The organism is Rhodococcus sp. W8901 (assembly GCF_013348805.1).
GTDB lineage: Bacteria > Actinomycetota > Actinomycetes > Mycobacteriales > Mycobacteriaceae > Prescottella.
In genome coordinates, this window is sequence record NZ_CP054690.1 from 4,516,128 (window position 1) to 4,627,092 (window position 110,965).

General features: G+C 68.8%; 121 protein-coding genes, 4 tRNA genes and 3 pseudogenes (1 of these 128 running past the window's edge). 36 read left to right on the forward strand and 92 right to left on the reverse strand.

What is annotated here, in order from left to right:
• Window positions 1–217: 217 nt before the first annotated feature.
• The 13 genes from HUN07_RS20995 to rplJ all read right to left on the reverse strand — a co-directional run bounded on the left by HUN07_RS20995 (window position 218) and on the right by rplJ (window position 12,901).
• The gene (locus HUN07_RS20995) at window positions 218–1,030 is read right to left on the reverse strand and encodes a mammalian cell entry protein (RefSeq protein ID WP_174912512.1); all 813 of its coding nucleotides are present in this window, start codon (window positions 1,028–1,030) and stop codon (window positions 218–220) included.
• A 57-nt stretch (window positions 1,031–1,087) separates the two neighbouring features.
• The gene (locus tag HUN07_RS21000; RefSeq protein WP_174912514.1) at window positions 1,088–1,720 is read right to left on the reverse strand and encodes a mammalian cell entry protein; all 633 of its coding nucleotides are present in this window, start codon (window positions 1,718–1,720) and stop codon (window positions 1,088–1,090) included.
• A gap of 40 nt (window positions 1,721–1,760) precedes the next feature.
• On the reverse strand, window positions 1,761–3,011 hold the full coding sequence (locus HUN07_RS21005) for an MlaD family protein (RefSeq protein WP_114718768.1): 1,251 nt from the start codon (window positions 3,009–3,011) through the stop codon (window positions 1,761–1,763).
• Complete coding sequence (locus tag HUN07_RS21010; RefSeq protein WP_174912517.1) at window positions 3,011–4,249, reverse strand: MCE family protein; 1,239 nt, start codon at window positions 4,247–4,249, stop codon at window positions 3,011–3,013. The genes HUN07_RS21005 and HUN07_RS21010 overlap by 1 nt, the downstream gene beginning before the upstream one ends.
• An 11-nt stretch (window positions 4,250–4,260) precedes the next feature.
• The gene (locus HUN07_RS21015) at window positions 4,261–5,508 is read right to left on the reverse strand and encodes an MCE family protein (protein WP_174912520.1); all 1,248 of its coding nucleotides are present in this window, start codon (window positions 5,506–5,508) and stop codon (window positions 4,261–4,263) included.
• 1 nt (window position 5,509) lies between these two features.
• Window positions 5,510–6,517 carry an MCE family protein gene (locus tag HUN07_RS21020; RefSeq protein WP_114718765.1) on the reverse strand — a complete coding sequence of 336 codons (1,008 nt, stop codon included), beginning with the start codon at window positions 6,515–6,517 and terminating at the stop codon, window positions 5,510–5,512.
• Window positions 6,514–7,578, reverse strand: coding sequence for an MCE family protein (locus tag HUN07_RS21025; RefSeq protein WP_174914923.1), 1,065 nt, complete (start codon window positions 7,576–7,578; stop codon window positions 6,514–6,516). Before HUN07_RS21025 ends, HUN07_RS21020 begins: the two co-directional genes overlap by 4 nt.
• 8 nt (window positions 7,579–7,586) lie before the next feature.
• Entirely contained in the window at window positions 7,587–8,924 is a 1,338-nt protein-coding gene (locus HUN07_RS21030) for an MCE family protein (RefSeq protein WP_114718764.1), read from the reverse strand.
• Window positions 8,921–9,781 (reverse strand): MlaE family ABC transporter permease, encoded by an 861-nt coding sequence (locus tag HUN07_RS21035; RefSeq protein WP_114718763.1) that lies wholly within the window; start codon window positions 9,779–9,781, stop codon window positions 8,921–8,923. The genes HUN07_RS21030 and HUN07_RS21035 overlap by 4 nt, the downstream gene beginning before the upstream one ends.
• 4 nt (window positions 9,782–9,785) lie before the next feature.
• Window positions 9,786–10,580 (reverse strand): MlaE family ABC transporter permease, encoded by a 795-nt coding sequence (locus tag HUN07_RS21040; RefSeq protein ID WP_114718762.1) that lies wholly within the window; start codon window positions 10,578–10,580, stop codon window positions 9,786–9,788.
• 11 nt (window positions 10,581–10,591) lie between these two features.
• On the reverse strand, window positions 10,592–11,641 hold the full coding sequence (locus HUN07_RS21045) for an ABC transporter ATP-binding protein (protein WP_114718761.1): 1,050 nt from the start codon (window positions 11,639–11,641) through the stop codon (window positions 10,592–10,594).
• 230 nt (window positions 11,642–11,871) lie between these two features.
• Window positions 11,872–12,258: a 50S ribosomal protein L7/L12 gene (rplL, locus tag HUN07_RS21050; protein ID WP_114718760.1), complete on the reverse strand. Its 387-nt coding sequence runs from the start codon at window positions 12,256–12,258 to the stop codon at window positions 11,872–11,874.
• An 85-nt stretch (window positions 12,259–12,343) separates the two neighbouring features.
• Window positions 12,344–12,901 (reverse strand): 50S ribosomal protein L10, encoded by a 558-nt coding sequence (rplJ, locus tag HUN07_RS21055; protein WP_114718759.1) that lies wholly within the window; start codon window positions 12,899–12,901, stop codon window positions 12,344–12,346.
• A gap of 413 nt (window positions 12,902–13,314) precedes the next feature.
• Between rplJ and HUN07_RS21060 the strand changes: the two are divergent.
• Window positions 13,315–13,614: pseudogene (locus tag HUN07_RS21060) on the forward strand (MFS transporter); the annotation flags it as partial.
• A 174-nt stretch (window positions 13,615–13,788) separates the two neighbouring features.
• Here the strand turns inward: HUN07_RS21060 and rplA are convergent.
• The 12 genes from rplA to HUN07_RS21120 all read right to left on the reverse strand — a co-directional run bounded on the left by rplA (window position 13,789) and on the right by HUN07_RS21120 (window position 20,361).
• The gene (rplA, locus tag HUN07_RS21065) at window positions 13,789–14,502 is read right to left on the reverse strand and encodes a 50S ribosomal protein L1 (protein ID WP_114718758.1); all 714 of its coding nucleotides are present in this window, start codon (window positions 14,500–14,502) and stop codon (window positions 13,789–13,791) included.
• A gap of 129 nt (window positions 14,503–14,631) precedes the next feature.
• Window positions 14,632–15,066: a 50S ribosomal protein L11 gene (gene rplK / locus HUN07_RS21070; RefSeq protein WP_031937663.1), complete on the reverse strand. Its 435-nt coding sequence runs from the start codon at window positions 15,064–15,066 to the stop codon at window positions 14,632–14,634.
• A gap of 98 nt (window positions 15,067–15,164) precedes the next feature.
• The gene (gene nusG, locus HUN07_RS21075) at window positions 15,165–15,968 is read right to left on the reverse strand and encodes a transcription termination/antitermination protein NusG (protein WP_174912527.1); all 804 of its coding nucleotides are present in this window, start codon (window positions 15,966–15,968) and stop codon (window positions 15,165–15,167) included.
• A gap of 59 nt (window positions 15,969–16,027) precedes the next feature.
• Window positions 16,028–16,549: a preprotein translocase subunit SecE gene (gene secE, locus HUN07_RS21080; protein ID WP_174912530.1), complete on the reverse strand. Its 522-nt coding sequence runs from the start codon at window positions 16,547–16,549 to the stop codon at window positions 16,028–16,030.
• Between the two features lie 34 nt (window positions 16,550–16,583).
• Window positions 16,584–16,656, reverse strand: a tRNA-Trp gene (locus HUN07_RS21085).
• 186 nt (window positions 16,657–16,842) lie between these two features.
• Window positions 16,843–17,268 carry a (3R)-hydroxyacyl-ACP dehydratase subunit HadB gene (gene hadB / locus HUN07_RS21090; protein ID WP_114718755.1) on the reverse strand — a complete coding sequence of 142 codons (426 nt, stop codon included), beginning with the start codon at window positions 17,266–17,268 and terminating at the stop codon, window positions 16,843–16,845.
• Window positions 17,255–17,740 carry a (3R)-hydroxyacyl-ACP dehydratase subunit HadA gene (gene hadA / locus HUN07_RS21095; RefSeq protein WP_254623030.1) on the reverse strand — a complete coding sequence of 162 codons (486 nt, stop codon included), beginning with the start codon at window positions 17,738–17,740 and terminating at the stop codon, window positions 17,255–17,257. The genes hadB and hadA overlap by 14 nt, the downstream gene beginning before the upstream one ends.
• A 153-nt stretch (window positions 17,741–17,893) precedes the next feature.
• Complete coding sequence (rpmG, locus tag HUN07_RS21100; protein WP_031937658.1) at window positions 17,894–18,061, reverse strand: 50S ribosomal protein L33; 168 nt, start codon at window positions 18,059–18,061, stop codon at window positions 17,894–17,896.
• A 63-nt stretch (window positions 18,062–18,124) separates the two neighbouring features.
• Window positions 18,125–18,197: transfer RNA gene (locus HUN07_RS21105), tRNA-Met, on the reverse strand.
• 45 nt (window positions 18,198–18,242) lie between these two features.
• Window positions 18,243–18,315, reverse strand: a tRNA-Thr gene (locus HUN07_RS21110).
• A 240-nt stretch (window positions 18,316–18,555) separates the two neighbouring features.
• Complete coding sequence (locus HUN07_RS21115) at window positions 18,556–20,061, reverse strand: aldehyde dehydrogenase (protein WP_174912533.1); 1,506 nt, start codon at window positions 20,059–20,061, stop codon at window positions 18,556–18,558.
• Between the two features lie 217 nt (window positions 20,062–20,278).
• Window positions 20,279–20,361 (reverse strand) — tRNA-Tyr (locus tag HUN07_RS21120).
• Between the two features lie 167 nt (window positions 20,362–20,528).
• Here HUN07_RS21120 and HUN07_RS21125 point away from each other — a divergent pair.
• The gene (locus tag HUN07_RS21125) at window positions 20,529–21,020 is read left to right on the forward strand and encodes a YajQ family cyclic di-GMP-binding protein (protein WP_114718753.1); all 492 of its coding nucleotides are present in this window, start codon (window positions 20,529–20,531) and stop codon (window positions 21,018–21,020) included.
• 131 nt (window positions 21,021–21,151) lie between these two features.
• Here HUN07_RS21125 and htpX read toward each other — a convergent pair whose 3' ends face one another.
• Both htpX and HUN07_RS21135 read right to left on the reverse strand, forming a co-directional pair.
• A complete protein-coding gene (gene htpX, locus HUN07_RS21130) occupies window positions 21,152–22,057 on the reverse strand; it encodes a zinc metalloprotease HtpX (protein WP_114718752.1) in 906 nt (301 codons plus the stop codon).
• A gap of 115 nt (window positions 22,058–22,172) precedes the next feature.
• Complete coding sequence (locus HUN07_RS21135) at window positions 22,173–23,219, reverse strand: polyprenyl synthetase family protein (RefSeq protein ID WP_174912536.1); 1,047 nt, start codon at window positions 23,217–23,219, stop codon at window positions 22,173–22,175.
• A 161-nt stretch (window positions 23,220–23,380) separates the two neighbouring features.
• On the opposite strand from HUN07_RS21135, the gene HUN07_RS21140 reads away from it, so the two are divergent.
• A complete protein-coding gene (locus tag HUN07_RS21140) occupies window positions 23,381–24,631 on the forward strand; it encodes a geranylgeranyl reductase family protein (protein WP_254623031.1) in 1,251 nt (416 codons plus the stop codon).
• A 54-nt stretch (window positions 24,632–24,685) separates the two neighbouring features.
• Here the strand turns inward: HUN07_RS21140 and HUN07_RS21145 are convergent, their stop codons facing one another.
• Genes HUN07_RS21145 through menD form a run of 4 tightly spaced genes read right to left on the reverse strand, consistent with a single transcriptional unit; the run spans window position 24,686 to window position 28,185 of the window.
• Window positions 24,686–25,384, reverse strand: coding sequence for a demethylmenaquinone methyltransferase (locus tag HUN07_RS21145; RefSeq protein ID WP_114718750.1), 699 nt, complete (start codon window positions 25,382–25,384; stop codon window positions 24,686–24,688).
• A gap of 23 nt (window positions 25,385–25,407) precedes the next feature.
• A complete protein-coding gene (locus HUN07_RS21150) occupies window positions 25,408–26,103 on the reverse strand; it encodes a phosphatase PAP2 family protein (protein ID WP_254622622.1) in 696 nt (231 codons plus the stop codon).
• Between the two features lie 35 nt (window positions 26,104–26,138).
• A complete protein-coding gene (locus HUN07_RS21155) occupies window positions 26,139–26,561 on the reverse strand; it encodes a DUF3592 domain-containing protein (protein ID WP_114718748.1) in 423 nt (140 codons plus the stop codon).
• 7 nt (window positions 26,562–26,568) lie between these two features.
• The gene (gene menD / locus HUN07_RS21160) at window positions 26,569–28,185 is read right to left on the reverse strand and encodes a 2-succinyl-5-enolpyruvyl-6-hydroxy-3-cyclohexene-1-carboxylic-acid synthase (protein WP_114718747.1); all 1,617 of its coding nucleotides are present in this window, start codon (window positions 28,183–28,185) and stop codon (window positions 26,569–26,571) included.
• A 77-nt stretch (window positions 28,186–28,262) separates the two neighbouring features.
• On the opposite strand from menD, the gene HUN07_RS21165 reads away from it, so the two are divergent.
• Complete coding sequence (locus tag HUN07_RS21165) at window positions 28,263–28,841, forward strand: flavin reductase family protein (RefSeq protein WP_174914925.1); 579 nt, start codon at window positions 28,263–28,265, stop codon at window positions 28,839–28,841.
• Between the two features lie 84 nt (window positions 28,842–28,925).
• Window positions 28,926–29,768, forward strand: coding sequence for a siderophore-interacting protein (locus tag HUN07_RS21170; RefSeq protein ID WP_174912541.1), 843 nt, complete (start codon window positions 28,926–28,928; stop codon window positions 29,766–29,768).
• 60 nt (window positions 29,769–29,828) lie between these two features.
• On the opposite strand, the gene HUN07_RS21175 is transcribed toward HUN07_RS21170, so the two are convergent.
• Genes HUN07_RS21175 through HUN07_RS21185 form a run of 3 tightly spaced genes read right to left on the reverse strand, consistent with a single transcriptional unit; the run spans window position 29,829 to window position 31,967 of the window.
• On the reverse strand, window positions 29,829–30,275 hold the full coding sequence (locus tag HUN07_RS21175; protein WP_114718745.1) for a DUF6918 family protein: 447 nt from the start codon (window positions 30,273–30,275) through the stop codon (window positions 29,829–29,831).
• 46 nt (window positions 30,276–30,321) lie between these two features.
• The gene (locus HUN07_RS21180; protein ID WP_174912544.1) at window positions 30,322–31,323 is read right to left on the reverse strand and encodes an o-succinylbenzoate synthase; all 1,002 of its coding nucleotides are present in this window, start codon (window positions 31,321–31,323) and stop codon (window positions 30,322–30,324) included.
• Complete coding sequence (locus tag HUN07_RS21185) at window positions 31,320–31,967, reverse strand: PaaI family thioesterase (protein ID WP_174912547.1); 648 nt, start codon at window positions 31,965–31,967, stop codon at window positions 31,320–31,322. The genes HUN07_RS21180 and HUN07_RS21185 overlap by 4 nt, the downstream gene beginning before the upstream one ends.
• 84 nt (window positions 31,968–32,051) lie before the next feature.
• Between HUN07_RS21185 and HUN07_RS21190 the strand changes: the two genes are divergently transcribed.
• From HUN07_RS21190 to HUN07_RS21205, 4 genes are all read left to right on the forward strand, one after another.
• Window positions 32,052–32,945 carry a 1,4-dihydroxy-2-naphthoyl-CoA synthase gene (locus HUN07_RS21190; RefSeq protein ID WP_114718743.1) on the forward strand — a complete coding sequence of 298 codons (894 nt, stop codon included), beginning with the start codon at window positions 32,052–32,054 and terminating at the stop codon, window positions 32,943–32,945.
• A 123-nt stretch (window positions 32,946–33,068) separates the two neighbouring features.
• Window positions 33,069–33,692, forward strand: a complete 624-nt coding sequence (locus HUN07_RS21195; protein ID WP_174912550.1) for a dienelactone hydrolase family protein — start codon at window positions 33,069–33,071, stop codon at window positions 33,690–33,692.
• Between the two features lie 41 nt (window positions 33,693–33,733).
• A complete protein-coding gene (locus HUN07_RS21200) occupies window positions 33,734–34,183 on the forward strand; it encodes a hypothetical protein (RefSeq protein WP_174912553.1) in 450 nt (149 codons plus the stop codon).
• Between the two features lie 43 nt (window positions 34,184–34,226).
• The gene (locus HUN07_RS21205; protein WP_114718975.1) at window positions 34,227–34,607 is read left to right on the forward strand and encodes a VOC family protein; all 381 of its coding nucleotides are present in this window, start codon (window positions 34,227–34,229) and stop codon (window positions 34,605–34,607) included.
• 46 nt (window positions 34,608–34,653) lie between these two features.
• On the opposite strand, the gene HUN07_RS21210 is transcribed toward HUN07_RS21205, so the two are convergent.
• From HUN07_RS21210 to HUN07_RS21230, 5 genes are all read right to left on the reverse strand, one after another.
• A complete protein-coding gene (locus HUN07_RS21210; RefSeq protein ID WP_114718974.1) occupies window positions 34,654–35,007 on the reverse strand; it encodes a hypothetical protein in 354 nt (117 codons plus the stop codon).
• A gap of 2 nt (window positions 35,008–35,009) precedes the next feature.
• Entirely contained in the window at window positions 35,010–35,762 is a 753-nt protein-coding gene (locus HUN07_RS21215; RefSeq protein ID WP_174914927.1) for an ABC transporter ATP-binding protein, read from the reverse strand.
• 8 nt (window positions 35,763–35,770) lie between these two features.
• Window positions 35,771–36,514 (reverse strand): ABC transporter ATP-binding protein, encoded by a 744-nt coding sequence (locus HUN07_RS21220; protein WP_174912555.1) that lies wholly within the window; start codon window positions 36,512–36,514, stop codon window positions 35,771–35,773.
• Window positions 36,507–38,798: an ABC transporter permease gene (locus HUN07_RS21225; RefSeq protein ID WP_174912558.1), complete on the reverse strand. Its 2,292-nt coding sequence runs from the start codon at window positions 38,796–38,798 to the stop codon at window positions 36,507–36,509. Before HUN07_RS21225 ends, HUN07_RS21220 begins: the two co-directional genes overlap by 8 nt.
• Before the next feature lie 145 nt (window positions 38,799–38,943).
• Window positions 38,944–40,356, reverse strand: coding sequence for an ABC transporter substrate-binding protein (locus HUN07_RS21230; protein ID WP_114718739.1), 1,413 nt, complete (start codon window positions 40,354–40,356; stop codon window positions 38,944–38,946).
• Window positions 40,357–40,808: 452 nt separating this feature from the next.
• On the opposite strand from HUN07_RS21230, the gene HUN07_RS21235 reads away from it, so the two are divergent.
• The 10 genes from HUN07_RS21235 to HUN07_RS21280 all read left to right on the forward strand — a co-directional run bounded on the left by HUN07_RS21235 (window position 40,809) and on the right by HUN07_RS21280 (window position 48,656).
• On the forward strand, window positions 40,809–42,044 hold the full coding sequence (locus tag HUN07_RS21235; RefSeq protein ID WP_254622623.1) for an inorganic phosphate transporter: 1,236 nt from the start codon (window positions 40,809–40,811) through the stop codon (window positions 42,042–42,044).
• A gap of 13 nt (window positions 42,045–42,057) precedes the next feature.
• Complete coding sequence (locus tag HUN07_RS21240; RefSeq protein WP_174912561.1) at window positions 42,058–42,324, forward strand: hypothetical protein; 267 nt, start codon at window positions 42,058–42,060, stop codon at window positions 42,322–42,324.
• Window positions 42,325–42,537: 213 nt separating this feature from the next.
• A complete protein-coding gene (locus tag HUN07_RS21245; RefSeq protein WP_254623033.1) occupies window positions 42,538–42,813 on the forward strand; it encodes a DUF3349 domain-containing protein in 276 nt (91 codons plus the stop codon).
• 22 nt (window positions 42,814–42,835) lie between these two features.
• The gene (locus tag HUN07_RS21250; RefSeq protein WP_114718737.1) at window positions 42,836–43,138 is read left to right on the forward strand and encodes a DUF3349 domain-containing protein; all 303 of its coding nucleotides are present in this window, start codon (window positions 42,836–42,838) and stop codon (window positions 43,136–43,138) included.
• Between the two features lie 41 nt (window positions 43,139–43,179).
• Complete coding sequence (gene menE / locus HUN07_RS21255; RefSeq protein WP_174912564.1) at window positions 43,180–44,355, forward strand: o-succinylbenzoate--CoA ligase; 1,176 nt, start codon at window positions 43,180–43,182, stop codon at window positions 44,353–44,355.
• 257 nt (window positions 44,356–44,612) lie between these two features.
• Complete coding sequence (locus tag HUN07_RS21260) at window positions 44,613–45,146, forward strand: hypothetical protein (protein WP_147283449.1); 534 nt, start codon at window positions 44,613–44,615, stop codon at window positions 45,144–45,146.
• Window positions 45,147–45,515: 369 nt separating this feature from the next.
• The gene (locus tag HUN07_RS21265) at window positions 45,516–46,070 is read left to right on the forward strand and encodes a hypothetical protein (RefSeq protein ID WP_174912566.1); all 555 of its coding nucleotides are present in this window, start codon (window positions 45,516–45,518) and stop codon (window positions 46,068–46,070) included.
• A gap of 146 nt (window positions 46,071–46,216) precedes the next feature.
• Window positions 46,217–46,741 carry a hypothetical protein gene (locus HUN07_RS21270; RefSeq protein WP_174912569.1) on the forward strand — a complete coding sequence of 175 codons (525 nt, stop codon included), beginning with the start codon at window positions 46,217–46,219 and terminating at the stop codon, window positions 46,739–46,741.
• Between the two features lie 113 nt (window positions 46,742–46,854).
• A complete protein-coding gene (locus HUN07_RS21275; protein ID WP_114718732.1) occupies window positions 46,855–47,829 on the forward strand; it encodes an ATP-binding cassette domain-containing protein in 975 nt (324 codons plus the stop codon).
• The gene (locus HUN07_RS21280; RefSeq protein WP_174912572.1) at window positions 47,826–48,656 is read left to right on the forward strand and encodes an ABC transporter permease; all 831 of its coding nucleotides are present in this window, start codon (window positions 47,826–47,828) and stop codon (window positions 48,654–48,656) included. The genes HUN07_RS21275 and HUN07_RS21280 overlap by 4 nt, the downstream gene beginning before the upstream one ends.
• A 4-nt stretch (window positions 48,657–48,660) precedes the next feature.
• Here HUN07_RS21280 and HUN07_RS21285 read toward each other — a convergent pair whose 3' ends face one another.
• Window positions 48,661–52,011, reverse strand: coding sequence for a BTAD domain-containing putative transcriptional regulator (locus HUN07_RS21285; RefSeq protein WP_441346782.1), 3,351 nt, complete (start codon window positions 52,009–52,011; stop codon window positions 48,661–48,663).
• A 69-nt stretch (window positions 52,012–52,080) separates the two neighbouring features.
• Between HUN07_RS21285 and HUN07_RS21290 the strand changes: the two genes are divergently transcribed.
• Window positions 52,081–52,950 carry a 1,4-dihydroxy-2-naphthoate polyprenyltransferase gene (locus tag HUN07_RS21290; protein ID WP_174912577.1) on the forward strand — a complete coding sequence of 290 codons (870 nt, stop codon included), beginning with the start codon at window positions 52,081–52,083 and terminating at the stop codon, window positions 52,948–52,950.
• Between the two features lie 11 nt (window positions 52,951–52,961).
• Here the strand turns inward: HUN07_RS21290 and HUN07_RS21295 are convergent, their stop codons facing one another.
• Genes HUN07_RS21295 through HUN07_RS21305 form a run of 3 tightly spaced genes read right to left on the reverse strand, consistent with a single transcriptional unit; the run spans window position 52,962 to window position 54,109 of the window.
• Window positions 52,962–53,321 (reverse strand): VOC family protein, encoded by a 360-nt coding sequence (locus tag HUN07_RS21295; protein ID WP_174912579.1) that lies wholly within the window; start codon window positions 53,319–53,321, stop codon window positions 52,962–52,964.
• A 1-nt stretch (window position 53,322) separates the two neighbouring features.
• Complete coding sequence (locus HUN07_RS21300) at window positions 53,323–53,703, reverse strand: phage holin family protein (RefSeq protein ID WP_174912581.1); 381 nt, start codon at window positions 53,701–53,703, stop codon at window positions 53,323–53,325.
• Between the two features lie 52 nt (window positions 53,704–53,755).
• Window positions 53,756–54,109, reverse strand: coding sequence for an inorganic pyrophosphatase (locus HUN07_RS21305; RefSeq protein WP_114718728.1), 354 nt, complete (start codon window positions 54,107–54,109; stop codon window positions 53,756–53,758).
• Window positions 54,110–54,179: 70 nt separating this feature from the next.
• On the opposite strand from HUN07_RS21305, the gene HUN07_RS21310 reads away from it, so the two are divergent.
• Window positions 54,180–54,509 (forward strand): succinate dehydrogenase, encoded by a 330-nt coding sequence (locus HUN07_RS21310; protein WP_174912583.1) that lies wholly within the window; start codon window positions 54,180–54,182, stop codon window positions 54,507–54,509.
• On the opposite strand, the gene HUN07_RS21315 is transcribed toward HUN07_RS21310, so the two are convergent.
• The 3 genes and pseudogenes from HUN07_RS21315 to HUN07_RS21325 all read right to left on the reverse strand — a co-directional run bounded on the left by HUN07_RS21315 (window position 54,488) and on the right by HUN07_RS21325 (window position 56,553).
• Window positions 54,488–55,237 carry a lysophospholipid acyltransferase family protein gene (locus HUN07_RS21315; protein ID WP_174912584.1) on the reverse strand — a complete coding sequence of 250 codons (750 nt, stop codon included), beginning with the start codon at window positions 55,235–55,237 and terminating at the stop codon, window positions 54,488–54,490. The genes HUN07_RS21310 and HUN07_RS21315 overlap by 22 nt on opposite strands.
• 210 nt (window positions 55,238–55,447) lie before the next feature.
• Window positions 55,448–55,585, reverse strand: a pseudogene (locus HUN07_RS27540) (LLM class flavin-dependent oxidoreductase); the annotation flags it as partial.
• A gap of 128 nt (window positions 55,586–55,713) precedes the next feature.
• The gene (locus HUN07_RS21325; protein WP_114718726.1) at window positions 55,714–56,553 is read right to left on the reverse strand and encodes an SDR family NAD(P)-dependent oxidoreductase; all 840 of its coding nucleotides are present in this window, start codon (window positions 56,551–56,553) and stop codon (window positions 55,714–55,716) included.
• A gap of 226 nt (window positions 56,554–56,779) precedes the next feature.
• On the opposite strand from HUN07_RS21325, the gene HUN07_RS21330 reads away from it, so the two are divergent.
• Together HUN07_RS21330 and HUN07_RS21335 are read left to right on the forward strand one after the other, a co-directional pair.
• A complete protein-coding gene (locus tag HUN07_RS21330; RefSeq protein WP_114718725.1) occupies window positions 56,780–57,079 on the forward strand; it encodes a hypothetical protein in 300 nt (99 codons plus the stop codon).
• A gap of 3 nt (window positions 57,080–57,082) precedes the next feature.
• A complete protein-coding gene (locus tag HUN07_RS21335; RefSeq protein ID WP_174912586.1) occupies window positions 57,083–57,631 on the forward strand; it encodes a GNAT family N-acetyltransferase in 549 nt (182 codons plus the stop codon).
• Here HUN07_RS21335 and HUN07_RS21340 read toward each other — a convergent pair.
• Entirely contained in the window at window positions 57,600–58,691 is a 1,092-nt protein-coding gene (locus tag HUN07_RS21340) for a PLP-dependent cysteine synthase family protein (RefSeq protein WP_174912588.1), read from the reverse strand. The genes HUN07_RS21335 and HUN07_RS21340 overlap by 32 nt on opposite strands.
• Window positions 58,688–59,044, reverse strand: coding sequence for a DUF4229 domain-containing protein (locus HUN07_RS21345; protein WP_114718722.1), 357 nt, complete (start codon window positions 59,042–59,044; stop codon window positions 58,688–58,690). The genes HUN07_RS21340 and HUN07_RS21345 overlap by 4 nt, the downstream gene beginning before the upstream one ends.
• 548 nt (window positions 59,045–59,592) lie before the next feature.
• Between HUN07_RS21345 and HUN07_RS21350 the strand changes: the two genes are divergently transcribed.
• Window positions 59,593–59,805 carry a BldC family transcriptional regulator gene (locus tag HUN07_RS21350; RefSeq protein ID WP_114718721.1) on the forward strand — a complete coding sequence of 71 codons (213 nt, stop codon included), beginning with the start codon at window positions 59,593–59,595 and terminating at the stop codon, window positions 59,803–59,805.
• Window positions 59,806–59,874: 69 nt separating this feature from the next.
• Window positions 59,875–60,111, forward strand: a complete 237-nt coding sequence (locus HUN07_RS21355; RefSeq protein WP_174912591.1) for a hypothetical protein — start codon at window positions 59,875–59,877, stop codon at window positions 60,109–60,111.
• A 238-nt stretch (window positions 60,112–60,349) separates the two neighbouring features.
• Here HUN07_RS21355 and ccsB read toward each other — a convergent pair whose 3' ends face one another.
• Genes ccsB through hemL form a run of 6 tightly spaced genes read right to left on the reverse strand, consistent with a single transcriptional unit; the run spans window position 60,350 to window position 66,551 of the window.
• Complete coding sequence (gene ccsB / locus HUN07_RS21360) at window positions 60,350–61,318, reverse strand: c-type cytochrome biogenesis protein CcsB (RefSeq protein ID WP_114718719.1); 969 nt, start codon at window positions 61,316–61,318, stop codon at window positions 60,350–60,352.
• On the reverse strand, window positions 61,315–63,060 hold the full coding sequence (gene resB / locus HUN07_RS21365; protein ID WP_174912594.1) for a cytochrome c biogenesis protein ResB: 1,746 nt from the start codon (window positions 63,058–63,060) through the stop codon (window positions 61,315–61,317). The genes ccsB and resB overlap by 4 nt, the downstream gene beginning before the upstream one ends.
• Entirely contained in the window at window positions 63,057–63,884 is an 828-nt protein-coding gene (locus HUN07_RS21370; protein WP_114718717.1) for a cytochrome c biogenesis CcdA family protein, read from the reverse strand. Before HUN07_RS21370 ends, resB begins: the two co-directional genes overlap by 4 nt.
• Window positions 63,881–64,495, reverse strand: coding sequence for a TlpA disulfide reductase family protein (locus HUN07_RS21375; protein WP_174912597.1), 615 nt, complete (start codon window positions 64,493–64,495; stop codon window positions 63,881–63,883). Before HUN07_RS21375 ends, HUN07_RS21370 begins: the two co-directional genes overlap by 4 nt.
• Entirely contained in the window at window positions 64,492–65,172 is a 681-nt protein-coding gene (locus HUN07_RS21380; RefSeq protein ID WP_254622624.1) for a histidine phosphatase family protein, read from the reverse strand. Before HUN07_RS21380 ends, HUN07_RS21375 begins: the two co-directional genes overlap by 4 nt.
• Before the next feature lie 56 nt (window positions 65,173–65,228).
• The gene (gene hemL / locus HUN07_RS21385; RefSeq protein WP_174912600.1) at window positions 65,229–66,551 is read right to left on the reverse strand and encodes a glutamate-1-semialdehyde 2,1-aminomutase; all 1,323 of its coding nucleotides are present in this window, start codon (window positions 66,549–66,551) and stop codon (window positions 65,229–65,231) included.
• 159 nt (window positions 66,552–66,710) lie between these two features.
• On the opposite strand from hemL, the gene HUN07_RS21390 reads away from it, so the two are divergent.
• A complete protein-coding gene (locus HUN07_RS21390) occupies window positions 66,711–68,639 on the forward strand; it encodes an acyl-CoA dehydrogenase family protein (RefSeq protein ID WP_174912603.1) in 1,929 nt (642 codons plus the stop codon).
• Here HUN07_RS21390 and HUN07_RS21395 read toward each other — a convergent pair.
• On the reverse strand, window positions 68,633–69,439 hold the full coding sequence (locus HUN07_RS21395; protein ID WP_174912606.1) for a putative protein N(5)-glutamine methyltransferase: 807 nt from the start codon (window positions 69,437–69,439) through the stop codon (window positions 68,633–68,635). The two genes, HUN07_RS21390 and HUN07_RS21395, sit on opposite strands and share 7 nt — an antisense overlap.
• A gap of 190 nt (window positions 69,440–69,629) precedes the next feature.
• Here HUN07_RS21395 and HUN07_RS21400 point away from each other — a divergent pair, with 190 nt between their 5' ends.
• Entirely contained in the window at window positions 69,630–70,142 is a 513-nt protein-coding gene (locus HUN07_RS21400) for an SRPBCC family protein (protein ID WP_174912607.1), read from the forward strand.
• A gap of 34 nt (window positions 70,143–70,176) precedes the next feature.
• On the opposite strand, the gene HUN07_RS21405 is transcribed toward HUN07_RS21400, so the two are convergent.
• Together HUN07_RS21405 and HUN07_RS21410 are read right to left on the reverse strand one after the other, a co-directional pair.
• Entirely contained in the window at window positions 70,177–71,325 is a 1,149-nt protein-coding gene (locus HUN07_RS21405; protein WP_441346783.1) for a PQQ-dependent sugar dehydrogenase, read from the reverse strand.
• Window positions 71,326–71,334: 9 nt separating this feature from the next.
• Window positions 71,335–71,733, reverse strand: a complete 399-nt coding sequence (locus HUN07_RS21410) for a nitroreductase family deazaflavin-dependent oxidoreductase (RefSeq protein ID WP_174912610.1) — start codon at window positions 71,731–71,733, stop codon at window positions 71,335–71,337.
• Window positions 71,734–71,840: 107 nt separating this feature from the next.
• Here HUN07_RS21410 and HUN07_RS21415 point away from each other — a divergent pair, with 107 nt between their 5' ends.
• Window positions 71,841–72,830 carry a LolA family protein gene (locus HUN07_RS21415; protein ID WP_174912613.1) on the forward strand — a complete coding sequence of 330 codons (990 nt, stop codon included), beginning with the start codon at window positions 71,841–71,843 and terminating at the stop codon, window positions 72,828–72,830.
• A gap of 22 nt (window positions 72,831–72,852) precedes the next feature.
• On the opposite strand, the gene HUN07_RS21420 is transcribed toward HUN07_RS21415, so the two are convergent.
• From HUN07_RS21420 to HUN07_RS21480, 13 genes are all read right to left on the reverse strand, one after another.
• Window positions 72,853–75,015 (reverse strand): heavy metal translocating P-type ATPase, encoded by a 2,163-nt coding sequence (locus HUN07_RS21420; RefSeq protein ID WP_302675462.1) that lies wholly within the window; start codon window positions 75,013–75,015, stop codon window positions 72,853–72,855.
• On the reverse strand, window positions 75,012–75,215 hold the full coding sequence (locus HUN07_RS21425; protein ID WP_114718708.1) for a heavy-metal-associated domain-containing protein: 204 nt from the start codon (window positions 75,213–75,215) through the stop codon (window positions 75,012–75,014). The genes HUN07_RS21420 and HUN07_RS21425 overlap by 4 nt, the downstream gene beginning before the upstream one ends.
• 37 nt (window positions 75,216–75,252) lie before the next feature.
• Entirely contained in the window at window positions 75,253–75,534 is a 282-nt protein-coding gene (locus HUN07_RS21430; protein WP_031940195.1) for a metal-sensitive transcriptional regulator, read from the reverse strand.
• A gap of 5 nt (window positions 75,535–75,539) precedes the next feature.
• Window positions 75,540–75,797: a hypothetical protein gene (locus HUN07_RS21435; RefSeq protein ID WP_174912615.1), complete on the reverse strand. Its 258-nt coding sequence runs from the start codon at window positions 75,795–75,797 to the stop codon at window positions 75,540–75,542.
• Window positions 75,794–76,312 carry a hypothetical protein gene (locus HUN07_RS21440; protein ID WP_441346834.1) on the reverse strand — a complete coding sequence of 173 codons (519 nt, stop codon included), beginning with the start codon at window positions 76,310–76,312 and terminating at the stop codon, window positions 75,794–75,796. Before HUN07_RS21440 ends, HUN07_RS21435 begins: the two co-directional genes overlap by 4 nt.
• Before the next feature lie 4 nt (window positions 76,313–76,316).
• Window positions 76,317–76,733, reverse strand: a complete 417-nt coding sequence (locus HUN07_RS21445; RefSeq protein WP_114718967.1) for a hypothetical protein — start codon at window positions 76,731–76,733, stop codon at window positions 76,317–76,319.
• 49 nt (window positions 76,734–76,782) lie between these two features.
• Window positions 76,783–77,367 (reverse strand): hypothetical protein, encoded by a 585-nt coding sequence (locus HUN07_RS21450; protein ID WP_254622625.1) that lies wholly within the window; start codon window positions 77,365–77,367, stop codon window positions 76,783–76,785.
• The gene (hemB, locus tag HUN07_RS21455; RefSeq protein WP_174912618.1) at window positions 77,364–78,365 is read right to left on the reverse strand and encodes a porphobilinogen synthase; all 1,002 of its coding nucleotides are present in this window, start codon (window positions 78,363–78,365) and stop codon (window positions 77,364–77,366) included. Before hemB ends, HUN07_RS21450 begins: the two co-directional genes overlap by 4 nt.
• Before the next feature lie 29 nt (window positions 78,366–78,394).
• Complete coding sequence (locus HUN07_RS21460; RefSeq protein ID WP_114718705.1) at window positions 78,395–79,960, reverse strand: uroporphyrinogen-III synthase; 1,566 nt, start codon at window positions 79,958–79,960, stop codon at window positions 78,395–78,397.
• Between the two features lie 84 nt (window positions 79,961–80,044).
• Complete coding sequence (gene hemC, locus HUN07_RS21465; protein WP_254622626.1) at window positions 80,045–81,061, reverse strand: hydroxymethylbilane synthase; 1,017 nt, start codon at window positions 81,059–81,061, stop codon at window positions 80,045–80,047.
• On the reverse strand, window positions 81,058–82,431 hold the full coding sequence (locus HUN07_RS21470; protein ID WP_114718704.1) for a glutamyl-tRNA reductase: 1,374 nt from the start codon (window positions 82,429–82,431) through the stop codon (window positions 81,058–81,060). Before HUN07_RS21470 ends, hemC begins: the two co-directional genes overlap by 4 nt.
• Window positions 82,428–83,225 carry a redox-sensing transcriptional repressor Rex gene (locus HUN07_RS21475; RefSeq protein WP_174912621.1) on the reverse strand — a complete coding sequence of 266 codons (798 nt, stop codon included), beginning with the start codon at window positions 83,223–83,225 and terminating at the stop codon, window positions 82,428–82,430. Before HUN07_RS21475 ends, HUN07_RS21470 begins: the two co-directional genes overlap by 4 nt.
• A gap of 208 nt (window positions 83,226–83,433) precedes the next feature.
• The gene (locus HUN07_RS21480; protein ID WP_114718702.1) at window positions 83,434–83,697 is read right to left on the reverse strand and encodes a glutaredoxin family protein; all 264 of its coding nucleotides are present in this window, start codon (window positions 83,695–83,697) and stop codon (window positions 83,434–83,436) included.
• A gap of 180 nt (window positions 83,698–83,877) precedes the next feature.
• On the opposite strand from HUN07_RS21480, the gene HUN07_RS21485 reads away from it, so the two are divergent.
• A complete protein-coding gene (locus HUN07_RS21485) occupies window positions 83,878–85,023 on the forward strand; it encodes an HAD family hydrolase (protein ID WP_174912624.1) in 1,146 nt (381 codons plus the stop codon).
• Here HUN07_RS21485 and HUN07_RS21490 read toward each other — a convergent pair.
• From HUN07_RS21490 to HUN07_RS21520, 7 genes are all read right to left on the reverse strand, one after another.
• Window positions 84,981–86,030: a lysophospholipid acyltransferase family protein gene (locus HUN07_RS21490; RefSeq protein WP_174912627.1), complete on the reverse strand. Its 1,050-nt coding sequence runs from the start codon at window positions 86,028–86,030 to the stop codon at window positions 84,981–84,983. The genes HUN07_RS21485 and HUN07_RS21490 overlap by 43 nt on opposite strands.
• A 29-nt stretch (window positions 86,031–86,059) precedes the next feature.
• Window positions 86,060–87,121: an NAD-dependent epimerase/dehydratase family protein gene (locus tag HUN07_RS21495; protein ID WP_397484246.1), complete on the reverse strand. Its 1,062-nt coding sequence runs from the start codon at window positions 87,119–87,121 to the stop codon at window positions 86,060–86,062.
• Window positions 87,122–87,314: 193 nt separating this feature from the next.
• Window positions 87,315–87,416: a 30S ribosomal protein bS22 gene (locus HUN07_RS21500; RefSeq protein WP_003402602.1), complete on the reverse strand. Its 102-nt coding sequence runs from the start codon at window positions 87,414–87,416 to the stop codon at window positions 87,315–87,317.
• Between the two features lie 210 nt (window positions 87,417–87,626).
• Entirely contained in the window at window positions 87,627–87,887 is a 261-nt protein-coding gene (locus HUN07_RS21505) for a helix-turn-helix domain-containing protein (RefSeq protein ID WP_114718699.1), read from the reverse strand.
• A gap of 137 nt (window positions 87,888–88,024) precedes the next feature.
• Entirely contained in the window at window positions 88,025–88,840 is an 816-nt protein-coding gene (gene proC / locus HUN07_RS21510) for a pyrroline-5-carboxylate reductase (RefSeq protein ID WP_114718698.1), read from the reverse strand.
• Between the two features lie 81 nt (window positions 88,841–88,921).
• Window positions 88,922–89,788 carry a thioesterase family protein gene (locus HUN07_RS21515; RefSeq protein WP_174914935.1) on the reverse strand — a complete coding sequence of 289 codons (867 nt, stop codon included), beginning with the start codon at window positions 89,786–89,788 and terminating at the stop codon, window positions 88,922–88,924.
• A 14-nt stretch (window positions 89,789–89,802) separates the two neighbouring features.
• Window positions 89,803–90,462, reverse strand: a complete 660-nt coding sequence (locus tag HUN07_RS21520; RefSeq protein WP_114718697.1) for a MerR family transcriptional regulator — start codon at window positions 90,460–90,462, stop codon at window positions 89,803–89,805.
• A gap of 122 nt (window positions 90,463–90,584) precedes the next feature.
• Between HUN07_RS21520 and HUN07_RS21525 the strand changes: the two genes are divergently transcribed.
• Entirely contained in the window at window positions 90,585–91,001 is a 417-nt protein-coding gene (locus tag HUN07_RS21525; protein WP_174912633.1) for a hypothetical protein, read from the forward strand.
• 13 nt (window positions 91,002–91,014) lie between these two features.
• Here the strand turns inward: HUN07_RS21525 and HUN07_RS21530 are convergent, their stop codons facing one another.
• From HUN07_RS21530 to HUN07_RS21540, 3 genes are read right to left on the reverse strand one after another with little or no spacing between them, the layout of a single operon-like run.
• Window positions 91,015–91,860 (reverse strand): sugar phosphate isomerase/epimerase family protein, encoded by an 846-nt coding sequence (locus HUN07_RS21530; protein ID WP_174912636.1) that lies wholly within the window; start codon window positions 91,858–91,860, stop codon window positions 91,015–91,017.
• A gap of 39 nt (window positions 91,861–91,899) precedes the next feature.
• The gene (locus tag HUN07_RS21535; protein ID WP_174912638.1) at window positions 91,900–93,024 is read right to left on the reverse strand and encodes a hypothetical protein; all 1,125 of its coding nucleotides are present in this window, start codon (window positions 93,022–93,024) and stop codon (window positions 91,900–91,902) included.
• A complete protein-coding gene (locus tag HUN07_RS21540) occupies window positions 93,021–93,974 on the reverse strand; it encodes a Ppx/GppA phosphatase family protein (protein ID WP_114718693.1) in 954 nt (317 codons plus the stop codon). The genes HUN07_RS21535 and HUN07_RS21540 overlap by 4 nt, the downstream gene beginning before the upstream one ends.
• Here HUN07_RS21540 and HUN07_RS21545 point away from each other — a divergent pair.
• Window positions 93,912–94,823 carry a hypothetical protein gene (locus tag HUN07_RS21545; protein ID WP_254622627.1) on the forward strand — a complete coding sequence of 304 codons (912 nt, stop codon included), beginning with the start codon at window positions 93,912–93,914 and terminating at the stop codon, window positions 94,821–94,823. The two genes, HUN07_RS21540 and HUN07_RS21545, sit on opposite strands and share 63 nt — an antisense overlap.
• Before the next feature lie 85 nt (window positions 94,824–94,908).
• Here the strand turns inward: HUN07_RS21545 and HUN07_RS21550 are convergent, their stop codons facing one another.
• From HUN07_RS21550 to HUN07_RS21590, 9 genes and pseudogenes are all read right to left on the reverse strand, one after another.
• Entirely contained in the window at window positions 94,909–95,598 is a 690-nt protein-coding gene (locus tag HUN07_RS21550) for a response regulator transcription factor (RefSeq protein WP_174912641.1), read from the reverse strand.
• 31 nt (window positions 95,599–95,629) lie between these two features.
• The gene (locus HUN07_RS21555; RefSeq protein ID WP_114718691.1) at window positions 95,630–96,835 is read right to left on the reverse strand and encodes a sensor histidine kinase; all 1,206 of its coding nucleotides are present in this window, start codon (window positions 96,833–96,835) and stop codon (window positions 95,630–95,632) included.
• Window positions 96,836–97,008: 173 nt separating this feature from the next.
• Window positions 97,009–97,764: a phosphoglyceromutase gene (locus tag HUN07_RS27120; RefSeq protein WP_174914940.1), complete on the reverse strand. Its 756-nt coding sequence runs from the start codon at window positions 97,762–97,764 to the stop codon at window positions 97,009–97,011.
• A 273-nt stretch (window positions 97,765–98,037) separates the two neighbouring features.
• A pseudogene (locus HUN07_RS27125) lies at window positions 98,038–98,586 on the reverse strand (AMP-binding protein); the annotation flags it as partial.
• 234 nt (window positions 98,587–98,820) lie between these two features.
• Entirely contained in the window at window positions 98,821–99,150 is a 330-nt protein-coding gene (locus HUN07_RS21570; protein ID WP_114718689.1) for a transglycosylase family protein, read from the reverse strand.
• A 424-nt stretch (window positions 99,151–99,574) separates the two neighbouring features.
• Window positions 99,575–100,117 carry a YbjN domain-containing protein gene (locus HUN07_RS21575; RefSeq protein WP_114718688.1) on the reverse strand — a complete coding sequence of 181 codons (543 nt, stop codon included), beginning with the start codon at window positions 100,115–100,117 and terminating at the stop codon, window positions 99,575–99,577.
• A complete protein-coding gene (gene mshA / locus HUN07_RS21580; protein WP_114718687.1) occupies window positions 100,114–101,451 on the reverse strand; it encodes a D-inositol-3-phosphate glycosyltransferase in 1,338 nt (445 codons plus the stop codon). Before mshA ends, HUN07_RS21575 begins: the two co-directional genes overlap by 4 nt.
• A 25-nt stretch (window positions 101,452–101,476) precedes the next feature.
• Window positions 101,477–102,385, reverse strand: a complete 909-nt coding sequence (locus HUN07_RS21585) for an alpha/beta fold hydrolase (protein ID WP_114718686.1) — start codon at window positions 102,383–102,385, stop codon at window positions 101,477–101,479.
• 22 nt (window positions 102,386–102,407) lie between these two features.
• Entirely contained in the window at window positions 102,408–103,586 is a 1,179-nt protein-coding gene (locus HUN07_RS21590; RefSeq protein WP_174912644.1) for an MFS transporter, read from the reverse strand.
• Window positions 103,587–103,680: 94 nt separating this feature from the next.
• Between HUN07_RS21590 and HUN07_RS21595 the strand changes: the two genes are divergently transcribed.
• The 3 genes from HUN07_RS21595 to HUN07_RS21605 all read left to right on the forward strand — a co-directional run bounded on the left by HUN07_RS21595 (window position 103,681) and on the right by HUN07_RS21605 (window position 106,876).
• Window positions 103,681–104,454 carry a PIG-L family deacetylase gene (locus tag HUN07_RS21595; protein ID WP_114718684.1) on the forward strand — a complete coding sequence of 258 codons (774 nt, stop codon included), beginning with the start codon at window positions 103,681–103,683 and terminating at the stop codon, window positions 104,452–104,454.
• Between the two features lie 67 nt (window positions 104,455–104,521).
• Window positions 104,522–105,529, forward strand: coding sequence for a tocopherol cyclase family protein (locus tag HUN07_RS21600; protein ID WP_114718683.1), 1,008 nt, complete (start codon window positions 104,522–104,524; stop codon window positions 105,527–105,529).
• Window positions 105,530–105,562: 33 nt separating this feature from the next.
• Window positions 105,563–106,876 carry a lipase family protein gene (locus tag HUN07_RS21605; protein WP_174912647.1) on the forward strand — a complete coding sequence of 438 codons (1,314 nt, stop codon included), beginning with the start codon at window positions 105,563–105,565 and terminating at the stop codon, window positions 106,874–106,876.
• Window positions 106,877–106,936: 60 nt separating this feature from the next.
• Here the strand turns inward: HUN07_RS21605 and HUN07_RS21610 are convergent, their stop codons facing one another.
• A complete protein-coding gene (locus tag HUN07_RS21610; protein ID WP_174912649.1) occupies window positions 106,937–108,241 on the reverse strand; it encodes an ROK family protein in 1,305 nt (434 codons plus the stop codon).
• A gap of 322 nt (window positions 108,242–108,563) precedes the next feature.
• On the opposite strand from HUN07_RS21610, the gene HUN07_RS21615 reads away from it, so the two are divergent.
• Entirely contained in the window at window positions 108,564–109,313 is a 750-nt protein-coding gene (locus tag HUN07_RS21615) for an SDR family NAD(P)-dependent oxidoreductase (RefSeq protein WP_114718680.1), read from the forward strand.
• Window positions 109,314–109,331: 18 nt separating this feature from the next.
• Window positions 109,332–110,351, forward strand: coding sequence for a DUF2804 domain-containing protein (locus HUN07_RS21620; RefSeq protein ID WP_174912652.1), 1,020 nt, complete (start codon window positions 109,332–109,334; stop codon window positions 110,349–110,351).
• A 10-nt stretch (window positions 110,352–110,361) separates the two neighbouring features.
• Here the strand turns inward: HUN07_RS21620 and HUN07_RS21625 are convergent, their stop codons facing one another.
• Both HUN07_RS21625 and HUN07_RS21630 read right to left on the reverse strand, forming a co-directional pair.
• Window positions 110,362–110,568, reverse strand: a complete 207-nt coding sequence (locus tag HUN07_RS21625) for a hypothetical protein (RefSeq protein WP_114718678.1) — start codon at window positions 110,566–110,568, stop codon at window positions 110,362–110,364.
• A 10-nt stretch (window positions 110,569–110,578) separates the two neighbouring features.
• On the reverse strand, window positions 110,579–110,965 hold the 3' portion of the coding sequence (locus HUN07_RS21630) for a WXG100-like domain-containing protein (protein WP_114718677.1). 441 nt of this gene lie beyond the right edge of the window; 387 of the gene's 828 nt are visible here — the last part of the coding sequence; its start codon lies off the right edge, out of view; it ends in the stop codon at window positions 110,579–110,581.

The following is a 110,965-nucleotide window of genomic DNA, read 5'->3' on the forward strand; positions in this document are numbered from 1 at the left end:
GTGAGGATGAGAGGTGGACAGGAGGCAGCCAGCGCAACGTCCAAAAGTACACCCAAACTCAGTAGATGTCGAGCCGGGCAGCAGAAAGGACACCCGTCGCGGGCGCCGCACGCGTGATACCGCGTGAATGTTCACGCATAGAGTGACGCGTGATCATCGCCGCGTCAAGCCCAGATCTCGGCGTTTCGATCTCCGACCGCGGGGAGCGCCCGCGGAGTCACGAGTTCTCGACACCGGACAGCAGCCACTGACCGTCTACCTTCTCCATCCTCAGAATCACCGGCCCGGATGTGCTGCCCGCCGCCACGCCGTTGTTCTCGACGCTCACGATCAAGTTGGCCAACACCTCGGCCCGATTCTCGTCGAGAAGCATGACTCCCACGTTCGTGACCTGCGCTGCTGTGTCCGACCGAGCCTGCTTGACGATGTCGATCGTCGTGCCGATTGTCCGATCGAACTCTGCCTTCATCCCGTCCGTCATCACTGCGCGCGCCGTGTCGGGGAACTGGTCGATCGAATCAGCACTATAGACGGTCACGGCCGTCAGCGCCTTCTCCGCCGCGGCCGCGACCTCCGACGTCGCGCCGACGTCGAGGAACGCGCGATTGGACGTTCCGCCGTCGCGGGTCTTCATCGCGGCGACGCCCGCGAACGCCGCCAGCACCGCCGCCGCGACACCCATGATCACGACCGAGCGCCAGCGCAGCCGGTCCGTCCACCGACGCCCACCGGCCTCGGATGCACCGCCCGTCTCGGGCTCGCCGCCCGTCTCGGGCTCGGGACCGTCCTCCTCGGGTTCGCTACCGGCAGGCCCGGAAGACGCGGACGACGCGGACGCGGGTGCGGGTGCCTCGACAGCAGATTCCTCGACAGCAGGCTCAGCAGGCTCCTTCACGAGCAGCACGCTCGCATCCGGTTCCTTCACCGCATCCTCGATCGGGGACGCCGACCGGGGCGCCGAACTGCCCGCGACCTTGGGACGACGCGCGGCCGACGGGGACACCTTCGGATTACGACGAATGGGAGGCACTGATGGAACTCCTTCCAGCGACCGAACGAGAAACGTCGGCACGGCTGCTGAGACGGTCTACTGTCCGCCGCTCTGCGGATCGGTCGCCTGATCTTCCTGCGTGGGCGCCGGCGCGGGCGCGGGCGCGGCCGGGCGCGGCGTCCCCGGATCGATCACCACGGGCTCACCGAGGTTGCCGGCGTCGGACGCCTTCCAGGTGTCGCCGTCGCGCACGAGACTCATCCGCATCGTGATCTGCCGCTTCACCGGCGTCTCGAGATTCGGCATCGCGGTCGAGGTCTCGACGACGAGCATCGTGTCCGCCGTGCCGTCGTCCACACTGAGCGACGTCAGGGCGGCCCGCAGGACCCGCCCCTCACTCTTGGCCCCCGACGCGGCGGCGGCCGTGCTCATGTCCTCCCGCGTCTTCGCGAGATCGTCCATGAGCGACCCGGTGATCGACGACTCGAGGTCGGCGAACGACTTCTCCATGTCGGCGGCGTCGTACGAGTTGAGGTTGACCGCCGCCTGCCGGGCATCGGACAGGGCCGTGTCGCGCGCATCGGCGGTCGACCTGCCGGACGCGGCCTTCGCCCACCCGATTCCGAAGAAGATCGCTGCTGCCAGCGCGCCGACGAGGAGCACGCACACCACCACAGTGGCAGCGACGAGCGTGTTGTTCTTCGTGGGCGCGGTCGTGGTCTCCGTCACACGGCAACCTTACTCTTGGGTAACGAATGCTTGCCCGAGGCTACCGCGCCGGCACGACGCCCATGAGGGTCGCGATCTGCGTGGCGATCGGGTTCAGATTCAGCTTGTCGGGGTCGACCTTAGGCGTGCTGTCCCACGGCTGCGGGGTCTGCGGGTCGGCGTAGATGATGCGTTCGGCGCTGCGGACACCCGTCGGATTGCCCTGTTCGACGGCGCATCGCGCGTTCGCGTTGAACGGGAAGTTGTCGACGGTGTCGTCGAAGTTCGGGTTCTGCGCGCGCATCTGCGCGAGGATCTCCTGCGTGCCCTCGTAGCCCTGGGTGCACGGCACCGGATTGTTGGTCTCGAGGACCAGACCGAAGTGGATCGTGCCGTCGCCCGGTGCCACCGCCGACGCACCCGCCGACAGCGCCGGCAGGAACTGGAAGAAGGGCTGCAGCGCGATGAACGTCGGCGAGACCGTCGTGAGGGTCGTCGAGAGGTTCGTGAGGTTCGCGGTCAGGGCGTCGCCACTGTTCGCGACGAGCTTCCCGACCGTGTCCGTCGCGTCCGTGCCGGTGCCGATGAGCCGTCGCACGTCGGGATCGCTCGACTTCAGCTGGGCGGCGATCTGTTCGAGGCCGTCACTGAAGGCTCGGATCGAACTCGCCTGCTCCGCCTGTGTGTCGAGCACCGTCCGGCCGTCGCTGATGAATGTCAACGTCTGCGGCAGCGCCTCGGTCGCGGTCTCGGTGAACCGGCCGAGCGAGTCGACCAGCACCTGCAGGTCGCCGCCCTTCCCGCTGAACGCGTTCCCCAGTTCGACGACGGCCGTGTGCAGCGAGTCGGTGGGCACCGAACGGGCCAACCGGTCCACACTGCCGATCAGGTCCTCGACCGGGATGGGCGTCGCCGTGTTGGGCTCGAGGATCTTCGAGCCGTCGGTGAGGAACGGGCCCTCGTCGGTGTCGGGCTGCAGATCCACGTACTGCTCGCCGATCGCCGACCGATTCGCGACGACAGCCTTCGCCGATGCCGGGATCTTCGGGGCCGCGTTGTCGATCATCAGCGCGACGGACACGCCCTTCTCGGTCAGCGTGAGGTCCCCGACCCGGCCGACCGGCACACCGCGGTAGGTCACCTCGGCGTTGGTGAAGATGCCACCGGAGTGCGCGAGTTCCGCGTCCACCTGGTACTCACCGAAGCCCAGCAGCGTGTCGAGCCGCACGTACTTGGCGCCGACGTAACCGATACCGAGCACGGCGACGACGATAAACGCCACCAACTGCCACCTGGCCAGACGCGAGACCATTACTCACCCACCCCCAGCTGCTTCAGGAACGCATCGAACGGATTGACCGGAGCATTCGCCGGCGCCGACACCGCGGTGCCCGGCGCGGGGACCGGATTCGGCACGATCGGCGGCAACGGCACGATCGACACCGTCGGCCATCCCGGGCGCGGCCCGTTGCCGTTGTAGTACGGGTTGCTCGGATCGACGGGAACCGGCGGGCCGTACTGGGGCGGGTAGTAGACGGGGTCCGGCTTCCCGACACCGAGGTTCGACAAGGTGTCACCGATCTGCAGATCGATCGACAGGAACACGTTGGCCTGGCCGCCGTGGATCGACGGGATGATCGTGTCCGGGAAGGGGAACGTCGGGACGAGCGGCGCCGACGTGATGATGTCGGGGGCCGCCTCACCCAGCTGCTGCAACGTGGGACGCAGCGCGCGCAGGTCCGTGATCAGGTCGTCCTTGGAACGGTTGATGACGTCCGCGCCGACCTGACCGAGCCGGTCGACCTGGCCGAGCATGTCCACCAGTTGCGGACGCTGCTCGGCGAGGATCTCGACACCCTGCGGCAGCTCGTCGAGGATCTTCTCGAGCTTCGTCGTCTGATCCCCGACCCGCGCGCTGAGGGTGTCGAGGCCGTCGAGCGCGGTCGTGATCGAGTCGCGCTGCTCCTCGAGACCGGCGATCAACGTGTTCGCCTGCTCCAGGAGTCCCCGAACCTTCGTCTCGCGGCCGTCGAGCGCCTTCTCCATCTCCGAGATGATGGGCTGCAACTGCGCGACGCCGCCACCGTTGAGCAGCAGCGACATGGCACCGAGCACCTGCTCGATGTCGGTGGCGTGGCGGGTGCGGTCCACCGGGATCGTGGCGCCGCTCGCCAGCCGCTCCGGCGACGGATTCTGCGTCGGGGCCGAGATCGCAATGAATTTCTCGCCCAACAGATTCGACTGCTGAACCTCGGCGACCGCATTGGCCGGCAGATTCACCGAGCTGTTCACGAGGGTGTCCACCTGCGCGGTCCAGCCGTCCGACGCCACCTCGATGTTCTCGACGCGTCCGACCGGGACGCCGTCGACCTTCACGGTCGACTGCGGCACCAGATCGAGGACGTCGTCGAACTCGATCTTCAGTCGCATCGGGTCGCTGCCGATGTCGGCGCCACCGGGCAACGGGATCGAGTAGATACCGCCCGAACCGCATGCACTCACCGTCAGCGCGACGACACACGCTCCCGCAGCCACCGCCGCGGCCCTCATCCGCCCGATTCTCACGGCGTGCCCCCCTGCAGTTGCGTTCCGCCACCCAGCCGCGGCGACGGCGTGCCCGGAACCGTCCCGGGCGCCGCGCCACGCTGCAGATTGTCGCCGCTGAGGATGCCGAGCGGCAGGTTCAGCGTCGGCGTCTTGACGCCGGCGGTCATCTGATCGGTGATGGCCTTGCAGTTGTCGATCAGCGGCTTCATCTGCCGGCCGAGCGCCTCGAACTCCGGGTCCCCGGGCTTGAGCTTGGCGACGTCGATGAGCTTGCAGCCCAGGCCGAACGGGTCCTGCAGGTCCGGCAGGTCCACGCGCATCTGCAGCGTGCCCGACTCCGCGTCGTGCGTGTTGACCAGGTTGCTGATGGCGAGCGGAATCGTCACCAGCGCCTCCGCGAGGGAATCGCGCTGGTCGGCGACGGTCTGGGTGACCGTGGTCAGGCCCTCGATGTTGCCCTGCAGCAGTTCCCGGTTGTTCTCGACGAACCGCGCAACGTCGCCGAGCGCGAGCGAGACCTGATTGAGCGCCAGGCCCAGGTTCTCCTTCTCCCCCGCCAGGAAGCCGCTGAAGTCCGCGAGTTGGGTGTTGAACTGGCGCACCTGCGCGTCGTTGGCGGCGAGGGCACTGACGAACACCTGCAGGTTCTTGACGGTGTCGAAGATGTCGGCACGCGAGTCGGACAGCGTGCGTGCCGCCGCCGACAGCTGCGTGAACGTGTTGCCGAGCGCGTCACCGTTGCCGTCGAGGTTCGCGGCAGCGGTGTCCACGAGGTTCGACAGCGCGCCGTCCTTGTTGGCGCCGTTCGGTCCCAGCGCCTCCGACAGTTCGGTCACGCTCGCGTACAGCTCGTCGACCTCGACCGGCGTGGTCGTCCGGTCACGCTCGATCGTCGCGTCGCGGGCCAACTTCTCGCCGCCCGTGTAGGCGGGGGTCAGCTGGATGTACCGGTCGGAGACCACCGACGGCGTCACCTGGGCGGCCTTCACATCGGCCGGGATGTCGACCCCGCGGTCGACAGTCATGACCACCTGCACCTGCTCGCCCTGCGGCACCACCGAGTCGACCGAGCCGACCTTCACTCCGAGGACCCGGACGTCGGAGCCCTCGTAGATGCCGACGGACTTGTCGAAGTACGCGGTGATCCTGGTGGTGCCGGCGTTCTGGAACAGCCACCACAGGGCACCGACCGCGACGACGGCGACCGCCGCGATCAGCGCCACCGGGATCCACTTGCGGGTCCGAGCCCGCGCCTCACTCATCTCAGTTGCCCCCCAGGGTGCGCAGCGGCTCACGGTATCCGGGGATGTCCGGCAGGCCCGGCGGGGTCAGGTTGGTCACGACCGAGTCGAACCATCGTCCGTTGCCGAGCACGTTCGCGTAGATCCGGTAGAACGGCGCCGCCAGTTCGAGCGCCTTGCTCACGTTCTGCTGGTTCTGGTTGAGGATGTCGATCGCACCCTGCAACTGCGTGAGCGCCGGGGTGATCTGAGCCTCGTTGTCGGCAACCAGACCGGTGAGTTCCCGCGACAGCGTCTGGGTGCTGGTGAGCAGCCGACCGATCGCCTGCTGGCGGGTGTTGAGCTCGGCGAGCAGCGTGCCACCGTTCGCGAGCACCTTCTCGAACTCCTGATTGCGGTCCGCGAGGATCTGCGACGTCTGCTTCGTCGCCTCGAACAGCTGCTTGAGCTCCTGGTCGCGCTTCGCGACGGTCTCCGACAGCCGCGTCACGCCGTCGAGCGAGCCGCGGATCTCGTCGGGCGTGCCCGCGAACGACTGCGACAGCACCTCGAAACTCGACGCCAGCTGCGTCGTGTCGATCTCGGCGAGCGTCGTCGCGGCGTCGCCGAACGCATCGATCACGTCGTACGGCGACGTGGTGCGCTCGAGCGGGATCCGCACACGCGGATCGGCGACCTCGGTGCCCCGCGGGTCGAGCGCGAGATACTTCTGGCCGAGGATCGTCTTGATCTGGATCGACGCGGTGGTCTGGTCGCCGATCCAGGCGTCCTTCGTCTGGAACGACACGAGCACGCGGTCACCGTCGAGTTCGACGCTCGACACCTTGCCGACCTTCACACCCGCGACCCGCACCTCGTTGCCGGGCTTGAGCCCGGCCGCCTCGGAGAACTCCGCGGTGTACCGGTTCGCGGCCCCGATGATCGGCAGGCTGTCGAGGAAGAACGCCGACATGGTCGCGAGCAGGATGACGACGATGCCCAGGGCACCGGTGACCGCCGGATTGCGCTTCCTGGTCTCGTAGCTCGTCACTGGCCACCGTCCGCGTAGCACCGGGGAGCCGCGTTGGTGTAGATCGGCTGGTTGATCGTCGGCAGGTTCGACGGGATGTTCAGCTGGGGAGCTGTACCGGGACCGGCGACGACGTCGATGCCACACAGATAGAACTGGAACCACGAACCGTAGCTGCCGGCTCGACCGAGCTTCTCCATCTTGATCGGCAGGTTCGTGAGCACCTTGTTCACGTCGTCGGATCTCTCGTTGATGTGCCCGGCGAGCGTGTTGAGGCCCGCGATCGAGCCCTGGATCGACGGTCGGGTGGGCACCAGCAGGTCGGCGGTTGCGCTGGTCAGGTCCGCCAGCGACTGCACCGACTGTCCGATCACGCCGCGGTCCGCGGACAGCCCGCTCACCAGACGCTCGGTGTTGACGATCAACTGATCGACCTGTTCGTCCCGCTTGTTGACGGTGTCGAGCACTACATTGAGGTTGGTGATCAGGTCGCCGATCACCTTGTCCTTGTCCGCGATCGTGTTCGTCAACGACGCGGTGTTCGCCACTAGCTCCTCGATGGTGCCGCCCTCCCCCTGGAACACCTGGATGATCTGGTACGACAGCTTGTTGACGTCATCGGCGCTGAGCGTCTGGAACAGCGGCCGGAACCCGTTGAACAGCGTCGTCAGGTTCACTGCGGGCTTGGTGCGACCGAGTGGGATCGTGTCCCCGGCCGTCATCTTGTAGCCCTGCTGTCCGGTCCCCTGTTCGAGCGCGATGTAGCGCTGTCCGACCAGGTTCCGGAACCGGATGGTCGCGGTCGTGCTCGCGGGCAACCAGTCACGGTCCGTCACCGCGAACTCGACCTGCGCCTCACGGTCGTCGACGATCTCGATCTTGGTCACCTGGCCGACCCGGACGCCGGCGATGCGGACCTCGTCGCCCTTGTTGAGCGACGTGACATCGGTGAACCGCGCGCTGAACTTGGTTCCCCCGCTGGAACTGGTGTTCGCGATGGTCAGCGCGAGCACGCCGGTCGCGAGAATCGTCACGAGCGCGAAGATCACGAGCTTGGTGAGCGGGGCAGCCACCCCTCGCAGCTGTCGCTTCACTTGATGCTCACCTCTTTTCCACGGAGCGCGGGGGCACCGATCATGGTCGTCCAGGACGGCACGTCCTCCGGCGCGATGCCGGCGGCCTCGCCGTACACGACGGCCAACGTCTGGCGTTCGAGCGGTGACCCGGCGAACGTGGCCGGAGCGGTCGTCGCGGGCAGCACCGAGAACTGCGGAACCGCCACATCGGGAAGGTTCTGGTCACCCGCGTTGCGGGTCGGCACCTGATACGAGCCGTCGTGGATCGAACCACCGGGGTACTGCCCGATGTCGGTGCCCAGCGGCGGCGCCTCGTAGCAGCGCGGACCGCGGGTATCGATCAGGCGCGGCTCGTCCTGGTTGGGCAGGTACCGGCCACGGGGATTGACGAGCTCGATCGTGGCGCGGGCACCCGGGTTGGGCGAGTGCTCGCCGGTGATCGCACCGGAGCGCGCCATCACGTCGGCAAAGTTCGCGAACGTGCAGCCGAAGGTCCCCGAGAACCTCGCCAGGATCTCCAGCGCCTCCCGCGAGTCGCCGGCGATGGAGATCAGCGAATCCCGGTTGGTCGTCAACAGGTCCGCGGTGCTCGATCCCGTCGCCGTCACCGACGCCATCAACGCATCGATGGAGCTGCGTTCCTGCACCACCGTGGCGTTCGTGGTGCGCAGGTTGTCGAGCGCGTCGATCAGCTGCGGCGCCGCATCCGAGTAGGTCTGGGTGAACGTCGCGAAGCTCTGCAGTCCGGCGGTCAGGTCCGGCATCCGGGTGTTGACGCCGGCGAAGATCGTGTCGAGCTGGTCGAGCGTCACCCCGAGCTGTTCGCCGCGGCCGTCCAGCGCCTGCGACAGCGCACCGAGGGTCGAGGCCAGGCTCTCCGGCGGGATGGCCTGCAGCAGCGGCAGCAGACCGTCGAGCATCTTGCCGAGCTCGACGGCGTTGCCGCTCTTGTCCTGGTAGATGGTCTCGCCGGCCGCGATCGAGTCGGGACTCGGGTTCTCCGGGATGACGAGGTCGACGTACCGCTCGCCGAACAGCGTCTTGGGCAGCAGACGAGCGGTGGTGTTGGACGGGATCAGCTCGGCCTTGTCCGGGTCGATCGCCATCACCGAGGTGACCTTGCCGTTCTCGGTCGACGCGCCACGCACCTCACCGACGATCAGACCGCGCACCTTGACATCGGCGTTGCGCGGGAGCGCGTTGCCGACGGTGTCGGTGACCAGGTCGACCTTGACGACGGGTGTGAAGGTCTTGTTGTAGCTGGCGATGGTCCCGCCGACGAACAGAGCCAGGACCAGGAAGAAGGCAACTCCCAATACCCTGCGGCGCAGCTTCGACGTGCTCTCGATCATCCGGCCACCCTCACCGTGGTCGTCGTGCCCCAGATGGCGAGGCTCAGGAAGAAGTCCAGGACGGCGATGGTGACGATGGCGGTACGCACCGCGTGGCCGACCGCGACACCGACGCCGGCCGGGCCGCCGCGGGCATGGAAGCCGTAGTAGCAGTGGATGAGGATCAGGACGAACGCGAACACGAGCACCTTGCCGAAGGACCACAGAACGTCCTCGGGAGGCAGGAACAGATTGAAGTAGTGGTCGTACGAGCCGGACGACTGCCCGTTGAACACGGTCGAGACCACCCGCGAAGCAAGGTAGGCGGCGAGCAGGCCGACGATGTACAGCGGAATCACCGCGATGAAGCCGGCGATCATCCGGGTGGTGACGAGGAAAGGCACACTGGGCACGGCCATCACCTCGAGCGCATCGATCTCCTCCGAGATGCGCATCGCGCCGAGCTGCGCGGTGAAACCACAGCCGACCGTGGCCGACAGTGCCAGCGCCGCGACGATCGGCGCGATCTCACGGGTGTTGACATACGCCGACAGGAAGCCGGTCAGCACCGAGCTGCCGATCTGGTCGAGCGCGGCGAACCCCTGCAGGCCGACGACGACGCCGGTGAAGCCCGACATCATCACGATCACGCCGATGGTGCCGCCGATCACCGCGAGCGCGCCGCTGCCGAACGTGACCTCGGCCAGCAGCCGCAGCATCTCCTTGCGGTAGCGACGCAACGTCCGCGGCGTCCACGCAATGGCCCGTGAATAGAACGACATCTGCTCGCCGGCGTTGTCGAGCACGTCGAGCGGTTTGCGCGCCCAGCGGCGCGCACGAATCAGCGCGTAGTCGCCGCGTCCCCTCGCGATCGTCATCCGGTCATGCCCCCTTCGCCGGAACAATCTGCAGGTACACCATCGTCAGAATCAGGTTCGCGAAGAACAGGACCAGGAAGGTGATGACGACCGCCTGGTTCACCGCCTCGCCGACGCCCTTGGGGCCGCCCTTCGGCGTCAGTCCCTTGTAGGCGGCGATCACGCCGGCGATGACGCCGAAGATGGCCGCCTTGACCTCCGCGATATAGAGGTCGGGAAGCTGGGCCAGCGCCGAGAACGACGCCAGGTACGCGCCCGGAGTGCCACCTTGGAGGATGACGTTGAAGAAGTAGCCGCCGGCGATACCGACGACGGACACGAGCCCGTTGAGGAGCACCGCGACCAGGACCATCGCGAGAACGCGCGGCACGACGAGTCGCTGGACGGGATTGATGCCGAGCACTTCCATCGCGTCGATCTCCTCACGGATGGTCCGTGAACCGAGATCGGCGGTGACGGCGGAACCGGCGGCACCCGCGATCAGCAGTGCGGTCACGATCGGACTGCCCTGCTGGATGACCGCGAGCACGCTGGCGGCACCCGTGAACGCTTCGGCTCCGAGCTGTTTGATGAGCGAGCCCGTCTGGAGAGACACGACGGCACCGAACGGGATGGCGACCAACGCGGTCGGCAGGATCGTCACACTGGCGATGAACCAGGCCTGTTCGATGAATTCCTTGAACTGGAACGGCCGCTTGAACGTGTTGCGAACCACGTCGACGAACAGCTGGACGATGTTGCCGGCCTGCGTCAGTGCCCCGGTGACCGGCTTCATCATCGAAGTTCGGGTGCCCCCCATCCGCCGCTCCCCTATCCGCGCTCGTACGTGGTCTGTCCCAGACCTCCGTCGTCGTACGCGGGAATCACCTGGGTAGCGGCGTCATCTTCCATGCTGGCAATGATGCTCTGCTGCGCCTCGACCGGCAGGGTATGGAGGATCTCGCGGACGCGGGCCTGACGGCGTGCAACGGCCTGGCGGAAGGGCAGACCCGGCGTGGCCTGCATCTGCGGCACGACACCGTAGACGTCGTCGGTGCCGCCGTGGTGGTGGCCGGCGTCGACGAGCGCCTGCTCGTGCGCCATCTGCGCGTCGTCCTTCTCCTCCGACATGCCGATCGGACCGATCTTGCTGCCGTTGAGGAACTGGTGGACCACGGGCTCGTCACTGGTGAGCAGCACCTCGCGGGGACCGAACATCACGAGCTGCTTGCGGAAGAGCATGCCCAGGTTGTCCGGGACCGTGCGGGCCAGGTTGATGTTGTGCGTCACGATCAGAATCGTGGCGTCGATCTGTGCGTTGATGTCGATCAGCAGCTGGCTGAGGTAGGTGGTGCGGACGGGGTCCAGGCCCGAGTCCGGCTCGTCGACGAGGATGATCTGCGGATCGAGCACGAGCGCGCGGGCGAGGCCGGCACGCTTGCGCATACCGCCGGAGATCTCGCCCGGCAGCTTTCCCTCGGCACCGACGAGTCCGTTGAGCTCGAGCTTCTCCATGACGATCTTGCGGATCTCGGACTCGGACTTCTTGGTGTGCTCGCGCAGCGGGAACGCGACGTTGTCGTACAGGTTCATCGACCCGAACAGCGCGCCGTCCTGGAAGAGGACACCGAACAGCTTGCGGATCTCGTAGAGCTCACGCGACGAGCACTGGAGGATGTCGGTCCCGTCGATGACGATCGAGCCCTCTTCGGGCCGCAGCAGACCGATCAGCGACTTCAGGAACACGGACTTACCGGTGCCGGAAGGCCCGAGCAGTGCGCTCACCTCTCCGGCCGGCAGCGTGAGACTCACGTCCTGCCAAATCTTCTGTGAGCCGAACGACTTCGTGAGTCCCTCGACCGCTACCTCGACTCCCACCATTACCTCCTGCGTCAAGCATGTCCCCCCACCGTGGGCCCACTGTGGGTTGCGTCACTCTATCGCATCGAAGTGTTATACGTTACGGCGAATCCTACTAACGAGTAAGTAAGGTCCACAACCCGGCGATTGCGAATTCTCCGGCATCGGGCGAAGCAACGAAAGAGGGCCGCCCCGAAACGGGGCGACCCTCTTTCTGGATGCTTCGTCAGGAAGCAGCGCTGACAGCCGTCTTACTTGACGGTGATCTTCGCGCCGGCAGCCTCGAGCTTCTCCTTGGCGGCGTCGGCCGCGTCCTTGGCAACCTTCTCCAGGATCGCCTTCGGAGCGCCCTCGACGAGGTCCTTGGCTTCCTTCAGGCCCAGGCCGGAGACGACCTCACGGACGACCTTGATGACCTGGATCTTCTTGTCGCCAGCCGACTCGAGGATGACGTCGAACTCGTCCTGCTCCTCGGCAGCCTCAGCGGCAGCAGCCGGAGCGCCGGCAGCGGCAACGGCGACCGGAGCAGCAGCGGTGACCTCGAAGGTCTCCTCGAACGCCTTCACGAACTCCGAGAGCTCGAGCAGGGTGAGCTCCTTGAACTGGTCCAGCAACTCTTCGGTGGTGAGCTTCGCCATGGTGGCGGTCCTTCCTCTTAAGTCCTGTGTCGCCGATCCGCGACCGGACAGGTGGTGATGGTTGTGATGCGCAGGTGCGGATCAGCTATTCGGCAGCGGCGTCGGCGGGAGCCTCGGCGGCCCCACCTTCCGCAGCCTTCTTCTCCTGCAGCGCGGCGGCCAGACGGGCCACCTGCGAAGCGGGAGCGTTGAACAGGCCAGCGGCCTTTGCCAAGTTGCCCTTCATCGCGCCGGCGAGCTTGGCCAACAGGATCTCGCGGGACTCGAGGTCCGCGATCTGGTTGACCTGATCCACGGACAGCGCAGCGCCGTCCATGTACCCGCCCTTGATGACGAGTGCCTTGTTGTCCTTCGCGAAAGCCTTCAGGGCCTTCGCAGCGTCGACCGGCTCGCCCTTGATGAATGCAATGGCGGTCGGTCCGACGAACAGGTCGTCAAGGCCCTCGACGCCCGCCTCAGCGGCGGCACGCTTGACCAGGGTGTTCTTGGCGACGGAGTAGGTGGCACCCTCTCCGAGAGCGCGTCGCAGCTGCGTCAGACTCGTAACCGACAGACCACGGTATTCCGTGATCACGGCGGCGGACGAGTCCTTGAACTGCTCGGTGATCTCCGCAACTGCGGAAACCTTCTCAGGCTTTGCCATACTTCGCCTCCTCTCGTGACAGTCGTTGTTCCACTTCGGGCCGTGACATGCAAAACGCCCCGGTGCAGGGCACACGGGGCGTACACGAGGAGATCCATCCACCCGGCCAGGCCGAGCGCAACAATCATCCCCCACCTCGTCCTCCTGCGTGGGCCGCCGGGCTATCCCGGACCTTCAACCGATTCCATTGCTGAACTCGGTGACCAACGGTCTTTGGTAGAACATGTTTCGGGGCGGAATTCGCATCGAGCACCGAACTCCAAAGAGCAGCCTAACGGAGTCGCGACTCCGACACAAAACGCGGACACCCGGCAGGGTGCATTCTGTGCGCTACTTCACATTCGGTGCCGAACATGCCGGAGCGCTCACAATTGACCGTTACCGACAGTTGCATGTAATGAGCCGCGTCGCAGGTGATGTCGGTCGCCGGAGCATGTGCCGGTTCCCTCGAACAGGTGATCGCGGCACGCGCGGCGATGGGGGTGTTCGCCGCCGCCGTGTTCCCGGCGACGCTCGCACTGATCATCAACATCTTCACCGACGTCCGAGAGAAAGCGCTCGCAATCGCGGCGTGGACGGCAATGGCCGGATTCGCCATCGCCATCGGTCCCATCTCGGGCGGATGGCTCCTCGAGCACTTCTCGTGGCACGTGGTGCTCTGGATCAACGTCCCGGTGGCGTTGGTCGCGCTCGTGGCGACCGCCTCCGTCGTGCTGTGTGCGGTCGTCGTCGCGATCTTCCTGCCGTGGGCACCGGCCTGTGGCCGCTCGACCATGCTGGCCTGGCGCCTAGACCAGGAGCGAGTCGACCACTGAAACGCCGAAGGCCGGCACAGAGAATTCTCTGTGCCGGCCTTCGGTGTCGATCAGATCGCGGAAAGTCGCGACTTACTCGCCATCCTCGAGGAGGTTGCGGGTACGGTTCGGATCCACCGGGATGCCCGGTCCGGTGGTGGTCGAAACCGTGACCTTCTTGACGTAGCGGCCCTTCGCCGACGACGGCTTCGCACGCAGGATCTCGTCCAGCGCCGCACCGTAGTTCTCGACCAGCTTGGTGTCGTCGAACGACGCCTTGCCGATCACGAAGTGCAGGTTGGCCTGCTTGTCGACGCGGAAGTTGATCTTGCCGCCCTTGATGTCCGCGACAGCCTTCGCGACATCGGGGGTGACCGTGCCGGTCTTCGGGTTCGGCATCAGGCCACGCGGTCCGAGGACACGAGCGATGCGGCCGACCTTGGCCATCTGGTCAGGGGTGGCGATCGCGGCGTCGAAGTCGGTCCAACCGCCCTGGATACGCTCGATCAGGTCCTCGGAGCCCACTGCGTCCGCACCAGCGGCCTCGGCCTCGGCGGCCTTCTCGCCAACGGCGAACACGACGACGCGGGCGGTCTTACCGGTGCCGTGCGGCAGGTTGACCGTGCCACGAACCATCTGGTCCGCCTTGCGGGGGTCGACGCCCAGACGGACGGCAACCTCGACGGTCGCGTCCATCTTGCTCGACGAGGTCTCCTTGGCCAGCTTCGCAGCCTGCAGGGGGCTGTAGAGCGTGTCCGCGTCGATCTTCTCAGCGGCGGCGAGGTACGCCTTGCTGCGCTTTGCCATTTCTTCTGTCCTTACTTCTCACCCTGGGCTCTCGACCCGGGTGAATGGTTCAGTTGTGGTTGCGGGCCTGGCCGGCCCTCCCACAGTGGAGGATCAACCCTGCAGTGTCAGTGCAGGGCATCGCTGTGCTCAGCCCTCGACGGTGATACCCATCGAACGCGCGGTGCCGGCGATGATCTTCGCGGCTGCGTCGATGTCGTTCGCGTTGAGGTCTTCCTGCTTGGTCTTCGCGATCTCGCGCACCTGATCCATGGTCACGGTGGCAACCTTGGTCTTGTGCGGCTCGCCGGAGCCCTTCTGGACACCAGCAGCCTTGAGCAGCAGCTTGGCGGCCGGCGGGGTCTTCAGCTTGAAGTCGAAGGTCCGGTCTTCGTAGACGGAGATCTCGACAGGGATCACGTTGCCGCGCTGGGACTCAGTCGCCGCGTTGTAAGCCTTGCAGAACTCCATGATGTTCACGCCGTGCTGACCGAGCGCAGGACCCACGGGCGGTGCAGGGTTAGCCTGACCAGCCTGGATCTGAAGCTTGATGAGCCCGGCGAGCTTCTTCTTCTTGGGGGGCATCTTCGTTCCTTGTTTCCTACTGGGTGTGTTTCTTGCGTACTGCGTGCAAGTGTGTGGGTCCTACAGTGCCAGGCGCGAGCCTGGCACTCGGGACCGAGCTAGATCTTCGAGACCTGGTTGAAGGACAACTCCACCGGGGTCTCGCGACCGAAGATCGAGACGAGGACCTTGAGCTTCTGCTGCTCGGCGTTGACCTCGCTGATGCTGGCGGGCAGCGTCGCGAACGGGCCGTCCATGACGGTGACCGACTCGCCGACCTCGAAGTCGACCTCGATGGTCGGCTTGGCGGCGGTTTCGGCGGCCGACTCACCGGCAGCGGCAGCAGCCGCGGCAGGCTTCTTCTGGCCCTGCTGGGGCATCAGGAACTTGACGACCTCGTTGAGGGTCAGCGGCGACGGACGCGACGTGGCTCCGACGAAACCGGTCACACCGGGGGTGTTGCGGACCGCGCCCCACGACTCGTCGTTCAACTCCATGCGAACGAGGATGTAGCCGGGCAGGATCTTCCGGTTGACCTGCTTGCGCTGGCCGTTCTTGATCTCGGTGACCTCTTCGGTGGGAACTTCCACCTGGAAGATGTAGTCACCGACGTCGAGGTTCTGGACGCGGGTCTCGAGGTTGGCCTTCACCTTGTTCTCGTACCCGGCGTAGGAGTGGATGACGTACCAGTCACCGGGTGCCCGGCGGAGCGCGGCCTTCAGCTCGGCGACAGGATCGGCAGCTTCCTCAGCGACCTCCGGAGCCTTCTCCGCGATGGCACCGTCCTCGGCCTCGTCGCCGGCAACGTCGGCGTCGTCTTCGACCTCGAGCTCGGCAGACACGCCGTCTTCGTCGGATACCGCCTCGGCCGAAACACGCTCCTCGGCCATGGCCTCGTCAGAGTCGTTCTCGGGGGTGCTCACTGGAGGCACTCTTCCTCTCGTCAATCACATCGTTCGGAAACGCCGACGGGCGTTCCCGGCTAGCCGAACAACCAGGTAATACCCTTGGCGAAACCAAGGTCGAGGACGAAGATGAACGCCACCATGAAGGCGACGAACACAAGCACCACACTGGTGTAGGTGATCATCTGCTTGCGATTGGGCCAGATGACCTTACGGAGCTCGGCAATCACTTCGCGCAGGAAGCGTCGAATCCGCTTGAAGATGTTCTCCGTCTGCGGCTTGTCGGCCTTGCGGGACTTCGCTTCCGGAGACTTCACGGAAGTAGCAGACGACACAGCCTTGGCTGTCTTGGCCATCTGGACCGTCTTGGCCGGCTCGGTCGATTCCGAGGTTCCCGCACGGCGCGCGGAACGCTTACCGGTGGGCTTTCCTGCTGGGGCCGCACTCGTGGGGCTCTCATCAGCAGAGACCTCGCCCTCACGGGCGTGATCGGAAGGGGCCTCAGCGCGAGAGCTCGCGTCGGCTGCAGAATCGTCGACATGGCCGGAGTCCGTAGACCCGGTAGTGCCGTCGTCGCGCTTATCGCGCTCGTCGCTCACCGTCGTTCCTCTCAGTCGCTGGCCAGTCCGGGTGCAGGGGCGACAGGACTTGAACCTGCAACCTGCGGTTTTGGAGACCGCTGCTCTGCCAGTTGAGCTACGCCCCTTTGGTCGACCGATCGAACTGATCGACCTATCTGGATTCACATGACATGCGCGCCACCCCATGCGGACTAGTTACAGCCTGTAGCAACAGCCTGTAACTTCCCCGTAGGGCAGCGCGCAGCGCCTGAGTAACCCCAGAAACTCTAGTGTACTTCAATGCACCGGAACAAACCCAATCCGCCCGGCACTCAGGCCAAACGGACCGTTGCGGTGGCCCGACCGAAGATCTTACGACCCTCCGAGCGAGCCACGATCGCGACTACTGCGGTCTTGCTTTCGGCGTCCACCGACTTGATCTTGCCGGTGAACTCCACTTCGGCAGCCTTGTCGGCTGCCACATACACCGGACTCGTGAACCGAACGTTGTATTCGGTCACGGCACCAGGGTCGCCGAGCCATGACGAGACGAACCCGCCGCCCAGACCCATCGTGAGCATGCCGTGCGCCACGACGTCCGGCAAGCCGGCCAGTCGGGCCACATGGTCACTCCAGTGGATCGGGTTGGGATCGCCCGACACGCCGGCGTAGTTGACGAGATTGCCACGGGTCAACGTGACGACGCGCTCGGGCAGTTCGTCACCGACAGTGACGTCCTCGAACCTACGGAGCGACATGCATCATCACATCCTTGACCGCGTGCGCGATATTCTCGTCGACCTCACCACCGGACCGAGCGACGAGCGTGGTCCAGGTGGTCTGGACCAGTTCACCGTTCACGTCCGAGATGATGTTCTTGGTGACGATGATGTCACTGCCCGCAGCCTGGCGGAACGATTCCAGGTAGACGTCGCAGATCAATCGGTCGCCGGCCTCGAGCGGCCTGTGGAACACGAGCCGCTGGTCGGTCTGCATGATCTGGCTGAGGTCGTAACCGGTCACGACCTCGTCGAACAGCTTGCGCTGCGCGATCATGCCCACGATCGACACGAACGTGAGGGGAGCAAGAAGGCCGTCGTATCCGAGGCCCCGTGCCGCATCCTCATCGTGATGGGCGGGGTGGTCGTCGAGCACCGCACGTGCGTACTCGCGAACCTTTTCCCGGCCGATCTCGTAGAAGTCGCTCACGCGGTAGTGATGTCCGACCATCGCTGCCGCATGCGCGGCGGGGTCGAAGGTCACTTCGGCCTCTCTCACGACTGTCTCTGTCACAGCGAATCACCCATCTGCCCTGTGGACGCAATATCGTTAGGGCAGTCTGACAGTGAACCTAACGCGCGAGCGTCGACTCCGAGAAGAAACTTACTTGGACTCGCGATGCGCCTGGTGAGTTCCGCAGTTCGGGCAGAACTTCTTCAGCTCGAGGCGATCAGGATCGTTGCGGCGATTCTTCTTGGTGATGTAGTTACGGTGCTTGCACACCTCACAGGCCAAGGTGATCTTGGGCCGAACGTCAGTCGAGGAGGCCACGGGGATGCCTTCTTTCGCGTGAATCTGATCATAGATAGATCAGGGTGGATCATTCGTCTTGTGTAGCGATGGCCGGACTTGAACCGGCGACACAACGATTATGAGTCGTTTGCTCTACCAACTGAGCTACACCGCCTCGGTGTCGAGTGTCGCGCGAAGCCGGCGACACCACAATCCAGCGAGCCCCCTGACGGAATCGAACCGTCGACCTTTTCCTTACCATGGAAACGCTCTGCCGACTGAGCTAAGGGGGCGTGGCTGTCCTGCGCATCTCTGCGCGCTGAAGCCTCCAGAAGATTACACAGACCTTCGCGCCAGTGCCAAATTTGCAGGTCAGAGCGGGTAAATCGGGGGCAAGGCGCGGCATTCACGCGCTCCGGACACGAACGGACTCCCCCGCGCCGCACGAGGGAGTCCGGGACGAGCCGTTCGGCGTGGTCGACGACCTCGTCAAACAGGTCCGCGAACCTGCACCCGAGGGTAGTCGGCCCTGCTCACCGCCTGTCGGCCACGCTCGCGGGCAGCGCGTCGAGCAGGACGGTCTTGGCCTCCAAGTACGGCTGCAGGCCGTCGAGCCCGCCCTCACGGCCGATGCCGGACTGCTTGAACCCGCCGAACGCGATCCCGAAGTCGGTCTTGAAGCCGTTGTGCCCGACGGTGCCGGATCGCAGCTGCCGGGACACCGCCCACGCCCGTTGGACGTCGTCGGTGAACACCGACGCGTTCAGGCCGTAGATGGTGTCGTTCGCGATCTCGACCGCGTGGTTCTCGTCATCGGCGGCGATGACGCTCACCACCGGGCCGAAGATCTCCTCCCGGGCGATGGTCGAGGCGTTGTCGACGTTGCCGAACACCGTCGGTTCGATGAAGAAGCCGCGGTCGAGGTGGCCGGGACGACCACCGCCGGTGACCAGGCGGGCACCCTCCTCACAGCCCTTCGCGATCAGACCCTCCACCTTGTCGCGCTGACGCGACATCGCGAGTGGCCCCATCTCGGTCGCGGGATCGAACGGGTCACCGACGCGGATCGCCGACATCGCGATACCCAGGGCCTCGGCGAACTCGTCGTGCCGGTGCCGGCTGACGACGATGCGGGTCAGCGACGCGCACACCTGGCCGGTCATGAGGCGTGCGGACTGTGCGATGGACGCCGCCGCGGTCGCGAGGTCGTAGTCGTCGAGGATCACACCGGCGGACTTGCCGCCGAGCTCGAGCGTGCAGCGGGCGATCCGCTCCCCGCACAGCGACGCGATGCGCCGTCCGGCCGCGGTGGAGCCGGTGAAGGTGACCTTGTCGATGCCGGGGTTGCGCACCAGCAGCTCCGACACCTCCCGTTCGGCGGTGACGACGTTGACGACACCGGCCGGAAGTCCGGCCGCCTCCACGATCTCCGCGAACAGGTACGCCGCACCCGGCGCCTCCGGCGAGGCCTTGACGACGACGGTGCAGCCCGCGATGAGCGCCGGTGCGACCTTGTTGGCGATCAGGCCGAGGGGGCTGTTCCACGGGATGATCGCGGCGACGACGCCGACGGGTTCGCGGACCAGCAGGCCCACGCCGACCCCCGAGCCGGGCTGGTGCTGCTCGACGAACTCGTAGCTGTCGGCGAGGCTCGCGTAGTAGTCGAAGACGTCACCGGACTGCGCCGACGCATAGCTCGACACCGCGGCGAGGATGCCCATCTCGCTGGTCCAGATCCGCCCGAGTTCGCCGCTGCGCTCGCGGATGCCGGCACCGATCGCTTGGAGGTAGGGCGCGCGCTCGGCGTGGGTCATACGCGACCACGGTCCGCGGTCGAATGCCTCCCGGGCGGCATCGACGGCTCGCGCCATGTCCTGCGCGTCGGCCTCGGCGACGGTGAGGAACACGTCCTCGGTGGCCGGGTTGACGACGTCGAACCGTGCGCCCGTCGACGGCTCGACCCAGTTGCCACCGATGAACAGCTTCCCGGGGTGCTGCACTGCCACGGACGTCTCGTTCGCGTTGATCAGACCTGTCATCGAGGATCGGGCTCCTTCGCGCATCTCGGGCACCCGCCCTGTGACGAGCGCCACTCTCGCTCCCGGACGCTAGAGCGCGCCCGATGCGATGAGACCGCGCGGTCCCGTTGAGTGGGATGGATCACAGGCATACGCCCCGGGCGCCGGGCCGGACGGCACGAGAGGACCCCGAAAGCAGTTCAGCCCCGACCCTTTTCGGGTCGGGGCTGAACTTGTGTGGCAGGTGTAGGATTCGAACCTACGTAGGCATAAGCCGACGGATTTACAGTCCGCTCCCATTGGCCGCTCGGGCAACCTGCCTGGTTTCGCGACCGGAGTGCACAGGCTCCCTGGCGCGTATCGAAGAATACAACGAAGCCCCCCCATATATGCAAACCGGGTGGATAGGGGTGGTCTCGACCCGATAGCGTCAGGGCAACCCCCCACTGTCCGGGTGGGGTCGACCGCTATGGATTTGGGAGTGTGCAGTGGCTGATTCGTCCTTCGATGTGGTGAGCAAGGTTGATCGTCAAGAGGTGGACAACGCTCTGCATCAGGCTGCGAAGGAGCTGGGCACCCGGTTCGATTTCCGCAACACCGGGGCGAGCATCGAGTGGTCCGGCGAGGAGACCATCACGCTGACGGCCGAGACGGAGGAGCGCCTCAATGCGGCGCTCGACGTCTTCAAGGAGAAGCTGATCCGCCGTGACATCTCACTCAAGGCGTTCGACGCCGGTGAGCCCGCGCAGTCCGGCAAGATCTACAAGCTCAGCGGATCCCTGGTGCAGGGCATCAGCAGCGAGAACGCCAAGAAGATCTCGAAGAAGATCCGCGACGAGGGCCCCAAGGGCGTCAAGGCGCAGATCCAGGGCGAAGAACTCCGGGTGAGCAGCAAGAAGCGTGACGACCTGCAGGCCGTCATCTCGCTGCTCAAGGGTGAGGACTTCGGAATCGCCCTGCAGTTCGTGAACTACCGCTGACGCCGCCCGGCCCCGCGCCGGTACCGGACCGTCGAACGGGCCGCACACCTTCCGCACACGCGGAGGCGTGCGGCCCGTTTCCGTCGGATCCGAGCCGTCCCCCCCGCCTGCACGGCGGACCGGCCGAGGACTCAGTACTCGCGATGGGTGGGGGGCAGCCCGCCGTCGGGCGAGCCGCCACCGGCCATCTTCTCCAGACGGGCGATCCGGTCGGCCATGGGCGGGTGCGTGGAGAACATCTTGCTGACCCGGTCGCCGGCGCGGAACGGGTTGGCGATCATCATGTGCGACTGCGCGGCGATCTTCGGCTCCGGCGGCAGCGGCGCGGCCTGCGTGCCGCGCTCGAGCTTCCGCAGCGCCGACGCCAGCGCCAGCGGATCGCCGGTCAGTTCGGCACCGGACTGGTCGGCCTGGTACTCCCGCGACCGCGACACGGCCAGCTTGACGACGGTGGCCGCGATCGGCCCCAGCAGCGAGACCAGCAGCAGCGCAATCGGATTGGCCCCCTGCCCGTTGCCGCGGCCCCCGAACATGTTCGCGAAGATCGCCATGTTCGCCAGACCCGAGATGACCGCGGCCATCGCGCCGGCGACCGACGAGATCAGGATGTCGCGGTTGTAGACGTGCGACAGTTCGTGCCCGAGCACCGCGCGCAGTTCGCGCTCGTCGAGGATGTCGAGGATCCCGCTGGTGCAGCACACCGCCGCGTGGCGCGGGTTGCGTCCCGTCGCGAACGCGTTGGGCGCCGCGGTGGGGCTGATGTAGAGCCGCGGCATCGGCTGGTGCGCGGCCGTCGCCAGCTCACGGACGATCTTGTAGATGACCGGGGCCTGGACCTCGGTGATGGGTTGGGCGTGCATCGCCCGCAGCGCCAGCTTGTCGCTGTTGAAGTAGGCCCACGCGTTGGTCGCGACGGCCAGGAAGATCGAGAAGATCAGGATGTTCCGGTTGCCGAACAACGAGCCGATGAAGATGATCAGTGCCGACATTCCGACCAGCAGGCCGAACGTCTTGGCACCGTTTGCATAACCGTGCACGACTCGCCTCTTCCCTGTTCCACCGCCGCGACGTCCGCGTGGCTTCCTGACCTGAACAACGAACCAGCCCGGGGAGACGGTTCCCGGGCTGGTCGAAGACTACGTCAGCGAAGCGTCATCCGACGCGTTCGATGGTGTACTCGACGAGTCGCAGAAGGGCTTCGTTCGCCGGTCCCTGCGGCAGCTGAGCCAACTCGGCGCGGGCCCGGTCGGCGTACTCGCCGAGCTTGGCCTTGGCCGCGGCCATGCCCGGGGAACGCTCGAGCAGCGCGAGCGACTCCGCGATCTCGGCGTCGTCGGTGACGGGTCCGTCGAGCAACTCGCGCAGCCGGTCTGCGTCGGCGCCCTCCTCACGCAATGCATACAGCACGGGCAGCGTGTGGACGCCCTCGCGGAGATCGGTACCCGGCGTCTTGCCGGACTGGTCCGACACCGAGGAGATGTCGATGATGTCGTCGGAGATCTGGAACGCGATCCCGACGGCGTCGCCGAGGCGCTCGAGCCGCTCGATCTGGTCGGCGTCGGCGCCCGAGAACGTGCCGCCGAAACGTCCGCTCGCGGCGATCAGCGAGCCGGTCTTCTCCCACACGACCTTGAGGTAGTGGTCGACCGGGTCCTGCTGTTCCTTGACGCCGATGGTCTCGCGCATCTGGCCGGTGACGAGCTCGGCAAACGTCTCGGCGATGATCCGCACGGCATCCGGGCCGAGCGTGGACACCAGGCGCGACGCGTGCGCGAAGAGGTAGTCGCCGGCGAGGATCGCGATGCTGTTGCCCCAGCGGGCGTTGGCACTGGGCGCTCCGCGGCGCATGGTCGCCTCGTCCATGACGTCGTCGTGATACAGCGTCGCGAGGTGGACGAGCTCGACGACGGTGGCCGCCGTGACCACGGCAGGATCGGACGCCTTGGGTCCGAGCTGCGCGGTCAGCACGGTGAACAGCGGACGGAACCGCTTGCCGCCGGCCTTCGCGAGGTGCAGCGCCGCCTCGGTGAGGAAGTCCTCGCCGTCGGACAGTTCGCTGACCAGGAGCTCTTCGACACGGTGGAGACCGTCGCGCACCACGTCGGCCAGCTGCTGGTCGCCGAGGTCAACCCCGGCCACGACGGTGCCCGAACCTGCCGCCCGCTCCGACCCCTCAGTGCTCACGATGTCAGTACTCATTCCTGTAGTCGGTGACGCCTCGGTAACCACGGTAGTGAACCTAGCGGTATCACCGGCTGTCACCACACCTGCCCTCACCGCGTTGCGCTACCTCGGCCTGAGAAGATACTGGGGTGGTGGCCGAACATTTCCCGACCGCTGGGTCCAGCGATGCCCCGAACCTGCCCGAGCACTCCTCACGGCATCTCCCCTCGAGCACCGAAGTCCTGGTCGTCGGCGCCGGTCCGGCGGGCTCGGCGGCGGCCACGTGGGCCGCGCGCGACGGGCGCGACGTGCTTCTCGTCGATGCGGCGACCTTCCCCCGCGACAAGACCTGCGGTGACGGACTGACCCCGCGCGCGGTCGCCGAACTCGATCACCTGGGTCTGGGCGACTGGGTCCGCGGGCACACCACCAATCGGGGCCTGCGCCTGACGGGGTGGGGCCGCGAACTGCAGCTGCCGTGGCCCGGCGGCACCCTGCCCGCGGTCGGCAGCGCGGTACGGCGCACCGAGCTCGACGACCGGCTGCGACTCACGGCCGTCGAGGCAGGCGCTCGAATGGTCCAGGGCGCCAAGGCGGTCGGGGTCGAGCGCCGCGGCGACCGGGTGAGCGCGGTGACGGTGAAGACAGCGGACGGCACACACACCGTCACGTGCGAGAAGCTGATCGTCGCCGACGGTGTCCGGTCGACGCTGGGCAAACAGCTGGGCCGGCAGTGGCACCGCGACACCGCGTACGGGGTGGCGGCACGCGCGTACGTGACGTCCTCGCGCAGCGACGACCGGTGGATCACGTCACATCTCGAACTGCGCGACGACACCGGCACGCTGCAGCCCGGCTACGGCTGGGTGTTCCCGCTCGGGACCGGCGAGGTCAACATCGGTGTCGGCACCCTCGCGACGGCCAAGCGCCCCGCTCCGGGCGCGCTGCGGCCCCTGCTCGAGCTGTACGCCGGCCAGCGCCGCGCCGAGTGGCAACTCGACGGCCAGGTGCGTTCCGTCGCGTCGGCGCTGCTGCCGATGGGTGGCGCGGTGTCCGGGGTGGCCGGGCGCAACTGGGCGCTGATCGGCGACGCCGCGGCGTGCGTGAACCCGCTCAACGGCGAGGGCATCGACTACGGGCTCGAGGGCGGGCGCCTGGTGGCGCAGGTGCTCGACCACGACGACCTGACCGACGCGTGGCCGACGATCCTGCGGGACCGGTACGGCCGCGCGTTCTCGATCGCGCGGCGGCTCGCCGGACTGCTGACGCAGGCCCGCTTTCTGCCGGCGTCGGGCCCGGTCGCGATGCGCTCGCGCGCGATGATGACCGTCGCGGTGCGGGTGATGGGCAACCTCGTCACCGACGAGGACGCCGATTTCACGGCCCGTGCGTGGCGGACGTCGGGTGCCGCGTCGCTGCGGCTGGACCCGCGCCCGCCGTTCAGCTGAGCTGTACCAGCGGGTGGCGCGTGAGCGGGCTCACCGAATGGCGCGTGCGCGGGCTCACCGAATGGCGCGGTGCAGCGCCACGACGCCACCGGTGAGGTTGCGCCACTGCACGTTCCGCCAGCCGGCGTCCTCGATGCGCTTCGCGAGCTGTTCCTGGGTCGGCCACGCCCGGATCGACTCGGCGAGGTAGACGTAGGCGTCGGGGTTGCTGCTGACGGCGCGGGCGACCTGCGGCAGCGCCTTCATCAGGTATTCCATGTAGACGGTGCGGAACGGCCCGAACACCGGTGTCGAGAACTCGCTGACGACGAGGCGTCCGCCGGGCTTGGTGACGCGGGCGATCTCGCGCAGGCCGGCGTCGAAGTCGGACACGTTGCGCAGCCCGAACGAGATGGTGGCGGCGTCGAACACCGCGTCGGCGTACGGCAGGTGCATCGCGTCGCCCGCGACCATCGGGACCCGGCGCCCGCGTCCGGCGTGCAGCATGCCCTTCGAGAAGTCGGTGGCCACCACCCACGCGCCGGAGCGCCCGAGTTCGACGGTCGAGACTCCGGTGCCGGCGGCGAGGTCGAGGACCCGCTCCCCCGGCTTCAGGTCGAGCGCCGCGCGCGTCGCCTTCCGCCAGCTGCGGTCCTGCCCGAACGACAGGATCGTGTTCGTCAGGTCGTAGCGCTTCGCGACACCGTCGAACATGGATGCGACCTCGTGCGGATCCTTCTCGAGCGAGGCCCGCGATCCGTGTGTTTCTGCCACGACGGAAGACGCTACCAACCCGCTCATGCCCCGATGTCCGCCGCCGGGCTCTCCCCCGTCGGGCTCTCCTGCGCTTGGTCCTCCGCAGCGGGTACCCGTCGAGTGAGCATGCGCGCCTTGTTCCGCGCCCACGGCACCAGCATCACGACGACCGCGATGGTGACGGAGGAACCGACGATCGCGCCGGCGAGGACGTCGTGCGGGTAGTGCACGCCCTGCAGGACGCGGGCCAGGCCGATGAGGGCAGCCAGGGCGATCACGAGACCCCGCTGCAGCGACGACAACGCGCGCTCGGAGGCGAGGACGATCGCCGTCGCGAGGCCGACCGCGATGACGGTGTGGTTGCTCGGGAAGGACCAGTCGCCGGCGGCCGGGCAGTCGGTCAGCGCGAGTTCGACCCGGCAGGGACGTTCCTCGCTGACGAACACCTTGATCACTTCGCTGAGTGCGTAGGCGACCACGACGCCGAAGCCGCCCATCAGCAGGTCCCCGAGGTACACGGACCGGGTGCGCCACATCTGCACCGCGAGGACCGCGAACAGCGCGACGAGCGCGAGCAGCCCGACGTCGGCGATCAGCCCGACGCCCGGTATCTCGGACGTGTGCGGGACGATCGCACGGTAGATCGCCGCACTGACGTCGCGCAGTAGGTAGAGCGCCACCACCAGCACCGCGGCGGCGATCAGCATCATCCCGGCCCGTTCCGAACTTCTCCGCATCGGTCGAGCTTAGAAACCCTTCCTGAGTGAACTTCTCAGGAACCCTCGGTGTCGACCTTCCGGCGCACCACGAGCAGGACGGGAAGCGCCACGATCCAGGTCACGACGATCACCGAACCGGCGGGCACGATCGCGACGCTGGCGTCGCGACCTGCGACCCGCACCAGGTCGGGATCGCTGCGCGCGTATTCGACGTCGATGCGCTGTCCCGCGGTGAGCTTGGTCGGGTAGAGCACGCCCAGCTTGGGGTTGTGGGTGACGCCGTCGGGGGTGACGAAGCTGACCGCGGAGCGCAGCGATCCGGCCGACAGCACCTCGGCTGTGGCGGTGCCCATGTCGGACTCGATGGTCCGGTCGTTGCGCCACGCCGCGAGCACGAGCAGGACCGCGAGCACCGAGATCCCGGCGGCCACGGCGACGATGCCGACCTGCACGCGGTGTGCGATGCGGGGACTCACGCCCGCCTCACAGTTGTGCCCGGACGGCGGCGTGCAGCTCGCGGAGACCGGATCGTTCGGTGGTCACCTCGAGCACCCGGACGCCCTCCCCCGGGGTCGTCAGCGTGGCCGTCAGGTCCGGCAGTTCCACCCGGCGGTGCGGGACGCGGTAGGCGGCGCACAGCGCGGCCAGGTCCATGCCGTGCGGGGTGCCGAAGACCCGCTCGAACACGCCCGCGTACTGCGGGTCGCCCTGCTCGAGCAGCTCGAAGATGCCGCCGCCGTCGTCGTTGGCGACCACGATGGTCAGGTCGGCGGGCCGCGGCTCGCCGGTGCCGATCAGCAGGCCCGACGCGTCGTGCAGGAACGTCAGGTCGCCGAGCAGCGCGACCGTCCGGCCCTCGCTCTCGTACGCGAGTGCCGCGCCGACGGCCGTCGAGACGGTGCCGTCGATGCCGGCGACACCGCGGTTGGACAGCACCTTCACGCCCGGTCGCGGGTAGCTGACGAGCGCGGCGTCGCGCACGGGGTTCGACGCCCCGAGCAGCAACTGGTCGCCGTCGGACAGCGCATCCATCACCGCGGCCGCGACGTGCAGGCCGGTGGCCTTCGGGTGCGCCGCAAGCTGCGAGCGCACCGCCTTGTCGGCGTGCTCCGACAGCGTCCGGCAACGCGCGATCCACGCCGGGTCGGGCTCACCGGACACGACGGCCCGGGTGCCGGTGGCAAGGACGTTGCCGGAGACGTCGGGCCAGCGCGGGCCGGTCGTGAGTGCGTACACCGCGACGGACGGGTCGGCGAGCAGCTTCGACACCGGACGGTGCAGCGTGGGCCGGCCCGTGATGATCGCCTGGCGCGGCTTGAGCTGCGGCAGCGCGAGCGGGTGCAGCGGGATGCCGTGCAGCGGCGCGGTGGGCTCGGCAACGGTCGGCAGGTGCGCGAGTTCGGGCCGATACGCGGAGCCGTGCCCGGAGATCACGACCGTGTCCGGGGTGATGTCGAGGTCCATCGGGACGTCGAGAGTGGCGTGCATCGTGGTGGTCCACGCGGCGCCGTCCGGGCGTCCCTCGGGGACCGGGCCCTGCGTGTGGACGTCGGGTACGAGGGGCTCGCGCAGCGGGATGTCGAAGTGCACGGGGCCGGCGTTGCCGGAGCGGGTGCCGCGGGCGGCGGCGAGGACGCGGCAGACCGCGCTGCGCCACTGGCTGTTCTGGTCCTCACCCTCCTCGGCGAGGCCGAGGCTGATGGTCGCGCGGACCTGGCTGCCGAACAACCCCAACTGCTCGACGGTCTGGTTGGCGCCGGTGCCGAGCATCTCGTAGGGCCTGTTGGCGCTGAGCACGACCAACGGGACACGCGCGTAGTTGGCCTCGAGCACGGCGGGCGCGAGGTTCGCGACCGCGGTGCCGGACGTCATGACGATCGGCACGGGCCGCCCGCCCGCGACCGCGAGACCCACCGCGAGGAACCCGGCGGTGCGCTCGTCGATCCGCATGTGCAGCCGGAGTCGCCCGGCGGCGTCGGCGGCCTGCAGTGCGAAGGCGAGCGGGGCGTTACGCGAACCCGGGCAGAGCACGACCTCACGTACCCCGCCGCGAACCAGTTCGTCGACGACGGCGGTGGCTTGTGCAGTGGACGGATTCACGCCTTCAAGATTGGCAGATGCGACGGCCGTCGTCCCGCGCGGCACCCCGACGCTCGTCCTGCCAGGATGGATTGATGGTGCGTACAGTCTTCGATCCCGCTCGAGTCGATCCGGGCCGCTTCTACAGCGTCCTCACCGCGTCGGTGGTCCCTCGACCCATCGCCTGGGTCTCGACGTTGTCGGCCGACGGGGTTCCGAATCTGGCGCCGTACAGCTTCTTCACGGTGTCGAGTTCGAATCCGCCGGTTGTCCAGTTCACGTCGGTCACCCGCAAGGACAGCCTCCGCAACGTCGAGGAGACCGGCGAGTTCGTGATCAATCTGGCCACGGAGTCGCTCGTCGACGAGGTGAACGCCAGCTCGGCGCCCTACCGGCCGGGCACCGACGAGTTCGCGACCCTCGGCATCGCGAGCGAGCCGAGCGAGCGGGTGCGCCCGCGCCGTGTGGCCGCCGCGCCCGTCGCGATCGAGTGCACGCTGCGCCGGGTGATCGAGGTGGGCAACTCGTTCGTCGTGATGGGCGACGTCCTCGCGGTCGCGGTGCGCCCGGAGATGCTGGCCGACGACGGCCTGCCGGAGTTGAGCCGGCTCGGCCGCGACGAGTGGGGCATGACGCCGCCGGTGCGGCGGATCGAGCGGCCCGGTCGGCCTGACTGACACAAGAACGGGGCGATCTTCGCGAAAGGACGAGTCTCACATTAGGGTTGGCTAAACTATTGTCGATCCGCGGGACAGGATGTCATGGCCACACGCTCCAAGTACGTCAAACCCGAACAGCGCGCCGTCATCTCGGCGCACGTGCTGGGCACGAAGCAGATCAGCCCGTCGTTCGTCCGCGTGACGATCGGCGGCGACGACCTCCGCGGCTTCGTCCCGATGGGCTTCGACCAGTGGTTCCGCATGTTCATCCCGGAAGCCGGGCAGACGAGCATCCGGCTGCCGGGTTCCAGTGGCAGCCTGTGGTTCGCGCAGTTCAAGCTGATCCCCAAGGACGTACGTCCGGTGCTGCGCAATTACACGGTCCGCGAGTTCCGTGCCACCGGCGGGGTTTTCGGGGGCGGCCCCGAACTCGACATCGACTTCGCCTCGCACGGCGACCTCGGTCCCGCGTCGGCCTGGGCCAACTCGTGCGCGCCCGGCGATCGGATCGGCCTGCTCGACGAGGGCCTGATCTACAACCCCACTCCGGATGCCCGCTGGCAGCTGCTGGTGGGCGACGAGTCCGCGCTGCCGGCGATCGTCGGGATCCTGCGTTCGGTGGACCCGGGCGTGCGGGTTCGCGCGTACGTCGAGATCCCGCACGCCGGTGACATTCCGGACAAGCAGGACGTTCCCGTGCGCGACGGCCTGGACGTGCACTGGCTGGTGCGCGAGGACGCCTCGGCGCGGCCGGGTGAGCTGGCGCTCGCGACACTGCGCTCGGCCGACCTGTCGGACCTGCCCGAGGGGCCGTTCTACGCGTTCGTCGCCGGCGAGAGCGAACTCGCGACCGGCGTGCGCCGACACCTCGTCAACGACCGGCACGTGCCCAAGAGCGACATCGCCTTCACCGGGTACTGGCGCCACGGCCACGCCGCGTACTGACACCGCCGAAGCGACAGTGGGCCCGCCCGGTATGCCGGACGGGCCCACTGTCTCGGCCGACTAGGCCGCGTGCTTCTGCACCAGATCACCCAGGCGCGGCAGCGCCTCGATCACGTGCTTCTTCGCCGACGGACGCAGGGTCGAGTAGACCTTCTTGATCGCGCCCTTGTCGGTGCCTTCGATGCGCTCGTCGGTGACGCCCAGCAGGGCGTCGGCGGCGGCATCGCTGCGCGCGGTCAGGAACGCCGAGAAGCTGCCCTCACCACTCGCGACGAACTCCTGCCAGAACGGCTCGAGCCGCGCGACGAACGCCGGGAGCAAACCCTCGATGGCGTCGGGCACGATCGACGGACCGACCTTCTTGACCGCCGAGTATCCGCCCTTGAGCGCCAGGCCGGACGCACCCTTCTTGTCCGAAACCTCTGCGTCGACGAGCGCCTGGACGTCCGCGAGTACCGCGGGCAACCGGGCATCGTCCAGCAGGGTTTCGTTCAGAGCTGCAACCACTTTCAAAGCCTCCGTATCGACTGGTCCATTTCTGGCGGGCACGACACTATACGAGGCGGGTATCTGCACCGGTGAGGAGCAGTTCGTGGCACCGCCGCAGCCGGTCGCGCCACCAGTCGGCGCGCGGGTCCGGCGCGGCCAATTCGGCGAGCCGGTCGGGGTCCGGGAACACCGGGCTCGCGTCGAGTGTGCCGTCCGACATCTCGCGCGGTTCGGCCGTGACGTCGGCGTCGAACAGTCCCCCGGTCCCGAGGCCGCACGCGTGCGCCAGCCCGGGCAGCGCGGCCGCCGCGGCCAGGCCGGCGTTCATTCCGACGGCGGTGTCCAGCGCACTCGAGACCACCACCGGCACACCGTGACCTGCGAGTTCGTCGGCCAGTGCGAGCAGTCGCCGCATGCCGCCGAGCGGCGGCACCTTGACCACCGCGACGTCGGCGCCGCCGGCCCGCACCACCTTGAGCGGGTCCTCGGCGCGGCGGATGCTCTCGTCGGCGGCGATCGGGACACCCGGCAGGCGACGGCGCACCTCCACCAGTTCCGGCACGGTGGCGCACGGCTGTTCGGCGTACTCGAGGGGGCCGTCGGCGGTCAGCGCGGTCAGCGCGGCGACGGCGTCGTCGACGTTCCAGCCGCCGTTTGCGTCGACGCGCACATTCGGGATCAGCTCGCGCACCGCGTCGACCCGCGCGACGTCCTGCGCGAGGGTCTGCCCCTTCTCCGCGACCTTGACCTTCGCGGTCCGCGCGCCGGGGAAGCGGGCGAGGATCTCGGGGACCCGCGCCGGATCGATCGCCGGGACGGTCGCGTTGATCGGTACCCGCCGGCGCACCGGCGTCGGCGGCCCCGCCCACGCGGCCTCGATACCGGCGCGCAGCCAGTGCGCTGCCTCCGCGTCGTCGTACTCGGGGAACGGCGCGAACTCGCCCCACCCGGCGGGCCCCTCGAGCAGCAGCGCCTCACGAGTGGTGATGCCGCGGAAGCGAACCCGCATCGGCAGGCTCACCACGCGGGCCCCGGCCAGGACGTCGTCGAGGGACGGGAAGGTCACGGCTGGCCCGGCAGCAGCTGAATCATCAGGGCCTCGCAGTCGGCCAGGACATTGCCGTCCAGGTCGCGCAGATCGACGGTGCAGAACAGCTTGCGGCCCTCGACCCGGTCGACGCGGCCCTCGACCACCAGCTCGGTCTCGATGGGGGTGACCTTGCGGTAGTTGACGTGCAGATAGCCGGTGCGCGCGATCGGGTGTCCGGACGCGTGCACGATCATGCCGAGCATGTCGTCGAACAGCAGCGCGATCGTGCCGCCGTGCGCGGCGTTGTTGCCGCCACGGTGGTACATCCGGAAGACGCCGCGGGCGCGGACCCCGTCGGTGTCGACCTTGTCGAACAGCCACGGCAGGAGCAGCAGGCTGCCACGGCCGGGCAGCTGCGAGTTGAAGCCCGCCGGCGACTTGCCCTCGGGAACCCGGTACTGCTCGAGCATGTCGCTCAGGGCGTCGGCGTGGGCGATGGCCTCCTCGACCACGTCGTCGGGGATGTGTGTCGACACCGCGAGGTCCTGCAGCCGCCGCAGCGATTCGACGAACCTCCCGAAGTTCGGCCCCGCCGGGACGGGCGTGAACACCGGGAACCCGCCGTGGTGCTCGTGGACGTCGGCGTCGGGCCGGTCGTCGGACCGCAGTTGCTCGCTCATCCCTGCACGGTATCGCCGGGGTGGAGTCGTTCCGGTGCGAGGTGTGCCCCGACACACCGGAGCCCGGGGCCTATCCTCGCTTCCGTGACCTTCAATCCGCAGCTCTGGCGTCCCGTCCCCGGTTTCGAGGATCTCACCGACATCACGTACCACCGTCATGTCAGCGAGGGCATCGTCCGCATCGCGTTCGATCGCCCCGAGGTCCGAAATGCCTTCCGCCCGCACACCGTCGACGAGCTGTACCGCACGCTCGACCACGCGCGCATGACCTCCGACGTCGGCTGCGTGCTGCTCACCGGCAACGGCCCCAGCGAGAAGGACGGCGGCTGGGCGTTCTGCTCGGGCGGCGACCAGCGCATCCGCGGCCGCAGCGGCTACCAGTACGCCTCCGGTGAGACTGCCGAGACCGTCGACAAGGCGCGCGCCGGACGCCTGCACATCCTCGAGGTGCAGCGCCTGATCCGATTCATGCCGAAGGTCGTGATCGCGCTCGTCAACGGCTGGGCCGCCGGCGGCGGGCACAGCCTGCATGTCACGTGCGACCTGACGCTGGCGTCGCGTGAGCACGCCCGCTTCAAGCAGACCGACGCCGACGTGGGCAGCTTCGACGGCGGCTACGGCAGCGCCTACCTCGCGAAGATGGTGGGCCAGAAGTTCGCCCGCGAGATCTTCTTCCTCGGCGACACCTACACGGCCGAGGAGATGCACCGGATGGGCGCGGTCAACCGGGTCGTCGATCACGACGAGCTCGAGAACGTCGCGATCGAGTGGGGCACCAAGATCAACGGCAAGTCGCCGCAGGCCCAGCGCATGCTCAAGTACGCGTTCAACCTGCAGGACGACGGCCTGGTCGGCCAGCAGCTGTTCGCCGGCGAGGCCACCCGGATGGCGTACATGACCGACGAGGCCGTCGAGGGCCGCGACTCGTTCCTCGAGAAGCGCGACCCGGACTGGTCGCCCTACCCCTGGTACTTCTGAGCCCCAGCGCGCGCTGCCGCTCTGGTTTTCGTCGTGCCGCGTCCCCGATCGGGGGCGCGGCACGCCCGTTTCCGGAGCGGCGCGGGGGTTGGGCCGGGCCGTGATCGGGTGTGCAATGGACAGGTGAGCACCGAGGTCTCGTTCACGGTTGACGGTGTGCGCCTGTCGGGTGCGCTGACCGATCCTGCCGGCGACCTGCCGGTGGTCGTGTTCGCGCACGGCAGCGGCAGCGGACGGTTCAGCCCACGCAATCGGTTCGTCGCCGAGCTGCTGCAGGACGTGGGCCTGGGCACGCTGCTGTTCGACCTGCTCGCCCCGCACGAGGAGGGCGACCGTCGGCTCGTGTTCGACATCCCCCTGCTGTCGTGCCGGCTCATCGAGGTGACCGCGCGGGTGCAGGAGCGGGCGGCGGCGGTCGCGTACTTCGGCGCGAGCACCGGCGCCGCCGCGGCCCTGCACGCCGCCGCCGAACCACACGCCGACATCTCCGCGATCGTCTCTCGCGGCGGCCGCCCCGACCTGGCCGGATCACGCCTGTCGATGGTCCGGGCGCCGACATTGCTGCTCGTCGGCTCGCTCGACACCGCGGTGATCGAGCTGAACCGGAAGGCCGCCGCCCTGCTCGAGTGCGAACACGAGCTGGAGATCGTGCCCGGCGCGACGCACCTGTTCGAGGAGCCCGGCACGCTGGACGTGGTCGCCGAGCGGGCCCGCGAGTGGTTCGTCGCGCACGGGCCCCGATCGTGAAGGATCACGGGAAGTGGCGTGGCAGCAGGCAGACTGGACCCATGGCCGTCGACCGCGAGCAACCCGCGCCTGAACATCGCCGCCCGGACGGCGTCACGGACGCCACCGTCGAGGCGGTCGGCAAGCTGTCCGAGGCGCTCGAGACCGTCGAGCAGGCCCGCGGCCACCTGTATGCGTTCCACCAGTTGCTGGGCCGGGCGGATCGGCAGCTCGGGGACGCGGTGGAGCAGCTGATCACGTCGGGCCACCCCGCGTGCGCCGAACGCCTGCAGACGTCGATGCTGGGACGCAACGTCCTCGAGGGGCGGTGGACGTTCCAGATCGTCGAGGAGTTCGACGACGGCTACTGGTCCGAGTTCCGCGATCACGAGAAGGCGGTGCGCGACGTGCTGCTCGGTGGTCGCCGGCACCTGTACGAGGCCGAGATGAAGGAAGCGCGGCGTACGCACGGCCGCCCGGGGCACGAGGCCCGTCCGGCGCCGGACGAGTGACTCGGGAAGAATTGCCCGGCAACAGCATCAGGAGGACATGAGCGTGGAAATTCTCAGCAGCCGGATCATTCTGCGACCCCACGACTACGAGGTGACGCTGGCGTTCTACCGCGACACGCTGGGCCTGGCGATCGCGCGCGAATACCCCGGCGGCACAGTGTTCTTCGTCGGACAGGGGCTGGTCGAGGTGACCTCGCACGGCGGCACCGAGCTGGACACGCGGTTCTCGGGCGCGCTGTGGATGCAGGTGCGCGACCTGGCCGTCGCCCAGGACGACCTGGTCCGGGCGGAGGTGCCGATCGTGCGGGAGGCCCGACAGGAGCCGTGGGGCCTGCACGAGATGTGGATCGCCGACCCCGACGGTGTGCCCATCGTGCTGGTGCAGATCCCTGCAGACCATCCGATCCGCCGCGACCTACGCTGAACACGCCCGTGCGCCTACTTCGGAACGGCGCACGGGCGCGGAGCGCCTACTTCGACAGTGCAGCGGCGATCTGGTCGGCCTGAGCCTGACCCTCGTGCAGCTGACGCAGCAGCCACAGGCGCAGCACCTTGGCGATCGCACCGGCCAGGTACAGGGCGGCACCGATCACCGTCACCGCAAGGAACGCGGTCGCGAGGATCTGGTACGACGCGATGTCGCGCAGGTCGTTCTGGGTCAGCGACGAGACGTACACGACGAAGGCCGCCACGGCACCGACGACCATGAGCACCAGACCGGACACGCGCGCCACGCTGTCGCCGCGCGACTGGCCGGTCTTGAGCTCGAGGTCGGCGACGTCGGTCTTGAACTGGGCACGACGCTCATCTGCGAGAGTGGTCATCGTCATCCTCCTAGGTAACTGTTGGAAAGGTCGTTCTCGATTTCGTCGGGCGCCCCGACTCGGACCACTCGTCCGTGGAGCATGAGCGCCGCGCGATCGGCGATCGGCAGCACGGCGCGGGCGAACTGTTCGGCAACCAGGATCGTCAGACCCTCCTCGACCAACTGGCCGACGATGTCGTACATCTGCGAGACGATCCGCGGCGCCAGACCCATCGACAGCTCGTCGAGCAGCAGCAGGGTCGGGTCGGTACCCAGGGCCCGGGACAGCGCCAGCATCTGCTGTTCACCGCCGGACATGGAGCCGGCCAACTGGTTCTTGCGTTTCCCGAGGATCGGGAACCGGGTGTAGGCGATCTCCTCGAGCTTGGCGAGGTCGGTGCCCGTGCCGGTCGCGATCCACAGGTTTTCGCGGACGGTGAGGTTGGCGAAGATGCCGCGCCCCTCGGGGATCGAGCAGACACCGAGCTTCGCCAGGTCCGACGCCTCGGCGCCGTTGACGACCCGGCCCGCCATCCGCAGCTCGCCGTGCGTGATCGGCAGGATGCCCGAGCAGATCTTCAGGGTGCTGGTCTTGCCGCCGCCGTTCGGCCCGAGGAGGGCCATGACGGTGCCCGGCGCGAGCGTCAGGTCCACCCCGTGCAGCACCTCGATGGGGCCGTAACTCGCACGGACACCGGCCAATTCGAGCAGCGGGGTGGGTCCGTCCTGCGGCCCGTCCAGCGTCTCCGTCACGTTCGTGGCCCCAGTCGACATCACAGCCATCACACTGCCTCCTCTGCCGTGCCGATGTAGGCGGCGATCACCGCCGGGTCGTCGCGCACCTGCGCCGCGCTGCCCGACGCCAGGACGGCGCCGTAGTCGAGCACGTGAATCTGCTTGCACAGCTTCATCACCAGTGGGATGTCGTGCTCGACGAGGCAGATCGCCAGACCGTCCGCCGCCAGGGACCGCAGCAGGTCCGCGAAGTCCTCGGTCTCCTGCTCGGTCTGGCCCGACGCGGGCTCGTCGAGCAGCAGCAGCCGCGGCGATGTCATCAGTGCCCGGGCGGCCTCGACGACGCGAGCCCGTCCGGTCGGGATGTCCGAGACGTCCTTGTCGGCGACATCGGTGAGCTTGGTCAGCTCGAGGATCCGGTCCGTCTCGGCGTCCACGTCGATCTTGCTGCGCGTGTTGGCCCTGTGGATGTCGCCGGCGACCCGGATGTTGTCCCGCACCGACAGCGACAGGAACAGCTCCAGCCGCTGGAAGGTGCGGGCCAGGCCCTTGTTCGCCCGCTTGGCGGGCGAGAGCCGGGTGACGTCCTGGCCGTCGAGCAGGATCTTGCCCGATGCCGGCTTCTGCAGGCCGGTGATCGTGTTGAACAGCGTCGTCTTACCGGCGCCGTTCGGTCCGATCAGTCCGGTGATGGATCCGCGTTCGACCGTGATGCTGACGTCGTTGACCGCGACGTGGCCACCGAATCGGACAGTGATGCCCCGGGTTTCGAGGATCGGGGTGTCAGGCATGGACGCTCAACTCCTTCGGCTTCGAGGCGAAGTGCTCCGTGGCCGCAGCGGTGTGGGCCGTGACCGTGGCGGGCAGTCCGAGCTCGCGGTCGAGCTGCGTCAGGCCCTCTTCCGTGTAGGGCGCGTCGATGCCGATCTCCTCGGGCGCGATGCCCTTGGCGGCGTCGGCGGCCTCCTTGCCGAGGACCGCTTCCGGCATGACCATCTTTCCGATGACCGGGAGCATGAACACCGTGACGATCGTGATCGTCGCGAACCACCAGTTGCCCAGCACGCCGGTGAGCGCGAGGACGTACGACAGTGCGACGACGGCCGCGCCGCCGATCAGCACCGGCTTGGCGTTGCGCAGGTGGCGGTAGCCCTCGATCACGTCGTGCACCGTGCCCGACGGGTTCTTGCCGACGCCCATACCGATCAGCGCGGGGCTGACGGCCGCGAGGTGACCCAGGAAGGTCCACAGTCCCTCGATCTCGGGCTGGCTGGAGGCCAGGTTGCCGAACGAGACCATGATGACCGCGAATCCGATGCCGGCCATGATGCCGCCGAAGAACGCGCCGGTGACGTAGCCGATGCCGGCGACGACCGTGAGCATCAGGATCGTGAGGCTGATCATGATCGAGAAGTTCTCGTTCGAGACCGCACCGATCGCAGTCGACATCAGGATGCCGCCGAGTCCGGCGATGCCGGCAGAGAGCATGAACACGCTGAGCTTGAGCTTGACGAGGTTCTGTCCGAGCATCGCCGAGGCGGCCGGGCTGTCCTTCATCGCGGCGAGCCGGCGGCCGTAGCCGCTGTTGCGCAGTGCGATGACGCCGACAGCGAGGATCACGAACAGGGCGGTGGCGGTCATGAGGAACGCCGTCTGGTTGCTCAGGTCCAGCGGGCCGATCTTGATCGGAGGCATCACGAGGGAGCCGCCGGGGAAGATCGAGAACTTGACGCCTAACAGTTCGTGCTCGGTGGTGTCGCGCAGCACCATGTTGCTGAGGAACACGCCGAATGCCATCGTCGCCAGCGCCAGGTACAGGCCGCGCAGGCGCAGCGCCGGCAGTGCGACGAGGCCGCCGATGACCGCGGCCGCGAGGGTCCCGAAGATCAGCCCCCAGATGGTCATGCGGGCCGCGAGGCCGGTTCCGGAGACACCGAAGTGGAACGCGACGATGGTCGCGATCGCACCGAAGGACACCGACGCCAGGTTCATCTCGCCGGCGTATCCGGTGAGCAGGGTCAACGAGAGCGCGATGATCGCGAACGAGACACCCAGGGTCAGGGTGGTGATCGCGGACTCGACCATGAGCAGACGGATCAGGTAGATGATCACGATCAGGGCGACGCCCCACGCGACGGCCTTGCGCACGCTCGGGACCGAGTACCGCTCACGGGTACGGACCGCGGTGCCGCGCAGCCGATCCTGCGGCAGCACGATCAGGACGACGAACAGCGCGATCATCGGCAGCGACACGCGCAGGTTCGAGGTCCACGTCCACTCGGACGGGAAGTAGCCGAGCACGTAGGTGCCGGCCAGACCCAGCACGATGGCGCCGACGAACGTGCGCGGGATGCTGCGCAGGCGGCCGAACATCGCGGCGGCGAACGCGTCGATCACGAGCAGCGTCAACAGGTTGGCCTCGAGCGTGCCACCACTGATCGGGGTGACCAGGATGCCGGCGAGGACGGCCAGCGTGGAACCGAGTGCCCACGAGAACGCGGCGATGCGCTCGGGGTTGTGCCCGTTGAGGCGGAGCAGATCAGGGTCGTCCACGACGCCGCGCATCGAGACGCCGATGCGGGTGCGGGTGAACAGGAAGCGCAGGCCGACGGCGATGAGGACCGCGGCGACCAGGCAGATGATCTCGTGGGTGTGGATCGTCGCGCCGAAGAACGAGAACCGGCTGTCGTCACCGAAGAACATCTTCATGGTGCGGGCTTCTTCGGGGTGCCAGAACCAGGTCGACAGCGACAGCATGCCGAGCATGATCGACACCGTGACGACGATCTTGGTGACCTCGGAGGTGTCCCGTAGGCCGCGCATGATCAGCGCGTACAGCAGCAGCCCCATGAGCGGTCCGGCGATGCCGAGCGTGATGATCAACGCCACGGGTGTCGGCAGACCCCAACCGTAGCGGAGCTGCCAGTAGAGAAAGGCGCCGAGCATCGCCTGCGCGCCGTGCGCGAAGTTGAAGATGCCGGACGAGTTGTAGGTGAGCACCAGCCCTGAGGCTGCGATTGCGTACACCGAGCCCAGGACGAGACCCAGGATCGTGAATGTCACGAATGTGTCCATCTGGAAACCCTCTGAGTTCTCCAGTCAGGATGGAGGCGGCGCCCCGGGGCGGTGGCCCGGGGCGCCGCATTCATCGGTGGATCGTTGGGTGGATCGAGGGAGCCGGACGGCGGGACCTGTGGGTCCTACGCCGCGCGGCGGGCGATCATGCCTTGGGCGTGATCACGTTCGGGTTCAGGTACTTGGTCGAGATGCGATCGGCACCCAGCTCGGTGCCCCACGTCGACTTGTCGGTCTTGACAAGGTAGTTCGGGTCGCACTTGAACTCGCCGGCATCGGCGGGGAACGCCTGCGAGTAGTCCGCGCCCTTCAGCGAGACCATCAGGCCGCACTGCGCCGGGATGTTCGCACCCGGGTCGCTGACGGCGTGCAGTCCGCCACCGTCCCACTCGTGGATCTGCGAGAGCTCGTCGATCATGCACTGTCGCGTCAGGTCCGAACCGCATTCGTCGGCGGCGGTGGCCCACAGCAGGAACGAGGACGTGGCCTGCATGCCCAGGAGCGCGGTCTTGCCACCCTTGGCCGTGACGAGGTCCTTGTACTGCTTGACGGCGGCGTTGTCGTCGTTCTCCAGCATCTGGAAGGTCATGCCGGCATTGAGGTTGTCGAGCAGACCGCTGTCCTTGTTGAAGCCCTGGACGGCGTTGGCGTACCACGTGGCCTCACCGAGCAGGATCGGGTCGAGGCCGACCTGATCGATCGCCTTGATGAGGTTGAACTCGGCCGGAACCGGCGAACGCGAGGTCCACAGGCCCTTGGCACCGCACTGCTTGAACTTCTCGGCGAACGGCACGTAGCTGGCTTCACCGTCGTAGTTGATGGTGACGCCACAGTCCTTGAGCTTGAAGCCGGCGGCCTCGGCCATGGACTTGGTCTTGGTGAGCGACGTGATGATGGTCGGCATCGTGGAGCCGATCAGCGCGAAGTCGTTCTTGAGGTCGGGGTGCATCTCCCCCATCTGGAACCACGCCGACGCGTTCGCGATGTCGACGGGGAACGGCACGCCCTGGTAGGTCATGGGGCCGTTGGCCGCGTCCGGGGAGACCGTGAAGCCGGGGACAGCCGCCAGATTGCAGGCCACGCGGGTCTGCTCGGAGGTCTGGTCCATCGCGAAGCCGTGACCGACCATCATGAACTCGGAGCGGCACGCGTCCTGCATGACGGCGTTGGCCTGCGTCATCGCGGCGTCGTAGTCGGTGCCGACGATCTTGCGGCCGTTGATGCCGCCCTGATCGTTGCACCACTCGATCATCGCGGAGACGGCGTCGGACATCTCCTTGTTGAGGCCCGGGGCCTTGGCGTAGCCGCGGTCGTCACCGAAGCCGATCTTGATCTCGGTGTCGCTGACGCCCTGATCGGTAGCGCCCTTGGCGTCGCCCTCACCGCACGGGGAGGCGAGCGTGCCGAACTTGTCGACCGACGCGGATGCCGACTTGGTGTCGCCCGAGCCGCTGCTCGGGACGCCCGAGTCGCCGGAGCGCTCGCCGGCACAGGCCGAGACCAGTGCCGCGGTTGCGGCGAGTGCCACAACCAGCTTGGCTGTCTTGTTTCGCTTCACGATCTGTGAATCTCCTTCTCGAGTGCCCGGAACCGGGCCGGGGACGAACGGGCGTGCTCGGTGGTGCGGTCACGCCCTACAGGGCTGCCGCTCCGAGCACGTGGATCGACAAGTAAAGGTCAAGTAATCGATTTCGTTTCTTTAGGTAAAGACACGAGGTCGAGTGATGTCCCAGACCGCTTTTCTCATCGCGCCACCCACTCCTTCGCCCCGCTACCCGAGGCTTCATGAGCCCCGATGCGGAGGACCGTAATGAGGATCACACCCACGCCGAGGGCCCATCCCGGTGAGTGAGACTTCGTAGTGAGGCGGGCCACAGGCAGCCGAAAAACGTGAGTGTCCACACACCACCGGAACCGTCGTGCGAGGTGATGGGACGATGCAACCGGGATCACGGCTTGTTCACCGGATGCTCGCTGTACTTTTACGCTTTCGATACGCACAATTCGCTTGTGACCGCAGAGCTCGTCGTTCTCTTGGTAGTGGTCGTCACTGCCCTCGCATTCGATTTCACGAACGGCTTCCACGACACCGGGAACGCGATGGCCACCTCCATCGCCACCGGCGCACTCCGACCGAAGGTCGCAGTGGCACTCTCTGCAACCCTCAATCTGGTAGGCGCCTTCCTGTCCGTGGAGGTCGCCGCGACCGTCGCCAAGGGCGTGGTCAATCTCGGGACCGTCAGCGGTGAGGACCTGCTGCTGATCGTGTTCGCCGGCCTCGTGGGCGGCATCCTCTGGAATCTCGCGACCTGGCTGTTCGGCATGCCGTCCAGCTCGTCGCACGCCCTGTTCGGCGGCCTCATCGGCGCGGCCATCGCCTCGATCGGCATGAGCGGCGTCGAGTGGGGCGGTGTGCTCGGCAAGGTCATCATCCCCGCCCTGCTGGCTCCCGTGGTCGCCGCGCTGGTCGCCGCGGTCGGCACCAAGCTGATCTACCGCATCACCCGGGACGTCCCGGACGACAACAAGAGCAAGGGCTTCCGCATCGGCCAGGTCGGCACGGCATCCCTCGTCTCACTCGCGCACGGCACGAACGACGCCCAGAAGACGATGGGCGTCATCTTCCTGGCCCTGGTCGCCCACGGCTCCATCACTGCAGACAGCGAGATGCCCTTCTGGGTCAAGCTCAGCTGCGCGGTGGCGATCGCCCTCGGCACCTACCTCGGCGGCTGGCGCATCATCCGAACCCTCGGCAAGGGCCTCGTCGAGATCGCTGCCCCGCAGGGCATGGCGGCAGAGTCGTCGTCTGCCGCGATCATCCTGACCTCGAGCCACCTCGGTCTGCCGCTGTCGACCACCCACGTCGCGACCGGCTCGATCCTCGGTACGGGACTCGGCCGCAAGGGTGCCGAGGTGCGGTGGGGCGTCGCCGGCCGCATGGCGGTCGCCTGGCTGATCACGCTGCCGTCCGCCGGTATCGCCGGCGCGATCTGCTGGGCCCTCGCACACGTGATCGGCGGCCTGCCGGGCGTCATCGTCGTGTTCGCCCTGCTGGTCGCACTGTCGGCGTTCATGTACATCCGGTCGCGCCGCGAACCGATCGACCCCAGCAACGTCAACGCCGAGTGGGAGGGCGGCCTGGCCCCCACGAACGACGCGGACGCTGCTTCGGCCACGACCACAGCCACGGCCGCTGCCGTGACCGACCAGACCTCCGAGGTCGAGCCCACCACCCGCAAGATCTGAAAGGAGACGACCGATGGATCTACTCGCACAGACCGCCAACTCGCTGTGGCAGGTCGTCCTCGTCGGACTACTGCTCGGGGCAGGACTGCCCGCCATCTTCGCGCTGGGCCTCAAGTCACTGTCCATGGGCGCACAGCCGGGTCCCGACGGACAGGCGTCGACGCTCGGCAAGCTCGGAGCCGCCCTCTGCTTCGCCGTCGTGCTGATCGCGATCATTGCTGGGATACTGATGTTGATGCAGAACTTCCTGGCCAGCAGTTTCGGCATCCACGTCTTCTGAGTGAGGTAACGCACCGACCCGCGTCCCCACTCCTTCGTGAAAGTGATCGCATCCGTGACTGATGACTCGCACCGCTCGGCGACTGATGACTCGCACCGCTCGGCGACTGATGACTCGCACCGCTCGGCGACTGATGGCTCGCCCCGCTCGGCGGAACACAAGAGCGCGCTTCGCTCGGTACTCGACTGGCTCCGCGCCGGCTATCCGGAGGGGATTCCCGCCAAGGACCATTTCGCGCTGCTCGCCGTCCTGGGACGCCGACTGACCGACGAGGAGATCGGGCAGATCGTCGAACTGTCGATCGAAACCGCCCACGAGCATCCCGACCGGCACGTCGACTACGACGCGCTGAAGAGCATCATCGCCGGCGTCATCCGCGAGCAGCCGACCGAAGAGGACATCGCCCGCGTCACCGAGCGCCTCGCCGCGGGTGGTTGGCCCGTCGTCTCCGACGAGCAGGAAGCGTCGAGAGAACACCAATACCGCTGACGGACCAAGTTCAGGAGCACCATTGAGCCTGCCTCCGTTCCTCTCCTCGATCATCGACTGGCTGCGCGCCGGCTACCCCAACGGCGTTCCCGAGCAGGACTATGTCCCGCTGTTCGCTCTCCTCACCCGCCGACTGTCGGAGGACGAGGTCGACATCGTGACCGCAGCCCTGGTCGACGACGGCGACCTGCCGATCTCCAAGACCGACATCCAGGTGCTCATCACCAAGATCACCAACGAGATGCCGCTCGAATCCGACGTGGACCGCGTGCGGTCGCACCTGTCGTCCGGGGGATGGCCGCTCGCCGGTCCACCGGCGACCTGACCCGTGTCCGACCGGGACGCTCCCCGTGAAACCATCGAGGAGTGAGCCCGGTCCTGCACACCCTTCCGATTCCCGCCGGTAGCGCGGCGACGGCCCTCCTGCCCCGGCTCGAACGACTCCTCGACCGCGACGGCCCACCCCTCCTACCGGTACCGGAGCAGGACCAGCAGGAGACGAGACGCCTGTGCGACGCCCTGCGTCCGGGTGAGGCGATCGACGATGTGCCCGGCGCCGACGACATCGCGCTCGTGATGGCGACCTCGGGCACCACCGGGGTCCCCAAGGGCGCCATGCTGACCTCGCGCGCGCTGCGGGCCAGCGGCGACGCGACACACCGCAGGCTCGGCGGGCCCGGGTCGTGGTTGCTGGCACTGCCGGCACACCACATCGCGGGCATGCAGGTGCTGCTGCGGAGCGTGCTGGCCGGCGCCGCGCCCGTCGTCGTCGACGTCACACGCGGATTCGATCCGGCGACCCTGCCGGCAGCCGTCGACGCGATGGCGGGGCCACGTCGCTACACCTCGCTGGTGCCCACCCAACTGGTCAAGGCCCTCGACGACGCCGCGGCGGCCGCCGCACTCGCCGAACTGGACGCCGTCCTCCTCGGTGGCGCCGCGACACCTCCGCCGCTCCTGCGCCGGGCCGTCGACGCCGGACTGACGATCGTGCGCACCTACGGGATGAGCGAGACGTGCGGCGGGTGCGTCTACGACGGCACACCCCTCGACGGTGTGCGGGTCCGCATCGCGGACGACTCCCGCGTCCTGCTCGGTGGAGACACGCTCGCATCGGGGTACCGCGGGATTCCCGATCACCCGGCCTTCAGCGAGCCCGGATGGTTCCGCACCGACGATGCCGGAACCGTCACCGACGGCGTCCTGACGATCCGCGGGCGGTTGGACGAGGCGATCTCCACCGGCGGTCTGACGGTGGTGCCGCAGGTGGTCGAAGCCGTCCTGATGGAGCACCCGGACGTTCGCGAATGCGCGGTGCTCGGTGTCCCCGACGAACGACTCGGCCAGCGGGTGGTGGCGGCGATCGTGCCGGAGGACGGGACCGCCCCCACCGTCGACGACCTGCGGGCCCATGTCGGCGCCTCGCTCGACGCGACCGCGGCACCGCGGGAGGTGAAATTCGTCCGCTCACTCCCGCTGCGGGGGCCGGGCAAGGTGGACCGCAAGGCCCTGCAGACAGCCTGGATTCGAACGAATAATTGATCCAGTTGATCAGTATCTGCCGGCCGAGACACGATTGTTACTCTTCGGCGCGGCGGGTTCGGCGCGACGGTTCTCCCTGATCAAAGGGAGTGCAGCGGGGAGGTAAACGATTCGGCGCCACCCGCGGGCGCGGCCGATTCCGCCGAAAACCCTTGCCCGAAAACGTAAACGGGCCATGCTTCGCCTGTGATCTTGGTTTCGGGGAACCGAGCACCGCGATCGCCTGTCCACCGACACTCCATCGACAGGGGTTGATCATGCAAACACGTCCGTCTACATCTCAGCTGTTACGCCGCACGACCGTCGGGGCCGTCCTCGTCGGCGTGTCGGCACTCACCGCACCCGCAGTTGCGGGCGCGGAAACCGTGGAGCTCACCCGCCCCACAGTGACGTTCACCGTCACCGACAGCACTTTCGACCTGACGCTCGAGAATCCCAACAGCGATCCGACCAGCAGTTGCGGGGCGTTCGTGGTCCAGGCCTCGAAGCTCTCCGCACTCGAGGAGGATCCGTCGAGGATCAACGAACCCGGCTTCCTGACATGGCGGACCGCACGCAGCGAGCGCGTCGCGGCCGACTCGTCCCGGACCTACACCTTCGACGTCCCGCGCGGATTCTATGCCGTTGTGGGCGAATGTGTTTCGCCCACACAACCGAAGCCGTCCGCGAGCGATCCGCAGGTGGTGTCGGTTCCGCGCAGCCAGTACACAGGCAGTTCGAGCGCAGCCCCCGCAAACATCGCGGGCATCGCCCGCGGCCTCTTCTCCGGCGGCTCGCTCGCCGCAGGGTAGCCCGAGTCGGAGCATCGGCCGGGCAGGAAACCCCCTGCCCGGCCGATGCGAACCGACCGCCCCGAAATTCGGGTAGTTGAACAAGCAATTGAATACCTAACGACCACTGAAACAAGATTGTTACATAGGTCCCAAACCGGCTCGTACGGTGGGGATTTCCGCTGATCAAACATCGTTACCGGGCGGTAGGAACGGAACATTCCTCGCACCGAGGACCGCATTTCGTTACGGCCCCGAGAGGTTCACCTTGCGGGAACTTGACCCAACCCCGATGCTTCTCCCCAGTGATCTTGGTTTCGGGTCTTGGTTTCGGGGAGCCGGGCGCCGCGATCACGTGTTTCGAACACTCGTACTCAACAGGAGTTGTCCATGCACGTGCGTACTCGAAATCTGTTCACCCGCAGTGTGGCCGGTGTCGCGATTGCCGGCGCAGCCGCTCTCGCCGCCCCTGCCCTCGCGTCGGCCGCACCCGCGGTCAAGGCGCCGACGGTCACCGCGGCCGCCGCGAGCAGCACCATCACGGTGACGGTGGCGAACCCCAATACCGATCCTTCCGTCACGTGTGGCGCCCACGCCTTCGCCGCGTCGCGCGCGAGTGAACTGGAGAAGGATCCCTCCAAGCTCTTCGAGCCCGGATTCACGTTCTGGAAGGTCTCCGACAAGGCCCGCGTCGGCGCGTCCGACACCAAGTCCTTCACCACGCCGGAGTTCAACGACGGCGTGTTTGCCGTTGTCGGCGAATGCACTTCGGCCAACGGCGGCACGCCGGTGCTGGGCAAGCCCCAGGTCGTCAGCCTGCCCGAGGACGCGATCTTCGGCAGCCTGCGCAACGGCGCACTCGAGAACGTCCTCGACTTCGTCCTGGAGGGCAACATCGACGGACTGATCAAGGCCATCTCGGCCGGATCGACTCAGCCCGCCTGACAGACCACCCGCACCACAGAACGTGCGCGGCGGTCCGGACACCAGTCGGGGATGCCCGGGCCGCCGCGCATCCTTTCCTGATCCGCTCGCCGTGTCCGCCTCGCGGTTCCTCGCGCCGAGCCGGCCACTGTCGAAAGGTCCACACCATGCGCTTACGTTCCACCTCACTCGTCACCCGTCTGGCGGCAGGGAGTGCCGTCGCCGCCGCGGCCCTGATCGCTGCTCCCGCGCTCGCGTCCGCCGCGCCCGCCACCTTCACTGGACCCACCGTGACGGCGGAGGCCGCCGGAGATGCGATCGCCGTCTCCATCACCAACCCCAACGTCGACTTCCCGACGAGCACGTGCGGTGCCGTCGCGATCGACTCCGTCAAGGTGCCCGAGGCGGTCGACGACCCGCTCAAGCTGCTCGAGCCCGGATTCGTTGCTTGGACCAGTGGTCTCGACAGCGTCGGCGCGGGTGTCACCAAGGCGTACACGACACCGGCCCTCACCGGTGGCATGTACGCCGTCGTGGGCGCGTGTGTGTCGCTGGCCAATCCCGTTCCCGAGCTGGGCGATCCGGTCCTCGTCGGTGTCGGTGACACCTTCGGCAGCCTCGGGACGATCACCGGCAGCCTCGGTGACTTCATCCCGAACATCGGCGACCTGATCGGTGGCCTACTGAAGTAGCTCGACCCGCACGAAGACCCGGGCCCGCGGTGCATTGCACCGCGAGCCCGGCGCGTGTCCGGACGCAAGCGCGGTGCAAGGGCGGTGCAAGAGGGCACCGTCATGGTTGTGCCATGAACCTCGATACCTCACCCCCGGCCATCGAGGCCGTCGGGCTCGTCAAGACCTTCGGGCAGCAGCGGGCCGTGGACGGCGTCAGCCTCACCGTCCCGACCGGTTCGGTGTACGGCGTGCTCGGCCCCAACGGCGCCGGCAAGACGACGACAGTCCGGATGCTCGCGACCCTGCTGCGGCCCGACGGCGGCGAGGCCCGCATCTTCGGCCGTGACGTCGTCCGCGAATCGACGGCCGTCCGTTCCCTCGTCGGCGTCACCGGCCAGTACGCGTCGGTGGACGAAGACCTCACCGCCACCGAGAACCTCGTGATCTTCTCGCGGCTGCTCGGCCTCGGCCGCGCCGACGCCAAGCGCAAGGCCGTCGAACTCCTCGAAGAGTTCGGACTCACCGAGGCGGCGTCGAAGCCGCTGAAGAACTTCTCCGGCGGCATGCGCCGGAGACTCGACCTCGCGGCCAGCCTCATCGCCCGTCCCCCGCTGCTGTTCCTCGACGAGCCCACCACGGGCCTCGACCCGCGCACCCGCGCGCAGATGTGGGACACCATCCGCAGGCTCGTCGCCGAGGGCTCGACGGTACTGCTCACCACGCAGTACCTCGACGAGGCCGACCAACTGGCGGACCGGATCGCGGTGATCGACCACGGTCGTGTGATCGCCGACGGCACCGCCGACGAACTGAAGGCGTCGGTCGGAGTGTCGGCACTGCAGTTGACCCTCGCCGATCGCACGCAGACCGAGGAAGCCCGGTCCGTGATCTCCGCGATGCTCGGCATCGAGGCAGCGGTCACGCCGGAGTCCGGACGTATCACCGCGCCGCTGACCGATCCGTCGATCACCGCGGATCTTCTCGTGCACCTGCGCGACCGGTCCATCGCGGTGGACGAGATCACCGTGTCGAAGCCGAGCCTTGACGAGGTCTTCCTCACCATCACCGGGCACGACACTGCCGAGTCCGAAGGAGACGCCGCATGACCACCACACTCACCTCGCCTGCGCGACAGGGAGACACGCGGACGATCGAAGCCGCCGACCGCATCGACCTCCGGGACGCGATCGCCCACACCTTCACGATGGCGTACCGCGGCATCCTGAAGATCAAGCACAACCCCGAGCAACTGTTCGACGTCGTGATCCAGCCGGTGATCTTCACGTTCATGTTCACGTACATCTTCGGCGGCGCGATCTCCGGCGACGTGAAGTCGTACCTGCCCATCATCATCCCCGGCATCCTCGTCCAGACGGTGATCACGGCATCGATCGTCACCGGCACCCAGTTGCGCGAGGACATGGACAAGGGGGTGTTCGACCGGTTCAAATCGCTGCCGATAGCCCGGATCGCCCCGCTGTCCGGGGCCCTGCTCGCCGACGTCGTGCGGTACGCGATCGCGACCACCATCACGATCGTCGTCGGCATCGCCATGGGTTACCGCCCGGGTGGCGGATTCGTCGGCGTGGTGTGCGCGGCGCTGCTGATCATGGTGTGCGCGTTCGCGATCAGCTGGATCTTCGCACTCATGGGCGTGCTGATGAGCAAGGCCTCCGCCGTGCAGGGCGTCTCGATGATGATCCTGTTCCCGCTCACGTTCATGTCGAACGCGTTCGTACCGTCCGACACGATGCCGGGCTGGATGCAGGCGTTCGTGAACGTCAACCCCGTCTCGCACCTGGTGACCGCGGTCCGCGAACTCGCCAACGACGGCCACTTCGGTATCCACGCGGTGTATGCACTGGTTGGTGCCGCCGTCATCGTCGCGATCATGGCCCCGCTCACGGTGCGGACCTACATGCGCAGGACCTGAGGCCTCACGCCTCCGTCTCGGAGAGAAGGCCGAGTATCTCGCGACGCGCGGCGGCGCGCGGCGTCCCCTCCACGGACGCCAGCGCCGCCGCAACGGCATCGTGACCGAGCAGATCCTTCGCCAGCTCCAGATGTCTTTCCAGTCTCATCGACGGATAGTCCTGGCGTGCTTTGACTTTCGCTGCGAGCGCAAGCAACCGCACCCCACGTTCGACGGCGCGGCCGGTGGCGACGGCGAAGCTACCGACAGCGCACGCGACCGCCCCGGTCTGCGGTAGATCCGGGTATCCGCGGGAACCGAGGCGCTGCATCGCAACGGCTTCGAGGCGAAGTGCCAGATCTGCGACAAGTTCCGAGCGTCCGGCGAGTACGTGCGCGTCCACGACAGCGGACACGACCATGATCTCGAACGGATCGGCCGGAAGCTCGCCCGCGAGGTCGCCGGCCTGTTCGGCCGCCCGGCGGTATTCGGCCAGTCCCCGATCGACGACACCGGTGGCCAGATCGGCCTCCGCGGTACTCGCCGACAACGCTGCCTGGTTGTTCGTGTCGTGATCGCTGTTCGCGCCGCTGCCCTGCGCGCTCGCGTGCAGCGGGACGAGCGCCGCGAGTTCGGTGCGCGCGTCGGCGATCCGGTCGGCACCGACGAGAGCAGCCACCATGAAACCGCGCACCTGCAGGCTCTCGTCGTACAGGTGCATCGTCCACAGGACTTCGGCGGACCGCCGGTAGAACTCGACCGCTTCGCCGTAGCGCGCGGACTGGGAGTACAGGCCGCCGAGGTGCTGACACACCATCGCCAGGCCCCAGCTGTCGTTCAGTTCCTCCGCCAGGGCGAGCGCCTGCCGTGCGTCGGACTCCGAACCGAACAGGTCCCCGATGTTCTCCCGGAGGTTGGCGCGCGCGATCAACGCGGAGCTGCGCGCCCCCGGGTCGGTCGACCGCACCGCCGTCGCGAGCGTCCGCGCCAGGCCGCGCCCCGATCCGGGCACCAACATCAGTGTGGCGTTCACCCGCGACGACCCGCTGATGTCCGTGCGGGCGGCGAGCAGTCGTCGCAGACGAGTGCGGGCAATCGCGACCACGCGCAGATTGCCTCCCATCGCCATGTGGGCGGCGGCCAGCACGTACGCCGCCGCGAGGTGATCCGCGGGTACGTCCTCGGCGGGGAGGCCGGAATCGTCGAGTTCGAGCACTCGCGGTGCCCACGCGAAGACCTCGGAGTGCGCGCCGCGAAAGGCCCACATGCCGCCGAGCACGGGGAAGATCGTGAAGACGGCGCGAACGAGCTTCTCCGACAGCGCATATCGCAGCACCGCGAGCAGGTTGTCGTGCTCGGCCTCGACACGGTGCGCCGCCGCGATCTGACGGCCGGACATGAAGTCGTGGAACACCTCCCGCGAGAAGCACTCCGCCCACTCGACCGTCCGACGACGCACCTCGGCGTCCTCGTCACCGTCCGACTGCTCCTCGCCGAACTCCCGCACGGTCTCGAGCATGTGGTACCGAAGCCCCACGGCATCGGCGCCGTCGGGCGGTTCGACCACCGACAGCATCGACTGGTTCACCAGGCCCTCGAGTGCATCGGCGACGTCGACGACCTCGCCCCACTGCGCCACGGCGACCGCGGCGTCGGCCGTGAATCCTGCCGGGAATCGGCATATTCGACGCAACGCCGCCTGCTCCGGCTCCTCGAGCAGGTTCCAACTCCAGTCGATCACGGCACGGAGCGTGCGGTGCCGTTCCGGCGACGTCCGGTCCCCCGAACGCAGCAGCGCGAACCGGTCCACCAGTCGGGCGTTGATCTCCTCGACGCTGAGTGTGCGGACCCGTGCCGCGGCGAGCTCGATCGCGAGCGGCAGCCCGTCCAGCGTCCGGCACAGGCGCTCGACCTCACCGTCGTCCAGACGCACCGAGGGGCGCACCGCGAGCGCCCGTGCCCGGAACAGTTCGGTGGCGGGCGATCCGTCGTCGTCGATCGCCAACGGTGCCAGCGGATACACCGCCTCCGCGGTGATCGACATCGGCGACCGGCTGGTCGCGAGGACCGTCAGGTGCGGGCTCGCGGCGATCAGGTCGGACACCGCGTCGGCGGCGTCGTCGATCAGGTGCTCGCAGTTGTCGAGAATCAGCAGCGACGGTCGGGCCGACAGCGCGTCGCGCAACCGCTGGCGCGCGTCGTGGATCCGGGTGCGGGTGAGCGCGCCCGGCGTGAGGTCGGCCTCGCTCAGACCGAGGGTGCCGCTGATCGCGGCGATCAGGTCCTCGCCGCTGCGCAGCGGCGCGAGTTCGACGAGCGCAACCGGCATCCGGCCCGAGACCTCGGCCCCCACCGCGTGCGCGACCCGCGTCTTGCCGGTGCCACCGGGCCCCAGGACGGTCACCACCCGCGACGACGCCAGCAGCAGTTCGAGCGCCGCCAGATCGGTCTTCCGTCCGAGCAGCGGGTTGGGCGCGGCGCGGAGCCCGATCACGTTGGGCAGCATCCGGGTTGCCGCCTCCGAAAACCCCGCTGCCTCCGCTGCCTCCGCTGTCTCCACCGCACCGCCCGACTCCTTCCGCGCCGCGCGATCGGTCCGATCGCCGCGCAGGATGGCGGCATTGAGGTCGACGAGCCGGGCGGACGGGTCCACGCCCAGGCGATCGGCCAACCGGCCGCGCAACCCTGCGAACACCTCGAGCGCCTCGTTGGATCGACCCGAGCCGTGCAGGCACTCCATGAGCAGCGCGTGCGCGCCCTCGTCGAGCGGCGACGCACCCGCCGCGGCACGCGCGATCGGCAGCGCGACGGCGAACTCGCCGGACGCCAGCAGCGCAGCGAGTTCCACCGCGTCGAGCGCGCCGCGATGCGACGCGGCCTCGGTCGCCAGGTCGTCGGCGAGGTCGCCGCCGGGCAGGTCCGCCCCCGGCTCGCCGCGCCACAGCGCCCGGGCCCGGCGCACCGCGTCCAGCGCGCCCCGCTGGTCCCCGTCGGCGTGACGCTGTCCCGCTTCCCGCGCGAGCAGACGCGCGCGCGTCAGATCGACCTGTTCCGGTGCAAGGGCAAGCCGGTAGCCGGCCGGACCGGCCTCGATCGCCCCGTCCGGCAGCGCCGAGCGCAGCCGGGAGATCTGTGTGTGCAGGGCGTTGGCCGGGGACTTCGGCGGGGCGTCACCCCAGACGTCCTCGACCAGCGCCGCGGCGCTGCGGCTGTGTCCGGGCCGCCGCGCGAGCGCCACCAACAGAGCGCGGGCGCGCGGCCCGGGCAACGGAATCAGGACACCGTCTCGGCGTGTGGCAACGCCACCCAACAGCGCCACCTCGACCGGCGGCTCCGTGGGTGCCGGGGACTGGGGATCGCTCGTCACGGTTTGCACCGGCGACAAGCCTATGGGAGTACCCGACCGTGCGGCCACCCGATTCGACGAGGGTGAAAGGATCGGCGCATGGCTTCTGTGTCCCAGTGGATCGAGGGCGCCCGACCGCGCACCCTGCCCAATGCGATCGCTCCGGTGTTCGCCGGTACCGGCGCGGCGGCGTCCCTCGACGGCGCGGTGTGGTGGAAGGCGCTGCTGGCGCTGGTGGTCTCGCTGGCGTTGATCGTCGGCGTCAACTTCGCGAACGACTACTCGGACGGCATCCGCGGCACCGACGACGAGCGGGTGGGCCCGCTGCGCCTCGTCGGGTCCGGGCTGGCCTCGCCCGGTGCGGTCAAGGGCGCCGCGATGGGCTGTTTCGCGGTGGCCGCGGTCGCGGGCATCGCCCTCGCCCTGGTCTCGGCGTGGTGGCTGATCCTGATCGGCGCAGTCTGCATCCTGGGCGCCTGGTTCTACACGGGCGGCAAGAAGCCCTACGGCTACAGCGGTTTCGGCGAGATCGCGGTGTTCGTGTTCTTCGGTCTGGTCGCGGTGCTCGGCACCGAGTTCGTACAGGCCGAGCGTGTCGACTGGGCGGGTCTGCTGGCCGCGATCGCGGTCGGCTCGTACTCGAGCGCGGTGTTGGTGGCGAACAACCTGCGCGACATCCCGACCGACACCGAATCCGGGAAGATCACCCTCGCAGTGAAATTGGGGGACGCCCGCACCCGCACCCTGCACCTGGCGCTGCTGGTGGCGCCGTTCGTGGTGACCCTCGCGCTCGTCGCGCGCACGCCGTGGGCGCTCGTCGGTCTGATCGCGCTTCCGCTCGCGATCAAGGCCAACGCGCCCGTGCGGACCGGTGGCCGGGGACCCGCACTGATCCCGGCCCTCGCGGTCACCGGCATGTCGATGCTGGTGTGGGCCACGGCCACCGGACTCGCACTCGGTCTCGGCTGAGCCGTACGCAGCTAGTCGGTCGCGGTACGGTGCCCGAGAACGTTGACGACCTTCCCGTCCGGATCACGGACGAAGAACCGTCGGACACCCCACTCCTCGTCCTGCAGCGGATGGACGATGGTCGCGCCGCGCGCGACCATCGCCTCGTACACCGCGTCCACATCGTCCACCTCGACGCTCATGTCGGGGTGGACCGGCGCCGTCGCGTCGTCGCCCATCAGCGTCACCTGGGCGGTGGGATTCGACGGTGACGCCATCGTCATCACCCACCCTTGATTCATCACCTCGGCGAAGCCCAGCGCGGCATAGAAGTCGCGGCTGTCGTCGAGCGATTTCGCGTGGATGTCGGGAACGACCCGGCGGATCGTCATGTCACTTCTTGTCCGGAACCAGTGCGCTGAGCAAGAAGTTCACGAGCGAGATGATCAGCGCACCCCACACCGCCGTCCAGAAGCCGTCGACGCTCAGGCCCCACTCGGTCTGCGAACTGATCCACGACGTGAGCATCAGCATCAGCGCGTTGATCACGAGAGTGAACAGGCCGAGGGTGAGGATCAGCAGCGGCAGCGACAGCAACTGCACGATCGGCTTGACGAACGCGTTCACGACCGTGAACAGCAGCGCGATCCCGAGGATGATCAGCACGTCGTTTCCGGTGCCCTCGCCCGAGTCGGCGATCGTGATGCCGTCGACCCATTGCGAGGCCAGCCAGATGGCGACCGCGTTGATCACCAGGCGTATCAGAAATGTCATGTCCACATGCTGGCACGAACCGGACCGCCGGACGTAACGGGCGAATGCGCGCTCATGCGCGACGGATGACGGCGGCGTTGAGGCGCAGACGCTCTTGCAGGAAGTGCTCGACGAGTTCGATCTCGTCGTCCGAACAGTCCAACAGCAGTTTCACCTCGACGTCCCGCTTCGTCAGATCCGCGGTGAGAGCGACACCCACCAGTCCGGCGCCGGCGGCCGAGCCGCGAAACACGTCGACGCCCTCGGCGTCACCACCGCCGGTGTCCTCGAGGAACCCGTAGTCGACGGGATAGACCACCTCGGGGAACCGCGGGTGCGCACTGCCTCGGGGACGGTCGATCCGCAGCGTGGCCCGGCGGATCAGCTCGTCGAGGGCCGCGAGGAACGAGGCCATGTTCGTGTCCATGACGCCAGCCTGCCACGCAAAAACCCGGAGAACGACGGCATTCCGCGCATTGCCGCACTAGCATCTGCGCATGCCCGTGTGCCGAGTCAATTGGTGGACGGCCCTCGGCGCGGGGATCTTGCTCGCCGTGGTCGGCATCGCCGCCGGCCGGTTCCCGCTCGGTGTCGACGCCTCCGTGGCGGCCGGTCGTCAATACGGCGCCAACCAGGCCGTGATGTACATGCAGTTCAATCCGGTCGACCCGACGGACGAGCAGTTGCACCAGTGGTGCAGGCAGGGCGCGGAACTGTCCGCGGGCATGCAGGTCTGGTACGACGGCGGCGTCATCCAGGTCGGCGAACTCGACCGGACGCGTTTCGCGGAAGGCTGTTTCGAGAGCTACCGCGACGGAGTCCGCTGACCGTCGACGGTGTCGAACGCCCCGTCCACCGCGGCCTGCATGTCGGCGGCCACCACCCGGGTGATGTCCATGGGTGTCGTCGGGAGGTCGAGAACCGGGGACGAGATGTAGACATCGGCCACGCCGCCGGGACGGTAGCGGATGCCGAGGCTCAGCAGCGCCGGAGCGGAGCCGAGCTTGCGCGCCTTCACCGCGATGTGCCCGATGCCGCTGTTGATCTTCTGGACGCGGCTGGGGTCGACGTCGTTGCAGGTCCCCTCGGGGAAGATCGCGAGCACGTCGCCGCGGTGCAGTCGCTGTGCCGAGATCTCCATCATCCGGCGGCCCGCATCCGCGACCGCCCGCATCCCGTGGTCCTTGCCACGGAACACCGGAATCGACCCCATCATGTCGATCTTCCGGCGCAGCTTCGGATCCACGAACAGTTCGTCCTTCGCGAGCACGCGGGTCCGCCCGATCGCGCGGCGCAGCGGCGACTGCCACGCGGTCGCGGCGAGCGTGTACTGGTCCCGGTCCGTCACGTGATTGGCTGCGACGATCAGTCGCGTGCCGCTGCCGAGCAACTCCTGCAACTGCCGACGGGCACCGTCCGCGTAGCGGGTCCGCGGCCGGAAGCGTGCGCTGAGCGCAGCGTAGGCGGCATTCGCGACGAGCCGATTCTGCTGATGATCCAGATAGAAGCGGTAGACGTCCTCGTAGTTCTCGAGCGTCACGTCGGGCCGGGTCATGTGCGAGCCTCTCGATCGGATGCCCCCACCCGATCCCACGGTACACAACCTACGGGACCGTAGGTTTGCGCCCATGATCGGGATGCTGAGCCCCGGCGCCGGAGGCGGCGAGCATTAGGCGTCGTCGAACGACAGGCTCGGCGTGGACACCGACGCCGGGCCGCCCGCCCACAACGTGCGGCACGCGGCGAGCGTGTCGTCGAGCAACGGTCCCCGGTCGGCGAAGTCCAGTCCGGCCGCCTCGTACTCCCTTTCCTGCCAACCGGTCCCGACCCCGAGATCGAGACGCCCACCCGAGATCAGGTCGAGCGTCGCGGCGGTCCTCGCCAGGACCGCGTCGCCGCGCAGGGCCGCGCAGGGCCGCGATCACGATCCCGGTGCCCAGACGCACCCGCTCGGTCTTGCGTTGGGGACGTCGAGACCGAGGGTGGGCTTGTCGACAGACACGATGAACCTTCCGGAGAATGAAAGGCAGGTCACGGGTTGCGCGGACGGTTGGTCCAGCCGCCCTCGGGCTTCGGGAACCAGCCGCCGGCCGCGAACGTGCCGCCGTCGACGTGCACGGTGGTGCCCGTCGTGTAGCGGCCCAGATCGGACGCCAGGAACAACGCGGCGCCGGCGACGTCGTCCGGCTGACCGGGGCCGCCCAGCGGCGCCCATGTCGGCCACTTCGCCCACTCCTCCTCCGACAGCCACTCGGTGTACGGGACCTGCACGGACTCGATCAGGTCGGGTGCGATCACGTTGACCCGGACACCGGACCGTCCGACCTCGACGGCCAGGCTGCGGCTGAACTGCGTGACGGCTGCCTTGTACGCCGCGTACACGGAATGCCCGGGGATGGCCCGATGCGCCTCGACGGTCGTGAGGCTGATGATCGAGCCGCCCCGGCCGCGCTCGGCCATGCCCGGCAGCACCGCATGGGTGAGCCGCAGGACGTGGTCGAGGTTGATCCCGCCGATCTCCGACCAGAACGCCGGCTCGGTCTCCGCGAAGGGACGCGGCGGACGCAGGAAGTGGCCGGCATTGTTCACCAGGACGTCGGGCGCGAACTCGACGATCTCGCCGGGGACCGTGGCGTCCAGGACGTCGTACTCGAGGACGTCGATCGCACCGCCCGCCGCGGTGTCGAACTCCAGCGCGCGAGCGGCATCGGCGTCGATGTCGACCACCAGGACGTGCGCGCCGTGGGCCGCGAAGGACCGCGCGATCGCGCCGCCGATCCCGTGGGAGCCGCCCGTGACGATCGCGCGCTTACCCGGGAGCAGTGCTCCGGGGCTGAACGCCGGGCGGGTGGGTGCAGGCTGTGACGACACGGTTCCTCCTAGGTCTGCGGATCGGACCCCTGGCCCGATGTCACATGCGTTCGGTCGGACTGAACGCATGTGACATTCAGCCATGATCCGTCGCTCGTCGATGGAGGCGCAGACGTTTTCCCGGTTAACGAGAAACGGCACGCGTGAGGGTTCTCATGTCCGCACGCGCGAGCCTGTCGGTAGCCTCGAATCGACTGACACACACTCGGAACGGGAGAACTCCACGATGCTGAACAAGACCGCCACCTCCGCTCTCGCCGCAGCCGGACTGGTCGGCGGATACGCCGTCGCGCGGCAGACCGGGAACCGTCAGCTGGGCGGCGCCGTGCTGGCCGCGGTCGGTGGCGTGTGCACCTACAACTGGGCCAAGAGCTCCGGTGCGGGCCGCGCCGCGGCGCTGCTGGGCACCTACGTCGGCGCATTCGGTGGCTCGCACCCGCTCGCCAAGAAGATCGGCGCGTGGCCGTCCGTCGGTGTCGTCGCCGCCGGCACCGCGATCGCGTCGCAGGTCGTCTCCAAGGGCTGAGCGATGATCCGCCTCGCCGAGCCCGCCGACCTGCCGCATCTCCCGGAGATCGACGTCGCGGCGGGCTCGGCGTTCCGCGACGTGGGGATGGACGCGATCGCCGACGACGATCCGCCCCCGCTCGCACTGTTCGAGACGCACTTCGCCGAGGGCCGCCTCTGGGTGTGGGCGGAGCACGCGCAGCGGCCGGTGGCGTTCTGCCTCGTCGACGTCGTCGACGGCAACGCGCACATCGAGCAGATCTCGGTGCACCCGAGCCACGCCCGGCGCGCCATCGGCGCGGCCCTGATCGATCACCTCGACGAGTGGGCGCGCGACCGCGGGCTTCCCGAGCTGACGCTCACCACGTTCGTCGACGTGCCGTGGAACGGCCCGTACTACCGGCGCCTCGGATTCACGGCGATCGCGGACGACGACCTGGGACCGGGCCTGCGTGCCGTCCTCGACGCGGAGTCCGAACGCGGCCTGGACCGTTGGCCCCGGATCGCCATGACCCGGCACGTGCCGATCGACCCGGGACCTACGACGCCGTCCAGCGCCCGGTCTTCGTGAACTCGTCGAGCACCGCCGCGGGACCGGTGAGGTCGATCCCCTCGGATGCGACCCAGGCGTCGTCGAAGTACGTGCCGGAGTAGCGTTCGCCGCCGTCGCACAGCAGCGTCACGACGCTGCCGCTGCGGCCGGCCGCGAGCATCTCGCCCACGAGGCCGAACGCACCACACAGGTTGGTTCCGGTGGAACCGCCCACCTTGCGGCCCAGCGTGTCGCTCGCGTGCCGCATCGCCGCGATGGAGCCGGCGTCGGGCACCTTGACCATGCGGTCGACGACCTGACCGATGAACGACGGTTCCACCCGCGGCCGCCCGATGCCCTCGATCCGGGAGCCCCGCTCCCCCGTGACAGTCGGATCGCCCGCCCGCCACGCGTCGAAGAACACCGAGTGTTCCGGGTCGACGACACACAGGCCGGTGTCGAGCTTGCGGTACCGCAGGAACCGGCCGATGGTCGCGCCCGTGCCGCCGGTGCCGGCGCCCACCACGATCCACTCGGGGATCGGATGATCCTCCTGCTGCAGCTGCGTGAAGATCGACTCGGCGATGTTGTTGTTGCCCCGCCAGTCGGTCGCACGCTCGGCGTGCGTGAACTGGTCCATGTAGTGCCCGCCGGTCTCGGCGGCCAGACGGTGCGACTCGTCGTAGATGCGCGACGGATCGGTGACGAAATGGCAGCGGCCGCCCTGCGCCTCGATCAGTGCGATCTTGGCGGGGCTGGTGCTCGCGGGCATCACGGCGACGAAGTCGAGGCCCAGCAGGTTCGCGAAGTACGCCTCGCTGACGGCCGTCGAGCCGGACGACGCCTCGATCACCGTGGTGTTCTCGGTGACCCAGCCGTTGCAGATCGAGTACAGGAACAGTGAGCGCGCCAGCCGATGCTTGAGGCTGCCGGTGATGTGCGTGGACTCGTCCTTGAGATACAGCTGCACGTTCCACGACGGCGGCAGCGGATAACGCAGCAGGTGGGTGTCGGCACTGCGCTGGGCGTCGGCCTCGATGAGGCGGACCGCATTGTCGACCCAGGCGCGGGAACCGCGACGGTCGAGGACGGTCGTCACTGCTTGCGGTCCTCGCCCCGCAGCTTCGCATGCAGGTCGGCCTTGTCGGCCCGGCGGCGCGCGTCGACCGAGGCGATGTCCTCGTTGACCCGCTTGCGCAGCTTCGAGAACAACACCAGCGACAACGGCAGCGCGATCAGGACGGCGAACAGCGCGGCCACGATCCACGGAACCTCGACGCCGATCAGCTTCCCGCCGAGGAGGATGACCGCCAGGAGGATCACGACCAGGCCGAGCCGGGCCACCGAGTAGAGGACGACGTCGCGGACAAGGTGACCCGTCGTCACGGTGGGGGCGGCGTCGGCGCCCTGTTCACTGGCCTTCTCGGGACGATTCTGCGCTGCATCACTCACGGTGCCAGCCTACCTATCGCCTGGTGGCGCGATTCCCCGGGAACGCCCTCGGAACCTGTCAGAACACCAGCGGGACGACACCGGGACCGAGGTTGTCGGTGGCACACTACTGGAACGCCCAGTAGACGCCGTCGAAGATGTTCGTTCCGACGTTGGGGCCGATGGCGTCGGCGAGCATGCATGCCCCCTCCTGACCCGGACCAGGCCACGGCCGACGGGGGTGTGGGACTGATTGGCGGTCAACCACCCGGGCACCTCGGCGTTCCGCCCCCGTAATCGGCTTCTGTCGGCCTCGGTGCGTCTGAGCAGACAGGCCCCACCCTAGGGGCCGTCCGCCCCCTTCGTACCGGGATTGCCGATTCCTGTGCACACCCCACAACACCCCAGCCCGAGTAGTCCGATTTGTCCATTACCTCCCCTTTACCAACTTTAGATCGTTCGAGTACCTGGGGGGTGTGGTGCCACGATGTCGGAGCCGGTAGACAAACGAACCGGTCCCGAATCCCCCGGCCGACCCCGACGGGTAGGCCCCGACAGTTGGAGGATCGATGAGCGCACCCACCTACAACGGCGCCAAGGAAGCCCTGCTGACCCCGGGCCAGGTCGCCGCACTGTTCCACGTCGACCCCAAGACCGTCACGCGTTGGGCGCACGCCGGCCGGCTCGGATCTCTGCGCACCCCCGGCGGACACCGGAGGTTCCGAGAGGCCGAGGTGCTGGCGCTCCTGACGTCGCTGACGACCGAGGCCCATCACTCGTAGAACGCACCGTCCGGCAGGTAGATACCCGGACGACCCGGACGCGGCTACCCTCGTAGCAGGAGGTGCACCGTGATCTACCTATTGGCGTTCATCGGCCTGATAACGCTCGCAGTCCTGTTCTGGAAGGCGTTCGGTCCGACCGCCACCACCGCCGCTCGAGATGGCGGCAGACCGGTTGGCAGGTCGGGCAGAGCAGTGGGACCTGACGACGACCCCGAGTTCCTGTGGCGGGTGGAGCGTGAGAACCACCGCCGACAGTCGGACCACCGTCCGGGCACAGACTCGCCCACCGACCCGGACAACTGACCGGGCCGGGCCCCGGCTGAAACCTGCTCGAGTCGCTCCGGAGCCCCGCCAAGGCCCCTCCGGAGCCCCGCCAAGGCCCCTCCGGAGCCCTCAGAGTCAGCGACCCGGTCCCCGGGAACCTGGGTTCCCCGGGAACGCAGAACGTCCGTCCCAGTGGGACGCAGAACCGAAAACGGTCGCCGTGCAGTGCACGGCGACCGTTTCGCGTTGCTGGGTCGAGCTTCCGGGTCGGGCCAGGTCAGGTCAGGCCGGCGTACGAGTGCAGGCCCGACACCACCATGTTGATGATGAAGAGGTTGAACAGCATCGCCACGAAACCGGCGACGTTGATCCAGGCTGCCTTGGTGTCCCGCCAGCCCGACGTCGCACGCGCGTGCAGGTACGCCGCGTAGATGACCCAGGCGATGAACGAGACCGTCTCCTTGGGGTCCCAGCCCCAGAACCGGCCCCATGCCGCCTCGGCCCAGATCGCACCCAGAATGATGCCGGCGCCGAACAGCGGGAAGGCGACGATCGTGGTCTTGTACGCGAGACGGTCGAGGGTCTCGGCGTCGGGCAGGCGCTGCGCGATCTTGCCGAATACGCCGTTCCCTTCCTCACCGCCGGGGAACTTCATGCGGTACAGGAACAGGATGCTGGCGATGCCGGAGACCATGAAGATGCCGCTGCCGACGCTGATGATCGTCACGTGGATCGGCAGCCAGAACGAGCGCAGCGCGGGAACGACCGGGGCCGCGTCGGCGTAGAGCACGGTCGCCGCGAGGAACATCAGGATCAGCACGGGCACCAGCAGGAACACCCACAGGTCCGCGGTCTTGCGCAAAGCCACGATGCCCGCGATGACCGCGGCGGCACACGCCATCGAGACGAATTCGTACATGTTGCCGAGCGGGAACCGCTCGGTGGCGAACCCGCGCAGCACGATCGACGCGAGGTGCAGCACGACGCCGACGACCAGCAGGGCGTAACCCATGCCCCCGAGCTTCTCCGACCAGGTCTTGCCGGACTGTTCGACGACGCGTCCGGGCACCTGCTCGCCCGCCGCGACGGTGCCGCCGCCGGCCGCCACGAGTTCGCGTTCCTGGACCACGCGGGCCCGCATCGAGGCGTAGCGCGCGATCAGCAGCACCGTCGCCAGGACGTAGATCGCAAACGCCGACTCGAACGACCAGTCGCTGTAGCGAGCGAGTGTCTCGTTGATCGTCATGAATTCATCTCCTGCGCGTCGCGCGCTCGTGTTGTCCGCGATGACGTGGCGTCACCCAGCAGTCGGGTGGTGAGCCGATCGAACTCGTCGCCCCATCCGGCCTGATCGGTCCGGGCAAGTCCGCCGAGCTCTACTACGGTACGTCGTTCACCCTCGCTCAATGTAGCCGACACGATGTCGGCATCCTTGGCGGGGACCGCTCCCGGGCCGGTCGCCGGGTAGATCCGGACCCAGATACGGCGCCGCCTGATCACCAGCGAGGTCAGCAGGCCGCCCATCATGACCAGCGCCGACACCAGCACCCACTGCTGCGCCGGGTCGTGCGAGACCTGCAGGTTCACGAAGTCGACCGCGCCGTCGAAGCGCACCTGCGTCCCGTCGGCGAGGGTCTTGCTCTCGCCGGGGAACAGGTTGACCCGTTCCTGCTTGACGAGCCGGCCCTGGTTGATCAACTCCTTGTTGAGCGAGAACAGGCTCTGCGGGAGGCCGGTGTCGAGGCCCGTGTCGCCCTTGTAGATGTCGATCGCGACGGCCGGGTCGTTCATCGCCGGGTAACTCGACGACAGCAGGTTGCCGTGGAACAGTGCGGTCGGCGCGAACAGGCCCTCGATCGCGATCTGGTTCTTCCGCCGATCGTCCTCGTTCGGGTACATGCCGCCGGGCGGGTCGAAGCGCATCGCACCACTCGACAGGAACGTCGTCGCGTCGTCCGGGCGCCACTGCAGCGTCTCGGTGCGGGTCTCCCCGTTGGGGAACGTCACGGTGAACGTGGGCGCGTAGCCGTGGCCCTGCAGGTACACACGGTCGCCGGCGATACGCAGCGGGTGGTTGACCTTGAGCTGACCGTCCTGCCACGTGTTCGACGTCAGATCGTCGCCCGCCTGGTACGAGATGTTCGACGTGAACATCTCGGCCTGACCGTTCTCGAGATAGTCGGCGGTGAAGTCCTTGACCTTGAGACACAGGGGCGTCAATCCCGTGCCGTCGACCTGTGCTCCTACCCGGAACGAGTCGAAGGCCGCGGGCGAGATCGTGCAGAAACTCTCGTCCCCTGTCGCCACCAGGATCCGATTTCCCTCGTAGTAGTACAGCTTGCCGACGGCGATCGAGATCAGCAGCGCGACGAGCGACAGGTGGAAGACGAGGTTGCCGGCCTCTCGGAGGAAGCCCTTCTCCGCGGACAACGTGATCTCGTCGGGGTGGTTGGCACGCGGACCCCCGACCCGTTGGATGACACGCCAGCCACGCAGCTGCTTGCGGACCCGCTCGGCGACGGCCTCGGGATCCTCGTCGACCGCCTCGATGTGGTGGTGCGGCAGCCGCGCGAGGTTGCGCGGCGCCGCGACGGGCTGCGCACGCAGCGCCTTCGCGTACTCGACACAACGCGGCACGATGCAGCCGACCAGCGAGATGAACAGCAACGCGTAGATCGCGGTGAACCAGAAACTGCCGAACACGTCGAACAGTTCGAGCTTGTCCATGATGGGCCCGAGCGTGGGCCGGGACGCGATGTACTCGTCGACCTTGCCCTCGTTGAGGCTGCGCTGCGGCAGCAAGGCTCCCGGGATCGCGGCGAGCGCGAGCAGGAACAACAGGACCAGCGCGGTCCGCATCGACGTCAGGCCGCGCCACGTGTTGCGGCCCAGCGCGACGATGCGGCCGGGCACGGACTGCCGGGGCGGGCGGGGTGTAGGAGCGTCGGCGGGCGTACCGCCGGCGTTCACTGTGTCTCGAACCGTCATATCGGCAGGGTCACCTCCGAGATAAATGCGTCACGGACCCAGCCGACGAACTGGTCCCACGCGCCGGTGACCAGTGCGAGGCCGACAGCCACCAACATGATTCCACCGATGATCTGAATAGTCCGGGTGTGCTCGCGCAGCCAGCCGACGCCGCGCAGTGCGCGGGCCGAGCCGAGCGCGACGATCACGAACGGTAGTCCGAGCCCCAGGCAGTACGCGACGATCAGCGCCACACCACGGACCGCGGTCGCCCCCTCGGTGCCGGAGGCGACCGAGATGACCCCGGCCAGCGTCGGGCCGAGGCAGGGCGTCCAGCCGAGCGCGAAGACCGCACCGAGCAGCGGAGCCCCCGCGAGGCTCGAGATGCGACGCGGGGCCATCCGAGTGTCCCGCTGCAGCGCCGGGACCAGGCCGATGAACACCAGGCCCATCGCGATGGTCACGACGCCGCCGACGCGCTGGAGCACCTGGCGGTTGAGTGCGAGCGCCTCGATCGCGCCGAACACCGACACCGTGGCCAGCACGAACACGACCGTGAATCCGGCGACGAACAGCCCGGCAGCGCCCGCGACCCGCAGACGCCCGTCCCGCAGCGTCTTCGTGCGGGTGCTCGCCTCGGAGGCCGAGACGGCGGGCGCGTCGGCCCCGACCACACCGGCCAGGTACGACAGGTAGCCGGGGACGAGCGGGACCACACACGGCGACGCGAACGACACCAGACCCGCGAGCAGGCACGCGCCGAGCGCGAGCAGCAGGGGGCCGGTCGCAGCCGCCGATTGGAAGCTCTCGCCGACGCTCGCGAGGACGACCGTGTCGGCCGTCATCCCTGGTCCTGCGGTTCCTGGGCGACCCGTTCGACCACCGGCTGCAGGTCCTCGACCAGCAGTTCCTTGAGGAAGACGGCGGCGACCCGGTGCTGACGGTCCAGCACGATGGTCGTCGGGACGACGCTGGTCGGGTAGTTCTTGCCGAGGGTGAACAGCGTGCGCATCTCGGGGTCGTAGATGGACGGGTAGCCCACGTTGTTGTTGACCACGAAGTCCTGCGCCTTGTCCTTGGTGTAGTCGCGCACGTTGATGCCGAGGAACTGGACGCCCTGGTCCTTGGTGTTCTCGTAGACCTTCTCGAGGTCGTCGGCCTCACCGCGGCACGGACCGCACCACTGGCCCCACACGTTGAGCACCACGACCTGCCCCTCGTAGTCGGACAACGAGGTGGTCTTGCCGTCGACCATCAGGTCCGGACCCGAGACGTTGCCGGCCTTGCCGCGTTCGGACGGGGTGTCGTAGAACAGCTCGGTCTGGCCGCCCGGCGAGACGAACACGAACGTGCCGCCCTGCGCGACGGCGTCGTCACCGGTGGCGCAGCCGGACAGTGCGGCGACGACGACCAGCGAACATGCCGCGGCCGCCAACCGCAGGGACGGAAACCTCATGCGCCTGTCACCCTCGGATCCGACGCGCCGGCCGGCTCGGAGTAGACGATGTCGACGAGGGTGTCGCCCTCGTAGACCAGCGACGTCAACGACGCCAGACCGCACTGACGGTGCCGGGGGTCGTGCCACAGCCGCTCGCCCTGCAGGAAGCGGCGCAGCGTCCACACCGGCAACTGGTGGCTGACGCACACGGCCTCGTGACCGACCGCGGCGACGCGGGCGGTGTTGACGGCCGCGAGCATGCGGTGCGCGATCTGCAGGTACGGCTCGCCCCACGACGGTGTGAACGGGTCGCGCAGCTTCCACCAGTGCCGGGGGCGGCGCAGCGCGCCGTCACCGACGGCCACCTTGAGGCCCTCGAAGTCGTTGGCCGCCTCGATGAGATTGGCATCGGTCGCGATCTGCAGGCCGTGCTTCTCCGCGATCGGACCGGCCGTCTCCTGCGCGCGCTGCAGCGGCGACGCGACGACGTGCGTGATGTCGTGGTCGGCGAGCGCCGACGCGACGGCGCGGGCCTGCGACTCACCGTTCTCCGACAGCCGGAAGTTCGGCAGGCGCCCGTAGAGGATGCCGCTGGGGTTGTGCACCTCACCGTGTCGCAGCACGTGGACGATGGTCCGGGTGTCGGAGTGGTCGGCGGCGATGGAGTTGTCAGCGCCGGTCGGGGCGTCGGTCACGGTGGTGGTCCCTGCGTTCGGTGGTCAGGCGGTGCTTCTGCGGTTCTGTTCTGCGGTCAGTGTCGGGCTGCGGCGGCGGCCCTGGCCGCGTGCGGTGCGGCGTCGGCGATCTTCGAGAAGGCGTCGTCGTCGAGCGCAGACGACACGAACCACGCCTCGAACGCGCTCGGCGGCGCGTAGATGCCGCGCGAGAGCAGGGCGTGGAAGAAGTCGGGGAACCGCCACGTGGCGCTGGCCTTGGCCTCGGCGTAGTTGGTGACGGGGTTCTCGCTGAAGAAGACGCTCACGAGCGTGCCCGCGTACTGGACGCGGTGCGCGACACCCTCCGCGGTGAGCGCGTCGCCCAGCAGCGTGCCCAGCGTCTGCGCGTTGCGCTCGAGCGCGGCGTACACGGCGTCGTCGGCGGCCTGCAGGTTCGCCAGGCCCGCCGCGACGGCAACGGGGTTACCGGAGAGCGTGCCGGCCTGGTAGACGGGGCCGGTCGGCGCGAGCTTGCTCATGACGTCGGCGCGGCCGCCGAACGCGGCGGCGGGCAGGCCACCGCTCATGACCTTGCCGAACGTGTAGAGGTCGCCGGCGACCCCCTCGAGGCCGAACCAACCGGAGCGGCTGACGCGAAAGCCCGTCATGACCTCGTCCATGATCAGCAGCGCGCCGTGCTCGGTGGTGAGCGCGCGCAGGCCCTCGTTGAAGCCGGGCAGCGGCGCGACGGCGCCCATGTTGCCGGCGGCGGCCTCGGTGATGACGCACGCGATCTCTCCGGGGTTCGCGGCGAACGCGGACCGGACGGCCTCGAGGTCGTTGTACGGCACCACGATGGTGTCCTCGGCCTGCGCGCCGGTGACACCGGGCGAGGTGGGCAGGCCGAACGTGGCCAGACCCGAGCCGGCGTCGGCGAGCAGCGCGTCGACGTGACCGTGGTAGCAGCCGGAGAACTTGATGATCTTGGAACGGCCGGTGAAGCCGCGGGCCAGACGCACCGCGCTCATCGTGGCCTCGGTGCCGGAGTTGACCAGGCGCACCCGCTCGACGGGCGCGACGCGGGAGACGATCTCCTCCGCGAGGGCGATCTCGCCCTCGGTGGGCGCACCGAACGACAGCCCGGTGGTGGCGGCCTTCCGCACGGCCTCGACGACGGCGGGGTGCGCGTGGCCGAGGATCATCGGGCCCCACGAACACACCAGGTCGACGTAGTTGTTGCCGTCCACGTCGGTGAGCGTGCAACCCTTCGCCTCGGCGATGAAGCGGGGGGCGCCGCCGACGGAGCCGAACGCGCGGACCGGGGAGTTGACCCCGCCGGGGATGACCAGGCTCGCCCGCTCGAAGAGCTGAGCGGAACGGGTATCGCGAAGGTCGGGTCCTGTGGAGGCAGCAGTCACGGATTCCAGTGTCCCAGTTCTGTCGAATTTGCCAACGACAGGGTGTAGGAGGTGGCCGGAATCACATCACCTCGGCGTGTCCATCCTTGCAGGTCCGGAGCAGGTCCGGCACACCGGAGTTCCCCGGCAGGACTCCGCGCACCGCATTACCGTCGGATCATGGCGACCACGGCGGAGTTTCTACGGGCAACCCTCGACGGACGGTGGGCGGAGGTGCGCGAGAAGGCCCGCGTCGACCTCTCCTCCGACGAGTTCCGGCCGCACTACACCCCCGACCTGGACCTGGCCCGCGCGAAGACGCTCGAGCAGTTGCGGGTGCTGGCGTCGGGCGGCTTCGTCGATCGCGGGTTCGGCGTCGAGGTCGGTGCCGGCTCCGATCCCGGCGCGGCGGTGACCGCGATCGAGATGCTCGCGATGTCGGACCTGTCGCTGATGGTGAAGGCGGGCGTGCAGTGGGGCCTGTTCGGCGGTGCGATCGAGAACCTCGGCACCGACCGCCACCACGCCGAATACCTGCGGCCGATGATCGACCTCGAACTCCTCGGCTGCTTCGCGATGACGGAGACCGGCCACGGCAGCGACGTGCAGGAACTCGAGACCACCGCGACATACGACCCGGCGTCCGACGAGTTCGTCGTCCACTCCCCCACCCCGTCGGCGCGCAAGGACTACATCGGCGGCGCCGCACAGCACGCCCGGATGGCCGCGGTGTTCGCGCAGTTGGTGGTCGGCGACCGGTCGCACGGCGTGCACTGCCTGCTGGTGCCGATCCGCGACGCCGACGGCAACGATCTGCCCGGCGTCACGACGTCAGACTGCGGTTACAAGGGTGGACTGCCCGGAGTCGACAACGGCCGCATCGTGTTCGACCACGTGCGTGTGCCGCGGACGAACCTGTTGAACCGGTACGGCTCGGTGGACGCCGACGGCGTGTACTCGTCGCCGATCGAGAACAAGAACCGCCGCTTCTTCACCATGCTCGGAACGCTGGTGCGCGGACGCGTCACCGTCGGCGGGTCCGCGGCCGCCGCCGCCCGCGTCGCGCTGACGATCGCCACCCGATACGCGCTGCAGCGCAGACAGTTCAGCGCGCCCAGCGGGGACGAGGGCACCCCGGATCCCGAGGTGCTGATCATGGACTACCTGGTCCACCAGCAGCGCCTGCTGCCCCACATCGCCCGCGCGTACGCGCTGGGCTTCGCGCAGAACGAACTCGTCACCACGATGCACGACATCCAGACCTCCGACGAGATCGATCCCAGCGGACAACGCGAACTCGAGTCCCGCGCCGCCGGACTCAAGGCCGCCAACACGTGGCACGCGACGCGCGCGATCCAGGAGTGCCGTGAGGCGTGCGGCGGCGCCGGCTATCTCGCCGAGAACCGGCTCACGGCGCTCAAGGCCGACACCGACGTGTTCACCACGTTCGAGGGCGACAACACCGTGCTGACTCAGTTGGTCGCGAAGGAGCTGCTCACCAAGTACGCCGACGAGGTCCGCGGCATGAGTCCTGTCGAGTGGATGGCGTTCGCCGCCAACGCCTTCGGTGACGCGGTCCGCACCCGCACCGCGGCGCAGCAGATCATCCAGACCATCCTCGACACCCGGCAGGACAACGAGGAGGACGGCAGCCTGTTCAACCGCGGCACCCAGCTGACGATGTTCGAGGACCGCGAGGAGTACCTTCTCTCCACCGCCGCCCGCCGCCTGCAGGGAGCACGCAAGCGCGAGGACGATCCGTTCGACGCCTTCAATTTCGTGCAGGACCACGTCCTGCACGCCGCCCGCGCGCACATCGACCGGGTGGTACTCGAGGCGTTCATCGCGGGCATCGACGCGTGCGAGGACGAGACGGCCCGGGACCTGCTCAGCGACCTCTGCGACCTGTACGCGCTCACCGTGATCGATGAGGACAAGGCGTGGTTCATGGAACACCGCCACCTGTCCGTCGAGCGCGCCAAGGCCGTGCGGCGCGGCATCAACGAGCGCTGCCGCACGCTGCGCCCCCACGCCGCGACCCTCGTCGAGGGTCTCGGTGTGCCGGACGCGCTCGCGGGTGCTGCGATGCTGGACGGCGGACGTCAGTAAGTCCCCGGCCACGCGCCCACCACCGCGGTGGCGTCGAGTTCGTCGGAGTGGACGATCCGCGCGAGTAGTCCTGCGCGCGTGAAGATGTCGACCGTCGTGGGCGCCTGGCGGACACTGGTCTCGACCAGCAGACGACTGCCGGGGCGCAGCCATCGCGGCGCCTCGGCGGCCACCGCCCGCTGGAAGTCGAGGCCGTCGGGGCCGCCGTCGAGGGCCGCGCGCGGTTCGTGGTCGCGGGCCTCGGGCGGCATCAGCGCGATGGCTCCGCTCGGCACGTACGGGACGTTCGCGACCACGACGTCGACGAGTCCGAGCAGGGTGTCGGGCAGGGCGTCGAACAGGTCGCCCTCATACACGTGCCCGCCGATCGGTTCGACGTTGCGCCGCGCGCACCGGACCGCGGCAGGGTCGACGTCGGCGGCATGCAGTTCGATGCCCGGGGCTTCACCGGCGAGGGCGACACCCAACGCACCGGACCCGCAGCACAGATCGACCACGACATCGTCCGGCCGCAGGAGGGTGGCGGCCTGCCGGACGAGCAGCTCGCTGCGCCGTCGCGGCACGAACACACCGGCGCCGACTTCTATTCGCACACCGCAGAACTCGGCCCAGCCGAGGACATGTTCGAGGGGTAGCCCCGCGACCCGGCGCTCGACCATCGCCGACAGCCTGTCGGGGGTGGAGGCCGCGGCGATCAGCAGGTGCGCCTCGTCCTCCGCGAAGACGCAGCCGGCGGCGCGCAGAGTGGTGACGATCGACGGAAGTGCGAAGGGTGAGCCGGAATTCTCGGGAGATCGCACGACGAGCCTTTCGGGATACCGAAGGGGCTCTCGCGGCCGGCTGGGGCGGACTAGTCCGCGCGACCCCGAGGCGGGAGCACCCTGCCTGCAAGAGCGGTAATGGGTCTCACCTCCTCGGTCTGCATTCCCAATCGATCACGAACACCGCGACACTACCGCGGATCGGCGCGGTAGTCCCTAGGATTATCCGATGCCGAAATGGTTCGAGTTGTCTGCGTGCGACGAGACCTTTCTGGAGACGGCACCGTTCGTACGGCGCTTCTCGGTCCCGCTGCCGGTCTCCGCGGAAACGGCGTGGGCCGAACTGACCCGCGACAACACCCTCTCCTGGTGCACGTTCATCGCGGGGTCTCGCTTTCTCACCCCACGCCCTTTCGGGGCGGGTACCCGGCGCGAACTGTCGATGCGTCCGTCCGCGGTGAAGGCCACCGAGGAGTACTTCCGCTGGGAGGAAGTCCCGGGCCTCCGGTACCGGAACACCTTCTACGTCAGCGGGTTCACCGTGCCGGGCATTCGCCGTTTCGCCGAGGACACCCTCGTCGAACCGCGCGCGTCGGGGTCGCGACTCACCTGGACGTTCGCGATCGAGCCGGGCCCCGCGCTGCGTGTGCCGCTGCGACTCGGCGCGCCGGCGGTCACCGCCGGACTGCGCCGCGTCGTGGCCGAGAGCGAGACGCATCTCGGACGTATCGCCTCCGGCTGACCAACGAACGCCGACACGGCTCGCGCGACAGACCTCATTCCACGGACGGCGTCACGCGGAGGACCGCGTCGCCGGAGCCGTTGTCGGTGGTGATCAGCAGGCTGCCGTCGGGCATCGACGTCGCCGATCGCAGCCGTCCGTACCGACCGGCCAACGCCGTCGACGTATCGATGACGCCGGTGCCGTCAGCGGACAGTTTCAGCAACACCAACTTCTCGCCTTGCTGGCTCGTGACAGCCAGCGCGCCGTCCCAGTCACCCCACCCGGCACCCGACACGAAGGTCCCTCCCGGTGTCGCGATGGTGGGGGCGCCCGAACTCCACACAGCCGCCACGGCACCCGGTACGCGGACGGGATCGGTCATCGGAACGCTCTCGTCGTAGATGTCCGATCGCCGGTCGGGGCGGTAACCGTAGTTGTTCCCGGCGGCGAGCAGGTTCACCTCGTCGTCCCGACTCGTGCCCTGCTCGATGTCGTAGATCCTGCCGCTGCCCGGCCGCAGCGCCAATCCCTGCACATTGCGGTGCCCGAGGGTGAACACCGGGCTGTTCGGATCCGGATTGCCGACGGCGGGCGAGCCGTCACGATCAACGTGCAACACTTTGCCGCCCAACGAATTCCGATCCTGCGACACTGTCGGCCGCGCGGAGTCACCGGTCCCGATGTACAGCGTGCCGTCGGGATGCGCGAGGATGCGGCAACCACCGTGGCGTCCGTTGTCGCCCACCGGCATCCCGGTCACGACGTCGCCGGTGCGGGTCATCATGGTCCACCCCGGATCGACCGTCCACGACACGACGCGGATGTCGTTGTTCTCGCCGCCGCGGTGTCCCTGGCACGTGTAGAGCGTGCGATTGGCCGCGAAGTCCCGGTCGAGCGCGATGCCCATCAGCCCGGTCTCGCCTCGGGCGTACAGATCGGAAAGATCCGCGGTCACCTCTCCGACGCTGTCGTCGGACCGTTTCACGACGAATCGGCCGGCGCGCTCACCGGTGAGCACCGCGCCGTCGGGCGCAACGACCACATCCCACGGATTGGCGAGGTCCTCCATCACGGTGGTGACGGCGAGATCAGGAAACGGCGCGGCAGGTTCTTCGGGTCGCGCGCATGCCGTCGGCACGGCGCCCAGTCCGATGACCGCCGCCACCAGGACGGCTCCCGATCCCGAGAGCGGTTTACGCACGCGTGCCCGCTAGCCCGCGGTCGTGAGCGCGAACACCGGATGGTCGACGGGATCGGGCAGTTTCTCCCAGCAGCCCTGCACCGTCTTGCCCGCCTTCACGCGGTAGGCCGCGATGATGGGTTCCCGGTCGCCGACGGGGACCTCGGTGGCGGTGAAGTGCGCGGTATGACCGCGTCGGCTCACGTCCACCTCCGGGGTGGCGCGGAGATTGCGCACCCACTCCGATTCGCCGCGGGTGGAGACCAGGTACCGCACCCCGTCGACGTCGACGGGGACGACGGGAACCGAGCGGGGTTCGTGACTGCGCCGGCCGGTGACGGTGATCTTCTCGGTGCCGCTGACGCCGGTCGCGAGGGCGATACGGTTGAACACCTCGCGGACCAGCAGCGGCGGTTTCAGGTATGCCATAACCGAAGTATGAGCGCCCCGGGCGCTCATGTCACCGACAAAGATGCCACGGTGCGGGCCGACCTCGCGGGTAGCTTCGAACGAACGGGACATTTCGAGGGGGATCGATGACGGCGTGGGTGCAGGTTCTGGTGACGATGGCCGACGGACCCAGCGCGCCGATCCGGGGCGTGATCCGGAAGATGCCCGACGCACCCGAGCGGGTCAGGATCTTCACAGCCGGCGACCGCATGCCGATGATCGTCGGGGTCGGCGGCGGCGATGTGCGAATCTGGCGCGACCGCTCCAAGGTCCGAGTCGAGACCCTCGACGGACAGCCCCTGTTCATCACCGACGGCACCACTGTCTGGCAGTTCGAGCAACCCGGCGAGCCGCCACTGGAGGGCAGTGCCGGACGCGTCCGCTACCTCGGCACGGGCAGCGACCTGCTGTTCAGCCGGCCTGCGCAGGATTGGGTGGGCAGCGACTACACCCGACCCGCTGGGCCCATCGGCACCACCGAGTTTCTCGGAAGACGCTGCTGGACAGTTGATCTGGCTCCGGGACGGTACAAGGAGGGGTTGCTGAGAATGGTCGTCGACGCCGAGACCGGCGCGGTGCTCGCGCAGGGCAACGACGCCGTCGGCTCGAACGTGTCGTACGTCGAACTCTCCGTCGGCGAACCCGTCGATCCGGACCTCTTCACGTGGTCCGGCCCCGTGTGCACTTTCGAGGATCGACAGCGCGAGTACGCGGCGGAGCGCGAGGCCGAGCGTTCGAGCCGGACGGAGTGGTTCCGCAACAACGTGACCGACCGACCGTTGACCGCCCGCGTGCTCGTCGACCTGAGTGTCGTGGAGACGCACGCAGTGGACCCGGAGACCGGGGCATTCGAGGCATCCCTCGACGGCGGGCTCGCGACCGGAATACTGGCGCGACGACCCCGTTCGGATCAGCCGTGGAACCTCCGCTGGCAGGGCACCATTCATCGCTGGTCGACCGACAAGTTCGACTGGGCCGTAGTCCTGCACCGGGCTGAACTCGACCCCGACGCCCTCACAGCGTTGCAGGCCACGCTGCATCCCGGCGAAACCGCGATCAACGACACCACCTACTGAACTACCGCGGCAACCGCAAGGATCAGCGAAAGCGCCGCAGCCGCAGGCTGTTCCCCACCACGAACAGCGACGACAACGCCATGGCGGCGCCCGCGATCATCGGGTTGAGCAGTCCCGTCGCCGCCAGCGGTATGGCCGCGACGTTGTACGCGAACGCCCAGAACAGGTTTCCCTTGATGGTCGCCAGGGTGCGGCGGGACAGTCGGATCGCGTCGGGCACCGATCGCAGGTCGCCGCGGACCAGGGTCAGGTCGCTCGCCTCGATGGCGGCATCGGTGCCGGTGCCCATCGCGATGCCGACGTCGGCGGTCGCGAGCGCGGCCGCGTCGTTGACGCCGTCGCCCACCATCGCGACGGCGCCCTCCTCCCGCAGGCGCGCGATGGTGTCGGCCTTCTGGTCCGGGAGCACCTCCGCGATCACCCGGTCGATACCGACCTCGCGGGCGACGGCGGTAGCGACGGCCTGGGCGTCGCCGGTGAGCAGCACCGGGGTCATTCCGAGCGCCCGAATCTCCCCGATCGCCTCGGCGCTGGTCGACTTCACGGCGTCCGCCACGGCCACCGCGCCGCGCACCTTGTCGTCCCACGAGACGATCACCGAGGTCCGGCCCTCCGGCAGCAGTCCCCGCAGCTGGACGGGCATCGGCCCCTGCACCCGGCCCACGCGCACCGCGTGCCCGTCCACGACACCCTCGACGCCGATGCCCGGGCGGTTGACGAATCCGGTCACCGGTAGCGGCCGCGGTACTGCGCGCACGATCGCCCGCGCCACGGGATGTTCCGACCCGGACTCCACCGCGGCGGCCAGCGCCAGGACCCGGTCACGGTCCTCGCCGTCCACGGCGACGACGTCGTCGAGTTCCATCTGCCCGGTGGTGACGGTGCCGGTCTTGTCCAGCACGACGGTCTCGATGCGCCGGGTCTGTTCGAGCACCTCGGGGCCCTTGATGAGGATGCCCAGTTGCGCACCCCGGCCCGTCCCGACGAGCAGCGCCGTCGGTGTGGCCAGCCCGAGAGCGCACGGGCACGCGACGATCAGCACGGCCACGGCCGCGGTGAAGGCCTCGGTGACCGGCTGCCCCAGCAGCAGCCACACCGCGAGCGTGACGGCGGCGATCACCAGCACGACGGGCACGAACACCGCCGAGACGCGGTCCGCGAGCCGCTGCGCGTGCGCCTTGCCGCTCTGTGCCTCGGTCACGAGCTCGGCGATGTGCGCCAATTGCGTGTCGGCGCCCACTCGTTCGGCTCGGACCGTCAGCAGCCGGTCCGTGTTGAGGGTGCCCCCGACCACGGCGTCACCTGCACCCACCTCCACCGGAACCGACTCGCCCGTGAGCATCGACGTGTCCACCGCGGAGGCGCCGTCGACGACGCGTCCGTCGGTGGCGATCTTCTCCCCCGGGCGCACCACGAACTCGTCACCGACGTGCAACGCGGCGACGGGGATTCGCTGTTCGACACCGTCGCGGAGCACCGAGACGTCCTTGGCGCCCACCTCGAGCAGCGCCCGCAGCGCGGCCCCGGAGCGGCGTTTGGCGCGGGACTCGGCGTACCGGCCGGCGAGCAGGAACGTGGTGACCCCGGCCGCGACCTCGAGATAGATCTGCCCCGAGGTGTCGTGCGCGCCGGGGCGCAGCGTGAACTCGTGGGTCATCCCGATGTGTCCGGCGGTGCCGAACACCAGTGCCCACAGCGACCACCCGTAGGCGGCGAGTGTGCCCAGCGAGACGAGGGTGTCCATCGTCGACATGCCGTGCCGGGCCGTGACGACCGCGGCGCGGTGGAACGGGTAGCCGCACCAGAAGACGACGATCGTGGTGAGCACCAGCGCCACCCACTGCCAGTAGTCGAACTGCAGCGTCGGGATCATCGACACCAGCACGACCGGCACCGACGCGATGATCGCGACGATCAGCCGCGCACCGAGCAGATCCCGCGTCTCGTCGGCGGACGGCACCGGACGGGCCACCGCGGCGGTGTATCCGGTCTTCTCGACGACGTCGATCAGATCCTGCGTCGGCACCGACTCCGGGAACCGGATGCGGGCCTGTTCGGTGGCGTAGTTGACGGTCGCGCTGACGCCGTCGAGCTTGCCGAGCTTGCGTTCGATCCGGGCTGCGCACGACGCGCAGGTCATTCCGCCGATGTCGAGGTCGATGGTGCGCAGCCCGATGGTGGTCACTGGACCAGCTCGTAGCCTGCCTCGGATACCGCGGCGGCGACGGCAATGGTGTCCATGGGGGAATCACTGCGGACCACGACCCTGCCGGACGCGACGTCGACGTCGACCTCCGTGACCCCGGACAGCTCGCTGATCTCCTCGGCGACCGCGGCTGCGCAGTGCTGGCAGGTCATGCCCTTGACGATGTAGGTGTGCTCCATATTCACAGACCTCCTGTTCTCGTCGATCGCACTCCCGCTAGGACTTCACCAGGCGTGCGATCGCGTCGGACGCTTCCTTGACCTTGGCATCAGCCTCCGGTCCGCCCTTCTTGGCCGCCTCGACGACGCAGCCCGCGAGATGCGCCTCGAGCAACTTGAGCGAGACCGACTGCAGCGCGGACGTGGCCGCGGACACCTGGGTGAGCACGTCGATGCAGTAGCGGTCGTCCGCGATCATGCGCGAGATGCCCTGCACCTGGCCCTCGATGCGCCGCAGACGCTTGAGCAGGTCCTCCTGCTGCGGGCTGTATCCGTTCATACTCGTCATGATACCCCCTGCGGGTACCCGGCGGAGCGGCGTCGGCGTCGGATGTCGAGCGCCAGCAGGCCCGCGACGAGCGTCGACGCGAACGCCGCCGTGATCCACGCGCCGTGATAGTCGACGGACGTGAACGACGGCGCCCCGGGCGCGACCGGTTCGAACACGTGAGTGCTCACCCCACGAACCGCGCACCACACCGTGAGCAGGAGCGCCGCGACGACCCCCGCCGCCTCGCTCACCAGTACCACCGGACGCGTCACACCGACCTCCCCTGCACCTGCGCGACGGCCTCCGTCAGAGCCTCCCGCAGACCGTCGTCGTCGCGCGCCCACGCCTGCGCGAAGGAGCCGTCACGCAGGAGCAGCCCGATGGGCCGCCGGCGCCGCGGCACCCCGGACAGCTCACCGAGACTGCGCGCGCTCTCCCAGCGCTGTGGTTCGTCGGCGTACGGATCGGCCTCGGGCAGGACCTCCTCGATCTCGTCGAGCGGCACTTCCTCCGCCCCTTGCCGGAGCGCCGTCTCGGTCAACAGCACGCTCACGTGCCGACGGGCGGCCGCGACCTGCACGTAGACGATGCCGGCGAGGATCAACGCGAACAGCGTCAACGCGAACCAGTGCACCACCGGACCGGTGAACAACTCGATCACCAGCGCGATCACGCAGAAGACGGGACCGTACGAGACGGCGCGCCAGCGAGCGCCGGGCTCGTAGAACAGCGCACCCTCGGGACTGTCCGGCCCGTTCGCCTCCGGCTCAGCCGGCCCGTCCGCCACCGGCTCAGCCGGCCCGTTCGTCACGGAACCACTCACGTGCACCCTCCCGATACACCAGAACGCTTGCCAGCAGCAGCAACAGCGGAATGACCAGCAGCAGCGGCGCGATCACCCCGACCGCCGACAGGGCGATCGTCGCCAGCGCGAACACCGACGAGAGCGCCACGACGGCGGTCCGCAGGCCCCGGTTTCCGGCACGCACCGGCGCGGCCAGGAACCCGATCACGAGGCCGAAGATCAGCGACGCCGCACCGACACCGCGCAGCAGCCACACGAACGTATCGGCATCGGCCCCGAGTTGCCCGCGGATCGCGTCGGCGGACGTCGTCAGGGCGAGCAGCCCGAACAGCACCATCGCCGCGGCGCACAGCACCCAGATCCAGTAGGCAACGGAGACCACGCGCGGGGTCGACTCACTCACACCCTCATCCTGCGGCATGGATCGACCCGACACGAGCGGAGGGCCCGCGTCAGCGCGCAGGCGGCAGGTTCAGGAAGTACTCGTTGGATTCCTTGCGGTGCATCAGCACGATCGCACCGATCGCCGCGACCGCCTGGAGGATCCCGGCGCCGCCCATGATCAGCGCCGCGGTTCCGGTGCCGGCCGTGATGCCGAAGATCGTGGGAATGGCGGAGAACACCGTGAACACGCCGATCATCGTGAGCAGCATGCGCGCCCAGTTCTTGCCCTTGCGCATCTTGAAGGCGAACAGTGCCAGCAGACCGGTGAGCACGATGCTCAGGAACACACCGGTGCCGATGATCGCGAAGACGAAGAGCTGTTCGACGTCCGCACGCGACATCACGGTGTCCGACTGCTTGGCCAGTTCGTCGACGACCTGGTCGACGAACGAGTCCCGGTCCCCGTACGCGAAGGCCAGCGCCGACACGAGATACACGATCCCGAGCGCCGCCACCACGAACCACAACTGGAACGCCGTGATCACGTCCGCCGGAACCGGCTTCTTTCCGTCCTGCTGCTGCACGGGAGGCATCGGCGCCGGGTACTGCGGGGTGCCCGGCCACGGGTCCGGCGGCCCCGGCTGCCCGGTCATCCGAGCCATCCCGCGGCCTCGGCAGCCCAGTAGGTGAGGACGATGTCGGCGCCCGCGCGGCGAATGCTCAGCAGGGACTCGAGGACCGCGGCGTCGCGGTCGATCCAGCCGTTCTGGGCGGCGGCGGTGATCATCGCGTACTCGCCCGAGATCTGGTAGGCCGCAACCGGCACGGTGGAGCGGTCCGCGACCTCGCGCAGCACATCGAGGTACGACATCGCCGGCTTGACCATCACCAGGTCGGCGCCCTCGGCGAGGTCGAGGTCCACCTCGAGCCGCGACTCGCGGCGGTTCGCCGGATCCTGCTGGTACGTGCGGCGGTCGCCCTCGAGCGACGAGCCGACGGCCTCCCGGAACGGTCCGTAGAACGCGGACGCGTACTTCGCCGAGTACGCGAGCTGACCGACGTCGACGTGTCCGGCGGCGTCGAGACCCTCGCGGATCGCGGCGACCTGGCCGTCCATCATCCCGCTCGGGCCGAGCAGGTGCGCGCCGGCCTCGGCCTGCGCGACCGCCATGTCGACGTACCGCGCGAGCGTCGCGTCGTTGTCGACGTGGCCGTCCGCCGTCAGCACACCGCAGTGGCCGTGGTCGGTGAACTCGTCCAGGCACGTGTCGGCCATGAGCACGGTCGAGTCACCGAGTTCGGCCTTCAGAGCTGCCAGGCCCCGGTTGAGGATGCCGTCCGGGTCGGTGGCACCCGATCCGTCGGCGTCCTTGTCCTCCGCCCGCGGGACGCCGAAGAGCATCACCCCGCCCACGCCGGCCGCCACCGCGTCGGTGGCGGCACCGCGCAGCGAGTCCAGCGTGTGCTGGACGACGCCCGGCATCGACGAGATCGGTCGCGGCTCGTCGATGCCGTCGGCGACGAACATCGGAAGCACGAGATGCCGTGGCTCGAGCGATGTCTCGGCGACCAGACGCCGTAGCGCGGGGGTACCACGCAGTCGGCGCGGGCGGCGGGCGGGAAAGTCACCGTCTCGGCGGGTGGGAAACACGGGTGCAGCTTCTCCTGTACCGGAAGGGGTCAGCGGCGGGCGCGGGACTTCTTGCGCGGCGGAGGCAGCGCACCCTCGGCACGCAGCCGGGCCGCGTGCTCGGCGAGCGCCTCGACCAGCGGACCCATCTGTGCCGTCTCCGGCTGGACGTCGACGCGCAGACCGAACTCGATCGCGGTCTCGGCCGTCTTGGGTCCGATGCACGCGACGATCGTGCGGGCGTGCGGCTTGCCGGCGATGCCGACGAGGTTGCGCACGGTCGACGACGACGTGAAGCACACCGCGTCGAAGCCACCCGTCTTGATCATCTCGCGAGTCTCGGCCGGCGGCGGCGCGGCCCGCACGGTGCGGTACGCGGTGACGTCGTCGATCTCCCAGCCACGCTCACGCAGGCCCTCGGCGAGGGTCTCGGTGGCGATGTCGGCACGCGGCAGCAGCACGCGGTTGACCGGGTCGAACACCTCGTCGTACGGCGGGAAGTCGGCCAGCAGGCCCTCGCTGGACTGCTCACCCGACGGCACCAGCTCGGGGGTGATGCCGAACGAGCGCACCTTCTCGGCGGTGGCCTCACCGACGCACGCGATCTTCACGCCGGAGAACGCGCGGGCGTCCAGACCGAACGCCTCGAACTTCTCCCACACCGCGCGCACCGCGTTGGTGGAGGTGAACACCACCCACTGGTAGCGGCCGTCGACCAGACCCTTGACGGAACGCTCCATCTGGGCGGGGCTGCGGGGCGGCTCGACCGCGATGGTCGGAACCTCGATCGGGATCGCACCGTGCGTGACGAGGCGATCGCTCATGTCGGCGGCCTGCTCCTTGGTGCGCGGCACCAGGACGGTCCAGCCGTACAGGGCGCGCGACTCCCACCACGACATCTTGTTGCGCTGCGAGACGACCTTGCCGACTGTGACGATCAGCGGGCCCACCAGCTCGGACCCGGCGTCGTTGAGGGTCGCGAGCGTGGCCTCGACGGTGCGCTGCTGGCGGGTGGTGCCGCGCACGGTGATCGCGGCCGGGGTCTGCGGGGCCAGACCGTGCTCGACGAGCGCGCTCGCGGTCTCGGCGAGGTGCGCGGCACTCGCGTGCAGCACCAGCGGGCCGGGGGCCGCGGCCAGCGCCGCCCAGTCGACCTCACCGCGCACGTCGGCCTCGGTGTGGGCGGAGCCCAGCGCCATGCCGGCGTAGCTCGGCACCGCGGAGCCCGACGGCAGGCCGGGCAGCACCTCGAACACCACCTGGGTGCGCGCGACAGCCGAGACCTCGGCGATCACGGAATCGGTGGTCAGCGGATCACCCGAGACGAGACGGACCACGTCGTGGCCGTTCTTGGCCTCGGCGACCAGCGTCTTGGCCACCTCGGCGGGCTCGCCGAGTGCGGGCCGGACCTCGGCGATCGGCTCGTCGGTCTCGGGGTCGCGACCGAGCGCGGTACCGACCAGCGCGGTCACGCCCTTGTCGACGTCGGGATCGGTGAACGCCAGCGCCGCCGACGCGAGAACGTCGCGCGCCCGGACGGTGAGCAGCGCCGGATCACCGGGTCCCGATCCCACAAAGAGGATTCGCCCGGGACTGTTCTTACGGACTCGGCTCATCGGTAGTTCTCCAGTGCGGTCTCATGTCGATAGGAAAAAAGTACGAAATCGGGCCTGCAATCGGGCCCCGGACGGACAACCACGTCAAGCATCCGCATCACCGTCCTCGGCAATCGTCATCAAATCGCGTGCACCGAGCTCGAGGAGTTCACGCGCAACCGCGCGTCCCAACTCGTCGGCACGCTCGGGCGATCCCACCGTGGACGCCCGAATCACGTCGGAGCCGTCGATCGCGGCGGCACAGCCGCGCACCGACAGTTCCTCGAACACGTGGCCGTCGTCGTCGATCGACTCGACGACCTCGGCGATCGCGCCGACCGGCGCGGTGCAGCCCGCCTCCAGCTCGGCGAGCAGCGACCGTTCCGCGACGACGGCGGCGCGGGTGGCCGCGTCGTCCAGCTCGGAGAGGACCGCGATCAGCTCCGGGTTGTCGGCACGGCACTCGACCGCGAGCGCACCCTGCGACGGCGCGGGCAGCATCTGCACCGGCTCGAGCGACTCGGTGATCGCGTCGGTGCGGCCGATGCGGGACAGGCCGGCGCGGGCGATGACGATCGCGTCCAGCTCGCCGGAGGCGACCTTGCCGAGGCGGGTGTCGATGTTCCCGCGCAGCGGCTCGATCTCGAGTCCCAGGCCGAGGGCGCGCAGCTGGGCGCGGCGCCGCGGCGCGGACGTCCCGATCTTCGAACCGGGCGGCAGCTCGCCGAGCACCAGGCCGTCGCGGGCGACGAGCGCATCGCGTGGATCCTCACGCGGCGGCACGGCGGCGATCACCAGCTCGTCGGGCTGCGCGGTAGGCAGGTCCTTGTACGAGTGCACGGCGACGTCCACCTCGCCGGCCGCGAGCGCCTCGCGAAGTTCGGCGACGAACACGCCGACGCCGATGCGCTGCACCGGTCCGGCGGTGACGTCACCCTTGGTCTTGATGATCACCAGCTCGGCCGGGTGACCCGCGGCGATCAGCGCATCCCGGACGGTCCCGGCCTGCGTCGTGGCCAGCAGGCTGCCGCGGGTGCCGATCCGCAGGGTGCGGGTGGTGGCGTCGGTCTGCGAGCCGATGCTCGGGTCGACGGCCGGCGACTGGACAGCGTCGGTGCTCATGCCTGCGCATCCTTTCCTGAAACATCGGGGCCGCTGGTGAATTCACCGAGATCGATCGGCGCGGCGACGGCCTCCGCCGCACCCGGGCGCAGCTCGAACAGTTCGCGCAGCGCGGCGGCGTACGAATCACCGCCCGGCGTCGAGGCCAACTGCTTGACCCGCACGGTCGGTGCATGGAGGAGTTTGTCGACGACACGGCGGACGGTGCGCGCGACCTCGTCACGCTGCGGATCCTCCAGACCCGGCAGGCGCGAATCCAGGCGCATCAGTTCCGCCTCGACCACCTCCGCGGCGCGCTGACGCAGCGCAGTGACGGTCGGGGTGACCTCGGCCAACCGCTGGGAGGCCAGGTACTGGGCAAGTTCGGAGGCCACGATTCCGCGGGCGGCGTCAGCGTCGGACGCGGCGGCGCCGGCGGCCGGGTCACGCTGCAACGCGGCCATGTCGAGCACGACCACCTCGGGCAGGCCGGCGACGGCGGCCTCGACGTCGCGGGGCAGACCCAGGTCGCAGATGACGAGCGGGCGGCCCGCCTCACGACCCTGCCGAGCGAGCGCGAGGTGGGTGTCGGCGAGCGTGACGACGGAGCCGACCGCGCCGGTACAGGTGACCAGGACGTCGGACTGTGCCATCGCGTCGGGCAGCTCGTCGAAACCCATCGCGATCGCGTCGATGCCGTTACCGACGGCGGTGGCCGCGAGGTGCTCGGCCCGCTCACGGGTGCGGTTGACGACGAGGATGCGGCCGATCCCGGCACGGGTGAGGTGTGCGACCGACAGGCTGCCCATCGCGCCGGCGCCGAGGACGACGGCGGTGCGGCCCACCAGACCACCGTCACCGAGGATCCCGGCGGCACGGTCGAGGGCGACGGACACCACGGAGGCACCGGCGGCATCGATCCCGGTCTCGGAGTGGACCCGCTTGCCGACCCGGAGCGCCTGCTGCGCCAGTTCGTGCAGCGCCCGCCCGGCGGCCTGCTGCGCGTCGGACGCGGCGTACGCGGCGCGGATCTGTCCGAGGATCTGCTGCTCGCCGATGACCATCGAGTCGAGGCCGCTGGCGACCGCGAACAGGTGCTCGGCGGCGGCCTCGCTGTAGCGGACGTACGCGTGCTTGTGCAGCTCGGCGAGATCGAGACCGGAATGCTCGCTGAGCAGGTCGGCGATCTCGGTGAGCGCGCCGTGGAACGCGTCCACGACCGCGTAGATCTCGATGCGGTTGCACGTCGAGACGATCATCGCCTCCGACACGTGGGCCGAGGCCAGCATCTTGTCCGTCAGCTTCGGGCGGTCCGTGTCGGTGACCGCTATCCGCTCGAGGACGGAGACGGGAGCGCTACGGTGCGAAATCCCGACGAGAAGCACACTCACGGCCTGATCACCGATCCGTTTCTGGTCGAAGCGCCGACCGCCGCGGATGCGGCGGCAACCTGCTGAGGAAATTGCTCCTCGTTGCGGGCCATATTGAACGACAGAACCTGCATCTCCATGGCGAGATCGACCCGACGCATCTCGACGTGGTCAGGGATCTCCAGCGCGAGCGGAGAGAAGCTGAGGATGCAGCGGAGGCCGGCGCCGACGAGCAGGTCGCACACGTCCTGGGCCGCGCTGTCCGGGGTGGCGATGACACCGATGGTGGCCTCGAGATCACGGCACGCGTCGGCCAGCTCGGCGACGTCACGAACCGTCAGACCGCCGACGCGGGCACCGACGACGTCGGCGTCCTTGTCGAACAGGCCCACCATCGAGAAGCCGCGGCGGTCGAAGCCGCCGTATCCGGCGAGCGCACGACCGAGATTGCCGATGCCCACCAGCACCACGCGGTGGCCACGATCGAGGCCCAGCGCGGATTCGATGCGGGCCCGCAGCCGGGTGACGTCGTAGCCGACGCCGCGAACTCCGTTGGGACCCAGGAACGACAGATCCTTGCGCAGCTTGGCCGATCCGACACCGGAGGCCGTGGCGAGTTCCTCGCTCGAGACGATGAGCGCACCCTCGTCGGCGAGCACTCCGAGGACCCGCAGGTATGTCGCGAGACGCGTCACCGTAGCCTGGGGAATGTCCCGGTACTGCGGAGCCGGAGGCGTTTCACGCCGCGGAGCGGACGGAGCAGCCCCGGCGACGCCGCGGGCAACTGCCCCCTGCGCCTGGTGCTGTTCGGTCACGTCGATGGCTCCTCGTCCGGCCGGCCGTGTACCCCGGCCTTCGCACAGGTCCGGGGGGTTTGTTCACACCACGGTAACCGCTTGTGAAGCCATGCACAAAGTTGCTCGACGGGCCCCGGACGTGCTCTCACCTGCAAAGCGACCGGAATCCTCGATCCGGGGTGACCCTTCCCACTCCCCCGCATGCCCGGCGCCCGCCGGGGTGAACTCAGCTCGCGGAGAGGTCGGCGCGGAGCCGTTCCTCGTCAACCTCCCAGTAGCTGTGCTCCTTGCCGTCGAGCAGGACGACGGGCAGCCGGTCCCCGTATTCCGCCCGCAGATCGGGATTGTCGGCGGCGGCCTCGTCGACGTCGACGCAGGTCAGTTCGAGTTCGTACTCGCGGCAGATCTCGTCCAGCAACTCGCGGGCGGGCGCGCACGCGCCGCAGCCGACGCGAGTGAGAAGTGTGATCCGGTTTCGCGACTGATCCATACGCACCAGTGTTCCCCACCGCCCGGGAGACCGGCCGGACAGCCTGCGCGATGCCGTTCCGCAGACCGTTCCGTTTCGAGACGAACATCACACGCCGCGGACCCGGCCTCGATCCGACGGGATCGACGCATGCACGCGGGCTAGGGTGAGCCAGAGGTGTCTGCGACGCGGGAGGTGCGAGTGCCTGGGCGATCACTGCCGATCGGCGCGAGATTCGGTGTGGGCCTGTCCGGGATTCTGCGCCCCGGCCGCCGCCGGATCCGGAATCTGCTGGGTCCGAGCGAGGCCGAACTACGCGCCAATCTGGCCGGCGAGGCCAGCGCCGACGCCGCCCTCGCCCTCCAGGAGGCCGAAGCCCTCCAGGAGGCCGAAGCACTCGAGGCGGCCACACTCGAAGCGGCCACGCTCGAAATCCCCGAGGCACTCGAGATTCCCGAGGCGCCGGAACCGCCGGCGGAGATCGCCGTGCCCCGCGACCTCACCGCTGCCGCGTTCTTCGACGTCGACAACACGATGGTGCAGGGCGCGTCGATCATCCACTTCGCCCGCGGCCTCGCGGCCCGGAAGTACCTCAGGACCTCCGACCTGGTCGACTTCGCGTGGAAGCAGGTCAAGTTCCGGGTCACCGGCAAGGAGAACAGCGACGACGTCGCGGAGGGCCGGGAGAAGGCGCTGTCGTTCGTCGCGGGCCGCTCCACCGCCGAGCTCGCCCGCCTCGGCGAGGAGATCTACGACGAGGTGATCGCCGACAAGATCTGGGACGGCACCCGCGCGCTCGCACAGATGCACCTCGACGCCGGTCAGCAGGTGTGGCTCGTGACGGCCACCCCCGTCGAGCTGGCGCAGGTGATCGCCAAACGTCTCGGACTCACCGGCGCCCTGGGCACGGTCGCCGAGAGCAAGGACGGCGTGTTCACGGGCCGCCTCGTCGGCGACATCCTGCACGGGCTCGGCAAGGCGCACGCGGTGCGCACGCTCGCCGTGCGGGAGGGTCTCAACCTCAAGCGCTGCACCGCATACTCCGACAGCTACAACGACGTCCCGATGCTCTCGCTCGTCGGCACCGCCGTCGCCGTCAATCCCGACGCCGACCTGCGCGAGCTCGCGCGGAACCGCGGCTGGGAGGTGCGCGACTTCCGCACCGGACGCAAGGCCGCGAAGATCGGCGTGCCGACCGCCCTGCTGCTGGGTGCGGTGGGTGGTGCGGTGGGCGCGATCCTCAGCCGTCGACGTGACCGGGCCCTGATCGCCGAGCTCGCGGCCCGCCAGGACGCGGGGCGGGTTCAGCCCATGAAGACGTTGCGGCGCTGCGCCAGCAAGCGGTAGAGCGTCTGCTGGATCGTCTCGCGGACGTGGTCGGTGACCTCGAACAGCACCATCGGATCGTCGGCCTCGGCGGCGTCGTAGGTGTCGGTGAGGATCGGCGTCCCGAACTCGATGTACCACTTGGACGGCAGCGGAACGAGCCCCAGCGGCCCCAGGTGCGGGAACAGCGGCGTCACCGGGAAGTAGGGCATGTCCAGCAGACGCGCGAGCGGGGCGATGTCGCCGATCTTCGGGTAGATCTCCTCCGATCCCACGATCGAGCACGGGATGATCGGCGCGCCGGCGCGCATCGCGGCGGAGACGAATCCGCCGCGGCCGAACCGTTGCAGCTTGTAGCGCTCGGAGAACGGCTTGCCGATGCCCTTGTAGCCCTCGGGGAACACCGCGGCCACCTCACCGCCGCGCAGTAGGCGCTCGGCGTCGGGGTGGCAGGCCAGGGTGTGCCCAGCCTTGCGGGCGATGTTGCCGACGACGGGCATCTCGAACGCCAGATCGGCGGCGAGCATCCGCAGCGCGCGATGCTGCGGATGGTGATCGTGCACCGCGACCGACGTCATGAGCGCATCGATGGGGACCACCCCGGCGTGGTTGGCCACCACCAGTGCACCGCCTGTGGCCGGGATGTTCTCGACGCCGCGGACCTCGACCCGGAACCACTTCTCGAACAGCGGCCGGAGCGCGGGCAGGAAGACACCGTCGGCGAAGTGCGGGTCGTAACCGAACTCGTCCACCTCGTAGTCCCCCGCGAGACGCCGGCGCACGAAGCCCGCGGCACCCGCCACCTGACCCACCAGGCGATCGCGCAGCCCGTCGAGCAGTGACCCGCCGTCGTGCTCGGTGGCACCTGCACCACCCTCAGCGGTATCCGCCTCACCGACCGGCTCGTCCGATGCCGTGAACACGCGATCGGCGCCATCCACGGGCGGACGCCGATTCGCCGCGCGGGCCGGCGACGGACGTGTACCCGAGCCGCCGTGCAGCGGGATCACCTTCGCCACCTCGTTCACAAGAGCCCCCTGCCCATTCGATCCGCGGTTCACCTGTTCTGCTGTCCGGCCCCGCCTGGTGCGCCTGCGAGCGCGAGCACCGTCGATTCTGCCCGGTCGATCCATTCGGGCCGGATCACCGGCGTCAGCCCGGTACCGCGCACGAAGTCGTCGAGTGCCTCCATCGTCGTCCATCGCGGCTCGAATCCGAGTTCGGCCCGCATCCGGGTGGTGTCGAGCCCGCACCCGAAGTGGAAGTAGTCGAGTTGTTCCCGCGTGAACGAACGCATCTGCGAGCCCATCAGCGCGCGCCCGGCGCTGCGGAACAGCGAGAACGGCATCGGGACCTCGACGCGGCCGGCCCGCCGGATCGCCTGCGACATCATCACTGCGCCGTCTCCCGCGACGTTGAACGTTCCCGCCGGACCGGTGAGGGTGGCCCGGCTGAGCGCTGCCAGTGCGTCCTCCTCGTGGAGCAGCTGCATGCGGGCGTCGCGGCCCAGGATGCTCGGGACGATCGGCGACGACAGGTACCGCGCCACCCAGCCGTGCAACCGCGGTCCCATCAGTGGTCCGAGGCGCAGGATCGACACGGCGATGTCGGGGCGTCGCCGACCCAGTCCCCGGGCATAGCCCTCGATCTCGATGCAGTCGCGCGCCCACGCGCCCTGCGGTGGACGCCGCGCGCCCATCTCCTCGGTGAACTTGGCGGGATCCTTGGGACTGCCGCCGTAGACCGCCGAGGCGGACCGCAGCACCACCTTGCGCACGGTGGGGGCCTTCTGGCACACCGCGAACAGCTGCATGGCGCCGATGACGTTCATGTCCTTCATCGCCGCTCGGCTGCCGGATTTCGGCGCCTGGGCGACGGTCGCGGCATGCACGACGGTGTCGACATCGGCCCCGCGGATCACCTTGCCGATGAGCGGGTTTCGAATGTCCGCGCGGACGAACTCGGCGCGGCCCATTCGGCGCATCATGTCCTTGCTGGGCGAGACGGCATCGACCGCGATCACCCGCTCGATGCCCGGCTCCTGTGCCAGCCGCGCCACCAGGAACCCGCCCGGGAACCGGCTCGCGCCCGTCACCAGCACCACCTTCGGTGGCTGCACACCCCGCTCGTCAGGACTCACCCGTACCCCCGTCCATTCGCCCCTGCGGGGAGCCTAACGAATCCGCGGCGGGTGGCAAGGGTTCCGCGCGAGCCTTTACGCCCTGGCAACACGATCGACGGAGAAGATTACGAATACCCGAAATGCGCGGATGCCCGCCACCTGACGGTGACGGGCATCCGGGTGCAAGTTCTTACTTGCCGAGCTTCCGACGCTGGACGCGCGTGCGACGGAGCAGCTTGCGGTGCTTCTTCTTCGACATGCGCTTGCGGCGCTTCTTGATCACTGAACCCATGGTGGGTGTTCCTCACAGTCTTCTATAGCGTTCAGCGCACGCCGGTCACGTACGCCTGTGTCTTCCTCTGGCGCTGAGGCCTCGTTGCCACTGGTCGCTTTCACGACCCCAGCGCCTGACGACACCGGCTGGCTGGTACGACGACTCACGATCGTACCGGGGCGGGTGAGCTCGACGAAAACCGAGGCTCACCCTATCGATTCCGGCAGGTCAGCCGGCGTCGAAATACGAGGTCTCCAGATAGTCGTGCACGGCCTTGGCGTGCACGCGGAAGGACCGCCCCACACGAACTGCGGGCAGTTCACCGCTGTGCACCAGCCGATACACGGTCATCTTCGAAACCCTCATCAGCGTCGCGACCTCCGCGACGGTGAGGAACTGCGTCCCGGCGAGGCTTGCGTTACCGGGGCTGTCTTGCTTACCGGACTTGTCTGGCTTAGCCGGCTTTGCTGGGTTTTCAGGGGATCCCATCTGTCCACTTACCTCCGGCACATGTCGCGCCGCCGGCTTCCCCTCCGGCGGAACAGACACGCACGTGCTGACACGAGCTTAGCGGGACCAGAGGGATTGGTGCGACGGGTGTTGCAAACAAGATCGCTAATTGCGATCTACTCGGGCGACACCCCGAGTTCAGCCGAGCGGTCACGAGCGGCCGCGAGGGCTTCGTAGAAGGCCGTCCGGAGGCCGCACCGCTCGAGTTCCCGCACCGCCGCGGCGGTGGTGCCCCCCGGCGACGTGACGGCCGCCCGCAGTTCGGTGGCGTTCTCGCCCGACTGGTCGAGCATGGCGGCCGAGCCGACCATCGTCTGCACCACGAGCTCACGCGCCGTCGCGCGGGTGAGGCCCAACGCGACACCGGCGTCGATCATCGCCTCGACAGCCAGGAAGAAGTACGCGGGACCGGAACCGGACACCGCGGTCACTGCATCGATCTGCGACTCCGGAACGGTCGTGACCGTGCCGACGGATGCGAGGATGCTGCGCACCAGGTCCAGATGCCCTGCCTTGACGTGGCGTCCGGGCGCGATGACGCTGGCGCCCTGCCCGACGAGCATCGGAGTGTTCGGCATGACCCGGACGACCGGGAACCCGGCGGGCAGCTTCGCCTCGTACCGCGCCGTGGGGATGCCCGCGGCCAGGGAGACCAGGAGCTGCTCCTGCTCGCCGTCGAGATCCACCTTGCTCATCGCCGTCAGAACCGAGTCCACGTCCGTGGGCTTGACCGCGACGACGATCACGTCAGCGCCCTCGGCCGCGTCCTCGATCGTGGTGACGCGGATCGAGTACGTCGCGGCCAGTTCCTGGGCACGCGGCTCGTACTGCTCGGCGACAACCAGGTCCCGGGTGGCGTGACCACCCTGCAATAGTCCAGAGATCAGGGCCTCACCGATCTTGCCGCCACCGATCACCGCAATTCTCGTCATACCGCCCAGCCTGCCACGGCCCGAGATCGGGGCAATCCCCCGGTACCGGGCGGTGTGACGAAGCAGTCCCCGGGTGAGCGGTCAGCGGGGAATCATGGCCAGCTGACGGCTCTGCACCACGACGGCGCCGGTGGAGTCGAGCACGGTGTGATCCTCCTCGAACCACGTGTCGCCCAGCACCGTCGAGCTCGCCATCACCCGCAACCAGCCGGGGGCCGGCTGTCGGCGCAGGTACGTCGTCAGCTGGACGGTGGGCGCCCACCCGAACATCCCGCGGTTCATCGTCACCGGCGCGCAGATGTCACCGGTCATGATCGCGAACATCGCCGCGGTGGCCGGGTCCTCCTCGTCGGCAGCCCACGGCCGCGCCCACATGCGAACCTGCGGCTCGCCCTGCTTCCCGCTGAGGAAGTGGGCCGACGACCCGTCTACGCGCAGATCGCAGCCCTGCGAGACGTGCACGATCTGGGCCATCGGATGGTCCTTCGAGAGCACGTGCGCCTCGGTTGTCGGCTCGGCCGGCAGTTGCGCGAGCGACTGCACCTCGGCGTAGTGCGGCTCCCCCGCGTCCGGCACACCCAGCGTCACCGCCGCGTGCACCGCGGGCCGACCGGCCTGCGACAGCTCGACGTCGACCAGCGAGACCTGCCGTCCCCGCTTGCGCACGGTCGCCACGAGATCGACGTCGCCCGGGTCCGGGGCGGCGAGGTAGTTGGCGCTGACGGCCAGTGGCTGGACGGCCGGGTCGACGGGCATCCCACCTGGCGCCGTGCGGATCAGCTCGCGCCGTGCGGCGGCCGCGCACAGCGCCATCATGCAGCCGCCGTGCACCTTGGGTCCGATGGTCCAGATCGGGTCGATGTGGGCGCCGTACCGGCCGGCGACACCATCGGGACCACCGCCCTGCGGGGTGACGGCGGTCAGATCCCGGAACGGGTGGGCGGACACTGCGTTGTCGGAAGTCACTGCTCGTCCTGTCTGTGGGGGTCGGTGAAGTCGTCGAAGGTGCGGCCCGCGAAGCTCGCGGCACCGATGTCCTGATGTGCGAGCCGGCGCAGTGCGGCGAGGACGGGTTCGTAGATCGCGGTGCCGAGGACCGCGTACTCCACCGCGGATTCGACGGAGTCGGTAGGCATCAGTTCGAGGTCGACCTCGGCGATCCCGCGGATGTGCCGGCCGTACGCGTCGAGGCGTTCGTCGGTCATCGGGATGCCGACGTCCTCGGCGGCCGCGAGGGCCCGGTCCAGTTGCGCGACAGCGGGATACGAGGGTTCGTAGACCTGGCCGAGGCGTTCGAGCACGGCCCGCGCGCGAGGGTAGTCGTTCGACTGCTCGGCCGATTCGACCGGATACGGCGGCAGCGCGGCGAGCGCGCGTCCGACGGTGTCGAAGACCGTGTCGGCGGGCTGGTCGACGAGGCGGACGACGGTGCGGATCTTGCCCAGCGGCAACCCGACGCCGGCGAGTGCCTTGATGAGCGCGAGCCGCCGCACGTGCTGCTCGCCGTACTCGGCCTGCGTCGCGCTGCTCGCCTCCCCGGGCATGAGCAGGCCCTCGCGCAGGTAGTACTTGACGGTCGCGAGGGGCACGCCGCTGGCGGAGACCAGTTCGGAGACCCGCATCCCACCGCTCCTGCCCGTGCCGACTATTGACACCCACCGTCATCGGGTCGACGATGAACTCGTACTGGATAGCTCAACTATCCAATTTCGGGTTCGAGCCTACCGCACACGAGGAACTCACCATGGATCCCGTTCTCACGATCGTCGTCGGCGTCACCGTGCTCACGGTGGTCGGCATCGCGTCCGGCGGCGCGTTCCTGCTCCGCATCCTCACCGGACATCAGGGCGCCAACGACCTACAGAAGAGTTTCTTCCGGGCAGGGCACGCCCACGCCGGCGTCCTCGTCACCCTCGGTCTCGTGCTCGCCACCCTGACCACGGTGGTCGATGTGAGTCCCGGCTGGGCCGCGACCGGCGCGATCGCCGTGCTGGCGTCGGCGATCTTCATTCCCGCCGGGTTCTTCCTGTCCGTCCTCGGACGCGACCCCGCGAAACCGGGCCCGATGCTCGCGTCGATCTGGGTCGGCGCCGCGTGTCTCGCGGTCGGGCTGGTGATCTCGGGGATCACCGTGATCAGTGCGGGGGTCTCTGCGCTGTAGACCGGGGGCGGGATCAGCGGCGCAGGTGTTCGCGCGCGAAGCTCAGCGCCTGCCCCAGCATCGACGCACGCTCGGACCGGGTGCGGGCGTTCTGGGTGTTGATCTCGATGACGGCCTGCCCGGCGAACCCGCTGTCGACGAGATGTCGGCACACTTCGACGCAGGGCTGGCTGCCGTGCCCGGGAATGAGGTGCTCGTCGATCGACGCGCCGCGCCCGTCGGCCAGGTGCAGGTGGGCCAGACCGCTGCCCATCCGGTTCGCGAGATCCAGCGCATCCATGCCCGCGGTCGCGGTGTGGGACAGGTCCAGCGTGTAGTGCCGGTGATCGGAGTCGGTGGGGTCGTACGACGGGCTGAACGCGGACAGCGCCGCACCCGGCCCCCCGCGTCGACGCAGCCGCTGGGCCGACTTCTCCCGGCCGCCGAAGAAGCTGTCGGCGCGCATCGGGAACATGTTCTCCACCGCCACCACAGCGCCGGTCTTCTCTTCGAGACCCGCCACCTGGTCTGCGAAACCGTCGGCGTAGCGGCGCTGCCACCGGAACGGCGGGTGCACCACCACGTTCGACGCACCCAGCGCCTCCGCGGTCGCGACCGAGCGGTCCAGCTTCGCGATGGGGTCGGCGCCCCACACGCGCTGCGAGATCAGCAGGCACGGCACGTGCACCGCCTGAACGGGCACCGCGTACTTGCGGACCAGCCGCTGGACCGCCGAGACGTCCTGGCTGACCGATTCGGCCCACACCATCAACTCGACGCCGTCGTAGCCGACCTCGGCCGCATACCGGAACGCGGCCTCGGTGTTCTCGGGGTACACCGAGGCCGTGGACAACCCGACGAGGATCTTCCGATCCGGCATTGCTGGTCTCCCCACGACGTACCCTTCGCCGGCGTCCGGTCAGCTCGTGCCGAGCAGGAAGGCGAGTGGGCCCAGGGTGACGAACACACCCGCGACGACCGCGATCACCAGGCTCGTGATGTCGTCCGTCCGGCGCAGGATCCGCACCATCGCGACCAGGCCGACGATCACCAGGACCGCGAGCACCAGCGCCACCATCGGCAGCATGTCCCACAGCTTCTCGAAGCCCTTGAACATCAGCGCGCCGGCGACCAAGGCGACCGCACCCTGTCCGAGCAACACCGCCCACTGCTTGGCTCCGCTGGCCTCGGGCTCGTCGTCGAGGTCCTCGAGATCCCCGAAGTCCCCGAGATTCTCGTTGTTCTCGAGATCGGCGTCCGAGTCCACGTCGCCGTCCGTCTCGGCGGCGGCACGCTCGTTCCCCTGACGCATCAGGTCGCCGGCGAGGGTCTGCCCCGACAGCAGCCTGGGCTCGGGCGCCCCGCCGCGCGCGGGGGCCGGGCCCGACTCGATCACCGTCGTCGACGCCACGGATCGCCAGCCGGCGTTCGTTCCCCTCCCGGTCGGCCCGTCGTCCTTCACGGCCGGCGCGACGACGGTGGGCGCGTCGTCGGCCTTGGCCGCCGCTCCCTTCGCCGCGCTGTTCGCGGACGCCTTCGCATCGGCCCGGGCATCGCGCTTGTCCTGCGCGTCGGCGTCGGCGAGGGTGAACACGGCCGTCGCATCCGACTCCGGCGCGGGGGCCGGTGCCTCGGCGGTTGCAGCGGGTCTCGCGGGAGCCTTGGGTGCTTCGGGAGCCTTGGGGGCTCGAGGCGTTGGGGGGGCCGGGGCAATCCGAGCCGCCTTGGGCGCTGCAGGAGCCTCGGGCCTCGCCGGGACCGGAGTCTCGGCCGCCTTCACCGGCTCCGGGGCCGCGGTCGCCTTCGCCGGCACCTCCGGCGCCGGGATCTGCGCAGCAGCCGGGGTCTCGGGATCGTCGTCGGACTCGCCGGCCGTGCGCCCATTGCGGACCGCCGGGAACTCGCCGGTCAGTTCAGCGACGGAGATGCCGCCCTTGACGCCGCGACGTCGTCGGCCGCCACCACCGGCACCGACTCGCTGGCCGTTACGGGCCAACAGCTCCGCAACCGAGATTGCTTGGCTGTCACCTTCGGGCTCCGTCATCGAGCGCTCACCACCAGTTCTCCACCCATGTCCGTATCGAGCTTGCGAAGAATCAGACCCTCACGCAGTGCCCACGGGCAAATTTCGAGCGTGTCGACCCCGAGCGCGCGCATGCTGGCCTCCGCAACGAGAGCTCCGGCCACGATCTGCTGGGAGCGGTCGGAACTCACGCCCTCCAATTCTGCACGGTCCGACGCGGTCATCCGCGATATGAAGGCGATCAGCTGGCGCAGGCCGCTCGATGTGAGCGTCCGTGTGACGCGCGGACCTGCGGCGGACGGCGCGGCACCGGTGAGTCGGGCCAGTGACCGGAACGTCTTGGACGTGCCGACGCAGCGGTCGGGCTCGCCGCCCGCGCGCAGCTGCTTGGCCGGGGCGACCAGTTCGGCGTCGAGCCAGTCGCGCAGCACCGCGACGCGGCGCTTGCCGGGCGGGTCCTCCTGCAGCCAGTCGCGGGTCAGCCGTCCGGCACCCAACTGGAGCGAGAACGCGGTATCGGGATCTTCGTCACCGCCGCATGTCAGCTCGAGCGAGCCGCCGCCGATGTCGATGTTGAGGATGCGCCCGGCGCTCCACCCGTACCAGCGCCGCACCGCCAGGAACGTCAGCCTGGCCTCGTCGACACCCGAGAGAACCTCGAGGCTCACGCCGGTCTCGGCACGCACCCGGGACAGGACCGCCTCCGAGTTGTTGGCGTCGCGCACCGCGGACGTCGCGAAGGCCATCAGCTCACCGCAGCCCGACGACCTGGCGATACCCGCGAAATCGTTGACTGTCGTGACCAACCGGTCGGCACCGACGGCCGTGATGTCTCCACGGTCGTCGGTGTTCTCGGCAAGCCGCAGAGTCGCTTTCGTGGAGCTCATCGGCGTGGGGTGCCCACCACGATGAGCGTCCACCACGAGCAGGTGGACGGTGTTGCTTCCGACATCGAGTACCCCAAGGCGCACACGGTTACGGTACTGGGTCTACCGTCGGGCACTGTGACAGCAGGCAGCACCACGGGCTCCGACAAGTTGGTGCCCGCACCAGAAGTGGATCTGGACTTCCCCCGCGAATGGGTGCAGTTCGTCGACCCAGAAAACTCCGAACACACCATCAAAGCCGACCTGACGTGGCTCCTTTCCCGCTGGACCTGCGTCTTCGGCAGCCCGGCGTGCCAGGGCACGGTGGCGGGCCGCCCGGACGACGGGTGCTGCTCGCACGGCGCCTTCCTGTCCGACCAGGAGGACAAGGACAAGCTCGACGCCTCCGTGAGGATGCTCACACCGGAGGACTGGCAGTTCATGGAGAAGGGCCTCGGCAAGAAGGGTTACGTCGAGGAGGACGACCTCGAGGACGAGCCGGCGCTGCGGACCCGCCGCTACAAGGGCGCCTGCATTTTCCTCAACCGTCCGGGCTTCGAGGGCGGCATCGGGTGCGCGCTGCACAAGATGGCGCTGCGCAAGGGCATCGAGCCGCTCGAGGTGAAGCCCGACGTGTGCTGGCAGCTGCCGATCCGCCGGACCCAGGAGTGGGTCGACCGGCCGGACGGCGAGCAGATCCTCGAGACCACCGTCACCGAGTACGACCGACGCGGTTGGGGCGAGGGCGGCGAGGACCTGGCGTGGTACTGCTCGGGGTCCCCCGACGCCCACGTCGGCGCCAGGCCGGTGTGGCAGTCGTACGCACCGGAGCTCACCGAACTGCTCGGCAAGGCCGCTTACGACGAACTGGCGTCGCTGTGCCGGCGTCGCGAGGGCCTGGGCCTGATCGCGATCCATCCCGCGACCACCGCGGCGCAGCAGAAGAAGGCCTGACACGTACCGGCCTTCCGGCCGAATGTCACATCGGTTCAGTCCCACTGAACGGATGTGACATTCGGCCGTCATGCGGGCCGCAGGATCACTCCTCGAGCTTGTAGCCGAGTCCGCGGACCGTCACCAGGTGCTGCGGCTTGCCGGGGTCGGCCTCGATCTTGGCGCGCAGACGCTTGACGTGGACGTCGAGGGTCTTGGTGTCGCCCACGTAGTCGGCGCCCCACACCCGGTCGATCAGCTGTCCGCGGGTGAGGACCCGGCCCGAATTGCGCAGCAGGTATTCGAGCAGGTCGAACTCCTTGAGCGGCAACGCCACCGGTTCACCGGCCACGTGGACCAGGTGCCGTTCGACGTCCATCCGCACCGGACCGGCCTCGAGCACACCGTCGTCGGGGCCGGCGTCGGCCTCCGCGTCGGTACCACGGCGCAGCACGGCCCGGATTCGGGCGATCAGCTCTCGGGCCGAGTACGGCTTGGTGACGTAGTCGTCGGCGCCGAGTTCGAGCCCGACCACCTTGTCGATCTCGCTGTCACGGGCGGTGACCATGATGACCGGGACCGACGACTTGGCGCGCAACTGCTTGCACACGTCGGTTCCGCTCATGCCGGGCAGCATGACGTCGAGCAGGACGATGTCGGCGCCGGAGCGCTCGAACTCGGCCAGCGCGGACGGCCCGTCACCGACGACGGTGGTTTCGAAGCCTTCCTTGCGCAGCAGGAACGCCAGCGGGTCGGCCAGCGACTCCTCGTCCTCCACGATCAGCACACTCGTCAACGGTTGGCCTCCAGACTTGTGCCGCGTCGATTCACGACGCGGCTTTCTTCTCGATCATTGCGGGTTTGCGGGTGTCGCCGGGCTCGAGGGCGTCGGCGGGCACGGACTCGAAGTGTGCGGGAATCTGCAGTGTGAAGGTCGATCCGGTGCCGGGCCGGCTCCACAGGTCGATCGCACCGTTGTGGTTGGCGGCGACGTGCTTGACGATCGCCAGCCCCAACCCGGTGCCGCCGGTGGCCCGGGAGCGGGCCTTGTCGACGCGGAAGAAGCGTTCGAAGACACGCTCCTGATCCTCCTTGGCGATGCCGATGCCGCGGTCGGTGACGGAGACAGCCACGTTGTCGCCGCGTACCGAGCGGCTGACCGACACCGCGGTGCCCTTCGGCGAGTACGCGATGGCGTTCTCGACGAGGTTGGACAGCGCCGTCACGAGGAGGGTGCGGTCCCCCATCACCTCGAGCCCGCTGGGGGCGTCGGTATGAACCGTGATCTCGGCGGCCTCGGCGGCGACGGTGGACCGGCGCAGCGCCTCGGCGATGACGTCGTCGACGTCGACCACGTCGAGGTCGGGCAGCTTCTCGGCGCCCTGCAGCCGCGAAAGCGCGATCAGTTCGGTGACCATGTTGCCGAGCCGCGCGGATTCGCTCAGGACGCGTTGCCCGAAGTAGCGCACCGAGTCGGGGTCGTCGGCCGACTCGAGTAGTGCCTCCGCGAGCAGCCCCATGGCGCCGACCGGCGTCTTGAGTTCGTGGCTGACGTTCGCGACGAAGTCGCGGCGGGTGGCCTCCATGCGGACCTGTTCCGAGTCGTCGTCGGCGAACACCACGACGAAGCGGCGGTCCTCCTCGCTCAGCAACCGCGCGACGCCGCGCACGGCCATCTTGGCGCGACCGCGCTGGGTGGTGCGGGTCGTGAGGTCCATGTCGACGGCCTCGCCGGTCTCGAACACCTCGGTGGCCGCGACCCACGCGCGGTCGTCGATCATCCGGTTGCGGACCAGCCCGAGTTCCTCGGCACGCGGGTTGAACAGCACGACGTCGTTGAACTTGTCGACGACGGCGATGCCGCTCTCGGAGGTGAGAACGATGAGGTCGAGGACCTGCGACATGGTCAGCCCGGCCTGGGCTTGCTGTCGCCGGGCGTGACGGGAGCCGAGCCGGGGAACCACCACGCCGCCTACGATGCAACCGGCGATGGCGGTCGCGACGGCCAGCATTACGGCCTGAACAACAGTCACACGTGAATCGTACGTTCGGCAGACCGGCCGCCGAAGCCGGGTGTGACGGTTTTCTCGCACGTCACAGGCCCGTGAGCTGGAGTTTCCGACCCGTTCACCCGGAGTTTGCGAAAGGCCCCCGCCGCTTCCGTTCCGGAAGTGGCGGGGGCCTCGGTCAAACGACTACGCAGGGGCTACTTGGCGCCCTGGTTCGCGACGGCCGCGGCGCCGGCAGCGGCGGCGGCCGGGTCGAGGTAGGTGCCACCCGGGTTCAGCGGCTCGAGGTTCTCGTCCAGGTCGTAGCGCAGCGGGATGCCGGTGGGGATGTTCAGGCCCGCGATGTCCTCGTCGGAGATGCCGTCGAGGTGCTTGACGAGGGCGCGCAGCGAGTTGCCGTGCGCGGTGACCAGGACGGTCTTGCCCGCCTTCAGGTCGGCCGCGATGGTCTCGTCCCAGTACGGGATGAGGCGCTTGACGACGTCGAGCAGGCACTCGGTCAGCGGAACCTCGGGCAGGTCGGCGTAGCGCGCGTCCTGGTCCTGGCTGTACTCGCTGCCGGCCTCGATCGCGGGCGGCGGGGTGTCGTAGCTACGACGCCACAGCATGAACTGGTCCTCGCCGAACTCGGCCTTGGTCTGGGCCTTGTTCTTGCCCTGCAGAGCGCCGTAGTGGCGCTCGTTGAGACGCCAGTCGCGCACGACGGGGATCCAGTGGCGGTCGCACGCGTCGAGCGCGAGGTTCGCGGTGCTGATCGCGCGGCGCAGCAGCGACGTGTAGAGGACGTCCGGGAGCAGGTTGTGCTCGGCGAGCAGTTCACCGGCACGCTTGCCCTCGGCCATGCCCTTGTCGGTGAGGTGCACGTCCACCCAGCCGGTGAACAGGTTCAGCGCGTTCCATTCGCTCTCGCCGTGGCGGAGCAGCACAAGTGTTCCGGTACTCATGCCGTCAATCCTGGCATGACGCCTTTTCGCCGTCGCGCGAGCCGTCGACTCGGCCCCGATTCCGCCACCACCGATGGTCCGCGGCGCCGACGGTGAGTTCGACGTGCGGATCGGCGGCGACGGCCGCTTCGCCGAGGTGTACGGGACGGGACGGGCCGGACACTGGCAGCGGTGGTGGTCCGCCCCGACGGCCGTCCGGGACGCCGGGGCGAGAACCCGACCGTCGCGTCGCTCGTCGGCCACTTGCACCGGACACTGCTCCCCCGCGACGCACTCCATGTTCGCGATGGTCGGGCCCACCGAGCTCAGGACGATGTCGTCGCGGTCGAACGGGATGGCGTGGGACACCGGGCTCATCTCCGACATGCCGTAGCCCTGCCGGACCCGGCACGACAGCCAGTTCGCGACGGCCTTGCCGAGTTCCTCGTCGAGCGGCGCGGCACCCGAGAAGATGGTGTGGACGCTCGACAGGTCGTACTGGTCCACCAGCGGATGCTTGGCGAGCGCGACCGCCACGGGCGGCGCGACAAAGATGTAGGTGCACTTCTGTTCGGCGACGATCCGCAGGAACTCCACCAGGTCGAACCTCGGCATCGTGACCAGGCTCGCGCGCTCGTACAGGGCCGCGTTGAGCAGCACGGTCATGCCGTAGATGTGGAAGAACGGCAGCACCGCGAGGATCTTGTCCTCTGCGGAGATGCCCATCCGTGGATGGATCTGGCACACGTTGGCCACGAGGTTCCGGTGCGTGAGCATGACGCCCTTGGGCCGGCCGGTGGTGCCCGACGAGTACGGCAGCACCGCCAGGTGTGTGGCCGGGTCGAACGACACCTGCGGCGGTGGGGCGCCGGCGGTGAGCAGGTCCCGCAGCGACGGATGGCCGTCGGCGCCGTCGAGGACGATCAGGTGCTCGTCGTCGATCCCGGAGGAGAAACTATGACGCCAGTCACAAGTGACCCCGACCCTACCGACAAAACGGACGAAGGGACCCTTCGTGCGCTCGTGGCGCTCGAAGGGTCCCTTCAGCGATTCTCGGGGGCGATCAACCCCGGCGAGCCGTCAGGCTCAGAGGTACTGACCGCACACCGGCCATGCACCGCGGCCCTGACCGGCCAGAACCTTCTCGGCGACGCGGATCTGCTCCTCGCGGGAGTTCTGATGAGCCATGCCCGAACCACCGAAGGAGTTCCAGGTGCTCTGCGTGAACTGCAGGCCGCCGTAGAAGCCGTTGCCGGTGTTCGCGGCCCAGTTGCCGCTGCTCTCGCACTGCGCGACGGCGTCCCAGTTGCCGGACGCGGCGTTGGCGGTACCGGCGCTCATCGCGAACGGGGCGGCGACGAGGGCGGCGGTGGCGGCGACGGTGCCGAGGGTGCGCTTGACGTTGAACTTTGCCATTGGGGGGTGGATCCTCTCCATGTTGCTGGCGAGGCGGCCGTCGGACGATCCGATTGATCGATCCGGGCTCTGGATGGCCTCGCCTCTGCCCCTCGAAGGTCTTTTCGTTCCGATCCCGCGGGGCAGAGTCAGCGGCGGCGGGTCGGTGTCTCACGTGTCTTGCTCGGTGTTGCTTGCTCGAGTTCGTTCGTCTCGTGCTGGTTACAACCGTAGGCACCGATCACGGAAAGGTCACGGGTCGATTTTGTGAGACGCCCGTACGCAAAAAGGTCCATGAGCTGGTAAAAGTGGCAGTTCAACCGCCATGAATCGGGAATGACTACCCGCATCGTTGCATATCCGTAATGTGATCCAGATCACACGAAATCGGTGAACGGGGTCACGAAATCTCGACCGGATAACGGCTGGGAGGCCTCGCGCTACGTCAGCGAGACCCGGGGTCGACGCCCCAGCCGGGACCGTTCGCGGCAGAGTCCTGCTCCTCCACGAGGTGCTTGAACGGCTGCAGGTTCGCGAGCGACTCGCCCCGCGACACGCGCCAGGCCCACTCCCGCCTGATCGAGGTCGCGAACCCGAGTTCGAGCAGGACGTTGAAGTCGCCGTCGGCGGCCTCGAGGACCTGGCCGAGGACGCGGTCCAACTCGTCGCCGTTGACCGCATGGGAGGAGATGCGGCCCACCAGATAGATGTCGCCGATCTTGTCGATCGTGTAGTGCACCCCGTACAGCCTGCGGTTACGGCGCAGCAGGTACTTGTAGACGCCCTCGAAGTTCTCGTCCGGCTTGCGGCACACGAAGGCCTCGACGCGCACGCCGTGGTTGCCGACCGTGAGCAGGGTCGTCGTCTTGAGCTTGTGTTCGCCGGGCAACTCCACGATGAACTGGTTCTCGCCCTGGCGGCTGTAGTCGAGTTCGCGCTCCTTCAGCGCGGCATCGATGATCTCCGCCGTCCGTTCCAGTTCACTCATGCCCGCACCCCACTCGTCCGACGCAGTTTCCACAGCCCGCGCGACCTGCGCGGCGAGAACTCGCCGCCCTCGATCCGGTCGTACATCGCACGCGCGGCGCGGTAGCTCGCGAGCAGCCCATCGGCGGTGTGCTCCCACGAGAAGTTCTCGGCGTGCCGGGGCGCGCGCGCCGCCAGCTCGTCCAACAGGTCGGGCACGGTCACCAAGGACTGCAGCGCCGACGCCCAGTCGTCGGTCCGGTGACCGTTGACCAGCAGACCGGTCTCACGGTTGCGGACCGCGACACCCAGACCGCCGACGTCGGCGGCGATCACCGGCGTCCCGCAGGCCTGGGCCTCGATCGCGACCAGACCGAACGACTCCGAATAGCTAGGCACCGCAACCAGATTCGATGCCCGGTACACGTCGGCCAGCCGGTCCGGCGGCTGCGGCGGCATGAAGGTCACGCGTGCCCGGACGCCCAGCGCCTCGGCCAGTTCGATCAGCGAATCGGGGCGTTCGAGGCCCGTGCCGGACGGCCCGCCCACCACCAGTACCCGCAGCGGCAGGTCCGGCTCGCGGGCGATGACCTCGGCGGCGGCGCGCAGCAGGACGTCGGGGGCCTTGAGCGGCTGGATGCGTCCGACGAACGTCACGATCGTCTCGGCGGGGTCGAGTCCGAGTGCGGCGCGGGCCGCCAGGCGGTCGCCGGGCCGGTAGCGCGACAAATCGGCGCCCGGGGCGACCACGTCGACCTTGTCCGGGGACGCCCGGTAGATCGAGGCGAGCTGCGCGGCCTCGTCGGCGGTGTTCGCGATCAGCCGGTCGGCCTCCGCCACCACCTGCTGCTCACCGATCTGCCGGGCCGCCGGCTCGGGGGTGTCGCCGTCGGCGAGCGAGGCGTTCTTCACCGCCGCGAGAGTGTGCGCGGTGTGCACCAGCGGCACGCCCCACCGGTCGCGAGCCAGCCATCCGACCTGCCCGGACAGCCAGTAGTGCGAGTGCACCAGGTCGTAGTAGCCGGGCTCGTGCCGCACCTCCTCGCGCAGCACCCCCGCCGCGAACGCGCACAGCTGCGTGGGCAGCTCGTGCTTGTCGAGCCCCTCGTACGGGCCGGCAGCGACGTTGCGGACGCGGACACCGGGCGCGGCGTCCTGCACCACCGGAGCGGCCGACGACGTCGCCCGTGTGAAGATGTCGACCTCCACGCCACGACGCGCGAGCTGGATCGCAGTCTGCAGCACGTACACGTTCATTCCGCCCGCGTCGCCGGTGCCAGGCTGTGCCAGCGGCGACGTGTGTACCGAGAGAACGGCGACCCGCTTGGGTCCCGCGCTGCTGTGCTTGGGTGTCACGCGTCCATACTGCCCTGTCGCTCTGTCATGAGGTAATTGCCCCGGATGCGCTCTCGGAGAACGGGACCTCTCCCGGTTGTCCGGCACCGATCCCGTCGCTGATCCCGTCGCAGAACGCCCGGACCTCGCCGACGAACCGAGCCGGATCCTCCACGAACGGACCGTGCCCGCAGCCCTCCCAGTACGACCCGGTCGCGTCCGGAATCAGCGCGACGGCGTGCTCACCTGCGGAGACGTCGACGACGGTGTCCGCGGTGCCGTGCAACACCAGCGCGGGGACGTCGAGGCCGCGCAGCACGTCGTCGTGGCTCACGGACCGCCGGAACAGCGCCGACCGCACCCGAGGCGGGGTGGACAGGCTCGCGCCGAACAGTGACTGCGACCACGCCCCCTTGGCGCCGTCGTCATCGCCGATCGGGCCGGTGAGCGCGGTGCCGAAGCCGCCCAGCGCCTTGATCGCGGTGCCCGGATCCTCGGCCATGGCCGCGGGGATCGCGGCCTTCATCGCAGAACCGACCGCGCCGCCCGCCTGGCCGCGGCCGATGCTTGTGATCGCGCCGACGAACACCACGCCGTCGACGGCCGCGGTGCCGTGCGCGGCCAGGTAGTCGCAGATCACCAGGCCGCCGTACGACCAGCCCAGCAGGACCGCGCCCGCGGTGACGCCCTCCGCCGTCAGCACCGCGTCGACGTCGCCGGCCCAGTTCGCGGAGTCGTCGTAGCCGGCGGCCGGGGCATCGGAGTAGCCGTGGCCACGCAGGTCGACGGCGATCACCCGGTACTGCGCCGACAGCGCGGCGAGGACATCGTCGCCCCAGCAGCGCGACGACTGCGCCCAGCCGTGCAGCAGCACCAGCGGGCGCGCATCCGGATTACCGAGCGTTCGATAGACGAGGGTGGTGCCGTCGACGCCGACGGTTTCACGAATGGCCATGCGGTCACCCTAAGGGGACCGCTCACTTCGCGCGGCGCAGGAGGTACGCACCGAGCGCGACGACGAACGCGACGGCGCCCGACGCGACGGCCACCGCGAAGCCCGCGCGGGTGCCGAAATGGTCGATCATCTGCCCGGCGAGCGCGGATCCGACGGCCACGCCGACACCCAGTCCGGTCACGGTCCAGGTGATGCCCTCGGTGAGCTTGTGGTGCGGGACCACCGATTCGACGAGTGTCGTCGCCACGATCATGGTGGGAGCGACGCTGATGCCGGCGAGCGCGAGCGCCCCGGTGAGGGTGAGGATCGAATCGACCAGCAACAGCGGCCACAGCAGGACCGCGACGGCGGCGGTCGCGAACACCAGTTGGCGGCGCAGCGCCGCACCCGGACGCAGCGCCCCGAACACCACGCCGGCGACTGCGGATGCGCCCGCGAACAGCGCCAGGGCGACGGTCGCGGCGGCGGGGGTGCCGCGCTCGGTCGCGAACGCGATGCTCACGACGTCGACGGTGCCGAAGATGGTGCCCATCCCGAGCATCACCGCCACGAGCGCCCACATCGCCGGGTTGCGGACCACCGAGCCGTCGACATGCTCGCTGCGGTCACGCACCGCCGGTTCGGTGCCGCGCTGCGCGACCAGGGCGAAGGTGCCGATCACCAGCAGGATCAGCGCCAGCAGTGGTCCGGCCTCGGGGAACAGCGCCACCGACAGACCGACCGAGATCACCGGGCCGGCGACGAAACACACCTCGTCGAGGACGGATTCGAACGCGAACGCCGTGCGCAGCTGCGGCTGTCCGCGGTACAGCGCGGTCCAGCGGGCGCGGACCATCGCACCGATCGTCGGCATGCACCCGGCGGGGATCGCGAGCAGGAACAGCACGAAATCGGGTGCCTCGAATCGCACGCACAGCAGCATCACGCCCAGGGCGCACGCGCTGATCGCCGAGGCGGCCGGCAGCACGCGACGCTGCCCGTAGCGGTCGACGGCACGGGACACGAGCGGGGTGATCGCGGCGTACGCGAGCGCGAACACCGCGGACAGCGCGCCGGCGAGCCCGTAGTCGCCGCGCAGCTGCGACAGCATCGTCACGATGCCGATGCCCACCATCGCGATCGGCAGGCGGGCGACGAACCCGGCGGCGGAGAACGCGGCGGAACCGCGGGCGGAGAAGATCTCCCGGTAGGTGCCGATCATTGCCGGTGTGTCTCCTGACGGCCGGTAAGCAGTTGTCCGAGGAGAGTTTCGCACCCTTGCCCCGCAGCGCGACCAGCGTGTAAGCATTCTCCGCATGAGCGTTCTGGTCTGTTTCCATGCCCACCCCGACGACGAGGTGTTCGTGACGGGCGGGGTGATGCGGCAGGCGGCGGACGCCGGCCACCGAGTCGTCGTGGTCACCGCCACCGACGGCGCGCTCGGCGAGGTGCCCGACGGGCTACTCGCGGACGGGGAGACGCTCGCGCAGCGCCGCCGCCGGGAGCTCGAGGCCTCGACCAGTGTGCTGGGCGCGCACCGGGTGGTGATGCTGCACTACGCCGATTCGGGGATGGCGGGCACGCCGGAGAACGCGAATCCGGACGCCTTCTGCAACGTCGACGTCGACACCGCAGCGGCGCGGCTCGCGGAGATCCTCGCTGAGGAGTCCGCGGACGTGTTGACGATCTACGACCCCAACGGCGGGTACGGGCACCCCGATCACGTTCAGGTCCACCATGTCGGGGTGCGCGCGGCCGAGCTCGCGCACGTCCCGCACGTCTATGAGGCCGCGGTCAGCCGCGATCACATCCGGCGCATGATGGCGGCGAACCCGGAGTGGAGCGAGGAAGCGACCCCGCCCGACTTCGACACCTTCGGCCTGTCCGACGACGAGATCACCACGGTCGTCGACGTCACCGCGGCGCTGGACGCCAAGCGTGCCGCGATGCATGCCCACCAGACGCAGATCGGCGACTTCGGCCCGTTCCTGCAGATGCCGGCAGAGCAACTGCAGGCCGCGTTCGGGCAGGAGTGGTTCCGGAGGCGGGGTGCGCCGGCCGGACTGACGGAGACCGCTCTTCCGCTGTAGTCGGATGCTGCAGTCGAATACCGACAACTTCCTGCGCCGACGGGTCACACGGACCTAGCATCGCGGGATGCCCGGTCTCCTCGCGCGGTACCGCAGCACCGGCGCCGACCTGCCGTTCGGAAACCCTCTGGCCGCGCACGACGTCGCGATGGAGGGCTACTTCTGGCGGTTCACGCAACGCGAGACGGGACGGGTGCTGATTGCGCTCGCCGGGATCAACCGCGCCGACGACGGGCACTGGGCCACGCTCGGATTCGGTGCGCACCCCGGCGGGTTCCTGCGCACCGCGGCCCATCCCGAAGGCCGTGCCGACCCCGACCGACTCGGTGCCGTCGCGGGTGACGTGTTCCGTGGCACCGCGGACCGGCTCCGCGTCGACCTCGGACCCGACGCGCAACTCGACGTGCGCATCACCGCTCCCGTCCCGTGGCCGCGCCGTCGTCTGGGTGGATCGAGCGTGTTCCACACCGTGCCCGCGCTCAACCAGTACTGGCATCCGTGGCTGCTCGGCGGCCGCGCCGAGGGCTGGGCGGTGGTCGGCGACGAGCGGTGGGACCTCGACGGCGCCCAGGTCTATTGCGAGAAGAACTGGGGCCGTGGCGGTTTCCCGGCGGCCTGGTGGTGGGGGCAGGCCCAGGCGTTCGACGATCCGCGGGCGTGCGTCGCGTTCGCCGGCGGCCAGGTCGATGCGGGACCGCTGGGCACCGCGATCACGGCCGTCGTCGTGTTGCTGCCGGACGGGACCCTCGTGTGGCTCGGCAATCCGCTCACTTCCCCGATCCGGGCGCAGATGGGTGACGAAACCTGGCGGCTGAGCGGCGGAAACCGTCGCTGGTCCGTCGAGATCGAGGGGCACGCACCGCTGGGCGCCGCGCACGTCCTGCCGGTGCCGCTACCGGCGCAACGCCGGAACATCCCGGGCGCGTTGGAGCACCTCGCCGGCAATCTATCCGTAACGGTCCGTCACAACAATCGATGTGCCTGGTCGGGTGAGTCACGCCTGGCAGGCCTCGAGCACGGTGGGATCGCTCGGGCACAGGCGGAATCGCGGCGTCGGGGGTCGACGCAGCAGTAGCAAACCGAACCGAATTACCTCCTGGGGGGGATCTTGAAGAAGCTTCGAACATCGCTGCTCGCGACTGCAGTGGCCGCGGCGGCCCTGCTCGCCGGTGCGCCGGCGGTGGCGGCCGCACCGAACCCGGTCGGCCTCGACGAGGTCTTCAGCCCGTTCGTGGTCAGCACGTTCACCGACGGCCGGATCGCCCCGTTCGAGAAGTGGCAGGCCCGCCATCCCGTATCCGATCCCTGGTACCAGGCGCCACCGGTCGGCGACGCACCCGCGGGCACGTTGCTGAAGGCGCGTCCCGCGACGGTCCAGGTGTACGGGGTGCAGCCGGGACACGTGCGCGGCTACCAGCTGATGTACGTCACAACAGATTTCGATGGGTCGGCGGCCGTGAGCACGGGCATGCTGATGATCCCCGAGGACGGCACCGCTCCGCAGGACCGCAAGCTCATCGGCTACTCCGAGGCCAACGACAGCCTCGGCCCCGGCTGCATGCCCAGCACCCAGTGGACCGGCGGTGACCAGGACGACCCCTCGTTGTTCTCCGCGCTCGGGCCCGTCGCGCAGATGTTCGGCAACGGCTGGGCCGTGATGATGAGCGACACCGCCAACGACGGCGACCCCACCCCCAACGGCTTCTCGATCGGACAGTTCTCCGGCGCCGCCACGCTCGACGGACTGCGGGCAGCACTCGCGCTACCCACGGCCGGCCTCTCCCCCGACACCCCGGTCGGCATCTACGGCATCGCCGGTGGTGGTGTCGCGGCCGGGTTCGCGGCCGAGAAGCAGGCGACGTACGCACCCGAACTCAATGTCGTCGGCACCGTGCTGCAGGCGATGGTGGTCGACAGCGCGACGTTCGAACGCAAGGCCGACGGCGGCATCGGCGCGGGCTTCGTGTTCGCGAACTCGCTGGGCTACGCGGCCCGCTACCCCGAGATCGATCTCGACCAGGAGCTGACACCGCTCGGCCGGCAGATCGCCGACGTCTTCAACCGCACGTGCCAGCAGACGTACCTGCTCATGCCGTTCGTGCCGCTGTCCGCGCTGTACACGCACGGCCGGCCCGCCGACAATCCGGTGTTCGCCCGGGCGTACGCCGAGAACCGGTTGGGTCTTCAGGCCCCGAAGGCGCCGGTGCTGATGACGTCGTGCCGCGACGACTTCCTGGTGCCCTATTCGGACGTCGAGCAGCTCGTCGCGGCGTACCGCGCCGGCGGCACCGAGGTCACGGTCGACCCGAGCGTCTGCGGAATGTCGGACGTGCTGACAGACCCGTGGCGGGTGAGCACCGAACTGCTGGGCATGCAGAACGTCGACTGGTTCGTCGGCAGGTTCGAGGAGGCGCGGCGATGAGAAGCCGATTGGCGCGAACCACGCAGGCGCAGTACTACTGACCGGTCGGGGCCGTCCGGATCAGATCTGCACGGTCGCCTTCCGCATGGCCGTCAGAGGACTCGAGTACAGCGAACTGAGCGAGACGACGCCGGCCGCGTGCTCCTGGACCCGATTGCCGAATCCGGTGATCCGCACGTCGGACCCGCCCACCCGGGAGGCGCTCGACAGAGCCTGCGCCACCTGCGGTACGGCCTCGGGATAGTCGGTGAACGCCTGCCCGCCGAGGATCACCCGGTCCGGATTGAACAGGTCACGCAGCATCGCGACCGCCCGGCCGAGAGTCCGCGCCCGATCGGTCAGGATCTCCTGCGCCGGAGCCGAACCCGCCCGCGCCGCGCGGTACAGCGCGGCGATCGGCGGCAGCGGGTCGCCGCCGGGCAGGACACCGGCGCGGCGGGCCGCGAGCAGCACGCCGCGATCACTGACGGCGGCCTCGAGGCACCCGGTGGCCCCGCAGTCGCACTGCGCATCCGAGCCGGTGGGCAGGTGCGCGATCGACCCGGGTCCCGCGCTCGGGGTGTGCACCTTCCCATCGAGAGTCAGTGCCAGACCGACAGTTTCGCGTGCATAGAAGTACAGCCCGCTACCTCTCACCTCGGTGTTGTCGGCGCGCTGCGGCGTCAGCAGCAACTCGGACGCGGCCATCGCCTCGACGTGGGCGGCGACCGATACGGGCAGTCCGAACCCGGCCCCGACCACGTCACCGACGCGCGCGTCGGTCCAGCCGAGGCGGGGATGATCGACCACACCGGTCTCCGGGTCCACACGACCGCCGAGTGCCACCCCCACCCACAGGGGGCGCCGCCGGTGCCAGCGGGCCGCGAAACTGCGTGCGCTGCCGGTGATGCTGGCCAGCGCCGACCCCGACGCCCCACGTGGCGTCGGGATCTCGACTGCGCCGAGAATCCTGCCCCGCAGGTCCGACGCGATCACGCTGGTGACGACGGCGCCGATGTGGATGCCGACGGTGAGGTAGGACTCGTGGTCCACCTCGAACGGGATGCGGGGGCGGCCGACGGTGCCCGCCGGGGCGAGGTCGGGCCGCTCGCGCAGGAGTCCCACCGCCAGCATCGCCGACACGTGCCGGTTGACGGTCGCGATGCTCGAACCCGTTGCACGCGTTGCCTCGTCGCGTGACAGGGGTCCGCCGCCGGCGGCGACACGGAACACCGCGGCGGCCGGGCTGTCGGCGATCCCGAGGGTGGGAGCCACGATTCGAGGTCGAGTGGCGGGGCGGGCCGCCCCGGAACGTGGGGTTCTCGACGTGGTGGTGCGAGCGGTCACGGGTCTCGTTCGGGTGGCGTGAGGCGCTGCAGTGAGCATGAGTCTGTCCTTGCCCCGCCCCGGGAGGGGACGGCTGTCGACGCGGTCGGGTGACGCGCTGCGACGGAGATCAGGTCCGACCGGTGGGGCGGACGATCAGCACGAACGGGGGTGCCGGCAGCGCGGAGTCAGCTGAGGGAAGCGCGGCAGGGACAACAGAGTTCCCGAGCCAGCGGCAGCCGGGACCCCAGCGCGGCGGTCACGTAGGTGACCCGCGGTGCGGAGGAGATACCGGACGACATGACGATCAAGCTAGCATCTGCGCGCGCATACCCCCAGCCCGTCCCCCACCCCGGGTTCGTGTCGGCACTACGATCGAGCCATGAGCCTGTCACCGGACACCCGCGTCGCCGTCGTCACCGGAGCGAGCTCCGGCATCGGGGAAGCCACCGCCCGCACCCTCGCCGAGCAGGGATTTCACGTCGTCCTCGGCGCCCGCCGGCTGGACCGGCTCGAGGCCATCGCCGCCGAGATCGGCGGCACCGCACTCGAGTTGGACGTCACCGACGAGGACTCGGTGGACGCATTCTGCGCGGTGCTCCCCCGTGTCGACCTGCTCGTCAACAACGCCGGCGGCGCGAAGGGCCTCGCGCCGGTCCTCGAGGCGGACCTCGACGACTGGCGCTGGATGTGGGAGACCAACGTCCTCGGGACGCTGCGCGTCACGAAAGCGCTGCTGCCCAAGCTGATCGACTCGGGCGACGGCCTGATCGTCACGATCACGTCGGTGGCCGCGTTCTCCGCCTACGACAACGGTTCGGGCTACACCTCGGCCAAGCACGCGCAGGCGGTCCTGCACCGCACCCTGCGCGGCGAGTTGCTGGGCAAGCCGGTGCGGCTGACGGAGATCGCGCCGGGCGCGGTGGAGACCGAGTTCTCGCTGGTGCGATTCGACGGCGACGCCGAGCGCGCGGCGAAGGTGTACGAGGGCATCACCCCGCTGGTGGCGGAGGACATCGCCGAGATCATCGGATTCGTCGCGTCCCGTCCGCCGCACGTGAACCTGGACCAGATCATCGTCAAGCCGCGCGATCAGGCCGAACCCGGTCGTTTCCACCGCACCACCGGCTAGTCCCGGTAGCCTCGCGGCATGCAGCACCGATTGCGGCCGGGTCCGCTTCTCGACGCGCGCGGGCGCCTCGCCGAGGCGGGGTGGGCGAGCGCCGAGGCCCGTCGCTACGACCGCGATGCCGTCGCGGCGCCGTCGTGGCGGATCAAGGAGTGGGACTACTACTGCGTCCTCACCCCCGATTACGGGCTGGCGCTGACGGTCGCCGACAACAGCTACATGGGCCTGTTGGGCGTGTCGTGGCTCGACTTCCGCGGCCGATGCGAGTGCACGGAGAACGTCATGCTGCCGTTCCCGATGGGCCGGATGGGCCTGCCGGCGAGCGCCGACGACGGCGATGTCGTGGTGGACCGCCGGAAGATGCGGATCGCGTTCCGTCACGTCGACGGCGGACGGGTGCTCAGCATCGACCATCCCGGTTTCGACGGTGGTCGCGGCCTGCGGGGCGAGCTGCATCTGACGCAGCCGCCGATGGACCGCATGGTGATCGCGACGCCGTTCCCGAAGGACTACAAGGCGTTCTACTACAACCAGAAGATCAATTGCATGCCCTCGAGTGGCGAGATCACTGTCGGTACAGAGACTTTCGACTTCGATCCGGAGACCACCTTCGGTGTGTTCGACTGGGGTCGTGGGGTGTGGACCTACGACAACGTCTGGTACTGGGGGTCCGCATCGGGTGTCGTCGACGACCGCACGTTCGGCTTCAACATCGGATACGGGTTCGGCGACACGTCCGCGGCGAGCGAGAACATGGTGTTCGTGAACGGTGTCGCGCACAAGCTGGACCGGGTGACGTTCCACCTGCCCGAGGGCACCTTCGACGGCGCCCCCTGGAAGTTCAGCAGCAACGACGGGCGCTTCGAGATGACGTTCGAGCCGATCATCGACCGGGCGGCGTCGACGGACCTGAAGGTGCTGCGCTCCATTCAGCACCAGGTGTTCGGCCGGTTCACCGGGCATGTCGTGCTCGACGACGGCAGCCGGGTCGAGGTCACCGACCTCCTCGGATTCGCCGAGGAGGTCCGCAACCGCTGGTGAACGGTCGCGCTCACCACTCCCGATAGGACGGTGTGGCCGGCGCTTCCTCCTGCGGGCCGCCGTCGTCGTCCTTGCCGTACAGCCGACGTTGATGCTTTCGTTGCATCGCGGTGTAGCTGCGGATCTCTCGGACGAGGAGCACCACGAAGACCACGGCGACGACGCACACCGCGATCACCAGTTCCGGAGCCACGCCCACCGTCGGCGTCGTCTGCACCCGAGACCTCCTAGTTCATATTCAACGAGCTTGCGGCGCTGGGCGGTTCGGCCGGAGGCTGCTGCCCGAGTGCGGCCTTGGCATCCTCCCCGGCATGCGCACCGATCATGCCGGCCGCCATGTCCTGCCCCGCTGAGACCAGCTTGCGCTCGGCGACATTCGCGATCCCGTCCACGAGCAGATCGTTGACCTGCGAACTTCCGAGCGGACTGGACACCGCCGTCGACACGACGGTTCCGTACACGTCCTTCCCGAGCGCGGCCATGTCGAATCGGTCCCGGTTGCCCTCGGCCATCTGCATCAACTGGATACCGGCGGACAGGCCCCCGTCGCGGAGCACGGCCACCGCGATCTCGCGGCCGAGTTTGCCGATGAGTTCCTGCAGGATCATCCGCAC

What these genes read in the sequence shown, in the direction of transcription:
- rplK (WP_031937663.1), bottom strand. Translation starts at nt 15,066, where the DNA reads ATGCCCCCCAAGAAGAAGAAGCTCGCCGGGCTCATCAAGCTTCAGATC.
- ccsB (WP_114718719.1), bottom strand. Translation starts at nt 61,318, where the DNA reads ATGACGATCAACGAGACACTCGCTCGCTACAGCGACTGGTCGTTCGAG.
- HUN07_RS21185 (WP_174912547.1), bottom strand. Translation starts at nt 31,967, where the DNA reads ATGAGCGAGCAACTGCGGTCCGACGACCGGCCCGACGCCGACGTCCAC.
- HUN07_RS21595 (WP_114718684.1), top strand. Translation starts at nt 103,681, where the DNA reads ATGAGCGTTCTGGTCTGTTTCCATGCCCACCCCGACGACGAGGTGTTC.
- rplJ (WP_114718759.1), bottom strand. Translation starts at nt 12,901, where the DNA reads ATGGCAAAGCCTGAGAAGGTTTCCGCAGTTGCGGAGATCACCGAGCAG.
- HUN07_RS21430 (WP_031940195.1), bottom strand. Translation starts at nt 75,534, where the DNA reads ATGAACGGATACAGCCCGCAGCAGGAGGACCTGCTCAAGCGTCTGCGG.
- HUN07_RS21200 (WP_174912553.1), top strand. Translation starts at nt 33,734, where the DNA reads ATGGCCGTCGACCGCGAGCAACCCGCGCCTGAACATCGCCGCCCGGAC.
- HUN07_RS21370 (WP_114718717.1), bottom strand. Translation starts at nt 63,884, where the DNA reads ATGACGGCCGACACGGTCGTCCTCGCGAGCGTCGGCGAGAGCTTCCAA.
- HUN07_RS21045 (WP_114718761.1), bottom strand. Translation starts at nt 11,641, where the DNA reads ATGGTGGGAGTCGAGGTAGCGGTCGAGGGACTCACGAAGTCGTTCGGC.
- HUN07_RS21115 (WP_174912533.1), bottom strand. Translation starts at nt 20,061, where the DNA reads ATGACAGGTCTGATCAACGCGAACGAGACGTCCGTGGCAGTGCAGCAC.
- HUN07_RS21305 (WP_114718728.1), bottom strand. Translation starts at nt 54,109, where the DNA reads ATGGACACGAACATGGCCTCGTTCCTCGCGGCCCTCGACGAGCTGATC.
- HUN07_RS21035 (WP_114718763.1), bottom strand. Translation starts at nt 9,781, where the DNA reads ATGACGATCGCGAGGGGACGCGGCGACTACGCGCTGATTCGTGCGCGC.
- HUN07_RS21150 (WP_254622622.1), bottom strand. Translation starts at nt 26,103, where the DNA reads ATGCGGAGAAGTTCGGAACGGGCCGGGATGATGCTGATCGCCGCCGCG.
- HUN07_RS21505 (WP_114718699.1), bottom strand. Translation starts at nt 87,887, where the DNA reads ATGGGATCCCCTGAAAACCCAGCAAAGCCGGCTAAGCCAGACAAGTCC.
- hemC (WP_254622626.1), bottom strand. Translation starts at nt 81,061, where the DNA reads ATGAGCACCGACGCTGTCCAGTCGCCGGCCGTCGACCCGAGCATCGGC.
- HUN07_RS21315 (WP_174912584.1), bottom strand. Translation starts at nt 55,237, where the DNA reads ATGACCCGGCCCGACGTGACGCTCGAGAACTACGAGGACGTCTACCGC.
- HUN07_RS21040 (WP_114718762.1), bottom strand. Translation starts at nt 10,580, where the DNA reads ATGGGGGGCACCCGAACTTCGATGATGAAGCCGGTCACCGGGGCACTG.
- proC (WP_114718698.1), bottom strand. Translation starts at nt 88,840, where the DNA reads ATGACGAGAATTGCGGTGATCGGTGGCGGCAAGATCGGTGAGGCCCTG.
- HUN07_RS21390 (WP_174912603.1), top strand. Translation starts at nt 66,711, where the DNA reads ATGGCGACCACGGCGGAGTTTCTACGGGCAACCCTCGACGGACGGTGG.
- HUN07_RS21620 (WP_174912652.1), top strand. Translation starts at nt 109,332, where the DNA reads ATGCAGCACCGATTGCGGCCGGGTCCGCTTCTCGACGCGCGCGGGCGC.
- resB (WP_174912594.1), bottom strand. Translation starts at nt 63,060, where the DNA reads ATGACGGTTCGAGACACAGTGAACGCCGGCGGTACGCCCGCCGACGCT.
- HUN07_RS21015 (WP_174912520.1), bottom strand. Translation starts at nt 5,508, where the DNA reads ATGAGTGAGGCGCGGGCTCGGACCCGCAAGTGGATCCCGGTGGCGCTG.
- HUN07_RS21575 (WP_114718688.1), bottom strand. Translation starts at nt 100,117, where the DNA reads ATGAGTGAACTGGAACGGACGGCGGAGATCATCGATGCCGCGCTGAAG.
- HUN07_RS21295 (WP_174912579.1), bottom strand. Translation starts at nt 53,321, where the DNA reads ATGACGATCCGCCGGGTCGTTCCCGACATCCACGCGAAATCGCTCGAC.
- HUN07_RS21400 (WP_174912607.1), top strand. Translation starts at nt 69,630, where the DNA reads ATGCCGAAATGGTTCGAGTTGTCTGCGTGCGACGAGACCTTTCTGGAG.
- HUN07_RS21585 (WP_114718686.1), bottom strand. Translation starts at nt 102,385, where the DNA reads ATGGCCATTCGTGAAACCGTCGGCGTCGACGGCACCACCCTCGTCTAT.
- HUN07_RS21525 (WP_174912633.1), top strand. Translation starts at nt 90,585, where the DNA reads ATGGATCCCGTTCTCACGATCGTCGTCGGCGTCACCGTGCTCACGGTG.
- HUN07_RS21545 (WP_254622627.1), top strand. Translation starts at nt 93,912, where the DNA reads ATGAGCGTCCACCACGAGCAGGTGGACGGTGTTGCTTCCGACATCGAG.
- HUN07_RS21500 (WP_003402602.1), bottom strand. Translation starts at nt 87,416, where the DNA reads ATGGGTTCAGTGATCAAGAAGCGCCGCAAGCGCATGTCGAAGAAGAAG.
- HUN07_RS21170 (WP_174912541.1), top strand. Translation starts at nt 28,926, where the DNA reads ATGGCCACACGCTCCAAGTACGTCAAACCCGAACAGCGCGCCGTCATC.
- hadB (WP_114718755.1), bottom strand. Translation starts at nt 17,268, where the DNA reads ATGTCGCTCCGTAGGTTCGAGGACGTCACTGTCGGTGACGAACTGCCC.
- HUN07_RS21310 (WP_174912583.1), top strand. Translation starts at nt 54,180, where the DNA reads ATGCCCGTGTGCCGAGTCAATTGGTGGACGGCCCTCGGCGCGGGGATC.
- HUN07_RS21460 (WP_114718705.1), bottom strand. Translation starts at nt 79,960, where the DNA reads ATGAGCCGAGTCCGTAAGAACAGTCCCGGGCGAATCCTCTTTGTGGGA.
- HUN07_RS21215 (WP_174914927.1), bottom strand. Translation starts at nt 35,762, where the DNA reads ATGTCGACTGGGGCCACGAACGTGACGGAGACGCTGGACGGGCCGCAG.
- HUN07_RS21410 (WP_174912610.1), bottom strand. Translation starts at nt 71,733, where the DNA reads ATGGCATACCTGAAACCGCCGCTGCTGGTCCGCGAGGTGTTCAACCGT.
- HUN07_RS21135 (WP_174912536.1), bottom strand. Translation starts at nt 23,219, where the DNA reads ATGAGTACTGACATCGTGAGCACTGAGGGGTCGGAGCGGGCGGCAGGT.
- HUN07_RS21450 (WP_254622625.1), bottom strand. Translation starts at nt 77,367, where the DNA reads ATGACCGGGCAGCCGGGGCCGCCGGACCCGTGGCCGGGCACCCCGCAG.
- HUN07_RS21535 (WP_174912638.1), bottom strand. Translation starts at nt 93,024, where the DNA reads ATGACGGAGCCCGAAGGTGACAGCCAAGCAATCTCGGTTGCGGAGCTG.
- HUN07_RS21005 (WP_114718768.1), bottom strand. Translation starts at nt 3,011, where the DNA reads ATGGTCTCGCGTCTGGCCAGGTGGCAGTTGGTGGCGTTTATCGTCGTC.
- HUN07_RS21425 (WP_114718708.1), bottom strand. Translation starts at nt 75,215, where the DNA reads ATGGAGCACACCTACATCGTCAAGGGCATGACCTGCCAGCACTGCGCA.
- HUN07_RS21530 (WP_174912636.1), bottom strand. Translation starts at nt 91,860, where the DNA reads ATGCCGGATCGGAAGATCCTCGTCGGGTTGTCCACGGCCTCGGTGTAC.
- HUN07_RS21610 (WP_174912649.1), bottom strand. Translation starts at nt 108,241, where the DNA reads ATGCTCACTGCAGCGCCTCACGCCACCCGAACGAGACCCGTGACCGCT.
- HUN07_RS21615 (WP_114718680.1), top strand. Translation starts at nt 108,564, where the DNA reads ATGAGCCTGTCACCGGACACCCGCGTCGCCGTCGTCACCGGAGCGAGC.
- HUN07_RS21290 (WP_174912577.1), top strand. Translation starts at nt 52,081, where the DNA reads ATGGCTTCTGTGTCCCAGTGGATCGAGGGCGCCCGACCGCGCACCCTG.
- HUN07_RS21300 (WP_174912581.1), bottom strand. Translation starts at nt 53,703, where the DNA reads ATGACATTTCTGATACGCCTGGTGATCAACGCGGTCGCCATCTGGCTG.
- rplL (WP_114718760.1), bottom strand. Translation starts at nt 12,258, where the DNA reads ATGGCGAAGCTCACCACCGAAGAGTTGCTGGACCAGTTCAAGGAGCTC.
- HUN07_RS21520 (WP_114718697.1), bottom strand. Translation starts at nt 90,462, where the DNA reads ATGCGGGTCTCCGAACTGGTCTCCGCCAGCGGCGTGCCCCTCGCGACC.
- rplA (WP_114718758.1), bottom strand. Translation starts at nt 14,502, where the DNA reads ATGGCAAAGCGCAGCAAGGCGTACCTCGCCGCCGCTGAGAAGATCGAC.
- HUN07_RS21260 (WP_147283449.1), top strand. Translation starts at nt 44,613, where the DNA reads ATGCAAACACGTCCGTCTACATCTCAGCTGTTACGCCGCACGACCGTC.
- HUN07_RS21330 (WP_114718725.1), top strand. Translation starts at nt 56,780, where the DNA reads ATGCTGAACAAGACCGCCACCTCCGCTCTCGCCGCAGCCGGACTGGTC.
- HUN07_RS21280 (WP_174912572.1), top strand. Translation starts at nt 47,826, where the DNA reads ATGACCACCACACTCACCTCGCCTGCGCGACAGGGAGACACGCGGACG.
- HUN07_RS21600 (WP_114718683.1), top strand. Translation starts at nt 104,522, where the DNA reads ATGCCCGGTCTCCTCGCGCGGTACCGCAGCACCGGCGCCGACCTGCCG.
- HUN07_RS21335 (WP_174912586.1), top strand. Translation starts at nt 57,083, where the DNA reads ATGATCCGCCTCGCCGAGCCCGCCGACCTGCCGCATCTCCCGGAGATC.
- HUN07_RS21030 (WP_114718764.1), bottom strand. Translation starts at nt 8,924, where the DNA reads ATGATCGAGAGCACGTCGAAGCTGCGCCGCAGGGTATTGGGAGTTGCC.
- HUN07_RS21375 (WP_174912597.1), bottom strand. Translation starts at nt 64,495, where the DNA reads ATGAGGTTTCCGTCCCTGCGGTTGGCGGCCGCGGCATGTTCGCTGGTC.
- HUN07_RS21590 (WP_174912644.1), bottom strand. Translation starts at nt 103,586, where the DNA reads ATGATCGGCACCTACCGGGAGATCTTCTCCGCCCGCGGTTCCGCCGCG.
- HUN07_RS21415 (WP_174912613.1), top strand. Translation starts at nt 71,841, where the DNA reads ATGACGGCGTGGGTGCAGGTTCTGGTGACGATGGCCGACGGACCCAGC.
- HUN07_RS21570 (WP_114718689.1), bottom strand. Translation starts at nt 99,150, where the DNA reads ATGGCAAAGTTCAACGTCAAGCGCACCCTCGGCACCGTCGCCGCCACC.
- hadA (WP_254623030.1), bottom strand. Translation starts at nt 17,740, where the DNA reads ATGGTCGGACATCACTACCGCGTGAGCGACTTCTACGAGATCGGCCGG.
- HUN07_RS21480 (WP_114718702.1), bottom strand. Translation starts at nt 83,697, where the DNA reads ATGGATCAGTCGCGAAACCGGATCACACTTCTCACTCGCGTCGGCTGC.
- HUN07_RS21350 (WP_114718721.1), top strand. Translation starts at nt 59,593, where the DNA reads ATGAGCGCACCCACCTACAACGGCGCCAAGGAAGCCCTGCTGACCCCG.
- HUN07_RS21270 (WP_174912569.1), top strand. Translation starts at nt 46,217, where the DNA reads ATGCGCTTACGTTCCACCTCACTCGTCACCCGTCTGGCGGCAGGGAGT.
- HUN07_RS21220 (WP_174912555.1), bottom strand. Translation starts at nt 36,514, where the DNA reads ATGCCTGACACCCCGATCCTCGAAACCCGGGGCATCACTGTCCGATTC.
- HUN07_RS21210 (WP_114718974.1), bottom strand. Translation starts at nt 35,007, where the DNA reads ATGACCACTCTCGCAGATGAGCGTCGTGCCCAGTTCAAGACCGACGTC.
- HUN07_RS21225 (WP_174912558.1), bottom strand. Translation starts at nt 38,798, where the DNA reads ATGGACACATTCGTGACATTCACGATCCTGGGTCTCGTCCTGGGCTCG.
- HUN07_RS21275 (WP_114718732.1), top strand. Translation starts at nt 46,855, where the DNA reads ATGAACCTCGATACCTCACCCCCGGCCATCGAGGCCGTCGGGCTCGTC.
- HUN07_RS21010 (WP_174912517.1), bottom strand. Translation starts at nt 4,249, where the DNA reads ATGAGGGCCGCGGCGGTGGCTGCGGGAGCGTGTGTCGTCGCGCTGACG.
- HUN07_RS21240 (WP_174912561.1), top strand. Translation starts at nt 42,058, where the DNA reads ATGGATCTACTCGCACAGACCGCCAACTCGCTGTGGCAGGTCGTCCTC.
- HUN07_RS21265 (WP_174912566.1), top strand. Translation starts at nt 45,516, where the DNA reads ATGCACGTGCGTACTCGAAATCTGTTCACCCGCAGTGTGGCCGGTGTC.